The sequence below is a fragment of the Streptococcus sp. Marseille-Q6504 genome (genome assembly GCF_965111625.1).
Window position 1 is genome coordinate 1 of record NZ_CBCOON010000007.1, and the last position, 115343, is coordinate 115343.

General features: G+C 40.5%; 121 protein-coding genes, 1 tRNA gene and 1 pseudogene (1 of these 123 running past the window's edge). 20 read left to right on the forward strand and 103 right to left on the reverse strand.

The genetic code is table 11. The annotated features are described in order from the left end of the window. Positions 1 to 55: 55 nt before the first annotated feature. The 3 genes from ACWPUA_RS06645 to pbp2a form a co-directional block, all read right to left on the reverse strand. Positions 56 to 127: transfer RNA gene (locus ACWPUA_RS06645), tRNA-Glu, on the reverse strand. A 66-nt stretch (positions 128 to 193) separates the two neighbouring features. After that, entirely contained in the window at positions 194 to 673 is a 480-nt protein-coding gene (locus ACWPUA_RS06650) for a sigma-70 family RNA polymerase sigma factor (RefSeq protein ID WP_454379963.1), read from the reverse strand. A 185-nt stretch (positions 674 to 858) separates the two neighbouring features. After that, entirely contained in the window at positions 859 to 3084 is a 2226-nt protein-coding gene (gene pbp2a, locus ACWPUA_RS06655) for a penicillin-binding protein PBP2A (RefSeq protein WP_454379965.1), read from the reverse strand. 88 nt (positions 3085 to 3172) lie between these two features. On the opposite strand from pbp2a, the gene ACWPUA_RS06660 reads away from it, so the two are divergent. Continuing rightward, on the forward strand, positions 3173 to 4048 hold the full coding sequence (locus ACWPUA_RS06660; protein WP_454379967.1) for an RluA family pseudouridine synthase: 876 nt from the start codon (positions 3173 to 3175) through the stop codon (positions 4046 to 4048). 66 nt (positions 4049 to 4114) lie between these two features. On the opposite strand, the gene gap is transcribed toward ACWPUA_RS06660, so the two are convergent. The 9 genes and pseudogenes from gap to ACWPUA_RS06705 all read right to left on the reverse strand — a co-directional run bounded on the left by gap (position 4115) and on the right by ACWPUA_RS06705 (position 15498). Then, positions 4115 to 5125 (reverse strand): type I glyceraldehyde-3-phosphate dehydrogenase, encoded by a 1011-nt coding sequence (gene gap, locus ACWPUA_RS06665; protein ID WP_004251141.1) that lies wholly within the window; start codon positions 5123 to 5125, stop codon positions 4115 to 4117. Between the two features lie 308 nt (positions 5126 to 5433). After that, positions 5434 to 8085, reverse strand: coding sequence for a bifunctional acetaldehyde-CoA/alcohol dehydrogenase (adhE, locus tag ACWPUA_RS06670; RefSeq protein WP_247913026.1), 2652 nt, complete (start codon positions 8083 to 8085; stop codon positions 5434 to 5436). 299 nt (positions 8086 to 8384) lie between these two features. Continuing rightward, positions 8385 to 8798, reverse strand: a complete 414-nt coding sequence (locus tag ACWPUA_RS06675) for an MORN repeat-containing protein (protein WP_036756184.1) — start codon at positions 8796 to 8798, stop codon at positions 8385 to 8387. After that, a complete protein-coding gene (locus ACWPUA_RS06680; protein WP_006153398.1) occupies positions 8791 to 9228 on the reverse strand; it encodes a low molecular weight protein-tyrosine-phosphatase in 438 nt (145 codons plus the stop codon). Before ACWPUA_RS06680 ends, ACWPUA_RS06675 begins: the two co-directional genes overlap by 8 nt. Before the next feature lie 48 nt (positions 9229 to 9276). Then, entirely contained in the window at positions 9277 to 9597 is a 321-nt protein-coding gene (gene yajC, locus ACWPUA_RS06685; protein ID WP_036756187.1) for a preprotein translocase subunit YajC, read from the reverse strand. A gap of 115 nt (positions 9598 to 9712) precedes the next feature. Further along, positions 9713 to 11689 (reverse strand): transketolase, encoded by a 1977-nt coding sequence (tkt, locus tag ACWPUA_RS06690; protein ID WP_454379971.1) that lies wholly within the window; start codon positions 11687 to 11689, stop codon positions 9713 to 9715. Positions 11690 to 11802: 113 nt separating this feature from the next. Then, positions 11803 to 12858: pseudogene (gene ulaG / locus ACWPUA_RS06695) on the reverse strand (L-ascorbate 6-phosphate lactonase). A gap of 190 nt (positions 12859 to 13048) precedes the next feature. Continuing rightward, entirely contained in the window at positions 13049 to 13501 is a 453-nt protein-coding gene (locus ACWPUA_RS06700) for a CPBP family intramembrane glutamic endopeptidase (RefSeq protein ID WP_454379973.1), read from the reverse strand. Positions 13502 to 13836: 335 nt separating this feature from the next. Then, positions 13837 to 15498: a BglG family transcription antiterminator gene (locus ACWPUA_RS06705; protein ID WP_454379975.1), complete on the reverse strand. Its 1662-nt coding sequence runs from the start codon at positions 15496 to 15498 to the stop codon at positions 13837 to 13839. Positions 15499 to 15639: 141 nt separating this feature from the next. Here ACWPUA_RS06705 and ACWPUA_RS06710 point away from each other — a divergent pair, with 141 nt between their 5' ends. Together ACWPUA_RS06710 and ACWPUA_RS06715 are read left to right on the forward strand one after the other, a co-directional pair. Continuing rightward, complete coding sequence (locus ACWPUA_RS06710) at positions 15640 to 15954, forward strand: maltose acetyltransferase domain-containing protein (RefSeq protein ID WP_454379977.1); 315 nt, start codon at positions 15640 to 15642, stop codon at positions 15952 to 15954. 84 nt (positions 15955 to 16038) lie between these two features. Beyond that, complete coding sequence (locus ACWPUA_RS06715; protein WP_454380097.1) at positions 16039 to 16227, forward strand: DapH/DapD/GlmU-related protein; 189 nt, start codon at positions 16039 to 16041, stop codon at positions 16225 to 16227. A 28-nt stretch (positions 16228 to 16255) separates the two neighbouring features. On the opposite strand, the gene ACWPUA_RS06720 is transcribed toward ACWPUA_RS06715, so the two are convergent. The 53 genes from ACWPUA_RS06720 to mnmA form a co-directional block, all read right to left on the reverse strand. Next, entirely contained in the window at positions 16256 to 16999 is a 744-nt protein-coding gene (locus ACWPUA_RS06720) for a sugar phosphate isomerase/epimerase family protein (RefSeq protein ID WP_454379979.1), read from the reverse strand. 9 nt (positions 17000 to 17008) lie between these two features. Beyond that, on the reverse strand, positions 17009 to 18532 hold the full coding sequence (locus tag ACWPUA_RS06725; RefSeq protein WP_454379981.1) for an FGGY-family carbohydrate kinase: 1524 nt from the start codon (positions 18530 to 18532) through the stop codon (positions 17009 to 17011). 75 nt (positions 18533 to 18607) lie between these two features. Further along, positions 18608 to 19597 carry an amidohydrolase family protein gene (locus tag ACWPUA_RS06730; protein ID WP_032907832.1) on the reverse strand — a complete coding sequence of 330 codons (990 nt, stop codon included), beginning with the start codon at positions 19595 to 19597 and terminating at the stop codon, positions 18608 to 18610. Between the two features lie 33 nt (positions 19598 to 19630). Continuing rightward, positions 19631 to 21082: a PTS galactitol transporter subunit IIC gene (locus ACWPUA_RS06735; RefSeq protein WP_454379983.1), complete on the reverse strand. Its 1452-nt coding sequence runs from the start codon at positions 21080 to 21082 to the stop codon at positions 19631 to 19633. Between the two features lie 23 nt (positions 21083 to 21105). After that, positions 21106 to 22062 (reverse strand): 2-hydroxyacid dehydrogenase family protein, encoded by a 957-nt coding sequence (locus ACWPUA_RS06740; RefSeq protein ID WP_454379985.1) that lies wholly within the window; start codon positions 22060 to 22062, stop codon positions 21106 to 21108. Then, positions 22055 to 23086 (reverse strand): hypothetical protein, encoded by a 1032-nt coding sequence (locus ACWPUA_RS06745; RefSeq protein WP_454379987.1) that lies wholly within the window; start codon positions 23084 to 23086, stop codon positions 22055 to 22057. The genes ACWPUA_RS06740 and ACWPUA_RS06745 overlap by 8 nt, the downstream gene beginning before the upstream one ends. 245 nt (positions 23087 to 23331) lie before the next feature. Further along, positions 23332 to 24315, reverse strand: a complete 984-nt coding sequence (locus ACWPUA_RS06750; protein WP_454379989.1) for a LacI family DNA-binding transcriptional regulator — start codon at positions 24313 to 24315, stop codon at positions 23332 to 23334. 108 nt (positions 24316 to 24423) lie between these two features. Then, a complete protein-coding gene (locus ACWPUA_RS06755; RefSeq protein ID WP_454379991.1) occupies positions 24424 to 25134 on the reverse strand; it encodes an L-ribulose-5-phosphate 4-epimerase in 711 nt (236 codons plus the stop codon). Further along, positions 25134 to 25997 carry an L-ribulose-5-phosphate 3-epimerase gene (locus tag ACWPUA_RS06760; protein ID WP_454379993.1) on the reverse strand — a complete coding sequence of 288 codons (864 nt, stop codon included), beginning with the start codon at positions 25995 to 25997 and terminating at the stop codon, positions 25134 to 25136. Before ACWPUA_RS06760 ends, ACWPUA_RS06755 begins: the two co-directional genes overlap by 1 nt. A 131-nt stretch (positions 25998 to 26128) precedes the next feature. Further along, positions 26129 to 26761, reverse strand: a complete 633-nt coding sequence (locus ACWPUA_RS06765; protein ID WP_454379995.1) for an HI_0552 family protein — start codon at positions 26759 to 26761, stop codon at positions 26129 to 26131. A gap of 53 nt (positions 26762 to 26814) precedes the next feature. Continuing rightward, positions 26815 to 27771, reverse strand: a complete 957-nt coding sequence (gene jag, locus ACWPUA_RS06770; RefSeq protein ID WP_454379997.1) for an RNA-binding cell elongation regulator Jag/EloR — start codon at positions 27769 to 27771, stop codon at positions 26815 to 26817. Between the two features lie 14 nt (positions 27772 to 27785). Continuing rightward, positions 27786 to 28601 (reverse strand): YidC/Oxa1 family membrane protein insertase, encoded by an 816-nt coding sequence (locus ACWPUA_RS06775; protein WP_454379999.1) that lies wholly within the window; start codon positions 28599 to 28601, stop codon positions 27786 to 27788. Beyond that, entirely contained in the window at positions 28576 to 28947 is a 372-nt protein-coding gene (gene rnpA / locus ACWPUA_RS06780; protein ID WP_454380099.1) for a ribonuclease P protein component, read from the reverse strand. Before rnpA ends, ACWPUA_RS06775 begins: the two co-directional genes overlap by 26 nt. Before the next feature lie 311 nt (positions 28948 to 29258). After that, a complete protein-coding gene (locus tag ACWPUA_RS06785; RefSeq protein WP_454380001.1) occupies positions 29259 to 30596 on the reverse strand; it encodes a PFL family protein in 1338 nt (445 codons plus the stop codon). A gap of 9 nt (positions 30597 to 30605) precedes the next feature. After that, positions 30606 to 30872 carry an ACT domain-containing protein gene (locus ACWPUA_RS06790; RefSeq protein WP_006149010.1) on the reverse strand — a complete coding sequence of 89 codons (267 nt, stop codon included), beginning with the start codon at positions 30870 to 30872 and terminating at the stop codon, positions 30606 to 30608. Positions 30873 to 31135: 263 nt separating this feature from the next. Beyond that, entirely contained in the window at positions 31136 to 31522 is a 387-nt protein-coding gene (rplQ, locus tag ACWPUA_RS06795; protein WP_004251124.1) for a 50S ribosomal protein L17, read from the reverse strand. Positions 31523 to 31533: 11 nt separating this feature from the next. Beyond that, positions 31534 to 32469 carry a DNA-directed RNA polymerase subunit alpha gene (locus ACWPUA_RS06800; RefSeq protein ID WP_004251121.1) on the reverse strand — a complete coding sequence of 312 codons (936 nt, stop codon included), beginning with the start codon at positions 32467 to 32469 and terminating at the stop codon, positions 31534 to 31536. 43 nt (positions 32470 to 32512) lie between these two features. Then, a complete protein-coding gene (rpsK, locus tag ACWPUA_RS06805; RefSeq protein WP_001118385.1) occupies positions 32513 to 32896 on the reverse strand; it encodes a 30S ribosomal protein S11 in 384 nt (127 codons plus the stop codon). 17 nt (positions 32897 to 32913) lie between these two features. Beyond that, complete coding sequence (gene rpsM / locus ACWPUA_RS06810; RefSeq protein ID WP_004251117.1) at positions 32914 to 33279, reverse strand: 30S ribosomal protein S13; 366 nt, start codon at positions 33277 to 33279, stop codon at positions 32914 to 32916. 17 nt (positions 33280 to 33296) lie between these two features. Then, entirely contained in the window at positions 33297 to 33413 is a 117-nt protein-coding gene (gene rpmJ, locus ACWPUA_RS06815; RefSeq protein WP_001808836.1) for a 50S ribosomal protein L36, read from the reverse strand. A 24-nt stretch (positions 33414 to 33437) separates the two neighbouring features. Then, positions 33438 to 33656 carry a translation initiation factor IF-1 gene (gene infA / locus ACWPUA_RS06820; protein WP_001029883.1) on the reverse strand — a complete coding sequence of 73 codons (219 nt, stop codon included), beginning with the start codon at positions 33654 to 33656 and terminating at the stop codon, positions 33438 to 33440. A gap of 117 nt (positions 33657 to 33773) precedes the next feature. Beyond that, entirely contained in the window at positions 33774 to 34412 is a 639-nt protein-coding gene (locus ACWPUA_RS06825; RefSeq protein ID WP_454380004.1) for an adenylate kinase, read from the reverse strand. Between the two features lie 155 nt (positions 34413 to 34567). Next, complete coding sequence (secY, locus tag ACWPUA_RS06830; protein WP_414257333.1) at positions 34568 to 35878, reverse strand: preprotein translocase subunit SecY; 1311 nt, start codon at positions 35876 to 35878, stop codon at positions 34568 to 34570. A 12-nt stretch (positions 35879 to 35890) separates the two neighbouring features. Next, positions 35891 to 36331 carry a 50S ribosomal protein L15 gene (rplO, locus tag ACWPUA_RS06835; RefSeq protein ID WP_004251104.1) on the reverse strand — a complete coding sequence of 147 codons (441 nt, stop codon included), beginning with the start codon at positions 36329 to 36331 and terminating at the stop codon, positions 35891 to 35893. 146 nt (positions 36332 to 36477) lie between these two features. Then, a complete protein-coding gene (rpmD, locus tag ACWPUA_RS06840) occupies positions 36478 to 36660 on the reverse strand; it encodes a 50S ribosomal protein L30 (RefSeq protein ID WP_000057243.1) in 183 nt (60 codons plus the stop codon). A 13-nt stretch (positions 36661 to 36673) separates the two neighbouring features. After that, a complete protein-coding gene (gene rpsE / locus ACWPUA_RS06845) occupies positions 36674 to 37168 on the reverse strand; it encodes a 30S ribosomal protein S5 (protein WP_004251100.1) in 495 nt (164 codons plus the stop codon). Between the two features lie 17 nt (positions 37169 to 37185). Then, complete coding sequence (gene rplR / locus ACWPUA_RS06850; RefSeq protein ID WP_004251098.1) at positions 37186 to 37542, reverse strand: 50S ribosomal protein L18; 357 nt, start codon at positions 37540 to 37542, stop codon at positions 37186 to 37188. Between the two features lie 83 nt (positions 37543 to 37625). After that, positions 37626 to 38162 carry a 50S ribosomal protein L6 gene (gene rplF, locus ACWPUA_RS06855; protein ID WP_016466460.1) on the reverse strand — a complete coding sequence of 179 codons (537 nt, stop codon included), beginning with the start codon at positions 38160 to 38162 and terminating at the stop codon, positions 37626 to 37628. 186 nt (positions 38163 to 38348) lie between these two features. Further along, complete coding sequence (gene rpsH / locus ACWPUA_RS06860; RefSeq protein WP_004251095.1) at positions 38349 to 38747, reverse strand: 30S ribosomal protein S8; 399 nt, start codon at positions 38745 to 38747, stop codon at positions 38349 to 38351. A 212-nt stretch (positions 38748 to 38959) separates the two neighbouring features. Next, the gene (locus ACWPUA_RS06865; RefSeq protein WP_001085699.1) at positions 38960 to 39145 is read right to left on the reverse strand and encodes a type Z 30S ribosomal protein S14; all 186 of its coding nucleotides are present in this window, start codon (positions 39143 to 39145) and stop codon (positions 38960 to 38962) included. A 17-nt stretch (positions 39146 to 39162) separates the two neighbouring features. Further along, a complete protein-coding gene (gene rplE / locus ACWPUA_RS06870) occupies positions 39163 to 39705 on the reverse strand; it encodes a 50S ribosomal protein L5 (RefSeq protein ID WP_000013542.1) in 543 nt (180 codons plus the stop codon). A 23-nt stretch (positions 39706 to 39728) separates the two neighbouring features. Beyond that, a complete protein-coding gene (gene rplX / locus ACWPUA_RS06875; protein WP_000497691.1) occupies positions 39729 to 40034 on the reverse strand; it encodes a 50S ribosomal protein L24 in 306 nt (101 codons plus the stop codon). Positions 40035 to 40106: 72 nt separating this feature from the next. Continuing rightward, a complete protein-coding gene (gene rplN / locus ACWPUA_RS06880) occupies positions 40107 to 40475 on the reverse strand; it encodes a 50S ribosomal protein L14 (RefSeq protein WP_002928796.1) in 369 nt (122 codons plus the stop codon). A gap of 25 nt (positions 40476 to 40500) precedes the next feature. Further along, complete coding sequence (gene rpsQ / locus ACWPUA_RS06885) at positions 40501 to 40761, reverse strand: 30S ribosomal protein S17 (RefSeq protein ID WP_000440801.1); 261 nt, start codon at positions 40759 to 40761, stop codon at positions 40501 to 40503. A gap of 24 nt (positions 40762 to 40785) precedes the next feature. Beyond that, a complete protein-coding gene (gene rpmC / locus ACWPUA_RS06890; RefSeq protein ID WP_000772918.1) occupies positions 40786 to 40992 on the reverse strand; it encodes a 50S ribosomal protein L29 in 207 nt (68 codons plus the stop codon). Positions 40993 to 41001: 9 nt separating this feature from the next. Then, positions 41002 to 41415, reverse strand: a complete 414-nt coding sequence (rplP, locus tag ACWPUA_RS06895) for a 50S ribosomal protein L16 (RefSeq protein ID WP_000960948.1) — start codon at positions 41413 to 41415, stop codon at positions 41002 to 41004. A 3-nt stretch (positions 41416 to 41418) separates the two neighbouring features. Beyond that, entirely contained in the window at positions 41419 to 42072 is a 654-nt protein-coding gene (gene rpsC, locus ACWPUA_RS06900; protein ID WP_000529936.1) for a 30S ribosomal protein S3, read from the reverse strand. 12 nt (positions 42073 to 42084) lie between these two features. Next, positions 42085 to 42429 carry a 50S ribosomal protein L22 gene (gene rplV, locus ACWPUA_RS06905; RefSeq protein WP_000818137.1) on the reverse strand — a complete coding sequence of 115 codons (345 nt, stop codon included), beginning with the start codon at positions 42427 to 42429 and terminating at the stop codon, positions 42085 to 42087. Positions 42430 to 42440: 11 nt separating this feature from the next. Then, positions 42441 to 42722, reverse strand: a complete 282-nt coding sequence (rpsS, locus tag ACWPUA_RS06910; RefSeq protein WP_000533766.1) for a 30S ribosomal protein S19 — start codon at positions 42720 to 42722, stop codon at positions 42441 to 42443. A gap of 102 nt (positions 42723 to 42824) precedes the next feature. Further along, positions 42825 to 43658, reverse strand: coding sequence for a 50S ribosomal protein L2 (gene rplB, locus ACWPUA_RS06915; protein WP_000512910.1), 834 nt, complete (start codon positions 43656 to 43658; stop codon positions 42825 to 42827). A 17-nt stretch (positions 43659 to 43675) separates the two neighbouring features. Beyond that, on the reverse strand, positions 43676 to 43972 hold the full coding sequence (locus ACWPUA_RS06920) for a 50S ribosomal protein L23 (protein WP_001055347.1): 297 nt from the start codon (positions 43970 to 43972) through the stop codon (positions 43676 to 43678). After that, the gene (gene rplD, locus ACWPUA_RS06925) at positions 43972 to 44595 is read right to left on the reverse strand and encodes a 50S ribosomal protein L4 (protein ID WP_000024549.1); all 624 of its coding nucleotides are present in this window, start codon (positions 44593 to 44595) and stop codon (positions 43972 to 43974) included. Before rplD ends, ACWPUA_RS06920 begins: the two co-directional genes overlap by 1 nt. Before the next feature lie 24 nt (positions 44596 to 44619). Further along, positions 44620 to 45246 carry a 50S ribosomal protein L3 gene (gene rplC, locus ACWPUA_RS06930; protein WP_004251088.1) on the reverse strand — a complete coding sequence of 209 codons (627 nt, stop codon included), beginning with the start codon at positions 45244 to 45246 and terminating at the stop codon, positions 44620 to 44622. Positions 45247 to 45328: 82 nt separating this feature from the next. Further along, positions 45329 to 45637 carry a 30S ribosomal protein S10 gene (rpsJ, locus tag ACWPUA_RS06935; RefSeq protein WP_001284511.1) on the reverse strand — a complete coding sequence of 103 codons (309 nt, stop codon included), beginning with the start codon at positions 45635 to 45637 and terminating at the stop codon, positions 45329 to 45331. A gap of 302 nt (positions 45638 to 45939) precedes the next feature. After that, positions 45940 to 46533: an anaerobic ribonucleoside-triphosphate reductase activating protein gene (gene nrdG, locus ACWPUA_RS06940; protein ID WP_006153407.1), complete on the reverse strand. Its 594-nt coding sequence runs from the start codon at positions 46531 to 46533 to the stop codon at positions 45940 to 45942. A gap of 5 nt (positions 46534 to 46538) precedes the next feature. After that, positions 46539 to 47039 (reverse strand): GNAT family N-acetyltransferase, encoded by a 501-nt coding sequence (locus tag ACWPUA_RS06945; protein WP_006153410.1) that lies wholly within the window; start codon positions 47037 to 47039, stop codon positions 46539 to 46541. A gap of 38 nt (positions 47040 to 47077) precedes the next feature. Continuing rightward, on the reverse strand, positions 47078 to 47218 hold the full coding sequence (locus ACWPUA_RS06950; RefSeq protein WP_006149022.1) for a hypothetical protein: 141 nt from the start codon (positions 47216 to 47218) through the stop codon (positions 47078 to 47080). A gap of 11 nt (positions 47219 to 47229) precedes the next feature. After that, complete coding sequence (gene nrdD / locus ACWPUA_RS06955; protein WP_414291548.1) at positions 47230 to 49437, reverse strand: anaerobic ribonucleoside-triphosphate reductase; 2208 nt, start codon at positions 49435 to 49437, stop codon at positions 47230 to 47232. A 125-nt stretch (positions 49438 to 49562) separates the two neighbouring features. Continuing rightward, a complete protein-coding gene (locus ACWPUA_RS06960) occupies positions 49563 to 51116 on the reverse strand; it encodes a damage-inducible protein CinA (protein ID WP_454380014.1) in 1554 nt (517 codons plus the stop codon). A 44-nt stretch (positions 51117 to 51160) separates the two neighbouring features. Continuing rightward, positions 51161 to 51295: a hypothetical protein gene (locus ACWPUA_RS06965; protein ID WP_024054483.1), complete on the reverse strand. Its 135-nt coding sequence runs from the start codon at positions 51293 to 51295 to the stop codon at positions 51161 to 51163. 87 nt (positions 51296 to 51382) lie between these two features. Continuing rightward, positions 51383 to 53299, reverse strand: coding sequence for a tRNA uridine-5-carboxymethylaminomethyl(34) synthesis enzyme MnmG (gene mnmG / locus ACWPUA_RS06970; protein WP_454380016.1), 1917 nt, complete (start codon positions 53297 to 53299; stop codon positions 51383 to 51385). Positions 53300 to 53307: 8 nt separating this feature from the next. Beyond that, positions 53308 to 53763 carry an NUDIX hydrolase gene (locus ACWPUA_RS06975; protein ID WP_454380018.1) on the reverse strand — a complete coding sequence of 152 codons (456 nt, stop codon included), beginning with the start codon at positions 53761 to 53763 and terminating at the stop codon, positions 53308 to 53310. Between the two features lie 140 nt (positions 53764 to 53903). After that, complete coding sequence (gene mnmA, locus ACWPUA_RS06980) at positions 53904 to 55025, reverse strand: tRNA 2-thiouridine(34) synthase MnmA (protein WP_454380020.1); 1122 nt, start codon at positions 55023 to 55025, stop codon at positions 53904 to 53906. 304 nt (positions 55026 to 55329) lie between these two features. Between mnmA and ACWPUA_RS06985 the strand changes: the two genes are divergently transcribed. After that, entirely contained in the window at positions 55330 to 56133 is an 804-nt protein-coding gene (locus tag ACWPUA_RS06985; RefSeq protein ID WP_006149033.1) for a hypothetical protein, read from the forward strand. 178 nt (positions 56134 to 56311) lie between these two features. Here ACWPUA_RS06985 and ACWPUA_RS06990 read toward each other — a convergent pair whose 3' ends face one another. Beyond that, a complete protein-coding gene (locus ACWPUA_RS06990; protein ID WP_414170747.1) occupies positions 56312 to 56509 on the reverse strand; it encodes a hypothetical protein in 198 nt (65 codons plus the stop codon). Between ACWPUA_RS06990 and ACWPUA_RS06995 the strand changes: the two genes are divergently transcribed. After that, positions 56492 to 56764, forward strand: coding sequence for a hypothetical protein (locus tag ACWPUA_RS06995; RefSeq protein WP_414278340.1), 273 nt, complete (start codon positions 56492 to 56494; stop codon positions 56762 to 56764). The genes ACWPUA_RS06990 and ACWPUA_RS06995 overlap by 18 nt on opposite strands. A gap of 21 nt (positions 56765 to 56785) precedes the next feature. Here the strand turns inward: ACWPUA_RS06995 and apf are convergent, their stop codons facing one another. Next, positions 56786 to 57412 (reverse strand): aggregation-promoting factor, encoded by a 627-nt coding sequence (gene apf / locus ACWPUA_RS07000; RefSeq protein WP_036756293.1) that lies wholly within the window; start codon positions 57410 to 57412, stop codon positions 56786 to 56788. Between the two features lie 240 nt (positions 57413 to 57652). Between apf and sdaAB the strand changes: the two genes are divergently transcribed. The 3 genes from sdaAB to ACWPUA_RS07015 are packed head-to-tail and all read left to right on the forward strand — an operon-like array spanning position 57653 to position 59861. Then, positions 57653 to 58324 carry an L-serine ammonia-lyase, iron-sulfur-dependent subunit beta gene (sdaAB, locus tag ACWPUA_RS07005; protein WP_195183513.1) on the forward strand — a complete coding sequence of 224 codons (672 nt, stop codon included), beginning with the start codon at positions 57653 to 57655 and terminating at the stop codon, positions 58322 to 58324. Between the two features lie 8 nt (positions 58325 to 58332). Beyond that, positions 58333 to 59205, forward strand: a complete 873-nt coding sequence (gene sdaAA, locus ACWPUA_RS07010; protein ID WP_414268836.1) for an L-serine ammonia-lyase, iron-sulfur-dependent, subunit alpha — start codon at positions 58333 to 58335, stop codon at positions 59203 to 59205. 23 nt (positions 59206 to 59228) lie between these two features. Beyond that, positions 59229 to 59861: an HAD hydrolase-like protein gene (locus ACWPUA_RS07015; protein ID WP_454380025.1), complete on the forward strand. Its 633-nt coding sequence runs from the start codon at positions 59229 to 59231 to the stop codon at positions 59859 to 59861. Positions 59862 to 59966: 105 nt separating this feature from the next. Here ACWPUA_RS07015 and ACWPUA_RS07020 read toward each other — a convergent pair whose 3' ends face one another. The 4 genes from ACWPUA_RS07020 to ACWPUA_RS07035 form a co-directional block, all read right to left on the reverse strand. Beyond that, positions 59967 to 60434 (reverse strand): DUF805 domain-containing protein, encoded by a 468-nt coding sequence (locus tag ACWPUA_RS07020; protein WP_454380027.1) that lies wholly within the window; start codon positions 60432 to 60434, stop codon positions 59967 to 59969. Positions 60435 to 60592: 158 nt separating this feature from the next. Beyond that, a complete protein-coding gene (locus ACWPUA_RS07025; RefSeq protein ID WP_314945763.1) occupies positions 60593 to 60946 on the reverse strand; it encodes a DUF805 domain-containing protein in 354 nt (117 codons plus the stop codon). A gap of 164 nt (positions 60947 to 61110) precedes the next feature. Beyond that, positions 61111 to 62961: a polysaccharide biosynthesis protein gene (locus ACWPUA_RS07030; protein WP_454380029.1), complete on the reverse strand. Its 1851-nt coding sequence runs from the start codon at positions 62959 to 62961 to the stop codon at positions 61111 to 61113. Between the two features lie 78 nt (positions 62962 to 63039). Beyond that, positions 63040 to 63870: a glycosyltransferase gene (locus tag ACWPUA_RS07035; RefSeq protein WP_254727262.1), complete on the reverse strand. Its 831-nt coding sequence runs from the start codon at positions 63868 to 63870 to the stop codon at positions 63040 to 63042. A gap of 218 nt (positions 63871 to 64088) precedes the next feature. On the opposite strand from ACWPUA_RS07035, the gene ACWPUA_RS07040 reads away from it, so the two are divergent. The 5 genes from ACWPUA_RS07040 (at position 64089) to ACWPUA_RS07060 (ending at position 68308) form a co-directional block, all read left to right on the forward strand. Beyond that, positions 64089 to 65255 (forward strand): CynX/NimT family MFS transporter, encoded by a 1167-nt coding sequence (locus tag ACWPUA_RS07040; protein WP_454380032.1) that lies wholly within the window; start codon positions 64089 to 64091, stop codon positions 65253 to 65255. 138 nt (positions 65256 to 65393) lie between these two features. After that, entirely contained in the window at positions 65394 to 65720 is a 327-nt protein-coding gene (locus tag ACWPUA_RS07045) for a PadR family transcriptional regulator (protein WP_006149048.1), read from the forward strand. Next, on the forward strand, positions 65707 to 66300 hold the full coding sequence (locus ACWPUA_RS07050) for a DUF1700 domain-containing protein (protein ID WP_254724771.1): 594 nt from the start codon (positions 65707 to 65709) through the stop codon (positions 66298 to 66300). Before ACWPUA_RS07045 ends, ACWPUA_RS07050 begins: the two co-directional genes overlap by 14 nt. Further along, positions 66293 to 67246: a DUF4097 family beta strand repeat-containing protein gene (locus ACWPUA_RS07055; RefSeq protein WP_254727257.1), complete on the forward strand. Its 954-nt coding sequence runs from the start codon at positions 66293 to 66295 to the stop codon at positions 67244 to 67246. The genes ACWPUA_RS07050 and ACWPUA_RS07055 overlap by 8 nt, the downstream gene beginning before the upstream one ends. 48 nt (positions 67247 to 67294) lie before the next feature. Then, entirely contained in the window at positions 67295 to 68308 is a 1014-nt protein-coding gene (locus tag ACWPUA_RS07060; protein ID WP_036756326.1) for a DUF6574 domain-containing protein, read from the forward strand. A gap of 107 nt (positions 68309 to 68415) precedes the next feature. Here the strand turns inward: ACWPUA_RS07060 and ACWPUA_RS07065 are convergent, their stop codons facing one another. The 9 genes from ACWPUA_RS07065 to ACWPUA_RS07105 all read right to left on the reverse strand — a co-directional run bounded on the left by ACWPUA_RS07065 (position 68416) and on the right by ACWPUA_RS07105 (position 81320). After that, a complete protein-coding gene (locus tag ACWPUA_RS07065; protein ID WP_368910459.1) occupies positions 68416 to 69276 on the reverse strand; it encodes a DUF4299 family protein in 861 nt (286 codons plus the stop codon). 123 nt (positions 69277 to 69399) lie between these two features. Continuing rightward, positions 69400 to 70386 (reverse strand): oxygen-dependent tRNA uridine(34) hydroxylase TrhO, encoded by a 987-nt coding sequence (gene trhO, locus ACWPUA_RS07070; protein ID WP_454380036.1) that lies wholly within the window; start codon positions 70384 to 70386, stop codon positions 69400 to 69402. A 289-nt stretch (positions 70387 to 70675) separates the two neighbouring features. Further along, positions 70676 to 72160 carry an ABC transporter substrate-binding protein gene (locus ACWPUA_RS07075; protein WP_454380038.1) on the reverse strand — a complete coding sequence of 495 codons (1485 nt, stop codon included), beginning with the start codon at positions 72158 to 72160 and terminating at the stop codon, positions 70676 to 70678. A 107-nt stretch (positions 72161 to 72267) separates the two neighbouring features. Then, positions 72268 to 73188, reverse strand: a complete 921-nt coding sequence (locus ACWPUA_RS07080) for a carbohydrate ABC transporter permease (protein WP_254724778.1) — start codon at positions 73186 to 73188, stop codon at positions 72268 to 72270. A gap of 13 nt (positions 73189 to 73201) precedes the next feature. After that, entirely contained in the window at positions 73202 to 74131 is a 930-nt protein-coding gene (locus ACWPUA_RS07085; protein ID WP_454380041.1) for an ABC transporter permease, read from the reverse strand. Positions 74132 to 74334: 203 nt separating this feature from the next. After that, entirely contained in the window at positions 74335 to 76215 is a 1881-nt protein-coding gene (locus ACWPUA_RS07090; RefSeq protein WP_454380043.1) for a beta-N-acetylhexosaminidase, read from the reverse strand. Then, entirely contained in the window at positions 76209 to 77078 is an 870-nt protein-coding gene (locus ACWPUA_RS07095; RefSeq protein WP_454380045.1) for an ROK family protein, read from the reverse strand. Before ACWPUA_RS07095 ends, ACWPUA_RS07090 begins: the two co-directional genes overlap by 7 nt. A gap of 84 nt (positions 77079 to 77162) precedes the next feature. Beyond that, entirely contained in the window at positions 77163 to 79808 is a 2646-nt protein-coding gene (locus ACWPUA_RS07100; protein ID WP_454380047.1) for an alpha-mannosidase, read from the reverse strand. A gap of 231 nt (positions 79809 to 80039) precedes the next feature. After that, positions 80040 to 81320 (reverse strand): glycoside hydrolase family 125 protein, encoded by a 1281-nt coding sequence (locus ACWPUA_RS07105; RefSeq protein ID WP_454380049.1) that lies wholly within the window; start codon positions 81318 to 81320, stop codon positions 80040 to 80042. Positions 81321 to 81492: 172 nt separating this feature from the next. On the opposite strand from ACWPUA_RS07105, the gene ACWPUA_RS07110 reads away from it, so the two are divergent. Together ACWPUA_RS07110 and ACWPUA_RS07115 are read left to right on the forward strand one after the other, a co-directional pair. Continuing rightward, positions 81493 to 83577 (forward strand): GH92 family glycosyl hydrolase, encoded by a 2085-nt coding sequence (locus ACWPUA_RS07110; RefSeq protein WP_454380051.1) that lies wholly within the window; start codon positions 81493 to 81495, stop codon positions 83575 to 83577. A gap of 428 nt (positions 83578 to 84005) precedes the next feature. Continuing rightward, entirely contained in the window at positions 84006 to 85454 is a 1449-nt protein-coding gene (locus ACWPUA_RS07115) for an APC family permease (RefSeq protein ID WP_006153364.1), read from the forward strand. A gap of 106 nt (positions 85455 to 85560) precedes the next feature. Here the strand turns inward: ACWPUA_RS07115 and polA are convergent, their stop codons facing one another. From polA to ACWPUA_RS07160, 9 genes are all read right to left on the reverse strand, one after another. Next, complete coding sequence (gene polA, locus ACWPUA_RS07120; RefSeq protein WP_454380054.1) at positions 85561 to 88194, reverse strand: DNA polymerase I; 2634 nt, start codon at positions 88192 to 88194, stop codon at positions 85561 to 85563. Positions 88195 to 88258: 64 nt separating this feature from the next. Further along, on the reverse strand, positions 88259 to 89380 hold the full coding sequence (locus tag ACWPUA_RS07125) for an SH3 domain-containing protein (protein WP_454380056.1): 1122 nt from the start codon (positions 89378 to 89380) through the stop codon (positions 88259 to 88261). Positions 89381 to 89474: 94 nt separating this feature from the next. Next, on the reverse strand, positions 89475 to 89741 hold the full coding sequence (locus ACWPUA_RS07130; RefSeq protein WP_004250994.1) for a Veg family protein: 267 nt from the start codon (positions 89739 to 89741) through the stop codon (positions 89475 to 89477). Then, entirely contained in the window at positions 89738 to 91096 is a 1359-nt protein-coding gene (gene dnaB, locus ACWPUA_RS07135; protein ID WP_320693913.1) for a replicative DNA helicase, read from the reverse strand. Before dnaB ends, ACWPUA_RS07130 begins: the two co-directional genes overlap by 4 nt. A gap of 42 nt (positions 91097 to 91138) precedes the next feature. Further along, positions 91139 to 91591 carry a 50S ribosomal protein L9 gene (rplI, locus tag ACWPUA_RS07140; RefSeq protein ID WP_006153400.1) on the reverse strand — a complete coding sequence of 151 codons (453 nt, stop codon included), beginning with the start codon at positions 91589 to 91591 and terminating at the stop codon, positions 91139 to 91141. Beyond that, the gene (locus ACWPUA_RS07145) at positions 91588 to 93435 is read right to left on the reverse strand and encodes a GGDEF domain-containing protein (RefSeq protein WP_414266942.1); all 1848 of its coding nucleotides are present in this window, start codon (positions 93433 to 93435) and stop codon (positions 91588 to 91590) included. Before ACWPUA_RS07145 ends, rplI begins: the two co-directional genes overlap by 4 nt. A gap of 278 nt (positions 93436 to 93713) precedes the next feature. After that, positions 93714 to 94262, reverse strand: a complete 549-nt coding sequence (gene hpf, locus ACWPUA_RS07150; protein WP_006153348.1) for a ribosome hibernation-promoting factor, HPF/YfiA family — start codon at positions 94260 to 94262, stop codon at positions 93714 to 93716. A gap of 79 nt (positions 94263 to 94341) precedes the next feature. Continuing rightward, positions 94342 to 95004: a ComF family protein gene (locus ACWPUA_RS07155; protein WP_006153403.1), complete on the reverse strand. Its 663-nt coding sequence runs from the start codon at positions 95002 to 95004 to the stop codon at positions 94342 to 94344. Continuing rightward, the gene (locus tag ACWPUA_RS07160) at positions 95001 to 96299 is read right to left on the reverse strand and encodes a DEAD/DEAH box helicase (RefSeq protein ID WP_454380060.1); all 1299 of its coding nucleotides are present in this window, start codon (positions 96297 to 96299) and stop codon (positions 95001 to 95003) included. The genes ACWPUA_RS07155 and ACWPUA_RS07160 overlap by 4 nt, the downstream gene beginning before the upstream one ends. A gap of 55 nt (positions 96300 to 96354) precedes the next feature. Here ACWPUA_RS07160 and ACWPUA_RS07165 point away from each other — a divergent pair, with 55 nt between their 5' ends. Beyond that, positions 96355 to 96990, forward strand: a complete 636-nt coding sequence (locus tag ACWPUA_RS07165; protein WP_281138015.1) for a YigZ family protein — start codon at positions 96355 to 96357, stop codon at positions 96988 to 96990. A gap of 155 nt (positions 96991 to 97145) precedes the next feature. Further along, on the forward strand, positions 97146 to 98072 hold the full coding sequence (gene cysK, locus ACWPUA_RS07170) for a cysteine synthase A (RefSeq protein ID WP_250307859.1): 927 nt from the start codon (positions 97146 to 97148) through the stop codon (positions 98070 to 98072). A 100-nt stretch (positions 98073 to 98172) separates the two neighbouring features. On the opposite strand, the gene tsf is transcribed toward cysK, so the two are convergent. The 12 genes from tsf to yfmF form a co-directional block, all read right to left on the reverse strand. Next, positions 98173 to 99213: a translation elongation factor Ts gene (gene tsf / locus ACWPUA_RS07175; protein ID WP_454380063.1), complete on the reverse strand. Its 1041-nt coding sequence runs from the start codon at positions 99211 to 99213 to the stop codon at positions 98173 to 98175. Between the two features lie 78 nt (positions 99214 to 99291). Further along, entirely contained in the window at positions 99292 to 100074 is a 783-nt protein-coding gene (gene rpsB / locus ACWPUA_RS07180) for a 30S ribosomal protein S2 (protein ID WP_004250981.1), read from the reverse strand. A gap of 224 nt (positions 100075 to 100298) precedes the next feature. Then, positions 100299 to 101507 carry a peptidoglycan hydrolase PcsB gene (gene pcsB / locus ACWPUA_RS07185; protein ID WP_247913075.1) on the reverse strand — a complete coding sequence of 403 codons (1209 nt, stop codon included), beginning with the start codon at positions 101505 to 101507 and terminating at the stop codon, positions 100299 to 100301. Positions 101508 to 101600: 93 nt separating this feature from the next. Continuing rightward, positions 101601 to 102095 carry a rod shape-determining protein MreD gene (mreD, locus tag ACWPUA_RS07190; RefSeq protein ID WP_254724793.1) on the reverse strand — a complete coding sequence of 165 codons (495 nt, stop codon included), beginning with the start codon at positions 102093 to 102095 and terminating at the stop codon, positions 101601 to 101603. After that, complete coding sequence (gene mreC / locus ACWPUA_RS07195; RefSeq protein WP_254724794.1) at positions 102092 to 102913, reverse strand: rod shape-determining protein MreC; 822 nt, start codon at positions 102911 to 102913, stop codon at positions 102092 to 102094. The genes mreD and mreC overlap by 4 nt, the downstream gene beginning before the upstream one ends. Positions 102914 to 102944: 31 nt before the next feature. Further along, positions 102945 to 103739 carry an energy-coupling factor transporter transmembrane component T family protein gene (locus ACWPUA_RS07200; RefSeq protein ID WP_247913078.1) on the reverse strand — a complete coding sequence of 265 codons (795 nt, stop codon included), beginning with the start codon at positions 103737 to 103739 and terminating at the stop codon, positions 102945 to 102947. Beyond that, positions 103732 to 104571: an energy-coupling factor transporter ATPase gene (locus tag ACWPUA_RS07205; protein WP_006153365.1), complete on the reverse strand. Its 840-nt coding sequence runs from the start codon at positions 104569 to 104571 to the stop codon at positions 103732 to 103734. Before ACWPUA_RS07205 ends, ACWPUA_RS07200 begins: the two co-directional genes overlap by 8 nt. Then, positions 104556 to 105383, reverse strand: coding sequence for an energy-coupling factor ABC transporter ATP-binding protein (locus ACWPUA_RS07210; protein ID WP_006153411.1), 828 nt, complete (start codon positions 105381 to 105383; stop codon positions 104556 to 104558). Before ACWPUA_RS07210 ends, ACWPUA_RS07205 begins: the two co-directional genes overlap by 16 nt. A gap of 2 nt (positions 105384 to 105385) precedes the next feature. Continuing rightward, on the reverse strand, positions 105386 to 105925 hold the full coding sequence (gene pgsA / locus ACWPUA_RS07215; protein ID WP_006153399.1) for a CDP-diacylglycerol--glycerol-3-phosphate 3-phosphatidyltransferase: 540 nt from the start codon (positions 105923 to 105925) through the stop codon (positions 105386 to 105388). 11 nt (positions 105926 to 105936) lie between these two features. After that, positions 105937 to 106764: a cytoskeleton protein RodZ gene (gene rodZ / locus ACWPUA_RS07220; protein WP_006155809.1), complete on the reverse strand. Its 828-nt coding sequence runs from the start codon at positions 106762 to 106764 to the stop codon at positions 105937 to 105939. A 42-nt stretch (positions 106765 to 106806) separates the two neighbouring features. Further along, positions 106807 to 108087 carry an EF-P 5-aminopentanol modification-associated protein YfmH gene (yfmH, locus tag ACWPUA_RS07225; protein WP_006153341.1) on the reverse strand — a complete coding sequence of 427 codons (1281 nt, stop codon included), beginning with the start codon at positions 108085 to 108087 and terminating at the stop codon, positions 106807 to 106809. Continuing rightward, the gene (gene yfmF / locus ACWPUA_RS07230; RefSeq protein ID WP_454380069.1) at positions 108084 to 109334 is read right to left on the reverse strand and encodes an EF-P 5-aminopentanol modification-associated protein YfmF; all 1251 of its coding nucleotides are present in this window, start codon (positions 109332 to 109334) and stop codon (positions 108084 to 108086) included. The genes yfmH and yfmF overlap by 4 nt, the downstream gene beginning before the upstream one ends. Positions 109335 to 109493: 159 nt before the next feature. Between yfmF and yaaA the strand changes: the two genes are divergently transcribed. Both yaaA and recF read left to right on the forward strand, forming a co-directional pair. Then, on the forward strand, positions 109494 to 109862 hold the full coding sequence (yaaA, locus tag ACWPUA_RS07235; protein WP_006153329.1) for a S4 domain-containing protein YaaA: 369 nt from the start codon (positions 109494 to 109496) through the stop codon (positions 109860 to 109862). A gap of 2 nt (positions 109863 to 109864) precedes the next feature. After that, positions 109865 to 110956 carry a DNA replication/repair protein RecF gene (recF, locus tag ACWPUA_RS07240; protein ID WP_006153325.1) on the forward strand — a complete coding sequence of 364 codons (1092 nt, stop codon included), beginning with the start codon at positions 109865 to 109867 and terminating at the stop codon, positions 110954 to 110956. Between the two features lie 50 nt (positions 110957 to 111006). Here recF and guaB read toward each other — a convergent pair whose 3' ends face one another. Next, positions 111007 to 112485, reverse strand: a complete 1479-nt coding sequence (gene guaB / locus ACWPUA_RS07245) for an IMP dehydrogenase (RefSeq protein ID WP_320693904.1) — start codon at positions 112483 to 112485, stop codon at positions 111007 to 111009. A 162-nt stretch (positions 112486 to 112647) separates the two neighbouring features. After that, positions 112648 to 113673, reverse strand: a complete 1026-nt coding sequence (gene trpS / locus ACWPUA_RS07250) for a tryptophan--tRNA ligase (RefSeq protein ID WP_006149093.1) — start codon at positions 113671 to 113673, stop codon at positions 112648 to 112650. 206 nt (positions 113674 to 113879) lie between these two features. Between trpS and ACWPUA_RS07255 the strand changes: the two genes are divergently transcribed. Next, a protein-coding gene (locus tag ACWPUA_RS07255) for an ATP-binding cassette domain-containing protein (RefSeq protein ID WP_036756440.1) crosses the window boundary here: on the forward strand, positions 113880 to 115343 show its 5' portion. Its footprint extends 159 nt past the window's final position; only the first 1464 of its 1623 coding nucleotides appear in the window; its start codon is at positions 113880 to 113882; its stop codon lies off the right edge, out of view.

Consider the following 115343-nt stretch of genomic DNA (forward strand, 5'->3'; position numbering starts at 1 on the left):
AACAGGTTTTTTTAACTTTTTTTAATTCCTATTTCCATCAACCGCGATACACCCATAGTCCGTACGGGATTCGAACCCGTGTTACCGCCGTGAAAAGGCGGTGTCTTAACCCCTTGACCAACGGACCTGAGCTTTTTAACTCTTTCTATTATACCCACTTTTTCTGCCTTGTCAAGATATTGGATTTATTTTTTTATCTTTTTGGAGAAAAATCTCTTAGCACCTGCTTTAGTTCTTTCAACATTGCTTTTCTTCCTTTGAATCGCTCATCAGCTAACAATCGTTCAAACAACTCCAATTTTTCTTTCCCTAATCCTGCTCGATACTCTTTAAGCACTTCTTCTAATGCGTAAGACTCATCTATCAACAGCCCCCCTTCGCCTAAGCGATGGCTAATCTCGCTCACTTCTTCATAAGCTTGTCGATCCAATCTTCTTTTGTAACTTTCTTGTTTCCTGACTGCATCCAAAATTCGATTTCGAAACTTTGTTTTGAAGTAGGTATAGAATTCCTTATTTTTATTTTCCTTAAAATCAGGGTGATTTTCTAATAATTCATGTAGGCAAATCATTCCCTCTTGATCCCAATCTTCTTTTTCCCATAAATGAAGGTAGTATTCTTTTCTACACTTATGTACAATAGCTTTTACTTCGTGGTAATTCATGTCTAACATAGTTGTTCTCCTTTTCTGCCATTAGTATAGCAGATGTAGAGACGAATTATGACATTTCTTCTATTTTGTTATTTATCTTGCCTGATTTTTATTTTTTTGAATCTTTGATATTTCGTTGGGATATCTTTTTAGACTTTTTAGGATATAAAAAGAGACAAGAGTTATGCTCTTGTCTTTTAAAAAATTTATTGGAACAAATCTACAATTGTATCCCAGACGGTTTTTGCTTTTTCTTTAATTTTTGCATCTGAAATAGCTTTTTCTGCCTCATCAATAAGGTTCTGAGCTCTACTTTGGATATCATTTATAGAGTCAGTTGACTGCCCACCACCATTGTCAGTTGACTGATTCGGAACATTTTCAGGAGCAATCCCATTTATTTTATAGGCATTTTCAACTGTAAATGTACTTCCTGGTGTATAAGGAAGAATTGTTTCTGCCATACTTCTAAAAATATGAGCGGCGCCATTCGATGTCGAGCCTGCTAGATAATGATTTTCATCGGTCGTTGGGAAACCAAGCCAATGACTAATGACTACATCTGGCGTATAGCCGATAACCCACTGGTCACTCGTATACACCGGGTTGAAGGCTGCTTCTGTTGTACCTGTTTTCCCGGCCATAACATAACCATCTGGTGATGAACTTATACCTGTACCGTTTGTGAATGTCCCTAGCATCATGCTAGTCATTTTATCCGCTACGGATTTATCTATCACTCGTTTTTGAGAATTCTTATGAGTAGCAATGACTTGACCACTTGCATTTTCAATACGTGTAATGAAATGTGCTTCAGGCATCAAACCTTCGTTTGCAAATGCTGCATAAGCTTGCGCCATTTGCAGTGGACTAGTTTCTACACCACCACCCAGTGCAACACCCAATACACGATCTACATTGGTTAAGTTAAGCCCGAATCTTTCGCCTGATTCAAAAGCCTTGTCAATACCAAGTTCCTTAACCGTGGCTACTGCAGGAAGGTTTAGGGATTCAGCTAAAGCTTGGTACATTGGAACTTCTGGAGATGTTTTGATTCCTGCGTAGTTATCTACCTTGTAATCACCATACTCCATAGTATGATTGTCCAACTCTTTATTTAGAGCCCAACCAGCTTCTACTGCTGGGGTATAGACAACTAAGGGCTTAATAGTTGAACCCGGGCTTCTTTTTGATTGAGTTGCATAGTTGAAATTTCGGAAGCCGGCTTTATCATCTCCTGCTACACGACCAACAACTCCTCGAACTCCTCCTGTTTTTGGCTCTAGAGCAACACTGCCTGACTCGGCATGAGTTCCATCTTCTGCGGTTGGAAAGAGGTCTGTGTTTTCATAAATGACCTGCATATTAGCCTGGTAATTCTGATCTAATTCCGTATATATACGATAGCCGTTGTTCACAATTTCTTCTTCAGTTAAATTATACTTTTCAATTGCTTCATTAACAACAGCATCAAAATAGGATGGATATCGGTAGTCTGAAACTTTACCTTCATAAGCATCTTGCAGTTGAGAGGCCATATCAACACCCGAAGCTTCCGCTTCTTTGTCTTTATCAATATAGCCAGCAGCGACCATGTTTTGTAGAACGGTGTCTCTACGATTAGTAGAATCTTCAATAGAATTCAAAGGGTTATACAATTCTGGCCCTTTGAGCATTCCGGCTAAAGTTGCAGCTTCATCAAGCGTCAGTTGAGAAGCTGAAACCCCAAAGTATTTTTTACTTGCATCTTCAACACCCCAAACTCCATTTCCGAAGTAGGCATTGTTCAAGTACATAGCCAGAATTTCTTTCTTGCTATACTTTTTAGTTAGCTCTAAAGCTAGAAAGAATTCTTTTGCCTTTCTCTGAACAGTTTGGTCTTGAGAAAGATAGGCATTCTTCGCCAACTGCTGAGTAATTGTAGAACCACCACCTGAGCGTCCAGCCGTCACTATCGCTAGGAAAAAACGAGCATAGTTAATACCATCGTTCTTATAGAAACTTCTATCCTCGGTAGCAATGACAGCATTTTGTAAATCTTCACTGATGTCCGAAAGTTCGACATAGGTGCCTTTTTGACCTGACAGGGCGCCTGCTTCTTTTTCCTCTCTGTCAAAAATCAGAGTGCGAGTTTTTAAAGCGTTTTGTAAGTCGGTAACATTTGTCGATTTTGCTAGAGCAAACAAATAGACCCCAACAAACAAGCTAGCACTGAGCCCAAGAATCAAAAAGATTTTTGTCAAATGGTAGCGACGCCAAAATTTTCGAATAGGACCAACTGCCCCAGATTTCTTTCGACCTGCTCTTGAACGTCGTAAGTTGCTCGACACATTTTCTTCTTGTTTGACTTCATTCATTTCTGTTTCTTCAATTTCAGATTCTTCTTTCTTAAATAAAGAAAGAAATTTTTCAAATAAGGTATCTAATTTCATGCGTATATTTTATCATCTTCCCCATAGGAAGACAAGAATTTTGCTAGTTCCCCTGTCCAAATAAATTGATTTTTGTTACAATATCAGTATGAAATTTACCTTTACGATCCCCAACTCTCTACCCAAAATGACGGTCAAGTTCTTCCTAGAAGAACAGCTGTTAATACCTAGAAAAATAAGGCACTTTTTGAGAATCAAGAAACACATCCTCATTAATCAAGAAGAAGTCCACTGGCATCAAACGGTCAAGGCTGGAGATGAGTGCCAATTGATTTTCGACGAGGAAGATTATCCTACAAAAAAAATTCTATGGGGAAATCCCAAACTTGTCGAAGAAGTCTATCAAGACCAACATCTAATTATCGTCAATAAACCCGAGGGTATGAAGACACATGGAAATCAGCCAGATGAGATAGCTCTTCTCAATCATGTCAGCGCCTATGCCGGCCAAACCTGCTATGTTGTTCATAGACTAGATATGGAAACAAGTGGTCTCGTACTGTTTGCTAAGAATCCATTCATTCTTCCTATCCTTAATCGCTTATTAGAAAAGAAAGAGATTTCTCGAGAATACTGGGCTCTGGTTGATGGAAGATTAGGGGCTAAGGACTTGATTTTCCGTGATAAAATAGGTCGCAATCGCCACGATCGTAGAAAAAGAGTTGTGGATCAAAAAAATGGTCAATACGCCGAAACCCACGTAACTCGGTTAAAACAATTTCAAAACAAAACTAGTCTCGTTCGTTGCAAATTAAAAACTGGACGAACCCATCAGATCCGAGTTCACCTATCTCACCACGGACATCCAATCCTCGGAGACCCTCTCTACAACCCACACTCAAAAGACAAGAGACTAATGCTGCACGCATTTAAACTATCCTTCATCCACCCTCTGACTTTAAAACAATTAAGCTTTACTGCACTCTCAGATACATTTGAAAGAGAATTAAAACAAAATGGATGATAAAATCATCCATTTTTATAGATACAAAAAGCAAGACCGATTGGTCTTGCTTTTTCGACTCAGAAATTATTTAGCAATTTTTGCGAAGTATTCAAGAGTACGTACAAGTTGTGCAGTGTATGACATTTCGTTGTCGTACCATGATACAACTTTAACCAATTGTTTACCGTCAACGTCAAGAACTTTAGTTTGAGTTGCGTCAAACAATGAACCGTATGACATACCTACGATATCTGAAGATACGATTGGATCTTCTGTGTAACCGTATGATTCGTTTGAGGCTGCTTTCATAGCTGCGTTCACTTCGTCAACAGTAACGTTCTTTTCAAGAACAGCTACCAATTCAGTAACTGATCCAGTTGGAGTTGGAACGCGTTGTGCAGATCCGTCAAGTTTACCATTCAATTCTGGAATTACAAGACCGATAGCTTTAGCAGCACCAGTTGAGTTAGGAACGATGTTTGCAGCACCAGCGCGAGCACGACGAAGGTCACCACCACGGTGTGGTCCGTCAAGGATCATTTGGTCACCAGTGTAAGCGTGGATAGTAGTCATCAATCCTTCTACAACACCGAAGTTATCTTGAAGAGCTTTAGCCATTGGAGCCAAGCAGTTTGTAGTACATGAAGCACCTGAGATAACTGTTTCAGTACCATCAAGAACGTCGTGGTTAGTGTTAAATACAACTGTTTTAACATCGTTTCCACCAGGAGCAGTGATAACAACTTTCTTAGCGCCACCTGCATGCAAGTGTTTTTCAGCAGCTTCTTTCTTAGCAAAGAAACCAGTTGCTTCAAGAACGATTTCTACACCGTCGTTAGCCCAGTCGATTTGTTCTGGATCACGTTCAGCAGAAACTTTAACGAATTTACCGTTAACTTCGAATCCACCTTCTTTAACTTCCACAGTACCGTCGAAACGACCTTGAGTTGTGTCATATTTCAACAAGTGTGCAAGCATAACTGGATCTGTAAGGTCGTTGATGCGAGTAACTTCAACACCTTCTACGTTTTGGATACGACGGAAAGCAAGACGACCGATACGACCGAAACCGTTAATACCAACTTTAACTACCATTAGTGATTTCCTCCTTATGAAAATCATGAAAATTTTATTGTGAAAAGAGTAACTTGAATCACTACAAATCACCTTTCAACAAACCTATTATATAACTATTTTAGTTTTATTGCAAGCGCTGACGTTGATTTTCACTTCAGTTTTCTACTTTCTAGATACACAATTTTATATAAATTCCCTTTGTCAAAAGTCTATCAACATGCATCTTTATAGTTATTTACTAAACTTTTTTGTTAAACTTTTAACCTCTTCTATTTTGAAAACTATAAAAAGAGACAGGATACCTCCTGTCTCTGACTGATAATCAATTATTTAAGACGTCCTGGTCTTTCTTTGTAACCATAGTAAGCATCTTCGATGATTTCTTGCATATGGTCAACCATTGGAAGACGTGGGTTTGCAGGTGAACATTGATCTTCATAAGCAAGGAAGGCCAATTCACGTGAATGTTCTTTCCATTCTTTCTCGTCAACACCTTGTGCTTTGAAGTTCATTTCGATACCTACGCGCTCACCGAGTTCGTAAACAGCTTTAGCATAAGATGCAACTCCTTCTTCTGGAGTAGAAGCTGGAAGTCCAAGCATACGTGCGATATCTTGATATTTTTCATCTGCACGGTAGTAGTTGTACTTAGGCCATGTAGCTGTCTTAGCTGGGCGTGTACCATTGTAACGGATAACGTATGGAAGCAAGATTGCATTTGTACGTCCGTGAACTGTGTGGAATTGTGCACCAATCTTGTGAGCCATTGAGTGAGAAATACCTAGGAAGGCATTAGCAAAGGCCATACCAGCAATAGTTGAAGCGTTATGCATTTTCTCACGTGAGTGGAAGTCTGCATTCTTAACTGAGCTTTCAAGGTTTTCAAATACGAGTTTGATCGCTTGAAGAGCAAGACCATCAGTGTAGTCGCTAGCCATTTGTGATACGTAAGCTTCAGTTGCGTGAGTCAATACGTCCATACCAGTATCAGCAGCAACAAATCCAGGAACTGTCAATACCAAGGCAGGGTCTACGATTGCCACGGTTGGTGTCAATGAGTAGTCAGCGATTGGGTATTTACGGTTGTTTGCTTTATCAGAGATAACGGCAAATGGAGTTACTTCAGATCCTGTACCAGATGTAGTTGGGATAGCGATGAATTTAGTCTTCTTACCAAGTAATGGGAATTTGAAGGCACGTTTACGGATATCCATGAATTTTTGTACAAGATCACGGAAGTCCACTTCTGGTTGTTCGTAGAAGAGCCACATTACTTTAGCAGCATCCATTGGTGATCCACCACCAAGAGCGATGATTGTATCTGGTTTGAAGGAACGCATAATCTCAGTACCACGTTCAACTGTAGTGATATCTGGATCTGGTTCTACATCTGCAAAGATTTGGTAAACAACCTTATTGCGACGAAGGTCAAGTTGCTCGATGATACGATCAAGGAAGCCAAGCTCTACCATAGCGTGGTCAGTAACGATCATGACACGCTCAACGTCACGACATTTTTGAAGGTATTGAATTGAATCACGTTCAAAGTATGTTTTTGAAGGAAGTTTCATCCATTGCATGTTATTTCTCCGTCTTCCGACTTTTTTGATATTCAAGAGGTTAATGGCGCTAACGTTATCCCCAACTGAGTTACGTCCGTAAGAACCACATCCGAGTGTTAATGATGGCAAGAAGGCATTATAAACATCCCCGATACCACCGAAAGTAGAAGGTGAGTTACAGATAACACGAATAGCTTTAACAGCTTTACCAAATTCTTTAGTCAGTTCTTCATCAGCAGTATGGATGGCAGCTGAGTGTCCAAGACCGTTAAATTCAACCATTTGACGAGCTTTAGAAATACCATCTTCACGGCTTTCAGATTTCAAAACTGCGATAACTGGTGATAATTTTTCACGAGTCAACGGCTCGTTTTCGCCAACTTCTTTACATTCTGCAGCAAGAATGTTTGTTCCTTCTGGAACAGTAAATCCTGCTTGTTCTGCGATCCAAGTTGCTGGTTTACCAACGATGTCAGCGTTCAATTTTGCACCAGCACAGTTTTTGCTGTTTGCTTTCACGCCGAAGCAGAACTCTTCAAGAAGAGCTTTTTCTTTTTTGTTTACAAAGTAAGTGTGGTAAGATTTGAACTCTGCTACAAATTCATCATAAATTTCTTTATCAATAATAACCGCTTGTTCAGATGCACAGACCATACCATTATCAAATGATTTAGACATGACGATATCGTGAGCAGCTTGGCGAATGTTAGCTGATTTTTCAACATAAGCTGGAACGTTTCCGGCACCTACCCCAAGAGCTGGTTTACCACATGAGTATGCAGCTTTAACCATGGCATTCCCACCTGTTGCAAGGATTGTTGCAATACCTTCGTGGTTCATCAATGCGCTAGTTGCTTCCATAGATGGTTCAGTAATCCACTGTACACAGTTTTCAGGAGCTCCTGCTTTAATCGCTGCATCACGCACGATTTGAGCAGCGTGAGCTGATGATTCTTGAGCTGATGGGTGGAATGCAAAGACAATAGGATTACGAGTCTTCAATGAAATCAAAGCTTTAAAGATTGCTGTTGAAGTAGGATTTGTTGTTGGAGTGATACCACAAACAACACCAACCGGTTCAGCAATAAGAGTCAATCCTGTCACGTCGTCTTCTTCAATAACACCAACTGTTTTAGTGTGGCGCATGTTGTTTACTACGTGCTCACAGGCAAACAAGTTCTTAGTCGCTTTATCTTCAAATACTCCACGTCCTGTTTCTTCAAAGGCATGTAAAGCCAATTCTCCGTGAGCATCAAGTGCTGCAACTGAAGCTTTTGCTACGATATAATCGACTTGATCTTGGTCGAGTTTACGCATTTCTTCAAGGGCAACCAAAGCTTTTTGCACCAAACCATCGACATGCTTTTCAGCAGCGAGTTTCTTTTCCTCTGGTGTTACAGTTTTTTTATCAGCCATATTTTCCTCCATAGCTTTCAAGGATTGTAAGTCCTTTGTTAATTTTTTCACAATCTTATTATAACTCTTTTTTCAAGATTTGTAAACAGTTTCATAGAAATTTCACAAACTTTTTTTATTCGCTTGTGAAAATAATTTTGCACAGCCCTACCCATACACTTTTTTGCTTATACTTTGTGAATAATCTCGTAAAACTTTTATTTTTCACAAACTTCATTGTAAAAAGGTATTGAAAGGCGTCTTAATTTCCATGTAAGCGCTTTCTATAGGCGCGGTATATTACCCCCTCTAAGAGGAGGTTATTGTGCTTGTTGGAAGAGCCCTTGTTTAAAGTCACCTTCATAGACAACTTCTTGCTCTGTAGTCAGTTTTCCTTTTCCTTCAGCTTGGCCATTAACAAAGTCACCTTCATAAACCCAGCCTTCTTTAGCTTGGTAGGTTCCTTTACCGTTAAATGCTCCATTTTTAAATTCACCAGTATAAGTGTCACCATTTGAGAAGGTCATTGTTCCTTGGCCGTTCATCTTCCCACGAACAATACTTCCGTCATATACAAGTGAATCGCCATCCAGTTTCAAAACTCCTTGCTTAGGCATATTCCCGACAAATACAAATATAGCACAAAGAGCTATGACTACTACTGTTGCAATTTCCAAACGAGGACGCGTTATATAGACACTGTACTTATCATAGAATTTCTTTAAATTATCCATTTTTTGCCTCATTTTCTAAACGTGTTAGCCAAGCTTGGCAACCAGTTAAAACTCGATCGTAAGTTTCATCAAAATCACCTGTATACCATGGATCAGGAACACCCTCAGAAGCAAATGCCTCTAGCTTGTGTTGTTGGTCTTGAGGACACATTCGAGTCAAATCTAGAAGATTCGACTCGTCCATCCCAATGACATAATCAAAATATTCAAAATCATCCTTAGAAATTTGCTGTGATGTTTTTGATGAATCGTAAGGAATCTCGTGAGCTTTAAAAATTTTCTGGGTTCCTTTGTGAATTGGATTGCCATGTTCCCAAGAAGAAGTTGCTCTACTTTCAATCTCATAATCATCGGTTAAAGATTTCATAACAAATTCTGCCATAGGACTACGGCAAATATTACCAAGACATACAAAAACAACTTTCTTCATTATTGTTCCCCATATTCATAGAAAAAGGGGTATGAGATCCACCCCGTTTTATTCTTCAATCGCGCTTTCACCATCGACAACTGTACCTTCTGATGTAACAGCCTCTTTAAGTGGCAAGACAGATTTGATAGCTCCAAGTTCAAAAGTCAAGTAAACTCCGTCTACATCAAGTACGATCGTTCTGTTTTCGGTATCAACTTCATCAACTGTACCGTATAAACCACCGATAGTAATGACTTCATAGCCTTTTTGAAGTTTATTGAGACTCTCCATACGCTTTTGCGCTTGTTTCTTTTGAGAACGTTGCATAAAGAACATCAAGGCGAACATCCCTACAAGCATAATCACAAATGTTAAATTTGCATTCATTGTATTTTCTCCTTTGTAATTCAGATAAAACTACTATATCAAATTTCACTATTTTTTACAAGATTGCACCTTAGTTTTAAGTCAATAAAAAACCAGAGCAAAGCTCTGATTTTTCTTATTTCAAGTTGTTTACAAGTTCTACTAGGTTTTCAACTGTAAATCCATACTCTGCCAACACTTTTGAAGCTGGGGCAGATGCTCCAAAGGTATCAATACCGAGAACTGCTCCATCAAGACCAACGTATTTGTACCAGTTTTGAGTCGCTCCCATTTCAACCGCCACACGACGACGAACTGCATTTGGTAGGATTTCTTCTTTGTATGCGGCATCTTGTGTATCAAAGACATCCGTAGATGGCATGCTAACTACGCGAACTTTTCCACCTTGACTTGCCAATTCTTTAGCAGCTGCAACAGCTAGATTCACTTCTGAACCTGTTGCAATCAAGATCGTGTCAAAGTCTGCTGCATTTTCATATACAACGTAAGCACCTTTCGCAACCTTATTGAAGTCAGTTCCTTCCTCAACAGTCAAGTTTTGACGAGTCAAGACAAGGGCAGTTGGTGTTTTCTCACTCTTCACTGCGAGGTACCAAGCTGCTTGAGTTTCACGCGCATCTGCTGGGCGGAAAACATTAAGGTTTGGAATCGCACGAAGTCCTGCCAAGTGCTCGATTGGTTCATGAGTTGGTCCATCTTCACCAACTGCGATTGAATCGTGAGTAAAGACATAGGTTACAGGAAGACCTTGTAGAGCTGATAAACGAACTGCTGCTTTAAGATAGTCTGAGAATACGAAGAAAGTTCCACCGTAAACTCGAAGTCCACCGTGAAGAGCCATTCCGTTCAAGACAGTACCCATTGCAAATTCACGAACACCAAATTGGATATTACGGTTCAAGCGATTGGCATCGTCCTGAAGTCCGTCCGTTTTGATGTAAGTCATATTTGAATGAGCAAGGTCAGCTGATCCGCCAAGGAAGGTCGGCAATTTAGCAGCCACTACATTTAAAGCATCTTGGCTTGAGTTACGAGTTGCTTGAGAGAAGCCATTTTCTAAAGCTGGGAAGTCTTCTGGAGTCAATTCAACTGGATCGCGTCCGTCGATGATTGCTTCCACTTCTGCAGCAAGCTCTGGGTAAGCTTCTTTATAGTCTGCAACTAGTTTTGTCCATGCTTCATATGCTGATGCACCTCGGTCTGCAACATTTTCTTTGAAATCAGCATAAACTTCTGCTGGGATTTCAAATGGTTCATAGTCCCAACCAAGGGCTTGACGAGTTGCAGCCGTTTCGTCTGCACCAAGAGGAGCACCGTGTACGGCATTAGTTCCTTGTTTGTTTGGGGAACCATAACCAATAACAGTTTTCACTTCAATCAAAGATGGTTTCCCTGAAGCCTTAGCTTCTTCAATAGCTGCTTGAATAGCTTCTAAGTCTGTCCCATCTTCAACCAAGGCTGTATGCCAACCGTAAGCATTGTAACGATCGCGAACACTCTCTGTGAATGAATCTTTTGTCTCACCGTCCAAGTTGATATCATTTGAATCATAGAGAACAACCAATTTGTCAAGTTTCTGCAAACCTGCATAAGAAGCGGCTTCACTTGAGACACCTTCCATCAAGTCACCATCTCCACAGATAACATATGTGTAGTGATCAAAGATGTTATAACCTTCGCGGTTATACTTGGCTGCAAGGAAACGTTCTGCTTGTGCAAAACCTGTCGCAGTCGCAATCCCTTGTCCTAGAGGACCTGTTGTTGCATCAACCCCTGCTGTATGACCAAATTCTGGGTGACCTGGAGTTTTAGATCCCCATTGACGGAAACTCTTCACTTCATCCATGCTCACATCTTCAAATCCAGAAAGGTGAAGAAGGGCATAGAGAAGCATTGATCCGTGACCCGCTGAAAGAATAAAACGGTCGCGGTTGATCCAGTTTGGTTGAGCTGGATTGATACGAAGTTCTTTAGTGAAAAGGTTGTAAGCCATCGGAGCTGCACCCATAACCACCCCTGGGTGACCTGAATTAGCTTTATTAATAGCGTCAATACCTAAGAAACGAATAGCATTAACAGATAGATTTGACATAGAATTTCCTTTCTATTTAAGGTGATTATTGAATCACACATTCTATTTTACTATTATATGAAAATTATCCGTATCATGCAACATACGGATAACCTCCAAAGAATATTTTTATATTAGAGAAAAGCTTTAAATTGAATATTAGAGTCTTGTTCAAAATAATCGTCGAAACCACGTGGATGATGGTATTCTACTGAGTGTTGATATTGAGGATAAGTGTACTTCCCACCAACTTCCCAGATAAATAGATGGAAATCGTATTGCGAACGATCTTTTCTCATTTTCCAAAGTTCTAGGATTTCATTAGTAGAAGCCATGAAGTTAGACCAGATATCATAGTGAACTGGAATAATAACTTTGGCACGTAGATTTTCTGCCATACGAAGAAGGTCTATAGATGTCATTTTATCTTGGATACCGACTGGATTTTCACCATAGTTATTCAAAGCAATATCAATTTTGAAGTCTTTACCATGTTTCGCAAAGTAGTTTGAGAAGTGAGAATCTGCACCATGATAAATAGTTCCACCTGGTGTTTCAAAGACATAATTAACAACTTTTTGAGCCATCTCTTCATCTGTAACAGCTAAGCCAGCAAGTTCACCGCCTGTCTCATCAGCACCATTCACTGGTATAGTTACCAAGCAAGTACGGTCAAATGATTCTACTGAATGAATCTTCATGTCTTTTAGTTCGATAGTGTCGCCTGGTTTGACAACGATGATACGTTCTTTTGGAACACCCCAGCCTTCCCAGATTCGTCCACAATGGTAAGAGCCGATAAACTTAACATGCTCTAACTTAGGGATTGTTAAGAATTGCTGCAGCTGTATAAGGATCGATATGATCACTGTGGAAATGTGAAACCAAATAGTAGTTTAGCTCGTTGATAGCAAATGGATCGATAACCATTGGCTAAACACGCAAGTTTGATTGCAATTTACGAACACCTCCCATATTGGCCATTTGGTGTCCACGAACCATATCTTTCACTTTTTTAGTTGATTTTCCACGGTTTGACCAAAGGTCCATGACAACGTTAGCACCATCTGGTGTTTTAATCCAAGTACCACAGTTTCCTAGTCACCACATGGCAAAGTTGCCTGCTGGCACTACTTCTTCTTCGATTTCCTCATTGATCTAAGTTCCCACTCTGGGAAAGTTGAGAGAATCTAAGATTCTCTAGTAAAATCTTTTACGTTAGGCATGAATGGCTCCTCCTCCAAACGAATTTTAATCTACTCTCTCAGTATAGCCCTTGACGGCAAAGAAAAAAAGACCAAATAAAACACAAGCCAGTGTTCAAGATTGGACTTTATTTTTTGATAAAAACACCCGCAAGTTTGGACTTGCGGATGTAGTTTAATTGAGAATATTCAAATAGATGAAACTCCAAATCTCACTCCAATGATTAGCTGTATTCCAAAAAATATAGAAAGCCAAAGGGTAGTAAATCGACTTGGTGTAGCGAAAAATAAAACCTATCACAGCATCAGCCATTGCATAAAAGAAAAAATCAATCCAAGACCAAGGAAAGCCTATAATGTAAAAAATACCAAAGGTTGCTGCCGAAACAAGAACATCCAAGAAATATTGGGAATTCCTGAAATAACTGGTCATAATAGCTCCACGAAAAACCAACTCCTCACGAACAGGGCTCAAAATAGACATCACGAACAAGTGACTGCCCAATACAAATGTGCTAGGTTGCGCATATCTAATATCATCTAAGCCTTGTTGATTTGTCGTAACGTAATTAGGAAACCATTTCCAATACTGCTCGTTAAAATACTGAAGTAAATAATAAAGTCCCACTGTTACTAGAATATAAGACAGTTTTATTTTAGAAAATTTAAAGATATATTTATCACCCCAGTGTCAAATAGCAAAAATTGAACAGACAATCGTAATTAGCAAAGCAGACAAATAAATCGTCATTTCCAAATCGCTGTATACTTTTACTTTCCTACCGTTTAAAAAACTTCAACCCAGACGGTTATTAACATCTTTACTAGAAAAAGTAAAATAATTGGATAGATATATTGGTTGATTTTTCTTTTCATATGCAAAATAAAATAACAGATTTTTCAGAAAATTAAAACACAAGCCATCAAAATGTATATTTTTGTTCGTGGACTGGTAAAATCAGGCTAATTTCCAGTCAAAATCTGCTTTTCGACCAGGTTTTCGATTTGGTACTGGAGTTCCTTGGCTTCTTCGCTATTGACAAGATAATGCCCCAAAAGCCGCTCTAGCTCACTTCTGAAATCGCTGTGCTGACTGGCTGTCAGGCGATACTTGATAAAGCTGTTGAGCTTGACCACGTCTTCATAGTCAAAAATAGGATTGACCTGCACCAGCGGAAATCTACTGCTAAGCCCGTCGCTGGTCACAATCAGCAAATCTACTTCCAGCAGGTCTTCCACGCTCTTAAATTGCTCACTGGTAAAGACCGCGCGGATATAGTCATGCGGAAAATAATACTGGCACTGTTTGAGCAAGAAGCGCTGGACTGCTACCCCCTCATCGCAGACAATGTAAATCTGCTTGACCTCCTTGGGCCTCGTCGCCTGCGGCTTCAAAGCACCACCTAGGTGCATAGCCAAGTAGGCAATCTCGCCTCGCGTCAGCGAAATGAGCCAGGCCTCCTCCAAAATCCCCACGCTCTGCTCGGTATAGTGATAAAGCTCAGGATACTTTTGCAGAATGTGCCGTGTCAGTGGATTTTTGGACAAAATGCCGTAAGTTTTGCGGAACAAAAGCGCCTTACAGTGAGTCATGAGATTGCGAATCAGATCGTCACGATTTTCCAGCTCATAGGGAGAATGCGCTTCAAAATCCCAGATAAAATTGTCAATGGCCCGTTGCAAATCCGCGAAATCTTCACTAGTTGCATGTAAATCCTGGTCTTTTCGATGAGAAAGCAACAAAACCGCAATCCAAGACAGCTCAATCTCATCCAAACTCAAGCCCAATTTTTCGTCCAGCAAAGTCTGAAGTTTCTTAGCCGTGCTGTATTCCACGCGCTTACGAATAAGAGAAAACTCGCGGTACAAATCGTCCCTCTCCTGCTCGCTCAAGGTCATATTACGGTAGGACAGCAGCAGATAAGGCAGAACCTTGAGCATAAACTCGATTTCATAGCGATTGATTTTCTTGCCCAAGTCCTGCTCGATAAAATGCACCTGCTGGTTGAGAAAAATTTGTAATTCCTCGGATAGCAGCACATCTTCCTCCACAAACTGCTTGATTTTACTTCCCAAAATCCGCATAAAACCGCTATTGCCCTCAGAAAAAATCGTGGTCAATAGAGCGTGAACGTACTGGACTTTATTGAGCGGGTGGCATTTGAGAACATAGCCCTGCGACTTGGTTGTAATGAGACTAATCTGATACTGCTCGACCGTCAGCTGGCTACGAATGGTGTTAAGGTCTTTGAGCACTGTATTACGCGACACCTTGGTCAAATCCATGAGCTTTTCAATCGTCACGCGCTCTTTCAAGACACAGATAAAGAGAATCATCAGCTGCATGCGCTCTTCCATACTCATGACATAGCTGTGAGCATCCACGCTTTCAAGCAAGGCGTCACAAGCCTCTCGTTGTTCCGCTGTCAAAACCAGTCCGACCCGCGGCCGGCTGACAATCTTGTTAACTCCTTGAGGCAAAGCGTCGTTTATTTTTTCTAAATGATAATAAATTTTGCGGCGCGATTGCCCTGTGGCACGAGAAATCGCCATAATTGTTTCAGGCTCTATCAACTGCAAAAGATAGTTGAGCAAGACAGAGCTACTTTTATCTAAATAAATCATTTGCTTTTCTTTCCTTTAAACTTCCTTTCTAGTATATCACGACCGCTTACAAAATTGAAAGATGAAGGATTTTTCAGCTACTTGGAAAGTCTTGTTTCCCACTCCCTTGCATGTTATAATAAAAGAAAAAATGTGCTCTCCATGAATATTGAAGAACAACAGCATATTCTTTCGGGTGCCATGTACAATGACTTGACTCCCGAGTTGGTCGAAGCACGCGAAAAAACGGTCTTTATGACCAACCGCTACAATGCCAGTTTTAGACAGCCTGCTAGCGAGCGGCAGGCTATTTTAAAAGAAGTGCTTAAATCTGTCGGGAAAAATGCCCTTTTTGAGCCGACTTTTCGTTGTGAGTTCAGCTACAATATCAGCATCGGGGATAATTTTTATGCAAATTTTGACTGTGTTATGCTGGACGGTGGCGGTATTGAGATTGGTGACAATGTCCTTTTTTGACCGCGCGTCGGACTCTACACGTCCAATCATGCTCTAGATGCTTGGGAGCGTAGTCAGGGGGGGTGCTATTCCAAGCCGATTAAGATTGGCGACAATGTCTGGCTAGGTGCTGGCCTTCATGTCAATCAAGGCGTGACGATTGGAGACAATAGTGTCATTGGCTCAGGGAGCGTCGTGACCAAGGACACCTCAGCTAATGTTGTGGTGGTTGGCGTTCTTTGCCGCGTCATTCGACCAATCACTGACCAAGACAAAAGCAATTATCAACCATAAAACTGAGGTAGGTGAACCTATCTCAGTTTTATTTTTCCAGTAGCCGCGCTATGTCTGCTTCTAAGTTTTCCAAGGAAGTCGGATATTCTAGGGCAAGATAGCGCACATGTCTAAAGCGCTTCATGAGGCTAGGAATATCTAACTCACCCTCAAATAAACTAGCAATCTCCACTTGACCATTTACATGACGGTAATTTTTGCAGTGGAGGTAATCGGTAACTTCTGCCAAGCTAGCAAAAGCCTGCTCTATATCTTCTCCCAGCCAAGCCCAGTTGCCAAGGTCAAAGACGAAAGCAATAGGCAGGTCTGCTGCGCTGACCTTGTTCATCATCAAACGGCAATTCTTGATACTGGCATAAAGAGGGTCTTGGTTATTTTCCAGCTTAAGTCCGACAGATGATTGAAAACTAGGCGCCAACTCTGCCAAAGAAGCTACCGAAATCTGACCGGCATCGCCCGTGTTTAATTTGACAAAGGGAGCGCCCATGAGCTCCGCTTCCTGCCGCAAAGCCTTAAGTTTCGGATTGACCCTATCTCCTATGACAAAATCCTCATTGACACTGTAAAAGAGCGACAGCCCTAGCTGGTCGGCTTTTTTTCTGATGTTTTTTAACTCTACATCAATATCCCCTAAAAACTCTCGCCGAATTTCAACCCTTGAAAGTCCTAGATCTTTGACGCTTTCTAGCAAATCTTCTTGCTTGACTCCCCTGTCTAATTCTTCCTTAAAAGCAATCGTGTTGATAATCAATTCTTCTCGCTTTATTTTCATCCTAACCCTCTATTCTAATGTCGTCCGTAGCTGACAAAGCTCTGCCCAAGCAGGCTCCATGGCTGCGAGCAAACTTTGGTAAACGCGATATTTCCTTTGGTAAAGCTCATGTTCCTTAGCCTGAGGCTCAAAGCGATCCTTGACCCGAACCATTTTTTCGACAGCTTCTTCTAGACTCAAATCATCCACCGCTTGCAAGCAAGCAATGGCACCGCCCAGACCACCCAATTCTGGCGCTTCAACCGTCTCTACTGGGATATTTAAAATATCAGCGAACATCTGCATCCAAGCTGGCGAATTTGTCGCACCGCCTGACAAGCGCAAAGCGCGCGGTCTTTGCTCAACCGTCGCTAGCAAATCATCGATATGCTGCTTGTGCGCATAGACAATCCCCTCATAAACCGCCCGAATCATCTCTGACTTGCTGGACTGGGTTGTCAGACCAAAGAAACAAGCCTCAGCAGCTCTGCTGATATTGTTGCCATAAAGAAAAGGGAAAAAGAGAATCTTGCTGTAAGAAGCGTCCGTCTCCTGCAAAAACACTTCCAGTACATCGTAAATAGAGGAATTTGAAGCCTTGAGATTTTGGATTTCCTCCATCATTAGCATTTTTATCATAGCATCCAAATTACCCGCCGAAGTTGGGCTGCCTGCCTCTATCAAAAAATCGCGATTGGGAAAATAAGAGTGCATCAAGCCGCTATCTTGGCTGACTGCCGTCTTGCTGGGATAAGTATTGATATTCCAAGTGCCTGAAATCACGCTAAAAGTGTTGGCGTCTAAGACGCCAGAGCCGATTGCGCAAGCATCAATATCAAAGAGCCCACCAACCACAGGCGTTCCTGCAAGAAGTCCCGTTGCTGCGGCAGCTTCTTGGGTCAAGCCACCAACAAACTCTGCATAGTCCACTTGGGGCGCCAAAAACTCGTACATTTCTTCAATACCAAAGAAAGCCGTAATTCTTTTGTCGTAAGTGCCCGTCTGGAAGTTAATCCAGTGATTGCCCGAAGCATCTCCAATCTCTTGCTGAATACGCCCAGTCAGCTTGAAGCGGACATAGTCCTTGGCCGACAGAATTGCCCCAATATTCTGGTAAATCTCTGGTTCATACTCTTTGAGCCAGCGAAGCAAAACGGGATTTTGCACGGCAACAACATGCTGGTGCGTCAAGTCCCAGATTTCGTCTAGCCGCTCCTCAAATTCTTGAGCCAGCTCGACCGCTCGCTCATCTGTAGACAAGATACCGCGCGTAAATTCCTGACCGTTTTTGTCCAGCAGATAGAGGCCTTTCCCATGACCAATACAGGCAAGAGCGCTGATGTCTTCTGCCTTAAGCTGGGCATTTTTGACAGCTTGCCTCATAGCCTGACGAATCCCCTGCCAGGTCTCTTTCAAATCCACTTCGCGATAGCCTGCTTTTTCCTCAATCTTCTTGGTACTAAAAGCAGACTGCCCTAATTGCCGCCCTTCTTCATCAAATACGATTGCCTTGGTATTAGTGCCCCCATAATCGATACTTAAAAAATATTTCATTTTTCTCCTCCGATTTCAAGTATAAAAGAAGCTGAGATTGCCTCACAGCTTCTTTATGAACAAGCATATGCGGCTTTAGTACAAGCCTAATTCCTTAGTCGCTGCATCAACTGCTTCACGGTTTGCTTGAACAGCCGACGGCTTAAAGTAAACGCGCTCTGCATTATTGTAGAGGACATCTTCTAGCTCTTCTGGCGTGAAAATATCCACGTGCTCCAGCCAAGTTGCCAACTCTTCATAAGTGTTAAAAGTAGCTGACCAAGGCGAATCTGTGCCCCAGATGATGCGCTTCGCTCCCAGCACTTCCTTAGCAATCCGAACATTCTTTTCAGATTTAGGGAATGGGAAAGTATCTGGACGGTCAATATCTTGGATAGCAGAAATATCTGTGTAGATGTTTGGTAAATCTTTCCACATGCTGAGTTCCGCCCGCAGACGATTTGGTGTATCTGCATGCGGGAATGACAAATGGCAGACAACAAAGTCAAGGCTTGGGTGCAAACGAGCAAGATTGGCAATAGCATCCGGCTGGTGGCTGATTTGGTCAAAGTTGCCATAGTCCACAGTGATAACGAAGCCTGGATAATCCAGCAAGTAGCTCAAAATCAAGCTGACATGCGGGTCGCTATCCAAGCGGAAAGGTGTCTTCTGTCCACGATAGCCGTGGATACCACCACCTTGGCTGATTTCAAATTTGAGTGCTCTAAAGCCCAGCTCTTCTACATGACGGCGAACAATCTGCATGGCATTTTCAGCAAATGGATCCACCGAAAATGCGCCTGTAAAGCGGTCTGGGTAGCGCTTAATCGCCAGATGAGTATAGTAGTTTTGATAGCCATTCAAGTGGCCTTGCAAAATCACCGCTTTCTCAATATCATTGGCATCCATGTACTTCAAGAAAGCCTCTGCTGTAAAGTCCTTGTCGCCATAGCCGTCTGGAATGAGCTTAATCAATTCACCGTCGTCCCAAATGGCATAGCCATTGCCCAGAGCATTCAGTCTGCCCTTGCCATTAAAACCAGCAATAGTATTTAAAATATGTGCATGTCCGTCAATTTTTTTCATGATACAGTCCTCCAAATTCAAATCTGTTATTCATTAGTCTTCGCTAATCATAATCTTTTCTTTACTTCCTTCAAAGCCACTATTTTTATCTGCCATTTTCCGCAAATAAGCGTAGATAGACTCGCGTTTTGTCCGTAGGAAGAAAAGAGATACTAGGTAAACAGCAATCGTCACACCAATCCAAAGCGGATTGCCCGAAATCCAAGCAAAGAAGACGAGACCCGTCAAAGGGTGAGCCAAAAGATTAAAACTCATAATCAAGACCACTCCTGCTGGCAAGACCGATCCATATTGCTGCACAGCTTCCGTATAAATTGGACCGAGGGCGCTAGCCGCATAAAGTCCCAGTGAAAACCAAACGATTCCGTTTAGGATCGCTTTGAGGATATTTCCTTTTGATACGGCGATCATGGCTTCAATCATAAAGGGAATAGCAATCAAGTCAACGACTGGAAGCGCGCGGTTGCCCGGCAAAATCAAGGAAATCAAGACCATGATTGGCACCAGAATGAGCCCCGCAATGATAGTGGCAGGTTCACCAAAACCAACTCCGTCATCCACTGCGATAAACCAACGTTTCTTGTCTGCCAGTCCGTTTTCTTCTTCGCTTTCTTTTTTCTTGTTCTTTTCGACCGCTTCAGCCAGAGGTCCGAAAGCGCTTGCAAATACGCCCGTAATCAAGGGGAAAATGGTCATAACGGCTGCAAGTGACATAGCAAAACCTAGAATGCCACCCCAGGCTTCCAAACTCGCCAGATTTTTCAAGCTACCGAGAATCCCGATAATCATCCCCAGCAAGAAACCGAGAGTCATGGGTTCTCCGAAAATTCCCAGCTTGGTTTTCAGCGATTCTGGATTGAGTTTGACCTTGTTGATACCGATAAGGTTCCACAGCGGATCCAATACTAAAGCTGGAATCAAGGTTTCGATATTGTGAATAGAGTTGATTGTTGCATTTTTGACTCCGTAGTATTCTGACCAACGCTCTGCTAGCACTTCTGACATAATCAGTGAGTAAAGAAGGACAAAGACCATGAAAGCAAATGAGAGGATAAAGTTTCCTGTTGCCGCATAAGCCATGGTTCCCCAAATCATGTAACCGAAGTTATTCCAGAGATTGGACGGTACAAAGACCCGCGTAATCCCAAAAAGGAAAAGAAGCAACTCAATCAGCAGACCAAAAACGAAGAAGGACAGACCGATTGAAGAAGAGAAGGCAGTCAGAGAACCCGTTTGCCAACCGATGTCAACGATAGGCAAATTGAACCCTGCCGTGTCAACCATTTGCTGGATGTACTTGGTTACCAGCGGTGTAAAAGCAGAGATGACCCAGCCAAATCCTGTCAAACCAACCCCCGCGCGCAGGGCACTGAAAAAAGCGCGCTTGGGACTGACTTTCAAGAACAGACTAACAATAAGAATCATTACTGGCACAACGATTGTTGCACCAAAAACATCGAAAAATTTTTGTAAGGCTTCTAGCATAGTTTTACCCTTTTTCCTTTATTTTATTTGTTTACGATATTGACAGGGTTCCCTTCGAAGAAGGAAAGAATATTCGCTGCGGCTTCTGCTGCCAAGGTACGGCGACCTTCAATCGTTCCCGTTCCTGCATGCGGCGCCATGATAACATTGTCCAAAGTGCGAAGCTCTTCAGAAACTTCTGGCTCAAACTCAAAGACATCCAAACCAGCTCCCGCTATCTCTCCAGTTTTAAGCGCTTCAATCAGGTCTTCTTCAGACACAATCGGACCACGCGCAGCATTGATTAGATAGCTTCTGTTCTTCATTTTCTTGAACACTTCTTTGTTAAATTTGTGGTGAGTGGAAGGTAGAGACGGAGCATGAATGGTAATGACATCAGCCTTCTCAACCAAATCATCAAATTCCACATAGCTAACGCCCAATTCTTTTTCCCTCTCCTCTGGCAATCGATAGAGGTCGTGATAGAGCACTTTCATCCCAAAAGCCTTGGCGAAGCCAGCCACAGTTGAACCAATACGCCCCATACCGTAGATACCAAGCGTTGCGCCCTCAAGTGTCAGCCCTTGATAGCGTCTTTCGCTTGGGTCAATCCAGTTTCCTGTACGGACAATCTTGTCATAGAAGGCTAAACGTTTAGTAGCGGCTAAGAGAAGGGCAAAAGTCATTTCAGCTGTCGGTACCCGCACGGCTTGCGGCGAATTGGAGACCACAATCCCTTTTTGTTTGGCGTATTCGATGTCCACATGGTCAAAACCAACCGCATTAAGAGAGATAATTTGCAAGTTTTTCCCCGCATCGATCATTTCCTTGTCCCCTTTTTGCCCCATTAAGAGCCAAGCGTCGTACTCAGGCAAGTGTTCCAGCACATAGTCGCGTGAAAACGGCTCCCCGTCTGAGTAGGTCACATCGTACTTTTCCATTAGCTTGACCAAGCCTTCCTTAGGCACAATTCCCGTCACAAGAACTTTCTTCTTAGGCATTCTTTTCCTCCTTTTGTAGTTCGTAAAGAGCAACTGTATTTTTCCCATTATTCGCCGAAAAGATATAGGATTTCCCAGCTTTTTCAAAAGCCAAACAGTTGCTAGAAGCAACTTCTGGAGCAATCATGTGTTCCAGAAAACGTCCATTTTCATAGGTGAAAGCAAGCAAGTGCTTCTTCCCTGAGCGCCAGCCAAACACAAAGGTTGGCTGACCGAGTAAAGTCCCCGACCAGATAGCGTGCCCAAAAGGCGTCGCTTCTGGATAAGCAAATAATTCCTCCTTAAAATCTTCTGACAAAATTCGCAAGCTATCGCCATGGAAAGCCTGGATAATCATATTTTCCAGACGACCGTCACCGTCCATGTCCAACTGCACAATATCGCTCGTTTCTTCATCAAAGAGCTGGATCAAAGTCCAGTCAGACACACCTTGTGGATAGTCCAAACGATAAATCCCTTCCACCGCTGTGATAAGCGAGTAATGCTCCGCGTGAACAGGATAGTAACCGTGATTTTTCTTGAGCCGTAGAGGCAATTCTTCTACACTTGTCAGTTGCCTTACCTGTTTATCAAAATGACCAACAAAAATTTTCCCGTCATCCGACCAGTCCTCGACAAACTGCTTGGAATTGGCAATCGTACAACCGATAAAAAGAATAGCTCCACGCTCATTGTCAACTAAATCAAAGCGATGCAGATAAGGAAAAGCCCCCACTTCCGTGATTGTCCACTTGCCCTCGCCCTCGAACTGTCCGTGTACAATCCGGCAATCCTTGGCATCAAAACCGGGATAAAAGCGCTGGGTTGCCAAGAAATCCAACGTTCCTGGCACTTGGATAATGGACATGGTGCCACCAACCTCGCTCCAAACCACCGTCCTTGCGAAATCGCGATTGACATCATAGGCCAAGCAGGCATTTTCGGTCTCCGAAGCCACCAAAAGATAGTCGTTAGCGCTATCGGTCAACCTTGCAACGGCATAGCAGGCATCCAAGGGGTCGCTTAATATTGTTTTACTATTCACTAGGTCTCCTTTCTAGACGAGCAATCAACCTTTCACTGCGAAATTATTTTCAAACTCCAGGTGAAGCGGTTAACTCATTTTCAAAAAAATAAAAGTGAACTACGTTTCCCTTATAAAATAGTGCTTTAATTACGGTTAACCGTTTCACTTTTCTACTATTACAGTATACACTATTCTCTTTATAATTGCAAGCGGTTTCAAAAAATTTTTTAAAAAAAGTATCCACTCGCGCGGATACTTCATTTCTAAAAAGAGCTTCTAAGAACTGTAAAGCTAGGAACGACAAGGAGTTGAGCAGGTTCCGCTGCTAGCTCTCCTCTTAATTTTTTGATTAGATGTTCTGCTGCCTCTTGACCAATTTTATAAGAATCTTGGCGAATACAGGACACATTCGGATTTAAAACCTCCATCCATTCCAAATCCTCGTAGGAACCCAGACCAAAATCACGGGGATAGCTGTAGTCGGTCTTGTTCAAGATTTTCATAAAATCAAGCAGGGCTGGGCCGTTCATGGTGAAAAAAGCGATTTTTTCTTGCCTTTGTTCAATCAACTGAAGAATTTTTTGAGCTGTCCCGTCTTGTCCCAAAACCAAAAGTTTCTCTGGGTCAGCCGAAACCTCTTCTTTAAAGCCCTGATAACGCATTTCCCTCGTCGAAATCCCCTCAATCGGAAAGGTGACAAAGTAAATGTCTTCATAGCCTGCCTTCTTCATTTCTGCCAAAAAAGCCTTGGTCGAGTCACGATTATTAGATACAACCGTGTCCAGCGTCACTTCTCTCGATTGCCTGTCCACTAGAACCGTCCGCTTCTTACTCAGCTTTTGAATCAAGGGCGAATTGGCATCCACCGTATCGAGAATAATCCCTGAGACATTCTGCTGCTGAAGTCGCTCGATATTTTCCTGCTCAATCAGCTGGTCATTGTCCGAATTGGTAAAGTTAACCGTGTAGCCGTATTTCTTGCAAGTGTCATGAATTCCTTTGATAACTGAGGAAATGAAGGGGTTGGTGATATCCGCAATCACAACGCCAATCGTCTTGGTGTCTCTGGTCACCAAACTCTGCGCCATTTTGTTGGGTTGATAGCGCGTTTCTTCAATGGCCAGCCGGATTTTCTCCCTCGTCTCCAAAGACATTTTCCGCATATTTCCATTTAAGTAATAGGAAATCGTCGCCTTGGACACCCCAACCAAGCTAGCAATATCATTGATTGTTACTTTTTTTGTCATTTTGTTCTTTCTAACTCATCAAATTGCATTTATTATATCACTTTAAAAATCAAGATGCCACTTAAAACCAACACAAAAAAGCAATCCCTGGGACTGCTCTTTGTTTTTTTAATGACTAGCGCCTTTTTGCCCATAGTAAGCGTTCGGTCCGTGTTTGCGGAGGTAGTGTTTGTCCATGAGGTATTTTGGTGCTTCTTTAACATCGGGTTTGATTTGCTCGGTGAAGCGCGCCATTTTGGCAACTTCTTCCAAGACAACGCTGTGGTAAACCGCAGCTTCTGGCGTCTTACCCCAAGTAAAGGGACCGTGGTTGCGCACAGTGACACCTGGCACTGCCATTGGGTCAATCTGACGTTCGCGGAAGGTTTCAATAATCACGGTGCCTGTTTCTTTTTCGTAGGCCGTGTTGATTTCGCTTTCTGTCAATGAACGTGCCGCTGGAATAGGACCATAGAAATAATCCGCATGCGTAGTTCCGTAAAATGGAATATCGCGCCCAGCCTGTGCCCAGCCAACCGCTTCCGTTGAGTGCGTGTGAACAACGCCACCGATTTTTGGGAAAGCCTTGTAGAGCTCCACGTGGGTAGGCAAGTCAGATGACGGATTGAGGTCGCCTTCAACGATATTGCCGTCCAAGTCGGTCACAACCATATTTTCCGGACTAAGCTTATCGTAGTCCACACCGCTCGGTTTGATGACAATTAAGCCCGCTTCGCGGTCCACCGCAGAGACATTTCCCCAAGTAAACTTAACCAAGCCATGTTTTGGCAGGTCACAATTAGCCTTGTAAACGCGCTCTCTTAATTCTGGTAACAGCATTAGTTTAACCCCGCTTTCTCAATGAGTGGATAAAGGAAATCTTGGGCTTCTTTGATAGCCGCCTTGGTTTCCTCTACTGTTGGACAATTTTCAGACCACATTTCAATCAAAAACGGCCCTTGATAATTGGTTTCTTTTAAAATTCTGAAAGTATCTTCCCAGTTGACACAACCTTGACCAAAAGGCACATCGCGGAATTGCCCCTTGGACTGCTCAGTCACAGGATAGGTATCCTTGAGATGCAGAGCCGCCAGGGCCTGGTGCCCGATAACAAACTCACTATAGAGGTCATTGTGCCAAGCTGAGAGATTACCTGTGTCTGGATAGACAAAGAGATAAGGCGAGTTGATAGCCTTTTCAACAGCCAGGTATTTTTCGATACTATTGATAAATGGGTCATCCATAATCTCAATCGCAAGAATAACCTGCGCTTGCTCCGCCCAATTACAAGCCTTACGTAGATTTTTGAGGAAGCGAGCTCGTGTTTCTGGCGATTTTTCCTCATAGTAGACATCATAGCCCGCCAGCTGAATGACCCGCACACCCAAATCCTGCGCCAACTCGATACATTGCTTCATGGTTTCCAGCGACTTGGCTTCTAGGGCTGGATTGTTTGACCCTAGCGGATAGCGGCGGTGCCCAGAAAAGCAGATAGTCGGAATGCGGACACCCGTTTCATAAACAGCCTTGACCACTTCAAAGCGTTCTTCCTTACTCCATTCCAAGCGCGCTAAGCGAGCATCGCTTTCATCGACTGACATTTCAACAAAGTCAAAGCCCAGCTCCTTGGCAAACTCCAAGCGTTCTTTCCAAGTGAAGTGCTTGGGCGTCGCCTTTTCGTAAATTCCAATCGGACGTGTCATAGCCTACCCCCAAATTCGACGAATTTCGTCTTTAATTGTTCTCCTATATTATATAATGTGAAAACGGAAACAAAAAGACCAAGAATTACACAGCGGACTGTTCACTCTTGGACTGTATGATTTATGATATTTTACGGATTATCTAATTTTCTCGTAGCTAGATAATAGGGAAGAATTTTAGCATAAGATTTCAATAGACCTTCTACGATTTCTTCTTCAGATGAATTTGCAGTCACAGGAACATCTGCCTTCACTAAAACTTTTCGGACTTCCTGACTTCTCACCTTCTCGCGTAAAGTACGACGATTTTCTTCGTTAGCCTTCATCTTTTGACTTTCTCCATCTGAGTATACTAAAAAATAAATCCCTTCTACCACTGGAACTTCTAGGACCTTGGCCTGCTTGCCTAAAGTTTGCTCATCTTTTTTTCTCTCTACAAAACTGACTTCTATAGAGATTCCCCAATTATTCTGATTTCCATACAAACGAAGAGCCATCATGGGCTCTGTTACATGTCCCTCTCTCTGTAAATAAACCCAGAAATGTGGTCGTAATCTCTGCGCTTGATTCATCCATTGACTGGTGGGGTGTAAATTCCAATCGGAATGCCTAGCTTGAAAACATTCCGCTAGGCGAGTAAATGCCTTTCGCGCTTCCTGCCCTTTTTGACGCAGGTCTAGCATTTTATCTTTTTCAGCCCCTGCTTTTTCGGGATTCCGGTACTGTTCCCCTTGATAAGCAAGATAGTCCTTGATTTCTTTCATTTTATTCCTTCTTTAGTTAGAAAAAAATCAGGTTTCCCCTGATTTTTCATTTTTTATTCTGTGTCAACTACAACGTAACGATTTGGTTCGTCACCTTCAGAGTAGCTGGTAACACCTTCCATTCGTGAGATGATACGATGGATAATTTTACGCTCGCTGCTTGACATTGGATCTGTCATCTGACTACGGCCTTCTTCCAAGACACGTGTAGCTAATTTTTGAGCGTAACTCTGTAACACTTCTACACGATGTTCTACATAATCATTGACGTTGATAGTAATGTAGAAAGTTTTTGAATAACGATTGTAGAGGTAATTTTGTGCCAAAAGTTGAAGGGATTTCAAAACCTTACCATGGTAACCAATGATACGGCCTGGCTCATTTGTATCAATTTGCATGTTGATAGAGCGACGGTTAGAGGTGCTAGAAATAGTTCCCTCAACATCCATATCATCGATGATTGCTTGAACATAATTGGTTACTTCTTCAACAACCTTTTCGGTGTCGTATGTTGGCTCGACTTTCAAACCAAGATTTTCTAAGTCGCTGCCTTTTTCAGGCTCAACTTCATCTTGAGTTTCTTCAGGTTGCAATTCTTTTAAAACTTCAATATGGCCTGTTTCTTCTAAAATCGTGCTGGCTTCTTTATCATTCTTAAGAATTTCAGCCTTGACTTCTTCAGAAATTTCTTGGCCTTCTTCTTCAATTTTCTTGATAGCAGCAACTACATGTCCCAAATCAACGGTTGCTTCGCTGACTGTTTTAACTGGATCATTTTGATCATTAATTTCTTTCGGAACACCTTTGATTGCCTGCTGATTCGCTTTTACAACAGTTGTTTCACTGATTGCTTCGATATCAACTTGAGCTGGTTTTGTACCAAAAAGTCCAAAAAATCCCTTTTTCTCTCTCGAAACAACTTTGATATGAGCTTTCATTCTCGGAATATTCAATTCATTCAATCCCTTTTGGATTGCTTCTTCAACTGTTGAACCTGTAAATAATACCATTATCAGATTTCTCCTTACTTTTTCTTTTTCTGTGCTTTCTTTAGAGCTTTTCTTTTCTTAACTTCTAAATCTTTCTTAGCTTGAACCCCGGCTTCGCGTTCAGCAATAATCTTGAAAGGATTGTTCAAAATATAGGTTTGCAATACTTGATAAGCATTTGAAACTGCCCAGTAAAGAGCGACACCACTTGGAGCAGATATTGCAAAAAAGAAGATTATAACAGGCATCCCATACATCATACCCGTCATGGCACCATTTTTCTCAGGTAAAGCTTTATTTGAAAGCCAGCTACTGAGGAAGGTGAATAGGGCAGCTAAAATAGGTAGTACGAAAGTGGTATCAGCTCCACCTAGATTAAACCATAAGAAGTGGCCTGTCTTCAAAAAATCTACGTTAGATAAAGCTTGGAAAAGAGCCAATAGAATTGGCATTTGAATCAAAAGTGGCCAGAAGGATGCGGATTGCTTAATGCCTAATTTTTTAAATAATTTACGTGTTTCCTGATCTAGCTTAGTACGACTTTCCATGTCGCGACCTGGATAACGTTCGCGCAATTCTTTGATAAGAGGTTGCGCCTCTTGCATTTTTCTGGAAGCCACCATTTGTGTTTGAAAGACTGGTAACAGTATTGTTCTAATCAAGACTGTGAACAGAATAATCCCTAAACCAATGCTGACATCAAATGACAAAAATCGAATAGTTTCAGCAAAAAAATAAACAAGTTTACTCCAAAAGTCTGCAGAATCTGCAGATACTTCACTAGTTGCACAAGCAGTCATTACCAACAAGGACAAACCTAACAAACTAGTCAATTGTAATTTCTTCTTCACTCTTATTTCCTTCCTGGTAAATCTTTGCTAATCTCAAAACATGAAGTAAGTTTTTTTCAATTTCTGCATATTCTAATAGTTCAACGCCTTTTCGAGCAATCACAACAAAATCGACATTATCAACAAGTTGATTACTATTTTGAATGAGAACATGCCGGATTCTTCTCTTGATTTGGTTTCTTGTCACAGCATTTCCTAATTTTTTACTGACTGATAAACCTACTCGAAAATGTGTCTCATTGTTTTCTAATCGATAAATAACAAATTTTCGATTAGCTACACTTGATCCCTTTTTAAATATGGCGTCGAAATCTTTCTCTTTTTTTACACGAAAGCTTTTTCTCAAAAATTCTACTCCATCTAATAAAACTACTACTATTATACCATAATTTTTCAAAAAGCCAATCATGGCAAGGTTTTAGGCTGGTTTGACTTCGAAAAAAGTAGCCATTCTTAAAAAATTTGACCAGAATCAATGAAATTTTACTAGTTTTATTAGAGAATACAAAACAAAAGCCACTCTTACGAGTGACTTTTGTAGGAGATTATTATGAAAAAGTTTAGGATTTCTATTAAATAAAGTTAGGAGGTCTTTATTTAATGATTAGAGTATACACACCTATCCTTAAATTGAACTTAAATCATTTTATTTTTTTATTAATTTTTAAAACTATGAATTGGAGCAGGAATCTGTCCTCCACGAGCAATGAAATCAGCCGAAGAAGCTCCATTGACTTTCATAACTGGGGCAGTTCCTAGCAAGCCACCAAACTCAATCACATCGCCTTCTTTACCCTTTGGAATGATACGGACAGCTGTGGTTTTCATATTAATAACACCAATTGCTGCCTCATCCGCAATCATAGCCGCAATCGTTTCTGCCGGAGTATCTTCTGGAATGGCAATCATATCCAATCCAACTGAACAGATAGCAGTCATCGCTTCTAATTTCTCAAGATTTAGGGAACCATTTTGCACTGCTGCTATCATACCCTCATCTTCTGAAACTGGGATGAAAGCACCTGACAGACCACCGACTTGGTTGCAAGCCATTACTCCGCCTTTTTTTACTTGGTCATTTAAAAGAGCTAAAGCGGCAGTCGTCCCATGAGTCCCAACTGTTTCCAGTCCCATTTCTTCCAGGACCCGAGCTACTGAATCCCCCACTGCAGGAGTAGGTGCTAAACTCAAATCAACAATCCCAAAATCAACACCTAGTCTTTCACTAGCCATCTGGCCAACTAATTGACCAATCCGAGTAATCTTGAAGGCTGTCTTTTTAACAGTTTCAGCAACTACATCAAAGCTTTGACCGCGAACTTTTTCTAAAGCACGTTTGACAACACCAGGCCCTGAAACACCTACATTGATAATAACATCAGCTTCACCAACACCATGAAAGGCTCCGGCCATAAAAGGATTGTCCTCAACTGCATTGGCAAAAACGACAAGTTTTGCAGCCCCCATATCTGAAAGCTCAGCTGTCTCCTTGATAATTCGACCCATATCAGCTACAGCAGTCATGTTGATTCCTGACTTTGTTGAACCAATATTTACTGAAGAGCAAACTTTATCAGTTTCAGCTAAAGCACGTGGAATCGAATTGATGAGTATTTCATCTCCTTTTTGATAGCCTTTCTGTACCAAAGCAGAAAAACCACCAATAAAATCTACGCCAATTTCTTTTGCTGCTCTATCTAAAGCTTTGGCTAACGGTACATAGTCCCTTGCATTTGTAGCAGCACCAATTAGAGAAATCGGTGTTACTGATACACGTTTATTGACAATAGGTATACCTAACTCAGCGGCGATTTCATCACCGACAGCCACTAAATTCGCCGCCTTAGTTGTAACTTTTTCATATATTTTATCTGCAGCCTTATCAATATCTGGATCAATACAATCAAGAAGAGAAATTCCCATGGTAATGGTACGAATATCAAAATTCTGCTCTTCAATCATTGCAATAGTTTCGGTAACTTGTCTAATATCCATAAGTACCTCCTAGATATTGTACATAGCATCGAAAATAGCCGCACTTTGAATATTGATTTTGACATTCAAGGTCTGGCCAAAGGCTTCAAACTCATTTCTTAGTTGAGTAAAATCATGTTTTTCATCACTGGATACTACAGCCATCATGGTGAAGAACTCATCCAAGACAGTTTGTGAAATATCATCAATATTTAATCCTAATTCAGCAATCTTAGTCGCAACACCTGCAACAATACCACCCTTATCTTTTCCAACAACAGTTATAATAGCTTTCATATTGGTCCTCCATCTTTGAAATCATAGAAAAATAACCATATCTATATTTTTCTTTTTTCTCAGTATAGCACATTTACTTCAAAAAAACTAAAAAACGCCTGCTTACGAAATTGTTCTTAAAAGAAAAACAATTTCGTAAACAAGCGTCTACCCTACCATCTTATGATGAGTGTTCCCGCTAGGACAAAAGTCCTAGCGGTAGACCAGAGCTAGACTAAGAGCACAGGGCTCCATCATCATAACACTCAACAAAATTGATGATTCTATACTAATTCGATGATCGCCATTGGCGCTGCATCACCACGACGTGGTTCAGTTTTAAGGATACGAGTGTATCCACCGTTACGGTCTGCATAACGAGGTGCGATTTCTGAGAACAATTTTTGAAGTGCTGTAGTAGAAGTGTACTTATCAGTTGCTTCATCATAGTTTTCAGATGCGATTTCATTACGTACGAAAGCAGCAGCTTGACGACGTGCATGCAAATCACCACGTTTACCTAGAGTAATCATTTTTTCAACAGTTTTACGGATTTCTTTAGCACGAGCTTCAGTTGTCACGATTGATTCGTTGATCAAAAGGTCAGTTGTCAAATCGCGAAGCATTGCTTTACGTTGTGAGCTAGTGCGTCCTAGTTTACGGTAAGCCATGTATTCCTCCTTTATTTATCTTTTAATCCAAGACCCAAATCAATGAGTTTGAGTTTCACTTCTTCCAAACTCTTGCGTCCAAGATTTCTTACTTTCATCATCTCTGCTTCAGATTTTTCTGTCAAATCATGCACAGTATTGATACCAGCACGTTTCAAACAGTTATATGAGCGTACAGACAAGTCAAGTTCCTCAATCGTACGTTCCAAAATACGGTCGTCCGATTCAGTATCAGCTTCTTTCATCACTTCTGCAGATTTAGCAATCTCTGTAAGATTTGTAAACAAATCAAGATGTTCTGTCAAAATACGTGCTGAAAGCCCTAAAGCATCTTCTGGAATAATAGTTCCATTTGTCAAGATTTCAAGGGTTAATTTGTCGAAACCATCATTGCTTCCTACACGAGCAGGTTCAACTTGATAGTTAACTTTTGTAACTGGTGTATAAATAGAATCTACAGCAAGTGTTCCAACTGGGGCATTATCTTTTTTATTTTCATCTGCAGGTACATAACCACGACCAGTGTTTACAGTCATAGTTGCTTTAAATGAAGCACCTTCTCCGATTGTGAAAAGATAATGATCTGGATTTACGATTTCAATATCACTATCAGTTAAAATATCTCCGGCTGTCACTTCAGCAGGACCTTCAACATCAAGTTCAATAGTCTTTTCGTCTTTTACATATGATTTAACTGCAATACCTTTAATGTTCAGAATGATTTGCATCACGTCTTCGCGAACACCAGGAATTGTATCAAATTCATGTAATACTCCATCGATATCGATAGATGTAACAGCTGCTCCTGGAAGAGAAGCAAGAAGTACACGACGAAGAGAGTTACCAAGTGTTGTACCGTATCCACGTTCTAGTGGTTCGATTACAAACTTGCCATAATCTTTATTTTCATCAATTTTTGTTATATTTGGTTTTTCAAACTCGATCATTTAGTTACTCCCTCTTAAACGAAAAGCAGTGTAAAGGTAATGATTATACACGGCGACGTTTTGGAGGACGAGCACCATTGTGTGGCACTGGAGTCACATCACGAATTGCTGTTACTTCAAGACCAGCGGCAGCAAGAGCACGAATAGCTGACTCACGACCAGAACCTGGACCTTTTACAGTAACTTCAACTGATTTAAGACCGTGTTCTTGTGCAGATTTAGCAGCAGCTTCTGAAGCCATTTGAGCAGCAAATGGTGTAGATTTACGAGAACCTTTGAAACCAAGAGCACCAGCTGATGACCAAGCGATTGCATTACCATGCACATCAGTAATCATAACAATAGTGTTATTAAATGTAGCGTGAATATGAGCAATACCAGATTCGATATTCTTTTTCACACGACGTTTACGTGTTGGTTTAGCCAAGACTTTTACCTCCTATATTATTTTTTCTTACCAGCAATCGCAACAGCTTTACCTTTACGAGTGCGAGCGTTGTTTTTAGTGTTTTGTCCACGGACAGGAAGTCCACGACGGTGACGAATACCACGGTATGAACCGATTTCCATCAAACGTTTGATGTTCAAGTTCACTTCACGACGAAGGTCACCTTCAACTTTAATTGCATCCACTTCACGACGGATAGCATCTTCTTGATCTGATGTAAGGTCACGAACACGAATATCTTCTGAAACTCCAGCAGCTGCCAAAATCTTTTGAGATGTTGCAAGTCCGATACCATAGACATAAGTCAATGAGATAACTACGCGTTTGTCATTTGGAATATCAACTCCAGCAATACGAGCCATGTTTTCTCCTTTCTATCTTATCCTTGACGTTGTTTGTGTTTTGGATTTGCTGGGCAAATTACCATAACACGACCATTACGACGAATTACTTTACAGTATTCGCAAATTGGTTTGACCGATGGTCTTACTTTCATTTCTTATCCCTCCAAGTTTTTCGATTATTTAAAGCGGTAAGTGATACGTCCACGTGTCAAGTCATATGGACTCATTTCAACAGTAACACGATCTCCCGCTAAAATACGAATATAGTTTTTACGAATTTTACCAGAAACTGTTGCTAAAATCTGATGTCCATTTTCAAGTTCAACCGTAAACATTGCATTCGGCATCGTATCGACTACTTTGCCTTCAACTTCAATCACATCGTCTTTTGCCACGCAAAAGTACCTCCCTAAATTTCGATTTGATGTCTCTAGACACAGAGACAACAATTATAAGTCAGACTAACTCAGTATAACATTTGTCAAGACATTTTGCAAGCCTGAAAAACGCTTTTATTTCAAATTTGTCAATACCTTTTCGATATCTTTAAAGACATCATTGATATCTTGGTTGCCTTCGATATCATGTACTAGACCTTTAGCACGATAGTGAGCAATGATTGGTTCACCTTGAGCAATATTGACATCCAAACGACGTTTTACTGTCTCAGGTTTATCATCCTCACGTTGGTAGTAATCTTCCTCTTTGTAATCAACTGGTGGGTTGAATACTTTATGGAAAGTTTCGCCAGTTTCACGGTGAATGATACGACCACTCAAACGTTCAAGTAGGCAAGATGGATCTACTTCGACGTTGATAACACCTTCAAGTTTAATTCCAAGTTCAGCCAATGTTTTATCTAAGGCATGAGCTTGCTCAATTGTACGTGGGTATCCATCCAACAAGAAACCAGTTTCTTTAATATCATCTTGAGAAAGACGTTCTTTAACAATTCCATTTGTTACTTCATCTGGAACCAATTCGCCTTTATCGATATAAGACTTAGCTAGTACACCCATTTCAGTTTGGTTAGCCATTGCTGCTCGGAACATGTCACCTGTTGAGATGTGGGCAACGTGAAACTGTTCAACAATTTTCGCTGCTTGTGTCCCTTTACCTGCACCAGGTAAACCCATAATCAAAAGATTCATGATTCAAACTCCTTTTTTGTATTTAAATAGAAGCAAAAATTCATTTCAACTCCTATTTAAAAACAAAATAGAAGAGAGGAGATAAAAATCTGACAATGTCTTTGATTTTTACACTCCACTCTCTGAGCAATAGTGAATTTTATTTTCTATTACAATTATTCTGTTGTATCTAAGAAACCAACATACTTACGTTTCAATAGATAACCTTCCAATTGTTTAATTCCTTCGATACCTGTAGAGATAATGATTAGCAAACTTGTTCCCCCAAAAGCGACAACTTCTGAAAGACCAAATAAATCTTTAGCTACAATAGGTAGGATAGAAATCACACCTAGGAAGATTGATCCGACTGTTGCGAGACGACGAAGAAGTTTTGACATATATTCTTCTGTCCCTTTACCAGGACGGACACCATGGATATAAGCTCCACTCTTTTGTAAATTTTCTGCTGCTTTCTCTGGGTTGATCTGTACAAATGTATAGAAGAATGTAAAGAGAATAATCAGCAAGGCATACATAGCTACACCAGTCGGAGTTGTTGTTGACAACATTTCCTGAGCTGTACGTACCCAAGCCCAATCGTGACCTGTAGCACTCAAAAATTGAAGAATGGCTGCAGGTGCTGCTGTGATGGAACTTGCAAAGATAACTGGGATAACCCCTGCTGGGTTAATCTTCAACGGAAGATAGGAGCTTGATGGTGCACCTTGAGCTACCTTTGTATACTGAATTGGAATCTTATATTTAGCTTGTTCAACGTAAGTTGTAAAGTAAACAATTAACAAAACAGCGATGATTAAAATAGCGACAAAAATGAGAGACGATGTCAAACGACTACTTGGTACATTGACAAAGTAATCTACATAAATGCCCTTAATCATGTCAGGTATTGAAGCAACAATCCCTGCAAAGATAATCATTGAAACACCATTACCATATCCCTTATCTGTGATTTGTTCTCCTAACCAGGTTACAATCATGCTACCTGCAGTTAAAATGATACCAATCATAATAAACACTTGCGGAGTCAAATCAGTAGTTAAAAGTTTAGCTCCTGAAAGAGCGTTAAATCCAGCAGTAATTCCGATAGATTGAACAAATGCAAGTACAAGCGCAATGTATCGAGTTGCTTGATTTAACTTTCTCCGACCAACTTCCCCTTGTTTGCCCCACTCCACAAATTTCGGTAATAAATCCATTTGCAAGAGTTGGACGACGATTGACGCTGTGATGTAAGGACTAACTCCAAGAGCAAAAACTGAAAAGTTTTTCATAGCATTCCCTGACACCAAGCTCAACATATTCAAGAAGGATAGACCACTCAAAGCGTCCAAGCTGTTTGCATTTACCCACGGAACAGGGATACTAGTACCAATACGAAAAACAAACACGATAAAAATTGTAAATAAGATTTTTGATCGAACTTGCTTAACTTTGAGTGCTTCTCTCAATAATTTAAAAAACATAGGTCACCTCACTTAGATGACTTCAACTGAACCACCTTTAGCAGTGATAGCTTCTTCAGCTGATTTAGAGAACTTAGCAGCTTTAACAGTCAACTTCTTAGTCAACTCACCGTTACCAAGAATCTTGATACCTGATTTTTCAGATTTAACAATTCCTGATTCTACAAGTACCACTGGAGTTACTTCAGCACCATCATCAAAGGCGTTCAATTGGTCAAGGTTAACAATCGCATACTCTTTAGCGTTGATGTTAGTAAATCCACGTTTTGGAAGACGACGGAACAATGGAGTTTGTCCACCTTCAAAACCAAGGCGTACTCCGCCACCGCTACGAGCTTTTTGACCTTTTTGACCACGACCAGATGTTTTACCGTTACCTGATGAAGTACCACGACCAACACGGTTACGAGTTTTACGAGAACCTTCTGCAGGTTTCAATTCATGAAGTTTCATTATATATTTTCTCCTCTTTTGTAAAATGCTAGCGCCGATAAGAGAGAAAAGGTTGTCTCTCCTATCAACTCGCCTATACGTTTGTCATCAAAGATGACTATATCTAGTTTTAGGGGATGGTATACTGCACATCCCCTAAAATTTAATTAGTTTACTTCTTCAACTGTTACCAAGTGAGATACTGCAGTAATCATACCACGTACTGCTGGGTTATCTTCTTTAATAACAGAGCTGTTCAATTTGCCAAGTCCAAGTGCTACAACAGTTTTACGTTGTGATGGAATGCGTCCGATTGGAGACTTAGTCAAAGTAATTTTAATTTGAGCCATTTTATCCCCTTTCTTATGCCAAATCAGAAACTGAAATACCACGAAGGGCAGCAACTTCTTCAGCGCGTTTCAATTGTTTCAAACCTTCAACAGTTGCACGAACAATGTTGATTGGAGTGTTAGAGCCAAGTGATTTAGATGTAATATCTGCCACACCTGCCAATTCCACAACGGCACGAACTGCACCACCTGCGGCAACTCCAGAACCTTCTACAGCTGGTTTCAACAATACTTTAGCTCCACCGAATTCTGAAAGAACTTCATGTGGGATTGTTGTTCCAACCATAGGAACTTCGATCAAGTTTTTCTTAGCATCTTCTACTGCTTTGCGGATTGCTTCTGGAACTTCTTGAGCTTTACCAGTACCAAATCCTACACGACCATTGCGGTCACCAACAACTACAAGAGCTGCGAAACGAAGACGACGTCCACCTTTAACAACTTTTGTAACACGGTTAACAGCAACTACGCGTTCTTCAAGTTCTACTGCATTGTCTTTAAATGCCATTTTCTAGTGTCCTCCTATTAGAATTTCAATCCGTTTTCACGAGCTGCATCAGCCAAAGCTTTCACACGTCCGTGATATAGATATCCACCGCGGTCGAACACCACTTCTGAAATACCTTTAGCACTTGCACGTTCTGCAACGAGTTTACCGACAGCAACGGCTTGTTCAGTTTTAGTTCCTTTTGAAACTTCTTTGTCAAGAGTTGAAGCACTTGCGAGCGTTACACCCGCTACGTCATCAATCACTTGAGCGTAGATGCCTGTATTAGAACGGAATACGTTCAAACGTGGGCGATCAGCAGTTCCAGAGAGTTTTCCGCGAACGCGACGGTGGCGTTTTTGGCGGAGTTTGTTTTTATCTGGTTTAGAAATCACAGTTTTCACCTCTTTAATTTTAAATCGTGTGCTATGCACAAAGTTGGCAATGAGGTTGGTGGTTGAAAATCAACCACTCAACATTATTTACCAGTTTTACCTTCTTTAAGACGAACATATTCGCCAACGTAACGGATACCTTTACCTTTGTATGGTTCTGGTGAACGAAGGCTACGTACGTAAGCAGCTGTTTGACCAACTTTTTCTTTTGAAATTCCGCTGATAACGATAGTCGTTGGGTTTGGAAGTTCAAAAGTAATTCCTTCTGGAGCTTCAACTTCGTCTGGATGTGATTTACCAACAGCCAAAACAAGTTTGTTTCCTTGAAGTTGTGCACGGTAACCAACCCCACGCATTTCAAGTTCTTTCTTGAATCCTTCTGAAACACCAATAACCATGTTATTCAAAAGTGCACGAGTAGTTCCGTGGATAGTTTTCATTTCTTTTGAATCGTTTGGACGGTGAAGAGTTACTTCAGTACCTTCCACACGGATTTCAATATCTTTTGAGAACTCACGAGTAAGTTCTCCTTTAGGTCCTTTTACAGTTACAACGTTGTCATTGTTAGTGAGTTCAACACCAGCAGGCAACACGATAACTTTATTACCAATACGTGACATGTTTTATTCTCCTGTTAAATTGTCAGGCCATAAAGGCCAGTTTTCACGGGGTTAAATCGATTTCTCGATTTAAAGGAATATTTAGATTTCAATTTCAAAGTGAATCTAGGCATCGTCTCGCAGGCATAACTTTTGGTTAGGCTAGAGACGATAACGAAGAGTCACAAAGAAATTGGGAGCTAAATATTACCAAACGTAAGCGATAACCTCACCACCAACATTCTTTTGGCGAGCTTCTTTATCAGTAAGCAAACCTTCTGAAGTTGAAAGGATAGCAATTCCAAGACCGTTAAGTACTTTTGGAAGATCTTCACGTTTTTTGTAGACACGAAGTCCTGGTTTAGAAACGCGTTTCAAGTTAGTGATAACTCGTTCACCGTTTGCTCCGTATTTAAGGAATACACGGATGATGCCTTGTTTGTCATCTTCAATGATTTCTACGTTCTTAACAAAACCTTCGCGTTTAAGGATTTCAGCAATCCCTTTTTTGATGTTTGATGCAGGTACTTCAAGTACTTCGTGTTTTGCTTGGTTAGCGTTACGAATACGAGTTAGGAAGTCTGCGATTGGGTCAGTCATAACCATTTTATTTTTCTCCTCTTACTAGTAGTTTGCAAGTTGCACTTGCTAGTTAATGATTGAGCTGGGCTCAGATAGTATTGACACATTCAAACAAGATAATCTCATTTGAACACGAGCTACAACCTGGGCAAAAAAGATAGATTTGTCTTGGAGCACCGCTCCTGCACCAAATCTCCTATTTTTGCTAGGGTTGTTGCGCTCTTTGTATCATGATATTACCAAGATGCTTTTGTTACACCAGGGATTTGACCTTTATATGCCAATTCACGGAAGCAAACACGGCAAAGTTTAAACTTGCGGTAAACTGAGTGTGGACGTCCACAACGTTCACAGCGAGTGTATGCTTGAGTAGAGAACTTCGCTGGGCGTTTGTTCTTAGCAATCATAGATTTTTTAGCCATTAGTTATACCTCCTATATTATTTTGCAAAAGGCATTCCAAGGCCTGTAAGCAATGCACGTGACTCTTCGTCAGTGTTAGCAGTAGTTACGATAACGATGTCAAGACCGCGAGTTTTGTCAACGTCATCAAAGTTGATTTCTGGGAAAATCAATTGCTCTTTCACACCAAGTGTGTAGTTTCCGCGTCCGTCAAATGATTTTGTTGGAACACCGTGGAAGTCACGTACACGTGGAAGTGATACTGAAACCAATTTATCCAAGAATTCGTACATACGTTCACCACGAAGGGTAACTTTTGCACCGATCGCAACACCTTCACGAAGACGGAAGCCGGCGATAGATTTTTTAGCTTTAGTGATAAGTGGTTTTTGACCTGAGATAAGCGCCAATTCTTCAGCAGCTTTTTCAAGGCTTTTAGCGTTTGATACTGCTTCACCAACACCCATGTTCAAAACGATCTTATCCACTTTAGGAACAGCCATCACTGATGAGTAGTTAAATTGTTCTGTCAAAGCAGGAACTACTTCATTAAGATATTTTTCTTTTAAACGATTTGCCATTATACTTCTCCTTTCCTTCGTGATTAATCAAGCACTTCGCCTGATTTTTTGTTGTAGCGAACTTTTTTACCGTCTACAAATTTGTAACCAACACGACCAGCTACTCCATTTTTGTCCAAAACTTGAACGTTTGATACGTGGATAGCTGCTTCCTTCTCGATGATACCACCTTGAGGAAGTTCGTTAGTTGGACGTTGGTGTTTCTTAACAATGTTAACACCTTCAACGATAACTTTGTTTACTTTTGGAAGGGCAGTAAGGACAACAGCTTCTGTTCCCTTATCTTTACCAGCAATTACGCGAACTTTGTCGCCTTTTTTTACAAACATTTTTTTCTCCTTTTATTCTTACGCCCAATGGGCACCCTGGCTAGGCCAGGGGACTGTGTTTGTTTTTATTGATTAAAGTACTTCTGGAGCAAGTGACACGATCTTCATGAAGCCACCTTCACGCAATTCACGTGCAACTGGGCCAAAGATACGTGTTCCGCGAGGAGTTTTGTCGTCACGGATGATAACTGCTGCGTTTTCGTCAAATTTGATGTATGAACCATCAGCACGACGAGCACCTGATTTAGTACGAACGATAACTGCTTTAACAACGTCACCTTTTTTAACCGCACCACCAGGAGTAGCTTGTTTTACAGATGCCACAATAACATCACCGATGTTTGCAAATTTACGTCCTGAACCACCAAGAACTTTGATAGTCAAGATTTCGCGAGCACCACTGTTGTCTGCGACTTTCAAACGAGTTTCTGTTTGAATCATTTCAGTTTTCTCCTTTCAGGTTTGATTAGATGATGACCGCTTCTTCAACAACTTCTACAAGACGGAAACGTTTTGTAGCTGAAAGCGGGCGAGTTTCCATGATACGTACGATATCGCCTTCTTTGGCAACATTGTTTTCATCATGTGCTTTGTATTTTTTAGAGTAGTTAATACGTTTACCATAGACTGGGTGGTTACGTTTTGTTTCAACTACAACTGTGATTGTCTTGTCCATTTTGTCAGATACAACACGTCCAACAAGAACTTTACGATTATTGCGTTCCATTGAAATTTCTCCTTCCCTAGTCTATTATTTCGCTTCAGATTGAACTGTTTTAATACGAGCGATTTGTTTTTTAACTTCTTTCAAGCGAGCTGTTTGTTCTAATTGACCAGTAGCAGCTTGGAAACGAAGTTCGAACAATTCTTTTTTCAATTCGTTTTCGCGCTTCGCGAGTTCTTCTTGAGAAAGACCACGAAGTTCTTTAACAAATTCTTTTACTTCATTAAGTTTCATGCCTTCTCCTTATTCTGCTTCACGTTTTACGAATTTACATTTAACTGGCAATTTGTGGCTTGCAAGACGAAGCGCTTCGCGAGCGATCTCTTCAGATACACCAGCAACTTCAAACATTACTTTACCACGTTTAACTGGTGCTACCCAACCTTCAGGTGCCCCTTTACCAGATCCCATACGAACCCCGATAGCTTTAGCTGTGTATGATTTGTGTGGGAAGATTTTAATCCAAACTTTACCACCACGTTTCATGTAACGAGTCATGGCGATACGAGCAGCCTCGATTTGGCGGTTAGTGATCCAGTGGCTAGTTGTAGCTTGAAGACCGTATTCACCGAATGCTACTTCTTTCCCACCTTTAGCTTCACCGCGCATTTTACCACGGAATTCACGACGGTGTTTAACACGTTTAGGTACTAACATTGGTTATTTACCTCCTTTAGTGTTTTTACGAGCTGGAAGAACTTCACCACGGTAGATCCATACTTTAACACCAAGTTTACCGTATGTAGTGTCTGCTTCTTCCCAAGCGTAATCGATATCTGCACGAAGTGTGTGAAGTGGAACAGTTCCTTCAGAGTATCCTTCAGCACGGGCGATATCTGCACCGTTCAAACGACCTGATACTTGAGTTTTAATTCCTTTAGCTCCAGCACGCATAGCACGTTGGATTGCTTGTTTTTGTGCACGACGGAAAGCAACACGTTGCTCCAATTGACGAGCAATACCTTCACCAACAAGGTGAGCATCCAAATCAGGTTGTTTGATTTCGATGATGTTGATGTGTACTTGTTTACCAGTCAATTTGTTAAGTTTTGCACGGAGTGCATCAACGTTAGCACCACCTTTACCGATAACCATACCTGGTTTAGCAGTGTGAAGTGAAACGTTAACTTTGTTTACTGCGCGTTCAATTTCAATAGTTGAAACTGCTGCGTCAGCAAGTTCTTTTTGAACGAATTTACGGATTGCAAGATCTTCATGAAGGTAATCCGCGTATTCTTTTTCAGCATACCATTTGGCATCCCAATCACGGATGATGCCGACACGCATACCAATTGGATGTACTTTTTGACCCACGATTTTACCTCCTTATTTTTCTGCAACAGCTACAGTGATGTGAGCTGTACGTTTGTTGATTGGCGAAGCTGAACCTTTCGCACGTGGACGGAAACGTTTCATAGTTGGTCCTTCGTTTGCGAATGCTTCAGATACTACCAAGTTAGCTTTATCCAAACCAAAGTTGTTTTCAGCGTTAGCTACAGCTGAGTTCAAAACTTTCAAGATGATTTCAGCAGCTTTGTTTGGAGTGAATGTCAAAATTGCGATTGCATCGGCTACGCTTTTACCACGGATGTTGTCAAGAACAAGACGTGATTTACGAGGTGAAACACGTACTGTGCGAGCCATTGCTTTAGCTGAAGTAATTTCTGCCATTTATGTTCTCCTTATTTTCTACGTGTCTTCTTGTCGTCTGCGGCGTGACCTTTGTAAGTACGAGTTGGTGCAAATTCACCAAGCTTGTGACCTACCATGTCTTCTTGGATGTAAACAGGTACGTGTTTACGTCCATCATAAACTGCGATAGTGTAACCAATGAAACTTGGGAAGATCGTTGAACGACGTGACCAAGTTTTGATAACTTTTTTCTTTTCGTCGTTAGCTTGAGCTTCAACTTTTTTCATCAAATGCTCATCGACGAAAGGTCCTTTTTTAAGACTGCGTCCCATTTTTATATTTTCTCCTTTAAATATAGTACCACAGCGGCTTGCGCTCTCAACGAGCGCTACCGAGCTGGCGGATTATCTAGCGCTTAAGCGACTAATTTTAAATTATTTCTCGTTGCGACGACGAACGATAAGTTTGTCAGATTTCGCTTTCTTGTTACGAGTTTTAAGACCAAGAGCAGGTTTGCCCCATGGAGTTGATGGTGCTTTACGACCAACTGGTGCTTTACCTTCACCACCACCGTGTGGGTGATCGTTAGGGTTCATTACAGAACCACGAACTGTTGGGCGGATACCTTTCCAACGGCTACGTCCTGCTTTACCAAGGTTTACAAGCCCATGTTGTTCGTTTCCGACAACACCAACTGTTGCACGACAAGTTCCAAGAATCATACGAACTTCACCTGATTGAAGACGAACAAGAACGTATTTACCTTCTTGACCCAATACTTGAGCAGAAGCTCCAGCAGCACGTACCAATTCTCCACCACGACCTGGTTTCAATTCGATGTTGTGGATCAAAGTACCAACTGGGATGTTAGCAAGTGGAAGAGCGTTTCCGACTTTGATATCTGCTTCTGGACCTGAAACGATACGTTGACCTACTTCAAGACCTTTTGGAGCGATGATGTATGCTTTCACACCGTCAGTGTAGTGTACAAGAGCGATGTTTGCAGAACGGTTTGGATCGTACTCGATAGTTTTAACAACTGCTTCAACGTTGTCTTTGTTACGTTTAAAGTCAACCAAACGGTAGAAACGTTTGTGCCCACCACCTTGGTGACGAACTGTGATACGACCGTTGTTGTTACGACCAGCCTTGCTCTTCAATGCAACAAGCAATGATTTTTCAGGAGTGCTTGTTGTGATTTCAGCGAAATCCAAAGAAGTCATATTACGGCGACCGTTTGTTGTTGGTTTATAAACACGAATTCCCACGATATTTCCTCCTTAGATTATTCAGCTTCAGCTGCAAACAACTCGATTGCTTTTGAATCAGCTGTAAGAGTGATGATAGCTTTTTTAGTTTTGTTAGTAAAACCAGTGTAACGTCCAACACGTTTAGCTTTAGGTTTTACGTTGATTGTGTTAACATTTGCAACTTTAACACCTTCGAAAGCAGCTTCAACAGCTTGCTTGATCAAAAGTTTGTGTGCACGAGTGTCAACTTCAAATACATATTTCCCTGCTTCAAGTTGAGCCATTGAGCTTTCAGTGATAACAGGTTTTTTGATAACATCATACAAATTCATTATGCAAGAACCTCCTCGATTTTAGAGATAGCTGCTTGAGTAACAAGAAGTTTGTCACTATTTGCGATGTCAAGAACACTTGCAGTTGTAGCAGTCGCAACTTTCACGTTTGGAAGGTTACGAGCTGAGAGAGCTGCGAATTCGTTTCCTTCTTCAAGAATAACAAGGACTTTAGAATCGATGCTCAAAGCTGCAAGAACTTTTGCAAATTCAGCAGTTTTTGGAGCTGTAAATTCAAGAGAATCAACGGCTACAAATTTGTTTTCAGCAACTTTTTCTGAGTAAACAGATTTAAGCGCAAGGCGACGAACTTTTTGAGGAAGTTTGTACGCATAGCTACGTGGAGTTGGTCCGAAGACGATTCCACCACCACGCCATTGTGGAGAGCGGATAGAACCTTGACGGGCACGTCCAGTTCCTTTTTGACGCCATGGTTTGCGTCCACCACCTGAAACAGCTGAGCGGTTTTTAACTGCGTGAGTTCCTTGACGAAGGCTAGCACGTTGGCTGATGATCACATCAAACACAACAGATTGGTTTGGTTCGATACCAAAGATTGCATCGTTAAGAACAACTTCGCCCGCTTGTTTACCAGTTTGGTCGAATAATGTTACATTTGCCATTTTGACTGTATTCCCCTTTCCTTATTATTTACCAGCTTTAACTGCTGACTTGATAGTGATAAGAGATTTCTTAGCACCTGGTACGTTACCTTTGATAAGGATAACGTTCTTTTCTGGAACAACTTGTACAACTTCAAGGTTTTGAATTGTTACACGGTCGCCACCCATACGTCCTGCAAGGTTTTTACCTTTGAATACGCGGTTAGGTGCAACAGGTCCCATAGAACCTGGACGACGGTGGTAACGAGAACCGTGAGCCATAGGTCCACGTGATTGTCCGTGGCGTTTGATAACACCTTGGAAACCTTTACCTTTAGAAGTACCAGTTACATCAACAATGTCTCCAGCTGCGAAAGTTTCAACTGTGATTTCAGCACCAACTTCCAAGCCTTCAACGTTTTTGAATTCACGAATGAAGCGCTTAGGAGCCGTGTTAGCTTTTGCTACATGTCCTTTAGCAGGTTTGTTGCTCAATACTTCGCGTTTGTCATCGAAACCAACTTGGATAGCGTTGTAACCATCTGTTTCAACAGTTTTAACTTGAAGAACAACGTTTGGAGTTGCTTCGATAACTGTTACAGGGATCAATTCGCCAGCTTCAGTGAAGATTTGAGTCATTCCCACTTTTTTCCCTAAGATTCCTTTTGTCATGAGAAAATAGTTCCTTTTCTATATTTTTTATTCAAAAAGTTTTTAACGAGCGTTTTTTATGCTCAAGGTTTCAAACTTTAGATTAAAGTTTGATTTCTACGTTTACACCACTTGGAAGATCCAATTTCATCAAAGCGTCAACTGTTTTTTGAGTTGGGTTGATGATGTCGATCAAACGTTTGTGTGTACGCATTTCGAATTGTTCGCGAGAGTCTTTATATTTGTGAGTCGCACGAATAATTGTGTAGAGGCTACGTTCAGTTGGAAGTGGGATTGGACCTGCAACTTCTGCACCTGTGCGAGTAGCTGATTCTACGATTTTAGCAGCCGCTGTGTCAAGCGTACGGTGTTCGTAAGCTTTCAAACGGATACGGATTTTTTTGTTTGCCATCTTTTTCTCCTTTTCGTCTATTTAAGATAATAGGCTAGCTCCACAAGAAAACCGACGCGCGTTGCGTGGCAATGCAACCGAGCGTGTCGCAACCTCTCGCATCAAAGCTAAGGCTGTAATTTACAGCACCATAATAGAATAACACAAAGCCCCTGCGATTGCAAGGGATTTGACAGGATTTTTTTAATTTTTCGAATGAAACTGTTTTCTTATCGCTCCTTAGCTCAAAAAAGCATAAATGAAGAGCAAATTTTTATTTTTTCTTCTATATAATAGATACAGTTTCTGCAATTGTTTTTTTATTATCTCTTCACCTGTTCATAGCTTTCTTTTCCGTCATTAAGCTTGTCCCAAATCATCACTTGCCCACTTTTGAAGGATTTTTGCACATCGATAATTCGTTGATTGGAAGAGCCACGGAATTGAAGCATGAGATTACGCTTGCTTTTATCGTACCTTCCATCAACCAAGATATCAATCAGTGACAAGAGCTCCAGTTTATCAGGTGTCTCCAACATCATCTCTTCCCATGTGTATCCTGTCCAAGACCAAATATCTTTTTCTGGCAATTCTTTACGTATACGTTTCACGAGAGGCAAGAGGATTCCTGTATTTAGGAAGGGTTCTCCTCCTAATAAAGTCAAGCCTTGAACATAGGGTTGGGCTAGGTCTGCCATGATTTGCTCTTCCAACTCTGAGGTATAAGGTATGCCTGCGTTAAAGGACCAGGTCGCTACGTTGTAACAGCCCTCACAGTGAAACATGCAGCCGGCCACATAAAGGGAGTTGCGCACTCCCTCTCCATCGACAAAGTTAAAAGCCTTATAGTCAATGATGCGCCCCTGACTGAGTTCTTCACTCTTCCAATCGCCTGGTTTTGGTGTATTCCATGTCATGCTTTTTACTCCAAGTCTATCCAATAGCGCTCCGTTCCGTTTCGAACATCCTCCAACTCCCCACCATTAGCTAAGATAACAGCTCGACTTGCTGGGTTTTCTGTGCTACAAGTCACCAAAGCTCGTTTAATATTCTTTCCCTTAGCAACTTGTAGACCTTGTCGGAGGGATTCTTTGGCGTAGCCCTTGCCTCTTTCAGATGGACGAATGGAGTAGCCAATATGACCAGCATAATTCAGCAACCCCTCATTCAGTCTCAATCGCAGATTCAAAAATCCTAGAGCACTACCTACATCATCAAATGATACAAATTGAATAGATGGAACACGATTTTCAGGCAAATTTATTCCCATTTCTTTTTGCATATTTGTCTCCAACCACTCTTCATAAACAAAATTCTCAGCATTCCAAAATCCGCCATCGTGGGCTGATTGGCTCTTTTCAAACTCTGCCATCATCTCTAAAACTGTTTCTTTATCTGCCAATCTTGGTCTGCGTAATTCCATATTCTCCTCCCCGCTATAAGAAAAGCGAGAGGTAACTCTCACTTTTTCTTATTTTTGTTTAAAAACTGTTCTCTAAGGCTAGCCACTCGGTCTTTTTTGCTACTTCCACCCTTTGAATGTTTTTCGTGGAACCGTTGAACCAAGGCTTTGCCTTTATCATCTAATTGATATTTTCCCATGCTATTTCTTTCTAATTTCTTACTTCATGTCCTGCCGTTTTAATAGTAGAACCGTTCATATGTTTGACACGCGCAGCAATTTCCTTGTGGCGTCCATTAACCATCGGACGTGCTTGTGGATTCCCAAGATAACCACAAGTTCGTTTAACTACGTCTACTGTTTTAGGATCATTATTTCCACAGTTAGGACAAGCAAATCCTCTCTCTGTCGGTTCAAAATCTCCTTCAAAATCACACTTGTAGCAACGGTCAATCGGAGTATTGGTTCCGAGATAACCTACGCGGTCATAAGCATAATCCCAAACAGCTTCCAAAGCCTTTGGATTTTGTTGGAGAACTGGGTACTCGCAGTAGTGGATAAAGCCACCAGATGCACCCGCTTCTGGGTAGACTTTCTCAAAGTCCAATTTTTCAAAAGGTGTTGGATTTTTGCGGACATCATAATGGAAGGAATTTGTGTAGTATTCTTTATCAGTAATGTCTGGAATAGAGCCGAATTTCTCCGTATCCAAGCGACAGAAACGGTCTGTCAAACTTTCAGACGGCGTTGAATAGATAGAGAAATGGTAACCATATTGGTCAGACCATTCTTCTACTCGACGTTTCATATCGCGAATAATATCAAGGGTGAACTCTTTGGCTTCTGGATTATTTTCCCAATGATTACCAAAGAAGACTGTCGCTACCTCGTACAAGCCAATATAGCCCAGAGAAATAGTTGCACGACGATTCTTAAAGAGTTGATCAACACTTTCTTCTTTTCCAAGACGACGTCCGAAGGCTCCATATTGATAAAGAATTGGAGCATTAGCTGGAGTGGCTTCCTTGGTTCTTTCCACACGGTAAACCAAGGCATCTTCCGCGATGTTCATGCGCTCGTTGAAGATTTCCCAGAACTTGTTCATGTCTCCTTCAGACTCAAGAGCGATACGAGGAAGATTGACTGTCACGACCCCTAGGTTCATACGGCCCGAATTGACTTCTACTCCATTTTCATCCTTCCATCCTTGAAGGAATGAACGGCATCCCATCGGAACTTTGAAAGAGCCAGTCAACTCGACAATCTTATCGTAAGACAAGACATCCGGGTACATGCGCTTAGTTGCACACTCAAGAGCCAACTGCTTGATGTCGTAGTTAGGTGAACCTTCCTCCAAGTTAAGTCCTCTTTTAAGAGTAAAGATGAGTTTAGGGAAGATGGCTGTACGGTGTTCTGAACCAAGCCCCTTGATACGAATGTTCAGGATTGCCTTTTGAATTTCACGTTCAAAACGACTGGTTCCTAAACCGAAACCAAGAGAGGTAAATGGCGTTTGCCCATTTGATGTAAAGAGGGTATTAATCTCGTACTCTAGAGATTGCATGGCATCGTAGATGTCTTTTTGGGTTTTCTTCCAGGCATATTCTTGGCGCTTGTCAGGCAGAACCCATTCCTCCGCATCCTTGAGGTGCTTTTGGTAATTTTTCTCTGCATAAGGAGCTAATACTTCATCGATACGGTCTGCTGAACAGCCTCCATACTGACTTGATGCAACGTTGGCGATGATTTGTGAAATCTGTGCTGTCGCAGTTTGGATAGACTTGGGACTCTCTACCTCAGCATTTCCAATCTTAAAACCATTTTCCAGCATGCCCTTGAAATCAATCAAACAGCAGTTGGTCATAGGGGTATAGGGACTGTAGTCCAAATCATGATAGTGGATATCCCCTTTTTGATGGGCATTAGCCACATGTTTAGGAAGCATTTGAAGTCCGATGGATTTCCCAACAATCCCTGCCGTCAAATCACGCTGGGTATTAAAAACATCACTATCCTTATTGGCATTCTCATTGACAACCGCCTGATCTTTATTGAGAAGTTTATGAATACTAAAGTTGATGTCTGTCGCTTTTGAGCGCTCAAAATCCCTTTGAGTCCGATAGGTGATATATTCCTCGGCCAAGGCGTATTCTTTAGCTTCCAACAATTCGTGCTCTACGATATTTTGGATTTCATAGATTTTTACACCTTGTGGGAAACGGCTATGAATTTCTTCAACGATACGTTCAACTAGGGTACTAAGTCGCTTTTCGACTAAAGGGGTTACATCCATAACTTTTTCAGCAGCCTTATGAAGCGCTTTGTCAATCTTGTCTACATCAAAAATTACACGTCTGCCGTCACGTTTTTCGACGAATAAAGTCGGATCAGGGACAGCCTTCTCTTCCAATACAATCATATCCAAACCCTTTTCTTAAATATAATATTGATTCTAAAAAGTATTATATCACTAAAAAAATAAAAATCAATATCTTGTGTTAAAAAATAAAATTTTTTTAAAATTACACAAGATATTGATAGTTTTTATTTTAATTTATAGATTTTAAAATCTTTGAATTCACTTTGAACCGCTTGATAATTTTCAGCTAAAAGCTGCTCAACTTCTGTCCATAGACTTGTTTTTGTATTCACTACAATCATCTTTGGTTGATTATCTCTCAGATCATTAACAAGTTTGGTACGATTTTCACCAAGTCCTGTATGCAACCTAGGCGATAGCAACTGACTCGCAGCTAAACGTTCACTAGCCTTATAACTACTTGTCAGATTGTCCCAAACATAGATACGATCTGTAGCTTGCGTTTCCCCTTTGACCTTAGTTTCGATGGCTGTACGTTCTTGATATAGTTCTGCATGAAGTAAATATCGTGATACTACAGGTGCTAAGAATAGGTAAGCAAGAGCTAAAATTGGTAGATAGGCATTTCCTTTTACAAAAGCTCCCCATACCGAAGTTTCTTCTCTAGATCGTCTACGGCGATTCGCTCCTTCTGGCTTCTCTGTAGGAATTCGTGTCAGCAAAAGAAGCGATAAGAAAGGAAGGAACTCAATCATACGACTACCATGGATAAGATCTGTAGAAAAAATCTCTAAAATTAATACCAAAATGACAGCTATTGAAGCAGAGATTGATAAGACTGACTGTTTCAATGGTTTAGATTGGAAGAGACCTGTAAATGCTAGCGTCAATGCTCCAAGAGCAATTGCTAACAATCCATAAAAGAGGATATTGTCGAGTAATCCCGAGTTAGACGTAAAGTTTAAACTATCTAATGGATAAAGGATTTGACTAATGGCATTTCCGAAACTGCCTTTATAAGCTGTGTAGTATCCAATTGGATAAAAGAAGATTGAAAAACCAAGGCCCGCTGCAAAAAATTGATAGAGACCATGATTCAACTTATTGCGACCGACATTAAAAGCTGTTAGAGCAAAAAACAAAACAAATCCATACAAAGCTGTGACCAAGGGTGCAAAGAAAAATGCTAGGGCCAAGCTAGCTCCAATCCGGATAAATCCTTTGTCATGGCTTGGTTCTGCCAAATAAGCTGTTACTAAACTTAAGGCATAGAACAAGAATGGGAGAGCTAGAATAGTTGCATATCCCCCACCAAAACTAAGAGCACTAGCCAGGACATAAAAGACCGTTAACACTTGTTGCGATTGCTTGTTTTGTTCCGTCAGATTGTAAGCTGAACGGAAAAGAAAGAATCCCGTACCTACTAAAGCCAACCAATTAAAGACGGCAAATAAAATACTGCCCTTGGTTAAATACTGTAAAAAGTAATAGAGGAGACCACTAGTTCCAAAATAATCTGTGTAGACATCTCCGCTCTGATGCATAGCCCATCCAATATAAAAATCCTGAGACTGCTCCGGACTTATTAACCCTAAGAAGAAGGGTAAAATTACGGACACAAGGACCACTAGAGTACTCAAAAAGAGGATATTCAAAAATGGTAAGCGGGCAGGCTGACGAGTTTCAACCTCGAGTTGCTCCTCATTTTCTACTGGAGCATCCTGACTTCCCATCCAAGTTGGAGTTGGTTCGTCTTCTAATCTGCCATATACGTTCATTCGCTCTCTCCTATATTTTAATTTGTTCTAGTATATCAAAAAGTCTAGTTCTTGTCAGCCTTTGGTGGACGTTCGCTCAACTTTTCAGACAAGGTAACAAAGCGTTCAATCTCATAAAAACGATGATATGAAACTCTTTTATAGCGGTCTAAAAAATTTTTTTCTTCTACTGTCAGCATAGTCATTTCTCCTTTTCTCTTAATTCGAAAAATGAAGAAAAAACTAAAAAAAGCTGAATTTTCATTAGAGAATTCAGCTTTTTATTTTTAGTCAGCTTTCTTTTCTAAATTTTTTGAAATGCTCCGATTTTTACCTTCCAGATACACCATAAGAATGGAGATATCTGCTGGGTTAACACCAGAGATACGGCTGGCTTGGCCGATGGTTTCGGGATTGATGAGTTTGAACTTCTGGCGAGCTTCTGTCGCAATGGAATCAATGTCATCCCAGTCGATGTTAGCTGGAATGCGTTTTTCTTCCATACGTTTCATCTTGGCAACCTGATCCATGGCTTTGGAAATATAGCCTTCGTACTTGATTTCTGTTTCAATCAATTCGATAATCTTGTCTTCCAATTCCTCTGCAGCTGGTCCGATGAAGGCCACCACATCTTGATAAGAAACTTCTGGACGGCGAAGGAATTCCTTGGCTGTCACTGCATCTGTCAAAGGCTTGAAACCCATCTCCTCAACCTTGGCATTGGTTTCCTTGACTGGCTTGAGTTTGATGCTGTCTAGGCGCTTCATCTCATTGTCAAATTGATTTTTCTTGATTTCAAAACGAGCCCAGCGTTCATCATCCACAAGGCCAATCTCACGTCCCATCTCAGTCAAACGCATATCGGCATTGTCATGACGAAGAATGAGACGGTATTCTGCACGACTGGTCAAGAGACGGTAAGGTTCAATAGTTCCCTTGGTCACCAAGTCATCAATCATCACTCCGATATAACCGTCGCTACGCTTCAAAATTAACTCAGGCTTGCCTTGGATTTTCAGAGCCGCATTGATACCAGCGATAATCCCTTGGCCTGCTGCTTCTTCGTAACCTGACGTTCCATTTGTTTGACCAGCTGTGAAAAGTCCTGAGATTTTCTTGGTTTCAAGCGTTGCACGCAACTGATGAGGCAAGACCATGTCGTACTCAATGGCATAACCTGTACGCATCATTTCTGCATTTTCCAAACCTTTGATAGAATGAACCAAGTCACGTTGGACATCCTCAGGAAGACTGGTTGAGAGACCTTGCACATAAACTTCCTCTGTGTTTCGTCCTTCTGGCTCAAGGAAAAGCTGGTGACGTTCCTTGTCTGCAAAACGCACAATCTTGTCCTCAATCGACGGACAGTAACGAGGTCCCACTCCCTTAACCACACCTGTAAACATAGGCGCACGATGGAGGTTGTTTTGGATAATCTCATGACTGGTACCATTGGTATAGGTCAACCAGCACGGCACTTGATCCTTGACATAGTCCTCATCACGTGAAGTGTATGAAAAGTGATTTGGCGCTTCGTCTCCTGGCTGAATCTCTGTCACATCGTAGTTGATAGAGGAAGCCTTGACACGTGGAGGCGTTCCTGTCTTGAAACGACCGATTTCAAGTCCAAGTTCCTTGAGATTATCAGCTAGATTAATAGAAGCCAGACTGTGGTTTGGCCCTGATGAGTACTTGAGGTCTCCGATGATGATTTCCCCACGGAGGGCTGTCCCTGTGGTCACGATAACAGCCTTAGCAGCATATTCCTGATGGGTAGCTGTACGAACACCGACAACCTTGCCATCTTCCACCAAAATCTCATCAATCATGGTTTGACGAAGGGTTAGATTCTCTTGATTTTCAACTGTCTTGCGCATTTCCTTAGAGTAAAGTTCCTTATCAGCCTGCGCACGAAGGGCACGGACAGCTGGTCCCTTCCCAGTGTTGAGCATCTTCATCTGGATGTAGCTCTTGTCAATGGTCTTAGCCATTTCGCCACCAAGGGCATCCACTTCACGCACGACAATCCCCTTGGCAGAACCACCGATAGAAGGGTTACAAGGCATGAAAGCCAACATTTCAATGTTAATAGTCGCAAGCAAGACCTTGCAACCCATACGGCTCGCAGCTAGGGAAGCTTCAACCCCAGCATGTCCCGCACCGATTACAATAATATCGTATTCTTCCGTAAAATTATAAGTCATTTTCTCTCCTATTCTTCAAGATGAATGTGTCTTAGTTGGCCGTCCCAAGCTGGTAGAGCTGTTTTTAAAAAGGCTGGAACTAGTTGGAAATCCTCAAGCTTGTTCAAGTCAATCCACTCACAAGGTTGCCTTTTCTCATCTTCCTGCATGGTCAACGGTGCATCCTCAAGTAAATCCACCAGATAATGAAACTCGATGTTGTGAAAATAGACACCATCTTCTTCAAAACGATTTTCAACCACGAAAGCTAGCTGCCCAGCTTGAGCTTTGACACCCAATTCTTCCCTCACTTCACGGACTAGGGCATCTTCCGTACTTTCATTGACTTGGATCGCACCGCCAATAGTGTAATACTTGTCCTTATCTTTGGTGACTAGGAGCTTGCGGTTTTGAAGAATCAAAGCTGTCGCCCGAACGCCAAAAACCGTATTTCCCACTTTTGTCCGAAAGTCTTGCTGAGTCATTCTTGTCCTTTCCCTTAAACGACACAAAAATAGTCAAAACTCGTAAGAAGTGCAGGACAAAAAAGCCTGCAACATCCATGAGCTTTGACCATCATTTCTATTGCTTTTATTATTGTAGCAAATTGAGAACATTTGTCAATCTATATGTACTGACAAACCTTGCCATCGCGGTAGGCATTGTCAATCAAACCACCACCGAGACACTCTTCACCGTCGTAAAAAACAACTGCCTGTCCTGGTGTAATGGCGCGTTGTGGCTCCGCAAAGATGACCTCTGCCTGATCCCCTTTGACATGAACAGTCACCTTAGAGTCAGGCTGACGGTAGCGGAATTTAGCCGTACATTCTAATGTAAATTCCTCTGGCATGTCACGAGTAAAGTGGACATGACTGGCTTCTAAGCTAGTTGACATGAGCGAATCATGGTAGAAGCCTTGGCCTACATAGAGAATGTTCTGGCTCAAATCTTTACCGACAACAAACCAAGGAGCATTGTCACCGCCGTGTTGTCCACCGATCCCGAGTCCGCCACGCTGACCGATCGTATAGTACATCAGACCAGCATGCTCACCCATATCGCGACCATCCACAGTCATCATTCGGCCAGGCTGAGCTGGTAAGTAGTTGCTGAGAAATTCTTTAAAGTTCTTTTCTCCGATAAAGCAAATCCCTGTTGAATCTTTCTTCTTAGCAGTCGCAAGGCCTGCTTCTTCTGCTAGTCTGCGAACTTCAGGCTTTTCCAAATGTCCCAATGGGAACATAGTCTTTTGTAATTGTTCTTGCGAAAGTTGACTGAGGAAATAGGTCTGGTCTTTGCCATTGTCCACGCCACGAAGCATGTGAACGATGCCGTCCTCATCACGCGCCACTCGGGCATAGTGCCCAGTCGCTACATAGTCTGCTCCCAAGGTCATGGCATAGTCCAAAAAGGCCTTAAACTTGATTTCCTTGTTACACATAACGTCTGGATTTGGCGTGCGTCCTGCACGGTATTCCGCTAGGAAGTACTCAAAAACGCGGTCCCAGTACTCTTTTTCAAAATTGACAGAGTAGTAAGGAATGCCAAGTTGGTCTGCCACTGCAGCCACATCCTTGTAATCTTCGGTCGCCGTACAGACGCCGTTTTCATCTGTGTCGTCCCAGTTCTTCATGAAGATACCGATCACATCGTAGCCCTGCTCCTTGAGCAAGAGAGCCGTCACCGACGAATCAACACCACCACTCATCCCCACGACAACACGTGTTTTAGAGTTATCACTCATGGTAGTTCTCCCATCTATTCGTTTATTCACGATTGAAGGTCGTGTTTGCTATCACGATTGAAGGTCGTTTGAGCAGTTTTCATTATAACATGCTTGGTTAGAGAAGACAAGGAAGATGCTGACAAACTATCAACCTCTTCTGTCAATACATGAAGATAGGATACAAAAGAAATCAATTCATTCCTAAATCTCTATTCTCTTTAAAAACTTATTTTTAAAATCAACTAAAAATGATATACTTTAATAAGGAGGAATGCGCACATGATTCCATATATACACCATCATCCATGTGCGTAGAACTAATGTGAACAACTACAAAGATATTCTAAAATCAAAAAATACTATTTTTATTATTACACTTATTGCAGGTATTGGACTTTTGACAGGCTTAGTCCTCCATCAAGAAAAAATCCAAGCAGAGAGAGGGAATGTTGCTCTCATCAAACAACAAAAAAATCAACAAGATGTCGAACAAGTAAAAAACGCCATTAAAGACTTCAATATTGATTCTGAAACCATTATAGAAGATTGGAAAAAAATTCAAGAATTAAAACCAACTACTGATGAAGGCAAAAAGACATTAGCAGACTTTCTCGCTTCTACTGCCGATAAAGTCACAAATCATTATAGTGAAAAAGCTTTGAAATTAGATATAAAGGATTCTGATAGCCAGTTTCAAGATAAACAAACACTTGAGACAGCCATCACTTCCTTGCAAAAAATAATAGACATCATTAAAAACATTAATTCTGCCAGCGACCAAGTTGCTCTTGAAGAAAAGATAAAACCAATTCAAGAACTAATCTCTAAATTCCAAAAACAAGTTGAAGTCTTGACCAAAAAAGAAGAAGAAAAAACTACCCAAACAGAAACGACTACTAGAGATGCCGGAATAGAAGCCAGCCGTTCAGAAGATAGTAGCTATATTCAAAGCTATCCAGAAACAAATGGAAGCATATCTAATTCCCAAGCACCTGCAGCTGAGCAGTCTTCATCTGGTAGTACTAGTAGTGGAGGAGATAATAGCGCTAATACAGGAGGTCAAACTGCTGATTCTTCAGGTTCTCAATCAGAGTCTAATAGCGTTACAACCAGTTCGTCTAACTAATAATTTAGATGGCGAAATCCCATAAACTTGTAAGCCCTCAACACCAATGTTTATAATGATCTCTCATCAAATGCAAATACACAAAAAGAGCCTTAAACGGCTCTTTTTTAGGGCTCTATGATATTGGTAGCAGGTTAATTCCCTATAGATATTATGGAGCCAATTATTGATAAAAACTTTAGTCATCTTCGTCTCTATAAAAATATTTTCTATACACCCTTGAAAATATCAAAATTAATGCCCATATCGTACCAAGAGCTATAATAATAGAATTTATTGGATCTATTTCAGTATGTCCAATCACTAGTCCAATTATTGGACTAGTAGACATGTTTAGATATAATAAAAATGACAAAATATGATGTTGTTGCTGAATCTCTCAACTCTTTATCTTTACAATGGTGATAAGTTACTTTGCAAACAGCTTTGCTACACTCTCTTGGAGGAAGCAAAAATAAGCAAACAGTATGACACACTTGCGTTTTCCTATATTCGTATAGGCATTTGTACTAATGATGCTCAGTTGATACAAAATGGACTCTCCTTAGCTAAGCTAGTAGAAGATGAACACTTACTAACAGAACTAGAGCGAGAAGTTGATATCTTTGTAAACAAAAAAGAAAGTCATTGAGACTTCCTTTTCTATATCTTCTTAATACCAACCGTTGTTAAGCCAGAAGTTCTTGGCAGCTGTCCATGAACCGTAACGTCCTGCAACATAAGCGTCTGCCACACGTTCTTGGTTTTCAGCTGAGTAGTCGCCGTTCAAGTAAGAATCTGTCAATTGGTAACGTCCGATGTAACGTCCGTTTGTCGCTGTGTAGCTACCACCTGATTCTTTTTGAGCGATCCATTCTTTCGCTTCTGCTTCAGATCCGCTTACAGTTGCAGCTGGAGCTGAGTAGCTTTCTGCTGCTGCAGGTGCTGAAGCTGGAGCTTCGTAAGTTTCTTCATATGTAGTTTCTTCTACAACAGTTTCAGCAACTGCTGGAGTTTCTTCAACTTCTGCTACAGGAGCTTCTGTTGTTGTAGTTTCAGCAACTGGAGCTGCCCCATCAATAACCAATACTTGGTCAATAAAGATAAGGTCAACATTTTTAATGTTGTTCAATTTAGCTAATTTTTCAACTGTTGTGTTGTATGTCTCAGCAATTTCTGAAAGAGTATCTCCAGGTTTAACTGTATAAGTTTTTGTTTCTTGTGCAAAAGTAAGTGATGGTGCAAGGAAAGCAAGTACAACTGCAAATCCTGCAAGTTTAGTCTTAATGTTTAATTTCATTTAAAAAAGTTCTCCTTCTTTCTTATACTACCATGATACCTTTCTAATGTTACTATTTGTTAACGAATTTGTTTAGAAATGTTACAAAACTGTGATTTATTTACTTAAAAAAGCCACTTTTTGTTACAAAACCCTTGTTATAAAAGCTTTTTAATCTTTTTATATATTTCAGAAAGTAATTAAGCACTTACATCTAATCTTTGCTATAATAGAAGTAAGAATCTTTTTAAGGGGAAACAGATGCAATCACTTCGTTTTCAATCTGTCTTTGATATCATTGGACCAGTCATGATTGGGCCATCTAGTAGTCACACGGCAGGAGCTGTTCGTATCGGTAAAATCGTTTCATCTATCTTTGATGATACTCCTACCGAGGTTGAATTCCAGCTTTTTAACTCTTTTGCAAAAACCTATCGTGGACACGGGACAGACCTTGCCCTTGTAGCTGGTATTTTGGGAATGGATACGGATGATCCTGAAATTCCAAATAGTTTAGAAATTGCCCACAAGCGTGGCATTAAAATCGTGTGGACCATCCAAAAGGACAGTAATGCTCCCCACCCAAATACTACGAAAATCACTGTTAAGAACGATCATAAGACTATCAGTGTAACAGGGATTTCAATCGGCGGTGGAAATATCCAGGTGACAGAATTAAATGGTTTTGCCGTATCTCTCAACATGAACACTCCTACCATCATCATCGTTCATCAGGATGTTCCAGGTATGATTGCTCACGTGACAGAAGCTCTTTCTCGCTTTGGCATCAATATCGCTCAAATGAATGTAACTCGAGAAAAGGCTGGAGAGAAGGCCATTATGATTATTGAAGTTGATAGTCGTAACTGTGAAGAATCTATCGAAGAGATTCGGAAAATTCCTCATTTGCACAATGTCAATTTCTTTCAATAGGAGAAGATATGTTTTACTCTATCAAAGAATTAGTCGAACAAGCCGAACTTGATTTCCAAGGAAACGTTGCTGAGCTCATGATTACTACTGAGTTTGAGCTGACTGGGCGTGAACGTGAAGAAGTTCTTCTCCTCATGGAACGCAACCTCGAAGTCATGAAAGCTTCCGTCGAGCTTGGTCTCAGCGAAAAGAAATCTCGTAGCGGTTTGACTGGTGGTGACGCTGCCAAGCTCGATCATTACATCAAAAAAGGAAAGACCTTATCAGACTTCACTGTCTTGTCTGCCGCCCGTAACGCCATTGCCGTTAATGAGCACAATGCCAAGATGGGCCTTGTGTGTGCAACACCAACCGCAGGTAGCGCAGGTTGTCTTCCTGCAGTTCTCACATCTGCTATTCAAAAGTTAAATTTAACGCATGAACAACAACTAGATTTTCTCTTTGCTGCTGGTGCTTTTGGGCTCGTCATTGCTAACAATGCCTCTATCTCAGGAGCCGAAGGAGGTTGCCAAGCGGAGGTGGGGTCAGCTTCTTCCATGAGCGCTGCTGCCCTAACTCTAGCTGCAGGTGGAACTCCTTATCAAGCGAGTCAGGCTATCGCCTTCGTTATCAAAAACATGCTCGGTCTTATCTGTGACCCAGTTGCAGGTTTGGTTGAAGTTCCATGTGTTAAGCGTAATGCCATGGGAGCAAGTTTCGCCTTCATCGCAGCCGATATGGCTTTAGCCGGTATCGAATCAAAAATCCCAGTTGATGAAGTCATTGATGCCATGTACCAAGTAGGCTCTAGCCTCCCAACTGCCTTTCGTGAAACTGCCGAAGGTGGTCTCGCAGCCACACCGACAGGCCGTCGCCTTCAAAAAGAAATCTTCGGTGAATAATTTCAAGATTACTAGGAGAATCAATGTCATCCTTATCAGCTATCTTTTTCGACTTAGATGGAACCCTTGTGGACAGCTCTATCGGTATTCACAATGGCTTCACCTATACTTTTGAACAACTGGGAGTCCCTAGTCCAGACGCAAAAACCATCCGTGGTTTTATGGGGCCGCCATTGGAAACTAGTTTCGCTAGTTGCTTACCAACTGAGCAGATTGAGTCAGCTATCCAGCTTTATCGTTCCTACTATAAGGAAAAAGGAGTTTATGAAGCTCAGCTCTTTCCACAAATCAAGGAACTACTCACTGAACTAGCTCAACAATATCCTCTCTATATCACGACAACAAAAAATACTCCGACAGCAGTCCATATGACAGCTAATTTTGAAATCGATCATTTCTTTGACGGCATCTATGGTTCAAATCCTCAAGCAGTGCACAAGGCAGACGTCATTCGTCAAGCTTTGGCAACTCATAACTTGGATCCAGAAAAAGTGGTCCTTATCGGAGATACAAAATTTGATATGATTGGTGCCCAAGAAACTGGCATTAAAAAACTAGCGGTTACTTGGGGGTTTGGTGACGAGAAGGACCTCATGACCTATCAACCTGACTGGGTCGCACATCAACCAGCAGACATTTTACGTCAACTACAATAGAAGATTTAAACAAAAGCACTCCAACTAAATTGGAGTGCTTTTTTAACTTGTTGATAATAAAATACAAGAAGTCCAAAACAGATTCAACCGTAAAACAAGAATCTCTTAGTTCTTATCTGATTCTTCGAATGGTGTATCTTCAATGGCTTCTTCATTTTTGACTGCTTGAGGTTCACTATAGTTTACCACTTCAGTTTCTTTTGTCGGCATAGCGAGAAGAATCAAAAGAGCTATCCCTCCCACCATTGGGGCAAAGCGAAGGAAGATAAAGGCCCAGTGAAAACCAGCATCACGCAGACGGCGAATTGTCAAAGCTATAGTCGGCACTAAAATAGATAGATAAAAAACTACATAAATAATGGCAACTAAACCAAAAATCATGAAAGCAGCTTCGCTGGCTGAATCGCTCACTGAATCCATCACGGCACTAAGAAATACAGTGTAGATATATATAACCCAGAAAGGAATAGAAAGGATGAAATTTCCTAACCAAACCCACCAGTAATCTGGACGCGTCGAACGACCAGTGAACTCTGCATATCCTTTAAAGAAATTTTTATACGCGTTAATCATACAATACTCCTAATTTTTATGTTTACTAGTAGATATTAAACTATACAGTTATAGAACACTCCCAAATCTAGTAAAAGATCTGGGAGTGTTAGCAAATTATTCGACAAGACTGAAACTTCTTCGTTCTTGTAGCATTCTTCAGATAGTTGAATTTATCATTAATCCTTTGTCGGCATAGCCAATAGCACCAGAAGAGCGATGCTTCCAACAAACGGAACAAAACCAACGAAAATAAGTGCCCAATGGAAACCAGCGTCACGCAGGCGACGGACTGTCAATGCAAGACCAGGTAAGAAAACTGCCAAGCCCAAAATGATATAAACAAATACGAGTAAGCCCAAAGTCATAAGAGCAGCTTCGCTATCTGGATTTGCTATTGCAGCACCGTATGCCATGTAGAAAGGAATAGAAAGGATGATGTTTGCCAACCAAATCCACCAGTAATCTGGGCGTGTTGAACGTCCAGAAAAATCTACATAACCTTTAAAGAAATTTTTAATTGCGTTAATCATAATATACTCCCTTTTATTGTTATTTGTTATATTTTACCATATCTGTTCACTTAAAGCAAATATGTTCAAAATCACCTAGAAATCCCTTTAAATATAGAAAAAAAGATATTACCTGTCGCCTCCACTTAAAGAAGATTTGACAGATAATAGCTTATTTTTTATATTTAGTCAACATGTGTTGTTTCATTAGCAAAAGCTATGATTGCTCTCTTCAATTCAGAACCCTGCAAGGTACGGAACTCTTCAATCTTCTCATTGATCATCTCAAGAGGCATTACATTTACTTTACCAACAAAGATTTTGTCCATTACTTGATTATCAACTAGTTCAGTTGATACAAGCAACTCTTCGTATAGTTTTTCACCTGGGCGAATACCTACTTCTACGATTGGAATTTCATTTTCAGTATGACCACTGAGTAGAACCATTTTCTTAGCCAAATCGTAAATGCGTACTGGTTTGCCCATATCAAGGATAAAGACTTCTCCATCCTTTGCATAAGCACCCGCATGAATTACCAAGCGACTAGCTTCTGGAATGGTCATAAAGTAACGAGTCATTCGGAAGTCTGTCACCGTTACAGGCCCACCTTCAGCAATCTGACGTTCAAAGACAGGAATTACACTACCACGGCTACCGAGTACGTTACCGAAACGAACCGCACAGTAGGTAGATTGGCTACGTTGATTAAATCCAGTGACAATCAACTCAGCCACACGTTTAGTTGCTCCCATTACGTTTGGTGGATTAACGGCCTTATCTGTCGAAATCATGACCATTTTTGGAACTCGAGCAGCGTCAACTGCCTTAGCAACATTATAAGTTCCAAGGATATTATTCTTGAAGGCTTCTTTTGGATTGCGCTCCATCATCGGAACATGTTTATGGGCTGCAGCATGGTAAACAATCGCTGGTTCGTACTGTTCAAAAACTTGAAGCAAACGATCGTAATCTTGAATATCAGCAATGACAGGAACAAAGTCAATTCCCTGGAATTTACGAATCAATTCATGGTAAATCAGATAAATAGAGTTTTCTCCATGACCGAGCAAAACGACACGTTCCGGATTGAAGCGACTGACTTGACGGCAAATTTCTGAACCAATCGAACCTCCGGCACCAGTTACCAAAATCGTTTTATTAGTGATTTCAGAACCCAGACGTGATTCATCAAGCTGAATCTCTTTACGTCCCAACAGGTCCGTGATATCAATTTTCTGGAAACCACCTGCTTGAGGCTGGATACCTTGCACAACTGACTCAATCATCGGCATTTTGAAGCATTTTACACCGATACTGTTACACATTTGCAGGATTCGTTCATATTCAGATGGATCTAGAGACGGAATCGCAACGATAACTTTTTCAACTCTGTAGCGTTTAGCCAATTCTGGTAGATCATCATAAGACCCCAAAACTGGGATTTTCCCAAGTTTTTGTCCTTTTTTCTTTTCATCATTATCCAAAATCCCAACTAGTTCAAGGTCACTAGTAGGATGTTGGTAGCTGTTCATAAAGAGCGCGCCACCATCACCAGCACCAATCAAGAAGGTGCGACGGTGTTCTCCAGCTCCATTTCCCTTTTTACGTCTTGAGTAAATCAACTGCCAAGTGATACGAGGAAGTAGAATCAAGAATGTTGTTAATAGGATAAAGAGTACGATAAAGCGGATAGAAAAGAGCGGCAAGAAAGCATAGCAGATCACATAAGATAAGATACTACTGATAGTTACTCCGAAGAAAATCTTCATGAAATCTGTTATTTTGCTATATCGACTAATACTAGCATTAAGCCCCCAGAATCCAATCATCAGTTGGTAGAAAATGAAGGTTAGACCTGTGTAAATGACATAGTCTACCGGGGCTGGATTGATCAAGCCATAAAATAGAATATAGGAAACAATAATTGATAAGACCATACTGGCAATATCAAAAAATCCCCAAAATATTTGTTTCTGTTGTTTATTTAATACTTCAACCAGATCAATTACGTAATCTGTTATTTTTTTATTCATGTGAATGGTATCCTCCTACACAGAATCACATTTTCTAGCAGTGATAAGATATAGTTTTAAAATCCTATCAGCTAGACATTACTTGCTTTTTCTTAGAAGTTTCAAAAATATAAACTGTCGCACAAATCCTGGACATAGGGCAACGACAACTTGGATTAAAACACTTTTCAGATATTCGCCATAAGAAATCTGTCCACGAGCGTGCATTCTCTTTCGTGCTTGGCGATAGAGTTTGAGATAGCGAAGACCTCCACGGCGTTCAAACATCCCCGCTCCCACGCGCACCTTACATAGAATTTGATCCACATTTCCAGTTCGAGCTCCTGCACTAATCATATTGAGCCAGAGAAGATCATCTTCCATATAAAGGCCATCCTCGTAGTTACCAGCTTTGAGAACCATTTCTTTTTTGAACATAACAGTCATATGATTAAAGGCACTTCTCATACGTTGGTAGGCAATGATATCCTCATGCTTAGTCGGTACACGACGGTAAGACACAATCTCGTCAGGTTGGTCGATAAACTCTGCGATATGACCACCTAGCAGGTCCAAGTTTTCTTTTTCCATCAATTCGAACTGTTGTTCGAAACGGTCTTCAACAGCAATATCATCTGTATCCATACGAGCAATGACGTCATATTGGCACTGTAAGACACCGTACTGAAGCGCTAAACCTAAGCCGCGATTTTGCTCAAGAGGGCAACGTTTGATTGGAATACTTGACTGTGCTTCCAATTTCTCCAAAACTTGATACAGTTCAGGTGTCAGCGGACCATCTTCGACGATGACCACTTCGCTAGGTTTGAGCGTTTGATGTATGATACTCTCTATCGCCTCTTCTAGAAAGACTGGATTTTCTTTAACATAGACTGACATCAGGACGCTAAATTTACGATTTTCAGACACAGTAGTTCTCCAATATATAGATTTTCTTTCACTATTTTATCACAAATTTCCAGACTTTCCTATTTTTATTTGAATCCCAGAAAAAAACTAGTAAATATATTGTCCTTATTTTCTATGATTTCTATCGGCTACGTAGCGAATCACGTCAGGTCAACTTGACATCTTTAGGAAAAAAAATTAAAATAAGCTGTTATCAAAATCAGCTTACTGAGGTTCACATGAAAAAACGAGCACTCTTTTTTATTCTAGGAATTATCTTAATTGGAGCGATCTTAAGAGCTCCTTTCACAGCTTTACCAACTATTTTGGGAGATATTGCCCAAGGTTTAGGCGTGGAAGTTAGTTCACTTGGTGTTTTGACCAGTCTCCCTCTCTTGATGTTTGCCCTCTTCTCCTCTTTTGCGACTCGTTTGGCTCAAAAAATTGGACTCGAGCACCTTTTCACCTATAGTCTTATCGTATTGACCATCGGTTCAGTGATTCGTATCTTTAATCTTCCTCTACTCTATCTAGGGACTTTACTCATCGGAGCAAGTATTGCAATCTTTAACGTGCTCCTTCCTAGCGCCATTCAGGCCAATCACCCACAAAAGATTGGCTTTCTGACAACCATCTATGTGACCTCTATGGGGATTACAACGGCTCTTGCTTCCTATCTCTCTGTACCGATTACTCAAGCAAGCTCTTGGAAAGGCTTGATTCTCTGTTTATCCTTGGCCTGTCTACTAACTTTAATTGTCTGGTTCCCCAATCATCGTCACAATCATTTTCTAAAAGGAAGTGAGAAAAAACAAAAGAAAGAGAATATCTTAAAAAATAAGGAAGTTTGGGCTATTATTGTATTCGGTGGACTTCAGTCCTTACTCTTCTATACCAGTATGACCTGGTTACCTACCATGGCAATCAGTGCTGGCTTATCTCACACAGATGCCGGTCTTTTAGCTTCGATCTTTTCTCTGACTAGTATCCCCTTCTCGATGACTATTCCAAGTTTAACGACTCGTTTGTCCAATCGTCACCGTCAAATCATGCTGACAGTCATCTCTATCGCCGGATTGCTTGGAATTGCCATGCTCTTATACCCGAGCAACAGCTTCCTCTACTGGTTAGTAGCGCATCTCTTGATTGGTACTGCCTGTAGCGCTCTTTTCCCTTATCTCATGGTTTGCTTCTCCATCAAAACTAGCTCGCCTGAAAAGACAGCCCAATTGTCTGGACTTGCCCAGACCGGAGGCTACATTTTGGCAGCTGTCGGTCCAACTCTCTTTGGTTACAGCTTTGACATGTTCCATTCCTGGATTCCAGCTGTACTGGCTCTTCTAGCTATTGATATCATCATGACAATCTCCCTCTTTATGGTAGATCGAGCAGATAAAATCCTCTAATCTTCTAGTTTTCACTAGAGGATTTTTTATATGTAAAAATTTTATACATATTTCTTGACAGGGCTTACATTTAGTTGTATGATGTATGTGTAGAATAATTATATATAAAATTTTTATATACTAAAAAGGAGGTGCCCCATGTATTTTCCGACATCAGCGGCTTTGATTGAATTTCTCATCTTGGCCATTCTAGAACAAGGGGATTCCTATGGTTATGAAATTAGTCAAACCATTAAACTCATTGCCAAAATCAAGGAATCTACCCTCTACCCCATCTTGAAAAAACTGGATACCAACCGCTATCTGACTACATACTCTCGCGAATACCAAGGTCGGATGCGGAAATACTACTCCTTAACAGAGATTGGGGAGGAGCAACTATTTGTACTCAGAGAAGAGTGGACACTCTACACTGACACTATCAATGGCATCATAGAAGGGAGCATTCGCCATGACAAGAACTGAATATTTGAATCAGCTTGAAGCCTATCTGATGAAGCTTCCTCAAGCTGATCGCATCGAAGCCATGGACTACTTCAAAGAACTCTTTGATGATGCTGGTCCAGAAGGTGAGGAAGAGCTAATGACTAGTCTGGGAAGTCCAAAAGAGGCTGCCCATGACATCCTGACTACACTTCTTGATAAGAAAATCAACGAAGAAAATTCCAATAAGAACAACCGTCAGGTTTTACAAATCGCAATCCTCGCACTTCTGGCTGCACCTATTGGGATTCCAGTCGGGATTGGTCTTCTCATGGCTATCATCGGGATTTTTATCGCTGCGGTTAGTGTACTTTTAGCCTTCTTTGCTGTATCAGCAGCTGGACTAATCCTAGGAGGCGTTCTCCTATTTGAAAGCTTCTACGTTCTGGCTGAATCGACATCTGCTTTTATGCTGATTTTTGGTGGAGGTTTGCTAGCTCTTGGAGCTTCATCCCTAGTCTTGCTGGCGACTTCCTATGTGACCCGTTTCTTTGGAATACTAATCCTTCGACTTATTCAGTGGATTCTTAATAGAGGAAAGAGAGGTGAAAGTCATGCGTAAATTAACAAAAGGATTTCTTATCTTTGGTGTTGTTACTAGTATCATCGGTTTTGCCATGATGATCATCGGCATCCAAACCGATGGTGTCAGAAGCCTCCTTGCAATGTCACAAAAACCAGTCTTTGAGAGCCGAATGGAAGAGCTCGTTTTTGATCAAGATATTGAAAATCTTAACATGTCACTGACAGAACATTCGTTAGTCATTAGAGAATCTAGCGATGACAAGATTCACCTTCAGTATCATCCAACCTTCTCTGAAAAAGAAAATCTTCAACATTCTATCAATGAAAAAACTCTTGAGATTTCAGACACCAAGTCAACTACTCGTCGCTCTATAGGTTCTAGTATCGAGGGTATCCTATTTATCGCAAGCGGAGTCTCTAGACGTAATGACGAAGTCGTTCTATCACTACCAAAAGGAAGAGAATTAAAAAACATAACTGCCCAGGTCGACCACGGTGTCCTTTCGATTGCCGATGTAAAAGTCAGCAATGCCAAGATCCAGTCAAATGGCTATCTTCTTCGTATCACTAATAGCGAGATCAAAAACAGCCAACTGACTACAGCTGGAATCGTCAATGTATTTGGAACAAGTCTAACAGATAGCCGTATCCAAGCAGAACATGAACATATCTCTGCTGACGACATCCAAGTGCACGGTAAGGTAGAATTTGAGGCAGAAAATGACATATCGCTCATGTTATCAAGAAAAGAGCTTGAACGAATCAATCTCAATCTTTCATCAGAATACGGAGCTATTTATCATCGAACTCGAGAAGGAGTGAATCCTGCCCAGGGAAATAATGTAAATAGGGACGAAGAATTCTCAAATCCTTACAAAGTAGAGAAAAAAGATACGCAAGATCTCCTCGTCGTAAAGGCAGGTCAAGATATCAACATTCCAGACGAACCGGATCGCTCACCTAATTCGAGAGATCATGAATAATAGTTAATCATTACTACTCAAACAAGAAATAAAAAAGGAGGTCCCATCATGACTCAAGAATGGTTCGAAAGTGCTGATTTCGAGAAAACAGCCAACAATGAGAAAAAAGAAAGTCCATCTGATCCAGTCATTCCCGAGGAAGAACTAAAAGAAAAAGAAGAGTTGCCAGTGGTTGAAGAAAGCCTTCAAGCCAACCCTGAAGAACAAGAAGCTGACCTAGAGAAAGTAGAGAGTGACGAACACGAAGAAAACGTGGAAAATACAGAAAAGATAGACAAGTCAGAAGAACCTGTAGAGACTGAAGAACAAGAAGAACTGGCAACAAAGACAGACCAAACAGAAAAACCAGTTAAGGAAGCACCTCAGCCTAGCAAATCTTTGGAAAGTCCATTTGTCCCAGATCCTGTCCCGACAAAAACTACAATCTTCAAAGAAGAATTGGCTGATTTTTGGGTCTGGTTACAAGGTGCTCTCAAAGAGCCAACAGCAAGCATTGGTTCAGATAAAAAACATAGTTATAACGCCTTTGCACTACTAACTATCTTTTCTGCTACAAGTTTTCTCTTTATAGTTTATCACGCCAAACAAGGCTACTATGGTCGTATGGCAAGCATCGATGCTCACTTCATGGAACAATTCCCATCTCTCAATCTCTTCTCGGTCTTCTCCATCCTAGTAGCGACAAGTCTCTTCTTCTTTTCAATTCTCATGGGTGGATTCGTAGTCAAACGTTTTGTCGATCAGGACAGTGATTGGACATTAGAAAGAGCCTTTCAAGCACATAGCAGACTCTTGGCTATCCCAGTTCTCTTGACAGGTATTGCTAGTTTCTTCGCTCTTTTTAATGGTCTACGATTTGCAGTATTGCTTTGCTTGATTAGCATTGGTCTGACTCTCTTGGCCAATCTCTACTTCATCTCAAGACCTAGCAAGGATAGTCAAACCGATCCTTTCTATCGCCTTCTCTTAGCTTTCCTAGTCAACGGTGGTGTTCTATTTCTCTTCTTTCTAGCAGAAATGGCTCTTGTTTTTGACTATCTTCGAATCCTTGCTTTTATGTAAGATAAAATCCTGTCAAATACTGACAGGATTTTTTTGTGTACACAAAAAGCAGATCAAACGATCTGCCTTTTCACATTATTTAAAACTAATATCTTTCATTTAGGCCTCTAGTTACCTTTTACTACGTTCTCAAAATCTTCCCCTGAAACAGGTCCTACTTCTACTTGGTTAGCATCTAAGTCCTGATAAAGTTCTTTTGGCAAAGCTCCTAAAAAGGTTTGATAATCCAGTCTAGCTATCGCTTCATAATCTTCTGGTTTTGAGCCATCTCCAGAGATTTTTACCAAATCAATCTCCCAAACAAGTTCCTTGCCTACCAATTGCTCAACGTAAGGAGCTGGAATCACTGGTTCTTTTGGCAAAATGGTTTTTACTCCCTGAGCTAGGTGGTAGACCCCATGAACCTTACCTTCACCATCTGGATAGAATTTAGCACTGGAAGGATAGGCATCAGACCCTTGAACTTTCTTGACCAACTCTTCAAAACGTGCCAAGCCATCTTCTTCCAAGAAACTTTCCAAATCCTTCTTATCAAAGTAAATAGTTGATAGAATACCCTGACAGAAACCTAAACGAGCAGCCTTATCCGCTAGATAGCTCTTAACCGTTTCTTGGAAATAGTTTTCCAAATCAAAGTCTGCCAAGCCCTCAACTGCTTCACCAACCTTGCTAGACAAAGCCCGCAAGAGCCCTTCTACAATCTCCCAGTCAGCTCTTGTGATAAAATCAGGAATAACAACTTGATAGCCTTTTTGAGCATCTAGATATCGAACTTTAAAGAGAAACTGAGATTTTCCCACAACAGCACACTCGATATACTCCAGACGATTGAGAGGTTGACGGAGGTAAACAGCATCATAACTATGCGACTCTAGGCCTTCTACTAAACCTAAAATTGATTTAGCTGTAAGAATCTCCTGTTGCCCTAAAATACTTTGTTTATTTGGAATAAAAAATGTCTTCACCATAATGGTCTCCTTTGAAATCGTTTACATATAGTATACACCATTTTCCTGAAAGATGCAGAAACAAATTTAAGATTTTTTAGTCAAAAGCATAGAAAAACAGCCCTTTAGGACTGTTAATATTTATTATACAACTTCAGAATGGTCTAGGCTCTCACCAATTGCTGCTAGACGCTCGATGACTTGATCTTGTGTCAATTCATGTTCTAAAACATAGCGATTACGTGGGTGAACACGACACTCGTGTGAGCAACCACGGAGATATTTATCTTCGTTCTCTTCTGATGCCAAGATGCGGCGGTTACAGAATGGATTTCCACAGTTGACATAGCGTTCACATGGTGTTCCATCAAACCAATCTTTCCCTACGATAGTTGGATTGACATGGTTGACATCGACTGCAATACGTTCGTCAAAGACATACATTTTCCCATCCCAAAGTTCCCCTTGAACTTCAGGATCTTTCCCGTAAGTGGCAATTCCTCCGTGTAATTGACCGACATCTTTGTAGCCTTCACGGACCATCCAACCTGAGAATTTCTCACAGCGGACTCCACCTGTACAGTAAACAACGACACGTTTATCCATGAATTTTTCCTTGTTATCACGAACCCATTGTGGTAATTCACGGAAGTTGCGGATGTCAGGACGGATAGCCCCACGGAAGTGTCCAAGGTCGTACTCATAGTCATTACGAGTATCAAGGACCACTGTATCTTCATCTAGGAGGGCTTCTTTAAATTCTTTTGGTGACAAGTAAGCACCTGTTGTTTCAAGAGGATTGATGTCGTTATCAAAGTTATCATCCTCTAACCCAAGGTGAACGATTTCTTTTTTGTAGCGAACAAACATCTTTTTGAAAGCTTGCTCACTTTCTTCGTCAATCTTGAACCAGAGGTCTTCCATACCTGGAAGGCTGTGAACGTAGTCCATGTATTTTTGCGTTGTTTCGTAGTCACCAGAAACAGTTCCGTTGATTCCTTCGTCAGCCACTAGGATACGGCCCTTGAGGCCAATAGACTTACAGAAAGCCAAGTGGTCAGCCGCAAATTGTTCTGCGTTTTCGATGGGAACATATTTATAGTAAAGTAAAACACGAATAGGTTTTGCCATAAGATTCTCTTTTCTAAGATTAAATTATCAGAATTTTTCATTCAACTATACCAGTATACTCCCTCAAGAAAGCGAATGCAATTTATTTGACCGAAAAATAAAAAACAAGACCCATTTTCAGATCTTTTTTCAGCTGTGCTTGTGTCCAATCTTATATGTCAGAGTAGATATCTAGATACAAATACAGATAATTATATGTATTGACCAAAAAATCACCACCCCGTCTGGAAATATCCAGACAAGGCAGTGATTGCATCTTTTAGGAATGAATACACGAAATCAATCTATCTTAAGATTTTTTGTTTTTCAAGAATTCGTCGTATTGTTTTTGCATTTCATCCAATACTTTTTGGTAAGCACCTTCAGATTTAAGTTTTTCCATCAATTCTGGAATAGCTTTTTCTGGGTCTACAGTACCAGTGTTGATAGCTGTATCGAATTGTTGCATAGTGTTAGTGATAGCTGAGATTTCAGATTTCACGTTGTCAGTGTTGAAGATGAATCCAAGCGCTGGAGATTCTTTTGCAGTTTCCAAGTCTTTCTTAGATTGTGCAATTTGTTCATCTGTAACGTTTTCGTTGATGTAAAGGATCCAGTTGTTACCAGTGTTCCATCCTGACATGTGAGTGTTTCCTTTGTATCCATCGAGAACTTTAACACGGTTTTCTTTACCTGGAACTTTTTCCCAGTTCTTGCCTTCTGGTCCATAAACAAGTCCGTTCAAGAGTTCTGGGTTAGTGTTCAAGAGGTTCAACACTTCCATTGCTTTTTCTTTGTTCTTAGAGTTGTTTGAGATTACAAAGTTTGCAACTTGAGTTGTTTGGTTTTTCTTGATGAAGTTAGTAAATGGTTTGATTTGGATGTCTCTGTTAGCAACACGAGAAAGCAAGCTGCTACCGTAGTCAGCTGGTCCCACTGTTTCTTCACGAACAAGCCAAGTATCTTGAGTAAGGTCATATGAAGTATCACTAGTTGCTACGTCTTTTGGAATGTATCCTGCTTCATAGTATTTGTGCATAGTCTTCAAGTGTTCTACGAAACGAGGAACTTCGTAACGGTTTACGATCTTAGTAGTGTCGCCTTCAAGGTCGATGACGAATGGAAGACCATTTGCAACTGGGTAGTCAAAGTTTTCTGATGGAATAAAGTTTTTACCAACAGCGAATGGCACTACATCTGGAGCTTTTTCTTTAATTTGTTTCAAGACTGGTTCAAGTGTTTCGTATGAAGTTACACCTGAGATATCGATACCATATTTTTCAAGAAGTGGGCCGTTGAAAGCAAAGTTTTGTGAAGATGCAACGTTGGCTGCAACTGGAACTGCATAGATTTTACCATTTACAGTGTTACCTTTGATGTAAGCTGGGTCAAGTGCTTTGTAAAGGTCAGCTCCTTCTTTCTTGTACAATTCTGTCAAGTCAGCATAAGCACCTTTTTGAGCGTTTACAACGTAGTTATCTGCAAATGCGATATCATAGTTTTCACCTGATGAAGTGATAACTGACATTTTCTTACCGTAGTCACCCCATCCAAGGTATTGGATATCTAATTTAGCACCAACTTTTTCTCCGATGATTTTGTTTGCATTCTCTAGCAACTCATCCAAGTTATCTGGTTTGTCACCGATTTGGTACATTTTGATAACAGTTTTGTCACCTGAAGCTGAGTCAGCAGCTTTTTGGTTGTTACCTTTAAGGTTTCCACAAGCAGCGAGGCTAGCAGCTAAAGCTACAAGGCTAGCAGATGCAAAAGCATATTTTTTCCAGTTTTTCATGATAAAAACTCCTTTTTTTATTTTTAAATTTAAAACAATTTTAGTGATCTACTTTTCAACAAAGAAAAGTTAGATAGGGGTAGAGAAAGCTTGTTTCTCAGTGTCTCTTATTCTTTAACACCACCGATAGTTAAACCTTTTACAAAGTAGCGTTGGAAGAATGGATAGAGAATCGCAATTGGAACAGTCGCAACTACGACCATGGCCATACGACCTGTTTCTTTTGGTAGGGCAACTGCAAGTTGTCCTGACATCCCAACTGACTTAGCAATGTAATCCATGTTATTTTGAATTTGCATGAGCAAATATTGCAATGGATACAAGTTGTCACTCTTGATGTAAAGAAGGGCATTGAACCAGTCGTTCCAGAATCCAAGTGCTGTCAACAGTGTGATAGTCGCAATCCCTGGAAGAGAGAGTGGTAAACAGATTTGGAAGAAGATCCGTGCCTCGCTAGCACCATCGATACGAGCTGATTCGAGGATTGCTTCTGGAATGGTTTTCTTGAAGAAAGACCGCATCAACATGATGTTGAATGGTGATAGAAGCATCGGAACAATCAAGGCCCAAATAGTATCACCAAGGTGAAGTAACTGAGTTACCACGATATAGCCTGGTACCAAACCAGCATTGAACAACATACTAAGAAGAGCAAAGATTGTAAAGAATTTGCGATACTTAAATGTTGAACGTGAGATGGCATAAGCGTATGTTGTGGTGATGAATACGTTTGTCAAAGTTCCAACAACTGTCACAAAAGTTGAGATAAAGAGCGCTTGTAAAATCTTATCTTTGAACTGCGCCAAAAACTCAAAGCCATCTAATCCAAACTTAGAAGGGAAGAAACTGTATCCATTTTGGACGATACTCTTCTCATCTGTAATTGAGATAATGATAACAAAGATGAAAGGCAAGATACAAGAGAAGGCTAGCAAACCAGATATGATACTAAAGAAAATATCTGCTTTTTTGCTGAAGGAGTGTATGCCAACATTATCAATTTTTTCTTTTTGAATTTTTTTTGCCATATGCTCCTCCTTTCTAGAATAGTGCCGAGTTAGGATCAACACGTCTTGCAAGTAAGTTTGATAGGATAACCAGAATCAAACCGACAACTGACTGGTAGAGGCCGGCTGCCGAAGCCATACCGATATCTGCTGTTTGCGTCAATCCGTTAAAGACATAGACGTCCAATACGTTTGTCACACTATAAAGGGCACCTGAGTTATGTGGGATTTGGTAGAAAAGACCGAAGTCTGCACGGAAGATATTTCCGACTGCAAGGATGGTCAATACTGTCACTAGCGGTGTCAACTGAGGAATGGTTACGTTACGGATACGTTGCCATTTGCTAGCACCGTCAACTGTTGCTGCTTCGTAGTAAGTTGGATCAATACCCATGATGGTTGCGTAGTACATAACACTACTATAACCGAAGCCTTTCCAGACACCTAGGAAGAGGAGAAGAAAAGGCCAGATGCTTACATCAGCGTAGAAGTTAATCCCCTTCATTCCAAAAGATTCTAGGGTACGGTTGATAAGCCCTTTATCGATGTTTAGGAAAGCATCTGTAAAGAAACTGATGATAACCCAAGATAGGAAGTAAGGAAACAACATAGAGGTTTGGTAGATTTTAACCATTCTCTTAGATCGAAGTTCACTAAGGATAATGGCAATACCAACTGATACAATCAAACCGATAAAGATAAATCCAAGGTTGTAAAGTACAGTATTTCGAGTAATGACAAAGGCATCTTTTGAACTAAACAAGAACTTGAAGTTATCTAGTCCGACCCATTTACTATTTATAATACTGTGGACAAATCCTTCACCAGTCATATGGTAGTCTTTGAAGGCAACCACATTCCCAAAAACTGGAATGTAGAAGAATAAAATCAACCAAATTGTTCCTGGTAGAACCATTAAGAGAAAAATCCAATTATCTCTTAAAGTTTTTGAAAACTTATTCATAATTTCCTCCCTTTTTATTTTTTTAAAACTTCATAATCTCACATTTTTAGTTTTGATAACGTTTACAAAAATAGTATACTCTTATTTTTAGGACAGTTTAAACTACAAATTATAGAAAAAACTCCACAAATTATTTTATGTGGAGAACTTTTTTATATGAGAAGTGTGTTTCACGAGAAACATTCTGCCTGAATAGAGTTTTTCTAGGTCGTATAAATAGTCGAAGCTGTCGCAATAGTATGCCACTGGTTGGCTGTCGTTGCTGCGAAGTCCTTATCTGCGTAGAAGTCAGTAAATGGAAGAATTTCGACTTCTAATTCTTCGATGCGATCAATTTGACCAGCCAAATAAGCCTCGATACGGCTTTCTGCTCGCTTAATTCGTTGCAAGAGCCCACCCATACGGATATCTACTGTATCCAAGCCAAAGACCTTGTTTTCTTTCAACCATTGCTGGCTAAAGAGCTTGTGGAAGGTTTCAATCTGGCTTCTTATTTTTGGTAATTCCTCCCTAGCAATTTGTTGCAAGCTCTCTTTATCACCTGCATGATAGGCTTGACGAATGCGTCGTCCCACATCCACCTTGCCACTTAAAATAGCATTCAACTGGGCCTGAGTTTCGAAAAGATAAGCGTAGACTCCAGCTTTTTCTTTAATAGTAGCAAGAGTCTCAGCTGCTTGGGCAAAGTGTGGTTTGTCCTGTTCAGGGGTCATGTGCTTATCAAGGATTGGGCAAAGAACATCCTGGTAAAAGACATAGCGATTGGGGTTGATCCCGCTGAGATTATCTGGTAGATCTGGCAAAAGGTTGGCAAGATCAAGTTGCATGAAGTCCTCAACCGATAAACCGGTATTGGTCTTGAAATGAGCTGATAAACGGTCTAAATCATTGCGGTAGCTGAGTTCTGCCCAGATTTGTAGACTTGGCAGAATAGAGAACTGAGCTGTTTCACCACCATTATCTCCCCAACCAGTCACAATGACTTCCTTGATCTGATTAGCACGGCAGGCTTTGTTAGCTTCGACAGCGATGAGACGACTGAAATGGTTGTGTGGTGTGAAACCAATCCACTTCCAAGCACCACCTGCAAAGGCAACATCCTGGCTAATCTTGTGGTGATTACCGAAGTTACGGTTGTATTTTTCTTCGCTATCCTGATAATAATCCCAGTAAACCAAGGTCACACGGTCTTTAAGGCGGTCAAGAAAAACTCGTGTTTCCTCTGGAATTTCGACATCACGGTCGTACTGGCCATCTGCTGACATGAGTTTGAAGAACATATCGCTCCACATCTGGCAGTGGAAACCATACTTGTCTGCAATATCCAGCACGCGCTCCAAATGTTGACACATGAGGAGACTACGGTCCACAACACCGTTTAAGATGAGATAGCGACCCAAACCAACCAAGTGGGCTTCGTCCATGCCGATATTAACCTTGCGTGTTTGTAGTTTAGACAAAGTCGCAAACATGCCGTCGATTAGGTCGTAAACTTTTTCTTCGCCGATGAGGAGAATGTCCTCTACATCACGAAGTTGCTGGACTTCTTTGACACCCCATTTGACAAAGGCTGATAAGTGAGCCAAGGTCTGAATACAAGGAACAAAAGTCATATCAAACTGCTGGGCATAGACTTCGATTTCCTGTAATTCTTCAGCTGAATAAGCCCCACGGAAATAACCAAAATAAGGTTGCCCTTCAATCTGATAGGTGTCTTCCATATAAAGCTCAAAGGTTGAGTAGCCCATCAGAGCTAAGACTTCAATCATCTGCTTGGCAGATGCAACATTTAGAACCGCATTTCGCGAACAATCCGCCATGTAGGCTAAATCTTCATAAGCCGCTTGCTCCTCAATCTCAACCTTGTCACCTTCTGCTAATGCTGTTGCGAGAACAGACAAGGCGCGATAGAGTTGGTGAGGTTTGCGATAAGTCAATTGATATTCTCCGCCCTCACCCTTGATAGAGATAGAAGCTTGGTCAGACTGAGCGACAGCCACTTCTACATCTGGTAGAGAAATGTGCTTTTGAAGTAAGTCTATAGCTTGCTGTTGTTTACTGCTAATTCCGGTAAAATTTACCATTGGTTTTCCTCCTGTAACCAGTTGACAAGGGCACCGTAGAGATTGGCATCTGCCTGATAGGTGCAGGCTTGGATCACTGGCGCAATTGTATACTCTTCATATCTTTCCACAAAGGTGTCTACTGCTTTTTGCACACCTTTGATAAAATCTGGGTTTTGACTGATAGAGCCACCTAAGCTAATCACATCTGGATCAATCAGGTACTGGATATTGAGCAGTCCTTGAGCTAGATTACGATTCATACGCTCAATGGCTTCTTGGCAAAGGGCATTGCCTGCTGCAGCCTCTTGGTAAACCTTTCGGCCATCCCAATCGGCTTGACCAGATTTTTCGATAACATAGCGAACCATGTTTCCTGTAGAAGCTAATAGTGACCAGTTGTTGAGTTTTTCTGCTGGTTCGATAGTAGTCATGTAACCAAACTCTCCACCCAAGCCATGGCGACCACGATGAATTTTGCCATTGATAATCATAGCACCGCCAATCCCTGTGCCAATGACAACACAGGCTGCATTTTCAATCTCAGGATGAGCCAGCAGTTCACTTAGTCCAACACAGTTGGCATCATTTTCTAGATGGACAGGTAGTTGGTGATGAGCAAGCGCTTCATACCATGAAAAACCATGGATGTAAGGAATGGCACTGACCCCCTCAATCACCCCGGTTTCTTGATTAACTGCACCTGGCACACTCATAGCAATCCCACGATAGTCCTGTTCTGACAAGCGTTGGTCCAACCAAGCCAACAAATCTTCTAAAGTTTCTGGAGTTGGAGTGCTGGTCTTATCTAAAATCTTTCCATCAGGAGTTAGACTAGCAAACTTAATGCCAGTCCCTCCGATATCAATTGTTGCAATGGTCATTGCTTTCACCTGCAAAAAGGAGCGAATCAGCAGTTGGTTCTTACTTTTTCGCTCCTCCTTTCTTTTTATGTTTACTTTTTGAAATTAAATATCTTCTTTTTGAATCAATTCTGTACGAATTTCTTGTGGTGCCAATAGTCCTGAATGGACTGGGTATGGGCGTTCCAACAAGTCAAGAATAGTTTGTTGTTTTTCAGACACACTGATATTTTCTTGACTCATGTTGTAGTAACGAAGGACATAACCTTCTTCATTCTCAGCCACCTTAAAGGCTGTTGGGCAGACTTGTGGCAAACTGAGTGCCGGATGGTTAAAGAGGCTACCCGTTGCTGCAACGCTACCCTCTTGTTTTGCAACTTGAAGAGCTGTAAATGGCACCTGGAAGGCTTTGGCACGACGGAAAGCTGAGAAGCGTTCCCCTGCTTGGTGACATTCTACTGCAAATTCAACTTCGATATCACGCAAGCACTGAGCTTCCGGCGTTGGGAAGTAACCCCAGTCACCAAGTTCGCCTGAAGCACGGAGAAGGGTTACAGCCATGGTGTCGTCTCCAAGGATTTCGTATTCATGCAATCCTTTATTGGATACGGTCACTCCTTTTACATCATCATACAAGCTTACAAAGGCTTGTTGGTGTTGTGGATTTTCAGGATTTTCCCAAGAAGCTGCTGGTTTATTTGGTCTTGTCACAACTTCATAGATGCTTTCAGAATCATTGCTTGAACGAGTGTTATGAGTTTTCACCAAGAGACGGATGCGGTGATCCTTGGCTGTGTTAGTAAAGCGAGTTTTAAAGCGAATCTGTGGATTGTCCACAAAGACAGTCATTTCTGTTTCAAGAGGAATGGTGGTCAACTCTTCTGAACGACCTGCATCTCGTTTCATGAACTCGATGATACCTCTTTGCTCCGCATCCAATTTTTCATCTGCACTGACTGGAATGGTCAAGTCATGTTTGAGCAATACCTTAGCATAGCGAGCATTGTTTTCTAAGACTTCATAGCCTTTCAGTTGAGCATAAATTGGCTCAGTTCCTTTCGGCTGGAAGTAAATGTACTCGTTACCAATATCTCCACGGTCCTCGAATTGAATGAAATCTTCGTAAGCTTCGTTAGTAGTCTTGTCGTAGAGTGTAATTCCTTCATCTACACTCACTGTTACGAATGGTGTATCAATGACTCCATTTTGGTAAATACCATCACGATGATCTACTTGACCTTCGACCAATTGGAAGCTTGCCCAAGAAAGCGGTGCAAGGTGGACTGGGATTGTCACGCGCACTTGGCGTGCAATATATGGTTGGCGGAATTTATCCTTAGGCAAAGTATAGCCAAAACTTGCTCCCAAGTCTTCAATCTTGGCTTCAAGGACATGGCCATCCAAATCTTCAACATGGTAATCTGGCAAGATCACGGCTGCCATCTTCTTGTAACCTTCAGTCGGATGCAATTCTTTAAAATCACAAGTCACAACATCCACTACAACACTAACTGTATCAACCTTGTCATGTAAAGCTGTGTTGACAACGGTGAAGAGGTGATCGCTATGCGCATTTTGAGTAGCTAATTTACCCTTCCATTCGTTGAGAAGGTTAGTCTTAACAAAATTCCCGACTTGATTAACCTTTGCAAAACGAGTTTCCATTTCACGGTGAACTTCGTCAATACTACAACCACAGATACTATCGTGCGGTGCATTTTGCAGAAGTACTTTCCAAGCATAGGTCAATTGATCCTTGTGGTTGTGTCCACCAGTGATAATGGTTAATGGTTCCACCACCTGCTCTAACAAGTTGCTATTCTCTTGGAAGGCTTGTTTGAGGTAAATACGGGAAGAAGATGTGTTAGCAAGAGTATACCAGCCATCCGTTTCCTGGCTAGTCAACTCACCTGTGACCGTTGATAATTGTTCAGGAAGGGCACTTTCCAGTGCTTGGACATATTCGTCAAATGAGCTATGAATAAAGGTCACGTCAGGGAAGAGCTCGTTTGCCACACGAATGGCTTCGCTCAGATTTCTCTGAACAGGCTGGTGGTCACAGCCGTTCATCATCAACCATTGGTTGGTCGATGCATAGTCACGAACGTCTGCTAATTTTTGCTTCCAGAAAGTCAAGGCTTCGTCTTTATCCACTGGAATTTCATTTCCGTTACTGTACCAGTTAGCAAAGAGAATACCGAGGACACGACTTCCATCCGCACCTTGCCAGTACATCTCAGAAAATTGAGAGGTAAACTGTTCATCTTCAAGGACTTGATTGTCAAATCCGATTGGCTTGACACCGCGACCAAAGGCTGCTACGTGAATACCTGATTTTTGAAGGATTTGAGGAGCCTGCCCCATATTTCCAAAAGTATCTGGGAAATAACCAATTTGAGTAGATTTGCCCCATTTGGCACATTCCGCTTGTCCAATCAAGGTATTGCGGACGTTAGCTTCACTGGAAATCAAGTAATCATCCTGCAAGATATAGAAAGGCCCAATCTTCAATTTGCCTTCGTCGATATAACGCTGCACCCTGTCACGGTTTTCAGGGCGAATTTCTAAATAGTCATCGAGGACAATGGTTTGTCCATCTAGGTGGAAGCTCTTGAACTCAGGATCATTTTCAAAAAGATCAAAAAGATTGTCAAAAAGTTCCACCAATTGCATACGGTGACTTTCAAAAGGTAGATACCACTCACGATCCCAGTGACTGTGAGAGATGATATGTACAACAACATTTTCCATGAGTAAAACCTCATTCTAACTTAAATTTAAAAATATATTTGTGATTCTTTCCTAGAATCAGTTGATCGAAAACGTACTCCTTATACTCAATGAAAATCAAAGAGCAAACTAGGAAGCTAGCCGCAGGTTGCTCAAAGCACTGCTTTGAGGTTGTAGATAGAACTGACGAAGTCAGTAACATATATACGGCAAGGTGAAGCTGACGTGGTTTGAAGAGATTTTCGAAGAGTATTAGCGAATATCTAGGTAATCCAAGACCAATTCGCAGAACATCATGTTGGCCCATGAGAACCATTCACGAGAGTAGAGAGTCGGGTCATCTACGTGGAAGCTTTCATGCATAACACCTGTTCCGCCATCACAGGCAACTAGCTGGTCTAGCAAGTATTTTTTCTCAGCTTTATCTGTAGCTGTTAAGCCTTGAATTGATAGGGCAATCGGCCAGATATAACGATAGAAGGTATGAGAGCTTCCAAGTCCGCTAACGTATTCTCCTTGGTAGAAGTAGGGATTTTCAGGGCTGAGAATGGTGCGGCGAGTTGCTTGATAGACCTCATCGTTCACATCACAATAACCAAGATAGGGAGCAGCTAACAAACTTGGTACGTTAGGGTCGTCCATGATGCTAGCATTTCCTAAACCGTCTACTTCAAAGGCATAGATCTTCTCGCCCTTGCTGTTAGTCGTGTAGGCGTAATTTTCGATCCCTTCTTGGATTTCAGCTTGCAGACGTTTTGCATCTGCAATGATACTCTCACTATCGGCTAGATTCAATTCTGCAAAGATTTCCTGGACATATCCCAAAACAACCACCGCAAACATATTTGATGGAATCAAGTAGCTATACTGACAGCAGTCATCACTTGGACGAAAGGCTGACCAGGTCATTCCTGTCACGGCAAAGTCTGGGCCAAAGCCGTCATTGACCAAGGTATCTTCCTTACGGTCGGTATCACGAACAAAGCGATATGGTGAGTTCTTGTGGTCTTGTTCCACTGTCCAGAGATGGAGGATCTCCTTAGTCGCCGTAACAAAAGTTTCATCAAACTGGCTAGTCTCACCAGTTTCCTTCCAAAGAAGGTAAGCCAATTGCAAGGGATAGCAAAGCGAATCTACTTCATACTTGCGTTCCCAAATCCAGCCATTGAGGTCTGTATGGTCTGTCTCGTGATGACCCTTCCAGTTCTCCTCAATATTGAAAGAGTTGGCATAGGGATCCTTGAGAATCAAAGTCATCTGGCGTTTAACCAAACCAGCAATGGTCTGGCGCAAACGAGGGTCTCTTTTTGCCACATGAAGGTATGGTCTAAGCTGAGCAGTCGAGTCCCGAAGCCACATAGCTGGGATATCCCCAGTCAGCACAAAGGTCGAGCCGTCTTCTAAAATTTCAACTGTATTGTCTAAAGTGTCTGTATAGCAACGCTCAAAAACATCGACCCATTCAGGATGTTCCTTGGCTCTCTCCGCCACCTCATCTAGCCACTCTCTGACGATTTCTTTAGAATAAACCATAAACTATTTTGCCTCTTTCAAACAGATTTTCATTTTCAGTATATAGCTTTTAGCCCAGAAAATATATACACAAATGTTAGTCATTATTCTACAAAATTGTTATATTTTGAAGTCATTTTCTAAAAGTTTCCTTTTTCTGATATAATGTAGAAAACTACAGAAGGAAATCGCTATGAAACCGATACTTGAAACCATTGATACCCGTTTTGGCACCGCTAGTAAGCATGCCTTTTCACGAGGCAATACACTACCATACACTGGAGTACCTTTTGGGATGAATTACTTTGTTCCACAAACTAGTGATCAGGAAGGATCTTGGTTTTTTGATCCCCATCTTCCCATATTTCAGGGTGTTCGACTAACCCACCAGCCTAGTCCTTGGATTGGCGATTATTCTTGGTTGCTACTGACTCCTGTTACAGGAGAAATCAGTGGCGGTACCCTCTTCCATCGTCAGTCTTCTTATAACCTTGATCGTGCTATTTTCAATCCCCATTATCTCAGAGTTTTTTCTGAGCGTTATCAGATTGAAACCCAACTCACACCTACTTGCTATGGGGCTTCTATTCAACTAAGACAGATACAAGGCAAGAAGCTCTCACTCTATCTGCATGCAGCTGATGATTTATCATTAGAGCAAGTAGATGAGCGTACTGTCAGCCTTGGTCAAAGCGGATTAACCGAAACAAATAAGAGTCCTCTCGTTATGTTCACTGCTCTCGCATTCTCTACGGATATTCTATCTATCAATCAAGTGGGGCAAGACTGGCATATCGACTTGGCTGGAGCAGAAGCTCTAGTTCAACTAGCTACTTCTTTTATTTCTAAAGAACAGGCCCTCTTTAATCTGCCTAGAAAAGACTTTGAAGAAATGAAATCAGAGGCTAAAGCAAGTTGGGAAGACCTTCTAGGTCGTTTTGATGTCGTGGAAACCGGCTCTGTAGACCGAACATTTTTTGATCACTGTCTGTATAGACTCTTTCTTTTCCCACAAACATTCTATGAGGTAAATGAGCAAGGCGAGACTATTCATATAGACCTTGCTTCAGGGACGATCAAGCCTGGTCTGCTCTTTACCAACAATGGTTTTTGGGATACCTTCCGCACTTCATTCCCTCTCTTTGCCTTGATTGTTCCAGAGTACTATCGTCAATTTCTTGAGGGCTTCCTCAATAGCTATAGAGATACTGGGTATCTCCCTAAGTGGCTGGCTCCTGACGAAAGAGGAATGATGCCTGGGACTTTGATTGATGGTGTACTAGCAGATAGTGCTTGCAAAGACATGGCACCTGAACTTGAAGAAGAATTTCTCAAAGCCATGATCGAAACTGCGACAAAGGCAGATCCAAAAGTTATCAACGGGCGACACGGCCTAAGCCAATACCAAGAACTGGGCTATTTATCCACAGATTATCATGAAAGTGTCAGTCACACACTTGACTATGCTTACAGCGATTTTTGTATCTCTACTTGTTCAGAAAAATTAGGTCAAGAAGAGCTAGCCCAAACCTATGCTCACTATTCTAAAAACTATCAAAACCTCTTTGACTCTGAGACGGGTTACATGAGGGCGCGTGATGTAGATGGCAACTTCCGTCCTGACTTTTCTCCTTATAGTTGGGGTCGTGACTACGCTGAGTGTTCAGCTATTCAAGCCAGTCTCGGTGTCTTACACGATATTTCTGGACTTAGCCAACTAATGGGAGGGAAAGAAGTCTTTAGCAACTATCTTTTGAAAGCTTGTCAAAGTCTCCCACTTTTTGAAACAACGGGCTATGGATATGAAATTCATGAGATGAGCGAGATGGCAACAGCTCCATTTGGTCAACTAGCCATTTCCAACCAACCAAGTTTCCACATCCCTTATCTGTTCCGCTACAGTAATTATCCCCAATATACTAGTCTCTTAATCAAGACCCTCCGTCAAAAAGCCTTCCGAGCTAGCTGGGATGCTTATCCGGGCGATGAGGATAATGGTAGTCTTTCGGCTTGGTATGTCTGGTCTGCTCTTGGACTTTACCCAACCTGCCCAGGAAAAGCAAGTTATGACCTTGGAATTCCGCTCTTTGATCACCTTCGTGTCTATCTGGCAGAAAAAAATCAGTGGTTGGATGTTCGTACTCAACAAAATTATGAACACTTCCACTTTGTCCAAGACTGTCAACTGGACGGAAAAGAAAAACAAAGTATCAGCCATCAGGAACTGCTCAATGCTAAGACTCTTGACTTTACCCTCAGCTGGTTACCGAAGCACTAATAGATCAAATCCCTTTGTCATGCACAAAGGGGTTTTCTTATCCATATAAAGTTATCCACAAACTGTGAATAACTTTCAACCTTTTTTTAGAAAAGATTTTCAAGTTTTTCCAAAATATCTTTCCAACCTAAGTTCATAGGATGTACAAGAGAATAACGTCTATAAACCTTGTCCTAACACGGTTTATAAAAGATTGATTTGTTTCCTACTCTATAAATTTCGTCTCTCTTTTTCCTATTAAAATTATAAAGAGACAGTTGTTGATGATACCTTGACCTATCCACAAGTTGTGGATAAGTTTTTCTCAACTAAGCAACCCTAGTGCCTATCTGTTAGCTGGTTTTTACAATTTTTATAGTAAATTTCAAATTTTGTTAGGCGCTTTCAAAAAATCATGATATACTGAAATTATCAGAAAAGGAGACATTATGAAAAAAGATCAACACCAACTTAATTGGCTGATGGTTTCTCTGATTGCTTTCAACATGGTTTGGGGGCTAGGAAACGTCGTCAACAACTATTCTCAACAGGGGATTTCAGTAGTCGTATCTTGGGTTTTAATCCTCGCACTCTACTTTATCCCATATTCACTCATCGTCGGACAACTAGGTTCTACCTTCAAGGAAAGTGGAAGCGGTGTTAGCGACTGGGTTGAAAAAACATCAACCAAACGCCTCGCCTACTTTGCCGCTTGGACCTACTGGGTTGTGCATATCCCTTATCTTGCACAAAAACCTCAAGGAATCCTGATTCCGCTTGGATGGGCCTTGCAGGGTAACGGACAATTTCTAAAACAAATCGACATCCACTGGATTGTTATTCTCTGCTTGCTAATCTTTGGACTTTTCCTCTACCTTTCTACAAAAGGATTGACAACTCTAAAAGTCATCGGTAGCTTGGCAGGAAGTGCCATGTTGATTATGTCTTTACTCTTTGTGCTTTTGGCTGTCGGTCTGCCTTTCATCAAACCAGACATCCAGTTTGCGACACCGCACATGGATCAACTGAGCACCTACATTCCAAACTTTGATTTTTCTTATTTTACAACCATCTCATTACTGGTCTTTGCAGTTGGTGGTTGTGAAAAAATTTCCCCTTATGTGAATCAAACCCGCAATCCTGCAAAAGAATTTCCAAAAGGTATGATTGTCATGGCCATCATGGTAGGACTCTCTGCTATCCTTGGTTCAGTTGCCATGGGAATGCTATTTGATGGTAATAACATCCCTGAAGATCTTATGCGTAATGGTGCTTATCAAGCCTTCCAAATGTTAGGAAATTCTTGGGGAGTTGGAAATCTTTTCGTTGTGATTTACGCTCTTACAAATATGGTCGGACAAATCGCGGCACTTGCCTTCTCTATTGACGCACCATTACAAATCCTACTCAATAACGCTGACGAAAACTACATCCCAAGCTGGCTTCGTAAACGTACTGAAAAAGGTGTCCTCATTAACGGCTACCTCCTTACAGGCGTCCTCGTTAGCCTTATCATCATCCTTCCAATTTTTGGTATTCAGGAAATTGACGGACTTGTAAAATGGATGACCAACCTCAATTCTATCGTAATGCCAATGCGTTATCTCTGGGTATTCCTTGCCTATATGATGCTCAACCGTGCTTGGAAAACATACAAAAATGCGGAATACAAGTTTGTTAACAATCCTAAACTTGGCTTTGTGATTGGTACTTGGTGCTTCCTCTTCACTGCCTTTGCTTGTATCCTAGGTATGGTTCCAAAAATTAGCTATGCTGAGAATCCAACTGCTTGGCAATTCTCTCTTCTTACAAACATCTTGACCCCAATTATTCTGATTGGTTTAGGTGTTATTCTACCAATCCTTGCAAAAAAAGAACAAAAGAAACAAATCAAATAAATCCTACTATTAGCTAGATAGTTTCACTTTTGTCTTTTCCTGAAAGAAAAATCCCCTTTGAACCATAATGTTCAAGGGGATTTCTTTTTTGTCTGATAGGCCATTTCTACTTAGCTTCGTACCAAGTTACGCCTTCATTTTCATCAGCAATTAGTGGCACACTGAGTTGAATGGCTTCTTCCATGGTTTGTTTGACAAGTTTTTTAATAGATGCCAATTCTGACTTAGGCACTTCAAGAACAATTTCATCGTGTACTTGTAGAAGCATCTTAGTCTGATAACCACCCTCTACCAAGGCTTTATCTAGCTGAATCATGGCGATTTTGAGAATATCTGCAGCCGATCCTTGAATAGGTGAGTTGATAGCTGTACGCTCTGCAAAACCACGAATGTTAAAGTTACGCGAATTGATATCTGGTAACTCACGACGACGTTTGAAGAGAGTATCCACATAACCCTTATCACGCGCCTCACGAACGACTTCATCCATGTAATTTTTGATACCTGGGAAGCGTTCAAAGTAAGTGTCGATGTATGCTTTAGCCTCTTTACGGCTGATACCTAGATTATTCGATAAACCAAAGTCTGAAATTCCGTAGACCACTCCAAAGTTAACAGCCTTGGCATTGCGACGATCATTTGGAGTCACATCCTCAGGGCGTTCAATTCCAAAGACTCGCATGGCTGTCGAGGTATGGATATCAGCTCCCTCTTGGAAGGCCTTGATTAAGTGCTCATCCTTAGAGATATGCGCCAAAACTCGCAACTCAATCTGTGAATAGTCCGAGCTGAGAAGGACACTATCCTCCCACTCTGGCACGAAAGCCTTACGAATGAGGCGACCTTGTTCCAAGCGAACAGGAATATTTTGCAAGTTTGGATCGACACTAGACAGACGACCTGTCTGAGTCAAATCCTGCACATAGCGCGTGTGAATCTTGCCATCCGCTAAAATCCAATCCTGCAAACCAATCACATAAGTGGATTGAATCTTGGCAATCTGACGGTAATCAAGAATTTTCTTAACGATTGGTGCAATAGGGGCTAGACGTTCCAAGACATCTACTGCTGTCGAGTAACCAGTCTTAGTTTTCTTGGTGTATTCGAGAGGGAGTCCTAGCTTTTCAAAAAGTAATTCCCCCAGCTGTTTTGGTGAGTTGATATTAAACTCTTCACCAGCCAGCTCATAAATCTCTTGCGTCAACTTCTCGATGACGAGCTCATTTTCAGCTTGCATCTCAAGAAGTGTTTCTTTTTTGACCTTAATCCCAGCGATTTCCATCTTAGCAAGAACAAAGGCCAGAGGCTGCTCCATATCATAGAGGAGGTCTAATTGTCCATTTTCACTTAACTTTTCAAGCAATACAGGCTCTGTCTCAACTAATACAGCAACCTTACGAGCCAAGTGCTCCAAGAATTTCTCTCGCTCTGGAATAGCTTTCTTGACCCCCTTACCGTAGAAGGTTTCATCATCGACCAGGTAAGTTTGACCGTAGAGACTAGCAATAGTTGAAATTTCATTGTTCTCGACAGTAGAGAGAAGGTATTTGGCCAAGCGACTGTCAAAAGCTGGAGCCTGCAAATTCAAACCAAAACGATTTAAGAGAACTTTAGCTTTCTTAAAGTCATATACTTTCAGAGGTGTTTTTTCTAGAAAATCCTTAAGAATCGGATCCTGCAGAAGTTCCAGCTTATCTGTAGCATAGAGTTTGTCTCCGCACGACCAGGCAAAACCAATCAAGTCATCTATATGGTAGTTTTCTCCAAAGAGTTCAAAGTGGAAGATGGAGTCTTCGCTCAGCATATCTTGACTCACTTTATCCACTATAGTGAAATTCAAAGTATCAGCTTGGTTAGTCTGAGAAGCATTCAAGGCTTGCTTGAGCTGTTTAAAGCCCATCTCATCGTAGAATTTCCCAAGGTTTTCCACATCTGGACCGCTATAAACCAAATCATCCAGACCTATCTCAATCGGTGCCTTGGTATCGATAGTTGCCAGTGTTTTAGACAGAAAGGCTTGTTCCTTGTCATTGACAAGATTTTCCTTCATCTTTGAAGCCTTCATGCTGTCAATATTTTCATAAATACCTTCCAGCGAGCCGTGTTCTAACAAGAGCTTGATACCAGTCTTTTCACCAATCTTAGTCACCCCAGGGATATTGTCAGACTTATCCCCCATAAGGGCCTTAAGGTCAATAAACTGAGCTGGTGTGATTCCCATCTTTCCCATGAGATATTCTGGTGTAAAGGCCTCAAACTCAGCCACACCTTTCTTAGAAATCTCAACCACGGTATGATCATCCGTCAGCTGAATCAAGTCCTTGTCTCCGCTGACAATGGTCACATCAAATGAATCCTTTTCAGCCAAACGACCTAAGGTACCAATGATATCATCCGCCTCATACTGGGCTAATTCATAGTGGCGAATCCCAAGATGGTCTAGCAACTCACGAATGAAGGGAAATTGCTCACGAAACTCATCTGGAGTCTTAGCACGACCACCCTTATAATCAGCATACATCTCTGTACGGAAAGTCGTTTTTCCCGCATCAAAAGCAACCAAAATGTGGCTTGGCTGGACACGTTCCAGTAGGTGATTTAGCATCAGATGAAATCCGTAGATTGCATTGGTATGTAGTCCATTGTCATTTTTAAAACGATCCAGTTGCTGATAAAGTGCAAAAAATGCTCGAAAAGCAACTGAAGATCCATCAATCAATAATAATTTTTTCTTGTCCATACACCCATTATAAAGGAAAGCAGGGAAAAATACCATTGCTAAGAGTTAGATTATCGGTGAAGGCTTATTGGGGTGATTCTTCCACTCGCGCACCATTGCTGTCAACTTGGAATCCATCGATAGTCGTATCTACTGCCAATTCTCCAGATGCGTTCACGTAATAATATTTCCCTGAAACTTGGAACCACTGACTAGTCTTCATAGATCCTGAGTTTTCAAGATAATACCAAATACCTTTATCCTTCAACCATCCTGTCTGCATTTCTCCAGATGATTTCAAGTAGTACCACTTGGAACCGTCTTTTAGCCAACCTGTTCTCATTGAACCATTAGTTTGGAAATAGTACCAACTACCGTTTATCTTTTTCCAACCAAGAGCGACTTTCCCATTTTCATAATAGTACCAAGTTGTCCCCTGTTTTTCCCATCCATTCTTAGCAGTTGCTGTTTTAGCTAGCTGGACATATCTGCGATTTCCAGTTCGGGATAGATAAGAAATCCATTTATAACCATCTTTTTCAAGAGTCTGATCGTAATGAACACTTTCTCCAGGATAGTAATAGTCAATAATCGCAGCCACTTGTGATGGCTGGTTCATAATAGCAGCTTTTTCTGTAAAAACATGGGTTCCACTAGATACTAAAGTTGACTGATGATTTCCTGTGCTAGCCTGTCCGACATCTTTAAAATGAATGAAACCAGACATAGAGCTTGCCTTCACAAGTCTACGATTGTACTTCTCTCTAATACCATAATTGTACTCCTCAATTTCAATCATATCACCAAAAACATTAGAAACCCATGCAACGTGGCCATAGTCTCCGCTTCCGTCCCAAGCAATCGAACCAATTGTTGGAGTCTTGTCCACACGATAACCTTCTCGTTTAGCACGATAACCCCAATCCTTAGCATTCCCGTACGCAGCAGGTAACTCAAAACCATTGACACTACTTAAACGAAAGGCAGCGAAAGATGTACACTGTCTGGAGTATAGACGCCATTTATCAATTTCTTGACTTCCATTTTTATAATAATAGGGATAATCATCTCCTCGTGCCAGTGAGCCATTGTTTGCCTGATTGGCATGAACAGCTCCTCCACCAAACAAAAAAGCACCTGCTAACAGTAGGGAAGCTGTCCCCACTGTCGTTCTCTTAAGAAAAGTTCCCTTTTTACTATATGTCATTCATTCTCCTTCGAATAGATAAATTTTTGAGGTTGACCTCATTTATATCATTCGAAAGAAAAATAAAAAAGTGAGAAAACTCCCACTTTCAACCTTAATCCAAATAGTGAATCAAATTCTTTTCCGTTAAAATATCAGAATACGTGAAGGATTCAACGTAGACGTTGGCCTGTTTGTCCCCTTCAACATCCCCAAATTCAACGATAAAGAGTGATGGATAGACTTCAATAAGTCTTCCTAAGCGATTCTTTTGGCGTTTACGACCATTTTCCAAGGTCATTTCCACGACTTGTCCTTCATGCGCCTTGATTTCTTCTTTGATTTTTTTCATCTTGGCTACATCTGTAAATGCATCTGTCATCTTTGTTCCTCTCTCTTCGAAATACTTGAAAACTTGTTATACTCTTTTTGGAAAATCAATTCTACCGTTCCACGTGCACCGCTACGGTTTTTCTCGATAATAACTTCTACTTTGTTATTAGGAAGACCTTCCTCTTCTTCGCCACCACGCTCATAATAGTCATCACGATAGAGAAAGGCTACGATATCCGCATCCTGCTCGATAGATCCAGACTCACGAATATCTGATAATACCGGTCTTTTATCTTGACGTTGTTCAACACTACGCGACAACTGACTTAGCGCGATAACGGGAACCTTCAATTCCTTGGCCAGAATTTTCAACTGACGTGAAATCTCTGATACCTCTTGCTGACGGTTCTCACGACCAGTCCCTGTGATTAACTGCAGGTAGTCAATCAAAATCAATCCAAGATTGCCTGTTTCCTGAGACAATTTTCTGGCGCGTGAACGAATCTCTGTGATTCGAATCCCTGGTGTATCATCGATATAAATACTTGCTTTTGCAAGATTACCTTGAGCAATCGTATATTTGCGCCACTCTTCCTCAGTCAATTGCCCTGTACGGATAGAGTGAGACTCCACTAGTCCTTCGGCAGCCAACATACGATCGACCAGACTCTCAGCACCCATCTCAAGTGAGAAAATTGCAACGGTCTTGTCTAGCTTGGTTCCGATATTTTGAGCAATATTCAAGGCAAAAGCAGTCTTACCAACCGCAGGACGAGCAGCAAGAATGATTAACTCCTCCTCGTGCAAACCAGTTGTCATATGATCCAGGTCCTGATAACCAGTTGCAATCCCTGTAATATCAGAAGTTTGTTGTGAACGAGCTTCTAAATTTCCAAAGTTAAGATTTAGGATGTCTCGAATATTTCTAAAACCACTACGATTTGCATTCTCACTGACATCGATCAAACCTTTTTCTGCTCGCGCAATGATTTCATCTGCTGGACTAGAGGCTTCGTAAGCTTGGTTTACAGACTCTGTCAACTTAGCAATCAAACGACGAAGCGTGGCTTTCTCTGCTACAATTTTTGCATAGTATTCAGCATTTGCAGAGGTTGGTACAGAGTTGATAATCTCAACAAGGTAGGACAAGCCACCAATATTTTGTAAATCACCTTGATCATCTAATATCGTACGAACAGTCGTTGCATCAATGGCTTCGCCTCGATCCGACAAATCAACCATGGCCTGAAAAATCAAACGGTGAGCATACTTAAAGAAGTCTCGAGAGTCAATATATTCTCGAACAAATACGAGTTTACTCTCATCGATAAATATAGCTCCCAATACCGATTGTTCTGCCAAAATATCCTGGGGCTGAACTCGTAGTTCCTCTACTTCTGCCATCAGATTTCCCTTCCTTTTACAAAATCATTACTCAAATCTAGCTTAGCCTTCTTTTACACGAAGATTGATGATGCTAGTTACATCTTGATAAATTTTTACTGGAACATCAATCAAGCCAACTGCTCGAATTGGAGATTGAACTTGAATATGACGTTTATCAATTTTAATTCCAAATTGTTTTTGGAGCTCTTCCGCAATTTTCTTGCTAGTAATTGAACCAAAAGTTCTTCCATCTGGACCAACTTTTTCAACAAACTCAACAATTGTTTCTTCTGCTTCAAGTTTCGCCTTAATTTCTTGTGCTTCTGCAAGAAGTTGAGCATGTGCTTTTTCTTCAGATTTTTGCTTCCCGCGCAACTCACCAATTGCTTGAGAAGTCGCTTCTTTAGCAAGGTTTTTCTTAATCAAAAAGTTTTGCGCATAACCTGTTGGCACTTCCTTGATTTCGCCTTTTTTTCCTTTGCCTTTTACATCTGCTAAAAAGATTACTTTCATTCTTCTGTCTCCTTTTCTCTAATTTCATTAGAAATAACGGTTTTTAGTTTATCACCTGCTTCTTGCAGGGTCATATCTGTCAGTCGGGCAGCTGCCAGGTTGAAGTGACCTCCACCTCCCAACTCTTCCATAATCCGTTGCACATTGATCTTACTTCGACTTCGTGCAGAAATGGAAATATCCCCTTGGTTGTTTTTAGCAATGACAAAACTAGCTTCAATACCTGACATAGCTAACATAGTATCAGCTGCTTTACTAATCACTACAATATCATACTCCTTACCATCCTTGGCCTGAGCCACAAGAATAGAAGGTTGTACGACCTGTCCTTGCAAGATTAGCTCATTAACCAATCGATACTCTTCAAAGTCAGTCGCCGCAAGTTCTTGAATTACAATACTATCACTACCACGTGTTCTTAGATAACTTGCCACGTCAAAGGTTCGGCTAGTTACACGAGAGGTGAAATTCTTAGTATCCAGCATCATACCGCCCATAAGAACACTGGCTTGGATACGACTTAAGCGTGCTTTCTTAGAGTTTTGGAATTGAATTAACTCTGTTACAAGCTCGCTCGCGCTACTTGCTCCACTCTCGATATAGGTGATAACAGCATTTTCCGGGAAATCCTGATCTCGTCTATGGTGGTCAATAATGATGGTTTGTGTGAATAAATCATAAAACTCTTTTGACAAGGTTAAAGCTGTCTTAGAATGGTCGACCATCACTAGCAAGGAACGATTAGTGACCATTCCCATAGCTTGAGTTAGAGGGATGAGTTTTGTTACTCCCTCATTCTCTAAGAATTGAATGGCACGATGAATGTCCGGAGACATTTGTTCTGCATCATAGACCACATAACTTTCATCCAAGACGTTACTCGAGAACAATTGCATACCAACAGCAGAGCCTAAAGCATCCATGTCTAAGTTTTTATGACCAACTACGAAAACATGGTCAACACTTCTCAACTTTTCAGAGATTGCCGTCATCATTGCTCTTGTACGTGTTCTTGTTCGCTTAATAGAAGCTGCAGAGCCACCACCAAAATAAATTGGATTTTTCGTCTCATCATTTTCTTTTACAACGACCTGGTCTCCACCTCGAACTTCTGCAAGGTTGAGATTTGATAAAGCAACTTTACCAATACCCTCATGATCGCCATCACCGTATGACAAGCCCATACTCATGGTTAAGGCTAAATCTCTCTGCTTAGCTTCTTCACGGAAGGTATCAATTACAGAAAATTTATCCTGCATCAATTGCTCTAATACCGTATAGTCGGTAAATAAGTAAAAACGATCCATGGTCACTCTACGAGAAAACATCTGATATTTTCCAGTAAATTCTGATACAAAATTTGCGACAAAACTATTAATATGACTGATGTCAGATTCAGATGTTTCGTCCTCTAAATCATCATAATTATCTACCGAAATAATACCAATAACAGGGCGACTTGTAACCAATTCTACTGTGGCTTCGTACTCTCCAGAAACGTCAAAAAAGTAGAGTACACCAGAATTTCTATCTAGATGTACAGCATAACGTTTTTCTCCCACATTTGCATAAATTCCAGGAGAAGATATGGATGTTTTTATAATTTCTTGAACTTGAGGAAGATCAATTTCTCCATCTTCCGTTGTCAGCATTAACTCTGCGTAGGGATTGAACCACTCAATCTCACTACTTTCCATGTTTAGTTTGACAACTCCAACCGGCATCTGTTCTAAGAGTGAACTTAAACTATCTTCCGCCTGATGGTTTACGTACTGAATTTGTTCAATTTCTGTTTTTTGATAAGATTTCTTCTGAAAATAAAATAGCAAAAGAAATGCCACCATCAAGAAAAATAAGCATGCTATTGTGACTAGGTTATTTTGAAGAAAAATAACCAATACAGTCATGATTATAAAAGCAATCCCAACAAATAAGTATATAAAAAAGGGATTCATTTCATTTTTTTTCATTACAAACCTCTTGCGCAATATTATACCATATTTGCACTGAAAAAGCGACCTTTAAAGAAGGAATAGCACTTGTGCTCAAATGTAGTATTCATGAACACAAAAGGTAGTTTACACTAGTGTAAACCACCTTTTTAATCTAAGCATATTAAGTATTATGATTCTTTCACTTCAAGAAGACCAATATCTCCATCTTCGCGTCGATAAATGACATTTGTTGTTTCATCTTCAACATCGATATAAATGAAGAAATCATGGCCCAATAAGTCCATCTGAAGAAGTGCTTCTTCAAGGTCCATTGGTTTTAAATCAATTTGTTTTGAACGAACAACTTTAGGTTGAGCAGCATCTGTCTCTTCTACCAAGGCATCTGTAAATAGTTGGCTAGTAGAAACTTTATTTCTGTTCTTACGTTCAATTTTAGTTTTATTTTTACGGATTTGACGTTCAATCTTATCTGTCACCAAATCAATAGATCCATACATATCTTGAGAAACGTCTTCTGCACGAAGAGTTATAGACCCAAGCGGAATTGTTACTTCTACCTTAGCAGTCTTTTCACGATACACTTTCAAATTTACACGTGCATCTAGTTCTTGATCTGCTTGGAAGTATTTTTCGATCTTTTCGAGTTTAGAAACTACATAATCACGAATTGCTTCAGTTACTTCTAGGTTTTCACCACGGATACTATATTTAATCATATAAGTACCTTCTTTCTAAACATATTTGTTTTTCTACATTTATTATAACGCTTTCATTATCTTTTTGCAATCTTTTTCCTCATCTTACGAGGGAAAATGTTCTAACCTCTTCTGCTCCTGCATTCTCTAGCATACTCTTGACACGGTTAACAGTCGCTCCTGTCGTATAAATATCATCAATCAATAGAATCTTCTTTGGAATCCTACTGTCTTCTTTAATAAAAAACGGAAGTTCCGTGGCCAAACGCTCCGAACGATTTTTAGAAGAACTGGCTTTCTCTTCTCTTTTCCCTAATACATCCAGATGGGAAAGTCCTGCAGCCTCTATTAGGCCTGCAACCTGATTAAAACCTCTTTTTGCGTATCTCTCAGGACTTAACGGTATTAAAACAAAATCGTAGCCCTTGTACTTTTTTAAATTCTCACTTAAAATCGTTGCGAAAACTTTTCGGAGCATATAATCACCATCAAATTTATAACGATTAAAGAAGTCTTTCATGGCTTGATTATAACTAAAAATCGCTTCATGGCTTACTTCAATCCCTTCTTTACACCAAAGTTGACAATCTTGACACGAACTTGACACTCCTTTTTTATGACAATTTGGGCAATGTTCTTCCCCAATCATTTCAAAACTTGAGTAACAAGCTAAACAAAGTGAGCCCTCCTCCTTTTTCAAAAAAAGAAGTTCTCCAAAGGTTAGATTTTTCTTCAAATGTTGAGCACATAGTAAACAAATCATAGGCCTGCCTCCTTGTTCATCAGTTTAATTTCCTTTATAGCATTCTTAATCGAACAATTTAATCCATTATGAAAGAAAATTAGATCTCCCGTAGGTCTATCCATGCTACGACCGACACGTCCTCCAATTTGAATGAGGCTTGATTTTGTAAAAAGACGATGGTTTGCTTCTACGACACAGACATCAACACAAGGGAAGGTAACTCCGCGCTCCAATATTGTTGTGCTTATCAATATGGTCAATTCCCTATCCCTAAAAGCTTGAACTTGCTCTAATCTATCTTCAGTAACTGAGGATACGAAACCAATTTTCTCATTTGGAAATTTCTCTTGTAAGATTTCCTTCAACTTCTCTCCCTTTGTAATTTCTGATGCAAATATTAGTAAGGGGTAGCCAGTTCTTCTCTGGTTTTCAACATATCTTTTTAGCTTTGGTGGTAGGCGAAACTTATCCAAACATTTATCCAGATCAGATAGCCAAACGGGTTTTGGAATAATTAAAGGATTTCCATGGAACCGCCTTGGCAGGCTTAGTCGTTTTAGCTCCCCTAAGCGAACCTTCTTATCCAACTCATCTGTAGAAGTTGCAGTGAGAAAAATTCTGAGTCCATTTTCCTTTACACAATTCTTTACAGCTTTGTAAAGCATCTTGTTGTCAACATAGGGAAAAGCATCTACTTCATCTACTATTAGTAAATCAAAAGCGTGATAAAACTTTAATAATTGATGAGTTGTTGCAACAACTAGTGGTGTCCGAAAGTATGGTTCAGACTCACCATGCAGTAAAGCTATTTCGCAAGCAAAGTCATTCTGCAATCGCTTATACAATTCCAAACAAACATCTATCCGTGGACTTGCTAGACAAACTGCACCACCATCATTAATAACTTTCGCAACAACTTTATAAATCATTTCTGTCTTCCCAGCTCCAGTCACTGCATGAACTAAAGTCGGTTGCTGGTTCTCTACTGCTTGAAGTAAGCCTTCTGATACTTTCTCTTGAAATGGAGTCAATTGTCCCTTCCATTTAAGAACATCTTGTTTAGGAAAATCTTCTTGAGGGAAATAATATAAGGCCTGATCACTCCTAACTCGCTTCATCAACAAGCATTCTCGGCAGTAATGAGCATTAATAGGTAGAGACCATTCATCTTGAATCATACTATCACATCGTTGACAGAAGAGTTTCCCCTTCTCTTTTCTCATGCTTGGTAGCTTCTCCGCCAGCTGTTGTTCTTCTGGGCTTAATTCTTGTTCTGTAAAAAGTCGACCAAGATAATTTGGATTTATTTTCATACTTCTTTATTCGTAAAATCTAGAACTTTAGACTATTTTTTAGTACAATAAAATTATGGAATTTAGAACGATAAAAGAGGACGGACAAGTCCAAGAAGAAATCAAAAAATCACGCTTTATTTGTCATGCAAAACGTGTCTATAGTGAAGAAGAAGCTCGCGCCTTCATCAACGCAATCAAGAAAGAGCACTACAAGGCTACCCACAACTGCTCTGCCTTTATTGTTGGTGAACATAGTGAAATCAAACGAACCAGTGATGATGGGGAGCCAAGTGGAACTGCTGGTGTACCTATGCTAGGAGTTCTAGAAAATCACAATTTGACCAATGTCTGTGTAGTTGTTACCAGATATTTTGGTGGTATCAAGCTGGGAGCAGGTGGTCTTATTCGCGCTTATGCAGGTAGTGTTGCCTTAGCTGTCAAAGAAATTGGAATTGTTGAAATTAAAGAACAAGCAGGGATTCAAATTCAAATGAGCTATGCTCAATATCAAGAGTATGGGAATTTTCTTAAAGAACATAATCTTATGGAACTCGAAACCAACTTTACAGATCAAGTTGACACAATTATCTTTGTCGATAAAGAGGATAAAGAGGATACCAAAGCTGCCCTCATAGAATTTTTTAATGGGAAGGTTATCCTAACAGATCAAGGCTTACGAGAAGTTGAAGTCCCTGTAAACCTGGTGTAAAGCACTTTTAAATACCTTCCCTCAATTTTTAGATTTGCACTGACTATTTTTCTGATTGTTATAAAAAAATCCTATCGCTTCGATAGGATTTCTATATTTTACAAAAGTTTAAGATAGCGTTATACTAGAAGCATCTTATATAAAGAGGTGCTAACATGGCTATTTATAACAATATCACAGAACTTATCGGAAAAACACCGATTGTTAAATTGAATAACATTGTACCAGAAGGTGCAGCAGACGTTTACGTAAAACTAGAAGCTTTTAACCCAGGTTCATCCGTTAAGGACCGTATTGCTCTCAGCATGATTGAAAAAGCAGAGCAAGAGGGTAAACTGAAACCAGGATCTACTATTGTAGAAGCAACAAGCGGGAACACTGGTATCGGTCTTTCATGGGTTGGTGCTGCTAAAGGTTATAAAGTTGTCATCGTTATGCCTGAAACAATGAGTGTTGAACGCCGCAAGATCATCCAAGCTTATGGTGCTGAACTAGTCCTCACTCCCGGTAGTGAAGGAATGAAGGGTGCGATTGCAAAAGCGCAAGAAATTGCTGCTGAACGCGATGGTTTCCTACCATTACAGTTTAATAACCAAGCTAACCCAGAAGTTCACGAAAGAACAACAGGAGCTGAAATTCTAGCTGATTTCGGAGCTGATGGTTTAGATGCCTTTGTTGCTGGTGTAGGTACTGGAGGAACTATTTCAGGTGTTTCTCATGCTCTTAAATCGGCTAATTCAGACATTCAAGTTTTTGCAGTTGAGGCAGACGAATCAGCTATCTTGTCAGGTGAAAAACCAGGACCTCACAAAATTCAAGGTATCTCTGCAGGATTCATCCCAGAAACACTTGATACAGAAGCTTATGATGGTATCGTTCGCGTGACATCAGACAATGCTCTTGCACTTGGTCGCGAAATTGGTGGAAAAGAAGGCTTCTTGGTAGGTATTTCTTCTGCCGCAGCTATCTATGCAGCAATCGAAGTTGCTAAAAAACTTGGGGCAGGTAAAAAAGTTCTTGCGCTTGCACCAGATAACGGAGAACGTTACCTATCTACAGCGCTCTATGAGTTCGAAGTCTAGTCTCCTAAATACACAAAGCCCTTTAACAAGGGCTTTTTATTTTTTTTTATAAAGTTTTTCTATATGAAAAAGGAAGCAAAGTTGCCTCCTCTTTTTATTATTAGTTATTCAAAGCTGCTGCCATTGTAGCTGCAACTTCAGCTTCAAAGTCATTTGCAGCTTTTTCGATACCTTCACCAACTTCAAAGCGAGCGAACTCAACTACTGAAGCGTTAACTGATTCAAGGTATGCTTCAACTGTCTTGCTGTCATCCATGATGTAGACTTGTGCAAGAAGTGTGTATGCTTGGTCAACTTTAGTGTTGTCAAGCATGAAGCGATCCATTTTACCTGGAATGATTTTATCCCAGATTTTTTCTGGTTTACCTTCTGCAGCCAACTCTGCTTTAGTGTCAGCTTCAGCTTGAGCGATAACTTCATCAGTCAATTGTGCTTTTGATCCATACTTCAAGTGTGGAAGAGCTGGTTTGTTAACCATTGCACGGCTTTCGTTATCTTGGTCGATTACGTGGTTCAATTGAGCCAACTCATCTTTAACAAATTGCTCATCCAATTCTTTGTATGAAAGAACTGTTGGTTTCATCGCAGCAATATGCATTGAGATTTGTTTAGCAAGCGCTTCGTCTCCACCTTCGATTACAGAGATAACACCGATACGTCCGCCGTTGTGTTGGTAAGCACCGAAGTGTTGTGCATCTGTTTTTTCAATCAAAGCAAAGCGACGGAATGAGATTTTTTCTCCGATAGTTGCTGTTGCAGACACATAAGCTGCTTCAAGAGTTTCACCTGAAGGCATTGTCAAAGCAAGAGCTTCTTCGTTGTTAGCTGGTTTTCCTTCAGCGATTACTTTTGCAGTTGCATTTACCAATTCAACGAATTGAGCGTTTTTCGCAACGAAGTCAGTTTCAGCATTTACTTCAACTACTGCTGCAACGTTACCGTTCACATAAACACCAGTCAAACCTTCAGCAGCAACACGGTCAGCTTTTTTAGCTGCCTTAGCCATACCTTTTTCGCGAAGCAATTCAATCGCTTTTTCGATATCACCTTCAACTTCGACCAATGCTTTCTTAGCGTCCATGACACCAGCACCAGATTTTTCACGCAACTCTTTAACAAGTTTAGCTGTAATTTCTGCCATTTTGATTCTCCTATATTTTTTAAAAATAGGAGAGCCGGGCTAAGCCCCGCCCTCCTAGGTAATGATTACTTATTTGAATTAAGCGTTGTCGCCTTCTACAACTTCAACGATTTCTTCGATTGAGTCTGCTTGAGCTTCTGAAGCTGCAAATTCTGCTTCAACTGCTGCTACAGCGTCTTCACCTTGGCGACCTTCGATGATAGCGTCTGCCAATTTAGCTGTGATCAACTTAACTGCGCGGATAGCGTCATCGTTAGCTGGGATGATTACATCGATATCATCTGGATCAGTGTTTGTGTCAACCATTGCTACAACTGGGATACCCAATTTTTTAGCTTCTTTAACAGCGATTTGCTCTTTATGTGGGTCAACTACGTACATTACATCTGGGATGCGAGGCATGTCTTCGATACCACCCAAGAATTTTTCAAGACGAGCGCGTTGTTTGTTAAGAAGTGCAACTTCTTTCTTAGGAAGAACGTCGAAGATTCCTTCTTCTTCCATGCGTTTGATTTCTTTCAAACGAGCGATACGTTTTTGGATTGTTCCCCAGTTAGTAAGGGTACCACCCAACCAACGGTGGTTGATGTAGTATTGACCTGAACGTTCTGCTTCTTCTTTAACAGCGTCAGCAGCTTGTTTCTTAGTACCAACAAACAATACAACTGCATCGTTAGCTGCTGCATCACGCATAAAGTCGTATGCTTGGTCAGCGTATTTTACAGTTTGTTGCAAGTCGATAACGTGGATTCCGTTACGCTCAGTGAAGATGTACTTAGCCATCTTAGGGTTCCAGCGACGAGTTTGGTGACCAAAGTGTACACCAGCCTCAAGAAGTTGTTTCATTGAAATTACTGCCATGAGTATTTCTCCTTTTTCGTTTTTTCCTCTTCTCGATTTCAGCTTGCAAAACAACCCAAAGGCAACAGTTTCACAATTCATCAAGAATGAGTATTATCGTTCACACGACAAGTTTCATTCTACCATAATTTCTCAATATTATCAAGCTATTTTGATAGTTTTTTAGCAGAACTTCTCTATTTAATGACAAGAAAAGAGACTCGGAAAGAGTCTCAATTTTTTCATTAGTTTGGATAGATGTAAGTAACATAACCTTCAGAAGTTGTAGTTGGGTTGAACCATCCACGTTTGTTACCGATTGTACGATCTCCACCGTAGTTAGATTCTGATACTTGGATACTTGATGATGATGAAACAGCTGTAACAACCGCTACGTGTCCATAGCCACCATCATTCCAACATGCAATCGCACCAACTTGTGGTTGAGAACCAGTACGGAAACCTGCTGCAGCTGCACTTGTTGCCCACTGCGCTCCGTTACCCCAGTAATCTCCAGCCCAAGGTGCCAATGTTTTAGCTCCCCATGTACATTCACCTGTTGGATAACTTGAAGCGTTTGTACTATATGTAGGACGTTGGCTTACAGGAGTTGGTGCAGGTGTGTAACTTGAGTCATCATCTGATGAAGATGAAGAACTTGAAGTTGCTTGTACTTGTGCTGCAAATGTTGTGTTTGCTGAAGCTGCAACTGTTTGTTGTTGACTTGTTTGTTGAGCTTTGTAAGCTGCTTCTGCTTCTGCCGCTGCTTTCGCTTCTGCCTCAGCTGCCGCCTTTTTCTCTAGCAAGGTAGCTTTTTCACTTTCTGCAGTAGCTTTTTCTGCTGCAAGATTCAACTCAGCCACTTTCAATTCAGCTTGTTTTGTTGTCAAAGCTTGGGCGTCATCTGCAAGTGTTTGTTGGTTGGCAATAACTGTGTTGATTGCTTCATTGTTAGCAACTTGTTTCTCAGCAATAGCTTTTTTATCTTCTTTTTGTTGTTGCAACATTTTGTTGTTAGCTGATACAATTTCACTCATAGCTGCTACACGAGAAATAGCTTCTGTGATTGAGTTAGAGTTAATAATTGTATTAATGTAGCTTGTAGCAGTTCCGTTAGTTTGTGCACTACGAGCTTGGTTTTCAAGCGATTCATTACGAGCTACGATATTTTTTGAAAGCTCTGTGATTTCACCTTCAAGTTTTTTAGATTCTTCTTGAAGAGTTTCATTCTCAGTTTGCAACTTTTCTTGTTCTGTTTGAATAGCTGTAACTTGAGTTTGAATCTCATCAACTTGTTTTTGAGCTTCCTTTTGTTGCGTTGTCAACTCACTAATTTTGCTATCTTGAGCTGCAATTTTTTCATCTGTTGTGTTAGCTTTAACACTTGAAAGAACAGCTCCTTGTGAAACCAATACTGTACTTAACAAAAGTGATGCTAGAATTTTTTTCTTCATATGTATAAATACTCCTTCTTTAAAAAGACATTACTAGTATACCAAAAAAAGGCCTAATAAATATTACGCCTTTATTACAGTTTTGTTTCTTTCTTATAGATATATTTTTTCAAAAATATATTGGAAAACTATCATCCATATAAAATTCAATATCATAGTAGGACCCAGACTATAAACTATAAAAACAGGTAGATTTTCTGCAGTCAATCCTACCACGTGTGCTAGGATAAAGCTACCAAATTCAAATGTAAAAGTCATCATTAAAATAGCTAATAATCTTGTCCATCTATTTAACAAAATAACAGAGTTGCTTTTATATACGATTGCTCCAATAATCACAAAAAGAAGACTGGCTATCCCTATCAGATGGAAGAAATAGATATCGTATATAAGTCCTAGAACCAAGCAATAGGCCAAAAATAGATATTCTGATACTTCTATTGTTTCGAATAATAAGAAGATGAAAATAAAGTGGCTTACAATTTGAAGATGTGGAAAAAAGCTATTTACAAATTGTCCTAAGTGGCTATCTATTAAAATGATTACGGGCAAGAGCAAAAACATCCCTATTTGCTTAAAAAGTCTCATGATGGATTCCCCACTAACTCTACGACTTTAAGATTCATTGGATCAGCATGCATTTTGACCATAACTTCTCTTGTCAGATAATCATTGGTAGGGGTCACAGATACGACTTCTCCTACAGGAATGTCTGTGACATTGAAGTTCCCCAAACCTCCAGTTACCACTTTATCACCTTGACTAATATCTCCACTATTATTTAGCTGACTAATTTTCAGTAGTTCTTTTTCCTTGTCATAGCCAACGATAATACCATAAATACTACTAGATCCATGCTGAATTTTAACAGAAATTTTCTCTGTATTTTCAGCATTTGTTAATAAATTGACCACAGTTGAGTTGTCTTCTACTTTTTCAACGCTTCCAACCAATCCTCCACTAGAAACAACAAGCATACTAGTTGTTACACCTTGTTGCGAACCAACATTAACTGTTAATTCTTGTTTCCAAGTCGCCGGAGTTCTCATGATAACATCCGCAGCAATTAGTTTAGTCGCATTCAATTTTGACTTCATATCTAGTAATTGACGCAGTTGTTCATTTTCTTCTTTTAAGCGATCTGCTTCATTCTTTTCCTTTTCCATTTGATAGAATTCTTTTTTGAGAGTTTCATTCTCATTGTAAGCCCTCGTCAAATTTCCTAAATCTGACTTTGTAGATTCTAACCATTGAAATGGTTTTTGCACAATTCTATCTATCAGAGAAATGCCATCTCCAGCTTTTGTCACAACTGTACTTGATTTCGTCATTACTAAAAGAACAGAAACTACTAGTATAACGACAAATAGAACAATGATATATTTTGATTTTTTAAAACGGTTCATACCTCTACCCTATCTCATTCTATACTTCACTTTAGGATTTCAACAAAAATAGAATCAAACCCAACACACATACCAGGAGTAAGGCCACACTATCTTTATTCATCCAATTCAACTGTCGGTACTGACTACGTCCGTTCCCACCTTGATATCCTCTAGCCTCCATGGCTGTAGCAAGAGAATCCGCTCGTTTCAAACTCGTAGCGAATAAAGGAATCAAAATAGGAATCATAGCCTTAACTTTTTGGATTATATTCCCTTCTCCAAAATCAACACCACGCGCCTTTTGAGCGTTCATAATTCGAATCGTATCATCCATTAAGGTTGGTACAAAACGTAAACTCATAGACAACATGAGTCCGATTTCATGAACAGGAACCTTAAATCTTTTCAAGGGTCCAAGCAAGGATTCAACTGCTGTAGCCAAGCTTAATGGCATGGTTGTCAAGGTAAGCAAAGTTGAGAAAAAGATAATCAACACAAAGCGGCAAAAAATGATTCCCGCCTGCTCAATGCCATGACTCGTGATTTTAATAAACCCCATCTCGAACAAGACATCTCCACCAGAGATAAAGAAAAGTTGAAAAAGGGTTGTAAAAGCAATCAGAAAAAACATGGACCGCAAACCTTTTATGAAAAAGGATAAGGGAACCTCAGATAAGGCTACAAATATACCTGTTACAACGAAAAGGATCAGATTAGTTATTGGATTATTGGCCCAAAAAACGATCATAATCAATAAAATCATTGCCACTAACTTACTACGAGGATCCAAACGATGAACAATCGAATTTCCTGGTATGTAACGACCTAAAATCATATTATCCATTGATGAACTCCTTAAACTCCTCTATCGTTATCGGCAATTGTTTAAAAGAAACCCCTCGTTCAGCTAGCCTTTGAGCAAATCTTGTGATTTTTGGAACACCTAATTGGATTTTCTCCATGAATTCGACATTTTGAAAAACAAGACTTGGCTTCCCACTCTTGACCAACTTTCCTTTTTCCATCACATAAACTTGGTCAGCAAATTCGGCCACGTCATCCATCAGATGGGTCACTAAAACAATCGTGATACCATCCTGATGAAGTTTTTTAAACAAGGCCATTAACTCTTTTCGACCAATTGGATCCAAACCAGCTGTTGGCTCATCTAAGACCAAAATGCTAGGCTCCATCGCCAAAATACCAGCAATCGCAACCCTTCTCATTTGTCCGCCTGAAAGCTCAAAGGGACTACGTCCAAAGAGTGACTCATCAATTCCTACTAAAGCTAGTTTTTCACGCGCAATAGCTTCTGCCTCTTCTACAGAAACTCCAAAATTTTGAGGTCCAAAAGCCACATCTTTTAAGACAGTCTCCTCAAAGATTTGATTTTCTGCAAACTGAAAGACTAAGCCCACTTGTTTGCGAATTTGACGAATTTGCTTATTGACGGATGTTGATGTAATTAATGTATCAAAGACACGAACACTTCCCTTTGTGGGAACCAACAAACCATTCAAAAGTTGAAGAATTGTAGATTTCCCACTTCCTGTATGCCCAATAATTGCTGTATAAGATCCATCCTCTATTGACAAATTAACATCGGACAAGGCAGCTGAGGCAAAGGGTGTTCCTTCCTGATACGTATAACTCACATTGTCTAGAATAATTCCCATAAAGCCTCCTCGAGCTCCTCTTCGGTCAGGTAGTGCTCTGGTAATTTCAAGCCACTAGTACGTAGCGATTCTTTTAATTGGTTGACAAAGGGTTGATCTAAACCAATTTGATCTAAATCTGACCTAGAAAATAGTTCTCTAGGAGTACTAGTTGACTCGATTTCTCCTTTTTTCATCACCAAAATACGGTCACTCATGGCCACCTCATCTAGGTCATGCGTAATGGAGATTACTGTCATTTGGTGATCTTGGCGAATCTTTTGGACGATCTTAATCAACTCTAGACGCCCCTCTGGATCCAACATGCTTGTAGCTTCATCCAAAATTAAAATGTCTGGTCGCAGAGCAACAACTCCTGCGATAGCCACTCTCTGTTTTTGGCCACCTGACAAGCGAGCTGGTTCCTTTTTAGAAAATTCAGCCATCCCAACTAATGACAAAGCTTCAGTAACTCGAACCTCCATCTCTTCAAGTGGAATCCCTTGATTTTCTAGTCCAAAAGCAACGTCATCTTCTACGGTTGCCCCCACGAATTGGTTATCAGGATTTTGAAATACCATACCAATCTTACGTCTTTTTTCCCAGACGTTTTCCGGAGTTAGGCAATCACCGTCTATCCAAATTTCTCCAGATTCCGCTTCTAGCAAACCGTCAATCAAGCGAACAGTTGTTGATTTTCCACTACCATTATGACCAACGATAGACAACCATTCTCCACGTTTAACGTGAAACGAAATGTTATGAACATCATAGTGTTCTTGATCTGTCTGGTATCGAAATGACAGATTCTTAATTTCAATAATCGATTCCATATCTAGCGAAAGGTTCCTTTAAACAAATACGCGCTTCCCTTGAAGTAATCATAACCAGAATAAACTGTAAAGAACAAAGCGATATAAAGAGTTATCTGGCCAAGTAAAGTCCAATGAAATAACAAGAAGATAATCGCAAACATCTGGCTAAATGTTTTGATTTTTCCTGGCATTGCTGCAGCTAAAACAGTTCCACCAGTTTCAACTAAGAGTAGGCGCAACCCAGTAACTGCAAGTTCTCGGCAAATGATAACAGCTACTACCCAAGCAGGAGCCATATTTAGACCTACTAGCATGATAAATGCCGACATAACTAACAACTTATCTGCCATTGGATCTGCGAATTTCCCAAAATTGCTAACTACTTGCCATTTCCTAGCTAAATAGCCATCTAGATAGTCAGTGATACTGGCAACGGCAAAAATAATTGCTGCTGTTTTATGTAACACAGGAGACTGTCCAACTGATAGAAGGAGAACAAAAATCGGAATAAATAAAATTCTACCAAGCGTAAGTATGTTAGGAATATTCTCTTTTTTCATGTTATCCTTCCTTAATTTGAACTTAATTTCAATGTAATCCAGCCAGTTTGACCAGTTAATTTTGAAGTATCGATTTCCTGATTATCGATCTTGATTTTCACGCCTTTGACAACACCTAATGTGATAGTTACTGGAGAGCCTTTAGAAACTGTTGTTTTGGCCATCTTATTATTAGGCTCAAGAGTAGTTCCTCCGGCCAATTCAGTATCTGAAACACTAATCCAGCTTGTTGCATCCGTCACAGATAGTTGAAGTTCGGCAGTATCTTTAGCAGTTTTATATTCTACCGATATAACATCTCCCTGACCAGAAACCGTCACAGTTGATGCGTCGCTCGAACTTGATGGACTAGTGGTTTGATTGCTAGTTGTTGTTTCACTACTTGTTGCACTTGTTGTCGTAGTCACAACATTATAGTTGGCTGAAGTTGTTGCTGTCGGTTGTGTTTGAATGTAATTCCAAACATAATAAGAAACAAAAATGATAATAGATAAGGAGAAGAGAATAAAGTAAAACAGAGGGAGCAAGGAACGTTTCTTGCGATTAGAACGTCTACGACCTGATAGTTCTATCTCATCAACATCAACTTCCTCATAGGTAATCATACTCCCTGAATCATATGCGTCTAAAACAAGATTTTCATCCAACTCAACTGCCCAAGCATACTTCCTCAAAAAAGAACGTGTATAAAAAGGGCTTGGCAATTGGTCGAAATCATCTGATTCTAAAGCCTCAAGCAGATTCAGTTGAATGTCTGTCTTGCGCTGCAATTCCTCTAAACTCAAACCTTGATTGATTCTTGCTAAACGTAACACTTCACCAATTGTTTTTTTTCTCATACTTACCATGCCTTCTTTCTAGTTTATTTTATATTTCGATGGCTATAGTGGAAAAATTGTAAATTCAACTATTTCACTATTATCGATAAAATGATGTCCTACCTCAAGAACATCATCCAAGGTCATTTCCTGTATAATCTTTGGTAAATCAAACAGGGTTGTTTCGTCAGAATGTGACTGATATTGGGTCGCAATAAATTCTAAAGAGTTCATACTATGGATAAATTCTCCATAAATTTCACTTTTGATTAAATCAAGATGTTCCTCTGATACATCCGAATCAGTAGCAAAATTCTGAATTGCCTTTCGGAATTGATGCGAAATAGCCACAGGTTCCTTTGTATCCATAGTCAACATCAAAAAGTTAAAACGTCGATTGATCTCAATTTCTAAAGATAATGAAGAATCTAATTTCCCAGTTTCATACAAACTCTGAAATCTTTTAGAGGTCCAACCAAACATCATCGTAAATAACGCTCTTAATAGAACGCTATATCGATAGCAGTCCTGATGACCCATATCAGAATTCGTTCGAACTCCTATTGCTAATTTAGGTGATGCAACATCCATACGAATGCTCTCAACCTTCTTTACAGGGTGTAAAGCGATTAGTTCTTTTGGATTTTGAACTATACAACCTCCAACATCCTTTTGCAAGAAATAATTCTGTATCAACTCTAAATCAAAATTTCCAACGAGGAAAATTTGGCTATTGACAGGAGTGTAAAATTCATCAAAATTATCTCGTAGATCCTCTAAACTAATATCTTCTATCGAATCTTCAGTCCCAACAATATCTGAAGCTAGTGGAGTTGCCGGATATAGATTTGCAAGTGTTTTAAAGAACAAGCAAGAATCAGGATCATCCTGATACATTTCGCGTTCTTGTTGAATAATATCCTTTTCTCGTTCAACAGATTCTTCAGTAATGTTAAAGCTAGTAACAAGCTCGTCAAGCAAGTCCAAACACTCAGCCACATTGTCAGAGGTTGAAAAAAGATAACTTGTATTTGTAAAGCTTGTAAAGGCGTTACTATCTGCACCTAATTTGGTAAATGCAGCCATGATATCTTCAGAATTTTCTCTTTCAAAAAGTTTATGTTCTAAAAAATGAGCAATCCCCTTAGGATATGTTTTCTTTTTACTATCTCTAGCTGTAAACTCAGTGTCAACTGAACCAACATAGACAGTTACTACACCATAAACTTCGTTAAAATCATTTTTAGGAAGTAAAGAAACTGTCAATCCGTTTTCTAATTTTGCTTGATAAAGAGTTTCCTTTACAGCAGGATAATATTTCTCTTGAAAAGTAACTCTAGTCATTCTGCTCCTTCCATAAAATAGATAGCCTGCAATTTCAAACTAGATGCCACCCTACAGATTTCATCCTTGTCAACTTGCTCTAGGCTCTCTATCAAAGTATCCAGGTCTAAAACCGATTTACCAAAAAAGAGGCTTAAGTGTTCTCTATCTATAATCGAATCTTGATTATCCTGACTCAACAACATCGTCCTACGAATCATTTCCTTAGTTTGATTAACTTCAGCATCTGTAAATCTACCATTTTTGATAGCTAACAACTGATCATTCATCAATTTTCTTACCTTGTTTCGGTTTTGACGATTTATCCCAGCAAACAATCTTAAAAATCCACTAAAGAGATCTAAGTGACTAGAAACAGTGTAGGCCAAACCTTCCTTTTCCCTAACTTGAGTAAACAATTTAGAGTGCGGGAAAGCTCCAAGCAAACCATTCACAAGAAGCAAGGCCATCTTTTGATCATCTCCATAACCAATTGTGCTATGATAACCCATTTCTAGAATAGACTGACCTAGGTTTTTTCTAGCAATTCCTTCTCTAAGAACATTTGAATAACCTTGCTGATATTGAATGTTTACAGTTTCTTTACGACCTGTCAAGTTAAATTTCTTCAAGTTTTCTAAGACTTCAATTTCATTAAAATCACCTAAAAAGAATAAATCAATTCTATCTTCCTTCAGCATTTTTTGAAAACTTGAATAGCAAGATTTAGAAGTCTCTTCGGAAATTCTGGCAATTAAATCTCTAGGAACTAACTGCATTGATTCCTCTTGGAAAAACAACTGATCCAATTCTTTATGGGCAAAGAAGAAAGGATCCTCTAATTCTGATTCTAATCTCGCCAACAATTGTTTTTTTTCAATTTCAAAGGCATTGTCGTCAAATTCATCTTCATTTGACAATGGATTAAATATGACTTGATACAATAATTCTAAAATCTGAGCAGTTAATACGTTCTTCTTACTTAAAAATTCATCTCGAACATAAGTCAAACTCACGTCTACTAAGTGACTTTGCCCCCTTCTATACGCATGAGTTGACAAATCTGCTCCATACAATGCTGCCAGATGTTTTCTAAGAACCTGAGCAGTTGGATAGCCTTTATTAGCAGTTTCAAGCATACTGGCACTTAGCATGCGACCAGAAATTAAATCCAGAGATAATGGAGCTGTGAAACGCATGGTTATTTTATTTGTCTTAAACTTTTTAGATTGGATAAAATGCACTGCAATTCCAGGGAATAACTCCATATTTTACCTCCTTTTACATAGAGTTCTATTATACCATGAAAACGAAAATTTTTCCCGTTCTCTTTGACTCTTTTGAAATTAAAATCGTTTTCATATCAGTTGTTTCTTCTCAACTATTTTGTGCAAAATATGGTATAATACCAAAGATTGAGGTGAACTATGGAATACAAATTATTTGAAGAATTTATTACTCTCCAAGCTCTTTTGAAAGATCTTGGAATCATCCAAAGTGGCGGTGCTATTAAATCTTTTTTAGCGGACCATCTTGTATATTTTAATGGAGAATTAGAGAATCGTCGAGGCAAGAAAATTAGAATCGGGGATTCTATTGAAATTCCTGATTTAAAAACTCAAATTATTCTAGTTAAACCAACATCAGAAGAACTAGAGGAGTTTCGTCTAGAAAAACTTGAGAAAGAACGTGTAGCTAAGCTTGTCAAGGAAATGAATAAAAAAGTTCAAAAAAAGCCAACAAAAAAAGCTCAAGCAACAAAAACAAAACCTACACCACGTTTCCCAGGTAGATAAATATGTGGCTGAAAAATCTATCCATTAAACAATTTCGTAACTATCGAGATGTCGAAGTTAATTTTAATCCAAAATTAAATGTATTTGTTGGCCGAAACGCTCAAGGAAAAACCAATCTTCTTGAAAGTATTTACTTTTTAGCCTTAACGAGAAGTCATCGAACTAAGACTGATAAAAATTTAATTCAATTTGAAGAAGAACAACTGCAAGTTTCTGGAATCTTACAAAAGAAAACAGCAACCATTCCACTTGAAATCGACCTCACACAAAAAGGGCGAATTACTAAAGTGAATTACTTAAAACAAGCTCGCCTATCAGACTATATTGGTCATATGAATGTTGTCTTATTCGCTCCAGAAGATTTACAACTTGTCAAAGGCGCTCCGGCCATTCGTCGTAAATTCATTGACATAGAATTAGGGCAAATCAAACCGATTTACTTGTCAGACCTGTCAAGTTATAACCACGTCCTTAAACAGAGAAATACCTATCTCAAATCTACACAAAACATAGATGAGACTTTCCTATCTGTTCTTGATGACCAACTGGTAGAGTATGGCTGTCGTGTAATGAATCATCGAGCTGACTTTATCCAGAAAATGGAACTCTTTGGCAAGAAAAAACATTTTGACATCTCAGATCAGTTGGAAGAACTGTCAATCTATTATCACCCTTCTGTAAACTTTGTTGACAAGAAACATTTGGCTGAATCTTTCCATATAGCACTTCAAAAAAGTAGATCCAGAGATTTATTTAAGAAGAATACTGGAGTTGGTCCTCATCGGGATGATATGATTTTCATGATTAATGGAATGGAAGCAAGTTTCGGAAGTCAAGGGCAACATCGTAGCTTGGTGCTTTCTATAAAACTTGCTGAAATCGAATTGATGGAGAGCATTACCAAAGAATCTCCCATTCTTTTGCTTGACGATGTCATGAGTGAACTTGACAATACTCGTCAACTTAAATTATTAGAAACTATTTCTCATAACATTCAAACGTTTATTACAACTACTAGTTTAGACCATCTTCAAAACTTGCCTGATAACTTGAGCGTCTTTACAGTAGATAATGGTCAATTGACTGTAAATTAAACTTTACATCTATGTAAAAAAAATCTCCCGTTTAACAGGAGATTTTTTTATTACATTGAATAGTTTGGTGCTTCATTAGTGATTTGCACATCGTGTGGATGGCTTTCTTTTAGACCAGCACCTGACATTTCGATAAACTGAGCATTGTCATGTAATTCTTTTAAGTTAGCAGCACCACAGTAACCCATACCAGAACGAATACCACCAATCATTTGGAAAACAATATCAGCTGCTGCACCTTTATAAGCAACACGACCTTCGATTCCTTCTGGAACCAGTTTGTTTGCTTCATTGACAGAACCTTGGAAGTAACGGTCGCTTGAACCCTTCTTCATAGCAGCGATTGAACCCATACCGCGGTATGTCTTGAACTTCCGCCCTTGGAAGATTTCAGTTTCACCTGGAGCTTCATCTGTTCCTGCAAACATTGATCCGAGCATCACTGCGTTTCCTCCAGCAGCAAGAGCTTTTACAATATCTCCAGAATATTTGATTCCACCATCAGCAATAATTGTTTTGCCATATTCACGAGCAACTGCTGCTGCATCGTAAATTGCTGTTACCTGGGGAACTCCTACACCAGCAATAACACGAGTTGTACAGATTGAACCTGGGCCAATACCGACTTTAACAACGTCAACACCTGCATCATAAAGAGCACGCGCACCTTCAGCAGTAGCGATGTTCCCAGCAATCAGTGTACGGTCCGGGAAATGAGCACGAATTTCAGCGATTTTACGAAGTACACCCGCTGAGTGACCATGGGCAGTATCGATAACAATAGCATCAGCTCCTGCTTCAAAGAGGGCTTCTGCACGTTCAAATGTGTCAGAAGTAACACCTACCGCACCAGCAACTAGAAGACGACCGAATTCATCTTTTGCCGCATTTGGGAACTCAATCACTTTTTCAATATCTTTAATGGTGATTAAACCAGAAAGACGACCCTCTTCGTTAACTAGAGGTAGTTTTTCAATACGGTGTTCTTGAAGAATACTCTCAGCAGTTTTTAAATCTGTACCAACCGGAGCAGTAACTAGGTTTTCACTAGTCATGTGTTTTGAAATTGGTTGGTTGTAGTCAGAAATGAAACGCAAATCTCGATTGGTCAAAATACCAACTAACTTACGGTTTTCTAGAGTTTCAACCACTGGGATACCACTGATACGGTAACGGCCCATGAGTTCATCTGCTTCAGCGATTGTATGTTCAGGGGTCAAGAAGAATGGATCAATGATAACACCATTTTCAGAACGTTTTACCTTACGAACTTCGTCAGCTTGTTGCTCAATAGACATGTTTTTATGGATAACTCCAAGTCCACCTGCACGCGCGATTGCAATGGCCATTTGGCTTTCTGTTACAGTGTCCATTGCAGCTGTAATAATTGGGATATTTAAAGTCAAATTATCTGCTAATTTTGTTGTTAAATCCGCATCATTAGGCAACACATGACTCTCTGCTGGAATTAGCAATACATCATCAAAGGTAAAACCTTTTTTCAAAAATTTAGTGTCCCAATTAGACATTGAAGTTTCCTCTTTTCTTTCTTTATTGAGCTAAACGCTTTTTGTATTGTATCTATCATACCATTCTATGAAAATTTGTCAATTAAATTTATAAGAGAATAAATAAAAAACTATCCCTCTTATTTTAAAGCAGAAATAGTTTTATAGTTCATATTTTATCCATTAGTGAAAGTAATTTAGACCCATTGCAGCTTTTACTTCTGATAGTGTTTGCCCAGCAACTTCTCGAGCTTTTTCACTACCTTTTTGGAGCATATTATAAACCTCACCCATATCTTTAGCATATTCTAGGCGGCGTTCACGGATTGGACCAAGTTCACGTTCTAGGATTTCAAGTAGGTAACGTTTGGTCTTAACATCACCAAGGCCTCCACGTTGATAATGTTCCTTCATTTCAGCAATTTCTTGAGCATCCTCAGGTCGACCGAATACGTCCAAGTAATGGAAAACCATATTTCCTTCAATCTTACCTGGATCCTCAACACGAATATGGTCTGGATCTGTATACATACTCATTACTTTTTTACGCAAAGTATCTGCATCATCAGCTAAGTAAATTCCATTATTAAGTGATTTCGACATTTTGGCATTACCATCAAGACCTGGTAAACGTCCCGCACCTTCGTGCTCAGGGTAAATTCCTTCTGGTTCTACTAAAACATCACAGTTATAGGTATGGTTGAAAGAACGCACAATTTCACGTGTTTGTTCAATCATCGGCTTTTGATCATTCCCTACTGGAACCAAGTTAGCCTTAAATGCTGTAATATCTGCTGCTTGCGCAACAGGATAAACTAAAAATCCAGTTGGAATACTTTCACCAAAGCCTTTTTGAGCAATTTCAGTCTTTACGGTTGGATTTCGTTCCAAGCGAGCTAATGAAACTAGGTTCATATAATACATAGAGAGCTCTGCCAATTCTGGAATCTGGCTTTGAATGAAAATCGTTGCTTTATTAGGATCTAATCCCACTGCAAGATAGTCCAAAGCAACATTCCCAATAGACTCTACAATAGTTTGTGGATCTTTTGCATGGTCTGTTAGTGCTTGCTGGTCAGCTAAAAAAACAAACATGTCATATTTATTTTCTTCTTGTAGTAAGACACGATTTTTCAAACTACCAACGTAGTGCCCAATGTGTAATTTCCCCGTTGGACGATCTCCTGTTAAAATAATGGGTTTACTCATCTTATTCTCCTTTGATATGGTCCTTTCAATTATAGCATTTTTTTAATAAAAAGACAGATAATTTTTTATCGAAACAATAGAGATATTACCCCTTTCAATCGTAAAGAGGTTGTCAACTTTGTTTACAAAAAATTGACAAATAAAAATTTGAATAATTGGTGATTTTCTAGTAGAATTAGAGTATTACATATAATAGGAGAAAAACTTTGCTAACAGTATCTGATGTTTCACTACGTTTTAGTGATCGTAAACTTTTTGATGATGTAAACATCAAATTTACAGAAGGAAATACCTATGGTTTGATTGGGGCCAACGGTGCTGGAAAATCAACCTTTTTAAAAATCTTAGCTGGAGATATTGAACCGACAACTGGGCATATCTCTCTTGGACCAGACGAACGTCTTTCAGTACTTCGTCAAAATCACTTTGACTACGAAGATGAACGTGTTATTGATGTTGTTATCATGGGTAATGAAAAACTATACAACATCATGAAAGAAAAAGACGCCATTTATATGAAAGAAGATTTTTCAGAAGAAGATGGTGTTCGCGCAGCTGAACTTGAAGGAGAATTCGCTGAACTAGGTGGTTGGGAAGCTGAGAGTGAAGCTTCACAACTCTTACAAAATTTGAATATTCCAGAAGAACTTCATTACCAAAATATGAGTGAACTAGCAAATGGCGACAAAGTAAAGGTTCTCCTTGCTAAAGCCCTCTTCGGTAAACCAGATGTCCTTCTTTTGGACGAGCCAACCAATGGTCTGGATATTCAATCCATCACTTGGCTAGAGGATTTCCTAATCGACTTTGATAATACTGTCATTGTCGTATCTCACGACCGTCACTTCTTGAATAAAGTATGTACTCACATGGCTGACCTTGACTTTGGAAAAATCAAACTCTATGTCGGAAACTACGACTTCTGGAAGGAGTCTTCTGAGCTTGCTGCTAAATTACTAGCAGACCGTAATGCTAAAGCAGAAGAAAAAATCAAACAACTTCAAGAATTCGTTGCTCGTTTCTCTGCTAATGCTTCTAAATCAAGACAAGCAACTTCACGTAAAAAAATGCTTGACAAGATTGAGCTAGAGGAAATTGTTCCTTCTAGTCGTAAATACCCATTTATCAGCTTTAAAGCTGAACGTGAAATTGGGAACGACCTCTTGACAGTAGAAAATCTATCTGTAAAGATTGACGGTGAAACTATTCTTGACAACATCAGCTTCATCTTGCGTCCAGGTGACAAGACAGCTCTTATCGGACAAAATGACATCCAAACAACTGCCTTGATTCGTGCCATTATGGGTGAAATTGACTATGAAGGGACTGTCAAGTGGGGAGTTACAACTAGTCGCTCTTACTTGCCAAAAGACAATTCAGCTGATTTTGCTGGCAATGAATCTATCCTTGACTGGCTCCGTCAATTCGCAAGTAAAGAAGAAGATGACAACACTTTCTTGCGTGGTTTCCTAGGTCGTATGCTCTTCTCTGGAGACGAAGTTAACAAACCTGTAAACGTCTTGTCTGGGGGAGAAAAGGTGCGCGTGATGCTTTCAAAACTCATGCTTTTAAAGTCAAACGTTCTTGTACTTGACGATCCTACAAATCACTTAGACTTGGAATCTATCTCAAGCTTGAACGATGGATTGAAAAACTTTAAAGAGTCCATC

Bases quoted from the DNA above. Each gene is read 5' to 3' on its own strand.
- ACWPUA_RS07050 (WP_254724771.1), top strand. From the start codon at position 65,707: ATGACAAGAACTGAATATTTGAATCAGCTTGAAGCCTATCTGATGAAG.
- ACWPUA_RS06675 (WP_036756184.1), bottom strand. From the start codon at position 8,798: ATGGATAATTTAAAGAAATTCTATGATAAGTACAGTGTCTATATAACG.
- hpf (WP_006153348.1), bottom strand. From the start codon at position 94,262: ATGATTAAATATAGTATCCGTGGTGAAAACCTAGAAGTAACTGAAGCA.
- pbp2a (WP_454379965.1), bottom strand. From the start codon at position 3,084: ATGAAATTAGATACCTTATTTGAAAAATTTCTTTCTTTATTTAAGAAA.
- rplO (WP_004251104.1), bottom strand. From the start codon at position 36,331: ATGAAACTTCATGAATTGAAACCTGCAGAAGGTTCTCGTAAAACTCGT.
- ACWPUA_RS06760 (WP_454379993.1), bottom strand. From the start codon at position 25,997: ATGACACGTCCGATTGGAATTTACGAAAAGGCGACGCCCAAGCACTTC.
- ACWPUA_RS06785 (WP_454380001.1), bottom strand. From the start codon at position 30,596: ATGGATATTAGACAAGTTACCGAAACTATTGCAATGATTGAAGAGCAG.
- pcsB (WP_247913075.1), bottom strand. From the start codon at position 101,507: ATGAAGAAAAAAATTCTAGCATCACTTTTGTTAAGTACAGTATTGGTT.
- ACWPUA_RS06730 (WP_032907832.1), bottom strand. From the start codon at position 19,597: ATGAAAAAAATTGACGGACATGCACATATTTTAAATACTATTGCTGGT.
- ACWPUA_RS07095 (WP_454380045.1), bottom strand. From the start codon at position 77,078: ATGACCATTGCAACAATTGATATCGGAGGGACTGGCATTAAGTTTGCT.
- ACWPUA_RS06660 (WP_454379967.1), top strand. From the start codon at position 3,173: ATGAAATTTACCTTTACGATCCCCAACTCTCTACCCAAAATGACGGTC.
- rplD (WP_000024549.1), bottom strand. From the start codon at position 44,595: ATGGCAAATGTAACATTATTCGACCAAACTGGTAAACAAGCGGGCGAA.
- ACWPUA_RS06825 (WP_454380004.1), bottom strand. From the start codon at position 34,412: ATGAATCTTTTGATTATGGGTTTACCTGGTGCAGGTAAAGGGACACAA.
- ACWPUA_RS07040 (WP_454380032.1), top strand. From the start codon at position 64,089: ATGAAAAAACGAGCACTCTTTTTTATTCTAGGAATTATCTTAATTGGA.
- ACWPUA_RS07125 (WP_454380056.1), bottom strand. From the start codon at position 89,380: ATGACATATAGTAAAAAGGGAACTTTTCTTAAGAGAACGACAGTGGGG.
- gap (WP_004251141.1), bottom strand. From the start codon at position 5,125: ATGGTAGTTAAAGTTGGTATTAACGGTTTCGGTCGTATCGGTCGTCTT.
- ACWPUA_RS06710 (WP_454379977.1), top strand. From the start codon at position 15,640: ATGAATATTGAAGAACAACAGCATATTCTTTCGGGTGCCATGTACAAT.
- dnaB (WP_320693913.1), bottom strand. From the start codon at position 91,096: ATGGCAGAAGTAGAGGAACTACGAGTTCAGCCCCAGGATATTTTGGCA.
- rplQ (WP_004251124.1), bottom strand. From the start codon at position 31,522: ATGGCTTACCGTAAACTAGGACGCACTAGCTCACAACGTAAAGCAATG.
- tsf (WP_454380063.1), bottom strand. From the start codon at position 99,213: ATGGCAGAAATTACAGCTAAACTTGTTAAAGAGTTGCGTGAAAAATCT.
- ACWPUA_RS07200 (WP_247913078.1), bottom strand. From the start codon at position 103,739: ATGGATAATATGATTTTAGGTCGTTACATACCAGGAAATTCGATTGTT.
- ACWPUA_RS06750 (WP_454379989.1), bottom strand. From the start codon at position 24,315: ATGACAAAAAAAGTAACAATCAATGATATTGCTAGCTTGGTTGGGGTG.
- rplE (WP_000013542.1), bottom strand. From the start codon at position 39,705: ATGGCAAATCGTTTAAAAGAAAAATATCTTAATGAAGTAGTTCCTGCT.
- ACWPUA_RS07085 (WP_454380041.1), bottom strand. From the start codon at position 74,131: ATGAATAAGTTTTCAAAAACTTTAAGAGATAATTGGATTTTTCTCTTA.
- rodZ (WP_006155809.1), bottom strand. From the start codon at position 106,764: ATGAGAAAAAAAACAATTGGTGAAGTGTTACGTTTAGCAAGAATCAAT.
- ACWPUA_RS07045 (WP_006149048.1), top strand. From the start codon at position 65,394: ATGTATTTTCCGACATCAGCGGCTTTGATTGAATTTCTCATCTTGGCC.
- pgsA (WP_006153399.1), bottom strand. From the start codon at position 105,925: ATGAAAAAAGAGAATATTCCTAACATACTTACGCTTGGTAGAATTTTA.
- ACWPUA_RS06995 (WP_414278340.1), top strand. From the start codon at position 56,492: ATGATGTTGTTGCTGAATCTCTCAACTCTTTATCTTTACAATGGTGAT.
- ACWPUA_RS07105 (WP_454380049.1), bottom strand. From the start codon at position 81,320: ATGGTTTATTCTAAAGAAATCGTCAGAGAGTGGCTAGATGAGGTGGCG.
- rpmD (WP_000057243.1), bottom strand. From the start codon at position 36,660: ATGGCTCAAATTAAAATTACTTTGACTAAGTCTCCAATCGGACGCATT.
- rplX (WP_000497691.1), bottom strand. From the start codon at position 40,034: ATGTTTGTAAAAAAAGGCGACAAAGTTCGCGTAATTGCTGGTAAAGAT.
- ACWPUA_RS06765 (WP_454379995.1), bottom strand. From the start codon at position 26,761: ATGAAAGAAATCAAGGACTATCTTGCTTATCAAGGGGAACAGTACCGG.
- yfmH (WP_006153341.1), bottom strand. From the start codon at position 108,087: ATGACTAGAGTTACTTTTCAAGAGAAATATTATCCTGCTGTAAAGGAA.
- rplN (WP_002928796.1), bottom strand. From the start codon at position 40,475: ATGATTCAAACAGAAACTCGTTTGAAAGTCGCAGACAACAGTGGTGCT.
- recF (WP_006153325.1), top strand. From the start codon at position 109,865: ATGTGGCTGAAAAATCTATCCATTAAACAATTTCGTAACTATCGAGAT.
- ACWPUA_RS07160 (WP_454380060.1), bottom strand. From the start codon at position 96,299: ATGAAAATAAATCCAAATTATCTTGGTCGACTTTTTACAGAACAAGAA.
- nrdD (WP_414291548.1), bottom strand. From the start codon at position 49,437: ATGATTGTATTGGAAGAGAAGGCTGTCCCTGATCCGACTTTATTCGTC.
- ACWPUA_RS06680 (WP_006153398.1), bottom strand. From the start codon at position 9,228: ATGAAGAAAGTTGTTTTTGTATGTCTTGGTAATATTTGCCGTAGTCCT.
- ACWPUA_RS07110 (WP_454380051.1), top strand. From the start codon at position 81,493: ATGAAACCGATACTTGAAACCATTGATACCCGTTTTGGCACCGCTAGT.
- rpmC (WP_000772918.1), bottom strand. From the start codon at position 40,992: ATGAAACTTAATGAAGTAAAAGAATTTGTTAAAGAACTTCGTGGTCTT.
- ACWPUA_RS06735 (WP_454379983.1), bottom strand. From the start codon at position 21,082: ATGCTAGAAGCCTTACAAAAATTTTTCGATGTTTTTGGTGCAACAATC.
- rplI (WP_006153400.1), bottom strand. From the start codon at position 91,591: ATGAAAGTAATCTTTTTAGCAGATGTAAAAGGCAAAGGAAAAAAAGGC.
- yajC (WP_036756187.1), bottom strand. From the start codon at position 9,597: ATGAATGCAAATTTAACATTTGTGATTATGCTTGTAGGGATGTTCGCC.
- rpsM (WP_004251117.1), bottom strand. From the start codon at position 33,279: ATGGCTCGTATTGCTGGAGTTGATATTCCAAATGACAAACGCGTAGTT.
- ACWPUA_RS06960 (WP_454380014.1), bottom strand. From the start codon at position 51,116: ATGAACGTATATGGCAGATTAGAAGACGAACCAACTCCAACTTGGATG.
- rpmJ (WP_001808836.1), bottom strand. From the start codon at position 33,413: ATGAAAGTAAGACCATCGGTCAAACCAATTTGCGAATACTGTAAAGTA.
- rpsB (WP_004250981.1), bottom strand. From the start codon at position 100,074: ATGGCAGTAATTTCAATGAAACAACTTCTTGAGGCTGGTGTACACTTT.
- ACWPUA_RS06920 (WP_001055347.1), bottom strand. From the start codon at position 43,972: ATGAATTTGTATGATGTTATCAAAAAACCTGTTATCACTGAAAGCTCA.
- ACWPUA_RS07075 (WP_454380038.1), bottom strand. From the start codon at position 72,160: ATGAAAAACTGGAAAAAATATGCTTTTGCATCTGCTAGCCTTGTAGCT.
- guaB (WP_320693904.1), bottom strand. From the start codon at position 112,485: ATGTCTAATTGGGACACTAAATTTTTGAAAAAAGGTTTTACCTTTGAT.
- rpsJ (WP_001284511.1), bottom strand. From the start codon at position 45,637: ATGGCAAACAAAAAAATCCGTATCCGTTTGAAAGCTTACGAACACCGT.
- trpS (WP_006149093.1), bottom strand. From the start codon at position 113,673: ATGAGTAAACCCATTATTTTAACAGGAGATCGTCCAACGGGGAAATTA.
- yaaA (WP_006153329.1), top strand. From the start codon at position 109,494: ATGGAATACAAATTATTTGAAGAATTTATTACTCTCCAAGCTCTTTTG.
- rpsH (WP_004251095.1), bottom strand. From the start codon at position 38,747: ATGGTTATGACTGACCCAATCGCAGACTTCCTAACTCGTATTCGTAAC.
- ACWPUA_RS07025 (WP_314945763.1), bottom strand. From the start codon at position 60,946: ATGATTAACGCAATTAAAAATTTCTTTAAAGGTTATGTAGATTTTTCT.
- ACWPUA_RS07145 (WP_414266942.1), bottom strand. From the start codon at position 93,435: ATGGTGGCATTTCTTTTGCTATTTTATTTTCAGAAGAAATCTTATCAA.
- ACWPUA_RS07060 (WP_036756326.1), top strand. From the start codon at position 67,295: ATGACTCAAGAATGGTTCGAAAGTGCTGATTTCGAGAAAACAGCCAAC.
- mreC (WP_254724794.1), bottom strand. From the start codon at position 102,913: ATGAACCGTTTTAAAAAATCAAAATATATCATTGTTCTATTTGTCGTT.
- ACWPUA_RS07115 (WP_006153364.1), top strand. From the start codon at position 84,006: ATGAAAAAAGATCAACACCAACTTAATTGGCTGATGGTTTCTCTGATT.
- ACWPUA_RS06705 (WP_454379975.1), bottom strand. From the start codon at position 15,498: ATGATTTATTTAGATAAAAGTAGCTCTGTCTTGCTCAACTATCTTTTG.
- ACWPUA_RS07210 (WP_006153411.1), bottom strand. From the start codon at position 105,383: ATGGAATCGATTATTGAAATTAAGAATCTGTCATTTCGATACCAGACA.
- ACWPUA_RS06950 (WP_006149022.1), bottom strand. From the start codon at position 47,218: ATGGGAAAATATCAATTAGATGATAAAGGCAAAGCCTTGGTTCAACGG.
- rpsS (WP_000533766.1), bottom strand. From the start codon at position 42,722: ATGGGACGCAGTCTTAAAAAAGGACCTTTCGTCGATGAGCATTTGATG.
- ACWPUA_RS06720 (WP_454379979.1), bottom strand. From the start codon at position 16,999: ATGAAAATAAAGCGAGAAGAATTGATTATCAACACGATTGCTTTTAAG.
- ACWPUA_RS07130 (WP_004250994.1), bottom strand. From the start codon at position 89,741: ATGACAGATGCATTTACAGATGTAGCCAAGATGAAAAAAATCAAAGAA.
- cysK (WP_250307859.1), top strand. From the start codon at position 97,146: ATGGCTATTTATAACAATATCACAGAACTTATCGGAAAAACACCGATT.
- ACWPUA_RS06725 (WP_454379981.1), bottom strand. From the start codon at position 18,532: ATGAAATATTTTTTAAGTATCGATTATGGGGGCACTAATACCAAGGCA.
- mnmA (WP_454380020.1), bottom strand. From the start codon at position 55,025: ATGAGTGATAACTCTAAAACACGTGTTGTCGTGGGGATGAGTGGTGGT.
- tkt (WP_454379971.1), bottom strand. From the start codon at position 11,689: ATGTCAAATCTATCTGTTAATGCTATTCGTTTCTTAGGTATTGACGCT.
- trhO (WP_454380036.1), bottom strand. From the start codon at position 70,386: ATGGCAAAACCTATTCGTGTTTTACTTTACTATAAATATGTTCCCATC.
- ACWPUA_RS07090 (WP_454380043.1), bottom strand. From the start codon at position 76,215: ATGGTAAATTTTACCGGAATTAGCAGTAAACAACAGCAAGCTATAGAC.
- ACWPUA_RS06650 (WP_454379963.1), bottom strand. From the start codon at position 673: ATGTTAGACATGAATTACCACGAAGTAAAAGCTATTGTACATAAGTGT.
- ACWPUA_RS06800 (WP_004251121.1), bottom strand. From the start codon at position 32,469: ATGATCGAGTTTGAAAAACCAAATATAACAAAAATTGATGAAAATAAA.
- jag (WP_454379997.1), bottom strand. From the start codon at position 27,771: ATGGTATTATTTACAGGTTCAACAGTTGAAGAAGCAATCCAAAAGGGA.
- ACWPUA_RS07100 (WP_454380047.1), bottom strand. From the start codon at position 79,808: ATGGAAAATGTTGTTGTACATATCATCTCTCACAGTCACTGGGATCGT.
- yfmF (WP_454380069.1), bottom strand. From the start codon at position 109,334: ATGGAGTTATTCCCTGGAATTGCAGTGCATTTTATCCAATCTAAAAAG.
- rplP (WP_000960948.1), bottom strand. From the start codon at position 41,415: ATGTTAGTACCTAAACGTGTTAAACACCGTCGTGAATTCCGTGGTAAA.
- ACWPUA_RS07015 (WP_454380025.1), top strand. From the start codon at position 59,229: ATGTCATCCTTATCAGCTATCTTTTTCGACTTAGATGGAACCCTTGTG.
- sdaAA (WP_414268836.1), top strand. From the start codon at position 58,333: ATGTTTTACTCTATCAAAGAATTAGTCGAACAAGCCGAACTTGATTTC.
- mreD (WP_254724793.1), bottom strand. From the start codon at position 102,095: ATGAGACTTTTTAAGCAAATAGGGATGTTTTTGCTCTTGCCCGTAATC.
- ACWPUA_RS06945 (WP_006153410.1), bottom strand. From the start codon at position 47,039: ATGGAATTACGCAGACCAAGATTGGCAGATAAAGAAACAGTTTTAGAG.
- ACWPUA_RS07030 (WP_454380029.1), bottom strand. From the start codon at position 62,961: ATGAATAAAAAAATAACAGATTACGTAATTGATCTGGTTGAAGTATTA.
- ACWPUA_RS07065 (WP_368910459.1), bottom strand. From the start codon at position 69,276: ATGGTGAAGACATTTTTTATTCCAAATAAACAAAGTATTTTAGGGCAA.
- sdaAB (WP_195183513.1), top strand. From the start codon at position 57,653: ATGCAATCACTTCGTTTTCAATCTGTCTTTGATATCATTGGACCAGTC.
- apf (WP_036756293.1), bottom strand. From the start codon at position 57,412: ATGAAATTAAACATTAAGACTAAACTTGCAGGATTTGCAGTTGTACTT.
- secY (WP_414257333.1), bottom strand. From the start codon at position 35,878: ATGTTTTTTAAATTATTGAGAGAAGCACTCAAAGTTAAGCAAGTTCGA.
- ACWPUA_RS06755 (WP_454379991.1), bottom strand. From the start codon at position 25,134: ATGCTGTTACCAGAATTAAGAGAGCGCGTTTACAAGGCTAATTGTGAC.
- ACWPUA_RS07155 (WP_006153403.1), bottom strand. From the start codon at position 95,004: ATGATTTGTTTACTATGTGCTCAACATTTGAAGAAAAATCTAACCTTT.
- ACWPUA_RS06865 (WP_001085699.1), bottom strand. From the start codon at position 39,145: ATGGCTAAAAAATCTATGATTGCTAAGAACAAACGCCCAGCGAAGTTC.
- ACWPUA_RS06975 (WP_454380018.1), bottom strand. From the start codon at position 53,763: ATGACTCAGCAAGACTTTCGGACAAAAGTGGGAAATACGGTTTTTGGC.
- adhE (WP_247913026.1), bottom strand. From the start codon at position 8,085: ATGGCTGATAAAAAAACTGTAACACCAGAGGAAAAGAAACTCGCTGCT.
- rplC (WP_004251088.1), bottom strand. From the start codon at position 45,246: ATGACAAAAGGAATCTTAGGGAAAAAAGTGGGAATGACTCAAATCTTC.
- rpsQ (WP_000440801.1), bottom strand. From the start codon at position 40,761: ATGGAACGCAATAATCGTAAAGTTCTTGTTGGACGTGTTGTATCTGAC.
- rplF (WP_016466460.1), bottom strand. From the start codon at position 38,162: ATGTCACGTATTGGTAATAAAGTTATCGTGTTGCCTGCTGGTGTTGAA.
- ACWPUA_RS07080 (WP_254724778.1), bottom strand. From the start codon at position 73,188: ATGGCAAAAAAAATTCAAAAAGAAAAAATTGATAATGTTGGCATACAC.
- ACWPUA_RS06965 (WP_024054483.1), bottom strand. From the start codon at position 51,295: ATGCTGACAGTAGAAGAAAAAAATTTTTTAGACCGCTATAAAAGAGTT.
- polA (WP_454380054.1), bottom strand. From the start codon at position 88,194: ATGGACAAGAAAAAATTATTATTGATTGATGGATCTTCAGTTGCTTTT.
- rpsE (WP_004251100.1), bottom strand. From the start codon at position 37,168: ATGGCATTTAAAGACAATGCAGTAGAACTTGAAGAACGCGTAGTTGCT.
- ACWPUA_RS06740 (WP_454379985.1), bottom strand. From the start codon at position 22,062: ATGCCTAAGAAGAAAGTTCTTGTGACGGGAATTGTGCCTAAGGAAGGC.
- ACWPUA_RS07020 (WP_454380027.1), bottom strand. From the start codon at position 60,434: ATGATTAACGCGTATAAAAATTTCTTTAAAGGATATGCAGAGTTCACT.
- nrdG (WP_006153407.1), bottom strand. From the start codon at position 46,533: ATGACATGGAATACACCAAAACCAGGCGATTGGAAGAGTGAAGAACTC.
- ACWPUA_RS07205 (WP_006153365.1), bottom strand. From the start codon at position 104,571: ATGGGAATTATTCTAGACAATGTGAGTTATACGTATCAGGAAGGAACA.
- ACWPUA_RS06790 (WP_006149010.1), bottom strand. From the start codon at position 30,872: ATGAAAGCTATTATAACTGTTGTTGGAAAAGATAAGGGTGGTATTGTT.
- ACWPUA_RS07165 (WP_281138015.1), top strand. From the start codon at position 96,355: ATGGAATTTAGAACGATAAAAGAGGACGGACAAGTCCAAGAAGAAATC.
- ACWPUA_RS07055 (WP_254727257.1), top strand. From the start codon at position 66,293: ATGCGTAAATTAACAAAAGGATTTCTTATCTTTGGTGTTGTTACTAGT.
- rplV (WP_000818137.1), bottom strand. From the start codon at position 42,429: ATGGCAGAAATTACTTCAGCTAAAGCAATGGCTCGCACAGTACGTGTT.
- mnmG (WP_454380016.1), bottom strand. From the start codon at position 53,299: ATGACTTATAATTTTACGGAAGAATACGATATTATTGTAATCGGTGCG.